We start from the raw sequence: 91,883 nt of genomic DNA on the forward strand, positions 1-91,883 counted from the left end.
GGTGCACGGGGGAGTCGTCGGCGATCTGGTGCACGGCGTCCAGGCGCAGGGCGTCGATGTGGAAGTCCCGCAGCCACCGCAGGGCGTTGTCGATGACCCACCGGCGCACCTCGGTGCTGCCCGGACCGTCGACGTTGATGCCCTGCCCCCACGGAGTGTGGTGACGGTCGGTGAAGTACGGGCCGAACACCCCCACGTAGGCGCCGCTGGGACCGAGGTGGTTGTAGACGACGTCGAGCGCGACCGCGATGCCGGCCGCGTGCGCGGCGTCGACGAAGCGGGCCAGGGCCGCCGGGCCGCCGTAGGGCTCGTGCACGGCGTAGAGGTGGACCCCGTCGTAGCCCCAGCCATGCTCGCCGTCGAAGGCCGCGACCGGCATGAGCTCGACCATGTCCACGCCGAGGTCGCGCAGGTGACCCAGCCGCTCGATCGCGGAGTCGAGGGTCCCGCCCGGGGTGAAGGTCCCCACGTGCAGCTCGTAGAGGACCGCGCCCTCCACCAACCGCCCGGGCCAGGCCTGGTCAGTCCAGGCGAAGGCGGAGGTGTCCACGGCCTGGCTGGGCCCGTGCACCCCGGCCGGCTGACGCGGGCTGCGCGGGTCAGGCCGCGGCGGCCCGCCGTCGACGCTGAACCCGTACCGACGGTCCGCCCAGCCGCCGGGGACCGGGGCAGACGGCACCCACCACCCGGGCCGGTCGGCGTCGGGCACCAGGGGCAGGTGCTCGTCGGCGGGGGAGAAGGTGTCAGCGCCCGCGGGCACCAGGACGAGGTCGACGGTGGTGGCGGCCGGTGCCCACACCGCACCCGCCGCGCTCATCCGCGCGCTCCGTCCGCGGTCGCGGCGTCAGTGCCCGCCGTGGTCGCCGTGCCCGCCGTCTCAGCCGGGACGAGGAGAGCCACCGGCAGCACGTCCAGCAGGTCAGCCACCGGGCCCAGGCCGCCGGAGACCGGTCGGCCGGTGAGCACGTCCAGCCAGTCGCCCTCGGGCAGGGCTAGGGTGTGCTCGCCCCACCCGCCCAGCCGCGCCAGCCGCTCCGCGCCGCAGGTGGCCACGGTCACCGCGGCCGGCTCGCCCCCCTCGGTCCGGACGAAGGCCAGCGTGCTGCCCGACGACGCCGCGAGCGGCCGGTACCCGGCCTCGGGTCCCACGAAGGCTCCGGGGCGGGCGCGCCGCAGGCGCAGCGCCTGGGAGGTCACCCACAGCTTCTCCTCCGCCAGGTCCCGCGGGCGGGCCCCGTCGTCCAGGCGGGCCAGCGTGGCCGCGAGGTCGCCGGTGTGCACGCGCTGGCGGTTGTCCGGGTCGACGAGGGTCGGTGCGAGGGTCTCGCTGCCCTGGTAGACGTCGGCGACCCCAGGCATGGTCAGGCGCACGAGCTTTGTGCCCAGGGTGGCTGCGCGCACCGCCGGGGCGGTGCGCACGGCCCACTCCCGGTACAGGTCCATGCTCACCGGGTCGTCGAGCACCCAGCCCGCGAGCGCGAGCACCGCGTCCTCGTAGTCGGCGTCGGGGTGGACCCAGGAGGTGTGGGTCTTGGCCTCGCGGACGGCCTTGCGCAGGTACTGCTCCAGGCGCTCGCGGCTGATCGGGCCGTCCGCCGGGGCGGCGGCGTGCGACCAGGTCCCTGCGATGGTCTGCCACAGCAGGTTCTCGGTGCGGCCGTCGACGGCGACGCTGCGCGAGCGGGCCGAGCGTGCCCGCAGCGCGGTCACCAGGTCCGCCCACTCGTCGGCGACCTCGGAGAGCACACCCAGGGTGGCCCGGGTGTCCTCGCTGCGCTTGGTGTCGTGGGTGGACCCGGCGGTCAGCGCGGCCGGGGTGTGGTTGAGCAGCTGGGAGGAGAAGGCGTGGAAGTCGTCGAGCCCGAGGGCGAAGCGGCTCGGCTCCCCGCCCACCTCGCACAGGGAGGTCAGGTGGGTCCAGCGGTAGAAGGCCGTGTCCTCCACGCCCTTGGCCATGACCGCCCCGCAGACCTGCTGGAAGCGCACCACGAGCTCGTCGCGGCGGGCCTCGCGGGTCCGGCCGGCGCTGCCGGCCTCGCGTCCCAGCAGCAGGTCCACGAGCACGTCGAGGGTCTGGGCGCGCTCGGCGTCGAGCCGGGTGCGGGCCCGGGCCGCCGCGGCGGCCATCGCCTGGAGGGAGTCGCGGGAGGTGACCTCGCCGGGGACCACATAGGCGCGGTACCGCTCGAAGGACACGAGCAGCTCGGTCAGGCACGCGTGCAGGGCGCGCCAGGTGTGGTCGCGCAGGCGCAGGTCGTCATGGCAGATCTCGGCGGCGAGGTCGGTCAGGCGGTGCACCTCGGCGTACAGCGGACCGGCGATCACCTCGCGCTTGGACTCGTCGACCAGGGCCGGCAGACCGTCGCTCTCGTCCCCGGTGACCCGGTGCATGACGCTCGCCAGACGAGCCTCACCGGCCGGGTCGACGAAGGTCGACTGCACCCGCCACAACCCTTCGTAGCCGGTGCTGCCCACCGTGGCCCAGTCCCTGGGCAGCTCCTCGTCGCCGGCGAGGATCTTCTCCACGACGAGCCACGCCCCGCCGGTCCGCTCGTTCAGCCGCGCCAGGTACCCGGCCGGGTCCGCCAGCCCGTCCGGGTGGTCGATGCGCAGCCCGTCGACCACGCCCGTGCGCACCAGCTCGAGGATGAGGCCGTGCGTCTGGTCGAACACCTCTTCGTCCTCGACGCGGATCGCCACGAGCGTGCCCACGTCGAAGAACCGGCGGTAGTTGAGCTCCTCGTCACCGACCCGCCAGTGCGCGAGGCGGTAGTGCTGACGGTCGACGAGCTCGACCATCGGCAGAGACTCGGTGCCCTCACGGACCGGGAAGACATGATCGTAGTAGCGCAGCACGAGGGTGGGTCCGCTGCCAGGCACGTCCAGCGTCTCCAGGGACAGCTCGCCCGCGGCCAGCACGTCGCCGATGCGTGAGCCGAGCACCGGCATGAGCACCGCTCCGTCGTCGGCGGAGAGGTCCATGTCGAACCACCGGGCGTAGGGCGAGGCCGCGCCGTGGGCCAGGACCGACCACAGCGCACCGTTGTGCCACAGCGGGGTGGGGACGGCCATGTGGTTGGGCACGATGTCCAGCACCAGGCCCATCCCGGCCGCGCGGGCGCTCGCGGACAGCCGCTCCAGCCCGGCCCGCCCACCCAGCTCCGCGCTGACCGTGGTGTGGTCGACGACGTCGTAGCCGTGGGTGGATCCCGGCGCCGCCGTGAGCACGGGAGACAGGTACAGATGGGTCACCCCGAGCGAGGCGTAGTAGTCCAGGTGCTCCCGCACGTCGTCGAAGGTGAGGTCGGCGCCGAGCTGGAGGCGGTAGGTGGAGATCGGGAGCGGGTGCCCGGGCGCCGGGAACCGGCGGTCCACGGCGCGCTCGCCGGCAGGTCCGTGCTCGATCATGACGGTCAGCCTTCCAGCGGGGGCCGGGTGAGAAGCACCATGCTGCGCGCCGCCACCATCCGGGTGCTGCCGGCCGCCAGCGGCGTCGCGGCAGGCTGGCGCATGTCGATCCGGCCCGACGTCGAGTGCTGACCGGCCACCGGTGCGGCGACCATCCCGGTGACCGGCTCCGCCGCGACGGCTGAGGCGAGCACGGCCGCAGCGGTCGCCTCTTCCCCGGGCTGGGCCGTGTCGAAGACCACTGACCACGACTCCCCGAACTGCGCGTCCGGGAGGGTGAACTCGAGCTCGTCGTCGTGGGCGTTGAACAGCACGAGGAAGCTGTCGTCGACGACGCGCTCGCCGCGCTGGTCGGGCTCGGCGATGGCCTCTCCGTTGAGGAACACGGCGACGGAGCGCGCGAAGCCTTGGTCCCAGTCCTCGTCCCGCATGTGCTCGCCGTCGACGTTGAGCCACGCGATGTCGCCGAGGGCGTCGTCAGACCAGTCGTGGTCCCCGGAGAAGAACCGGCGACGGCGCAGCACCGGGTGGCGCAGACGCAGGTGCACGAGGTGCTGGGTGAAGCTCAGGATGTCACGCTTGCTGTCGTCGAGGTCCCAGTCCACCCAGGAGAGCTCGTTGTCCTGACAGTAGACGTTGTTATTGCCCTGCTGGGTGCGGCCCAACTCGTCGCCGTGGGCGATCATCGGCACCCCCTGCGACAGCAGCAGGGTCGCGAGGATGTTGCGCTGCTGGCGGGCGCGCAGAGCGAGGATCTCCGGGTCGTCCGTGGGACCTTCGACGCCGCAGTTCCAGGACCGGTTGTGGCTCTCGCCGTCGTTGTTGCCCTCGCCGTTGGCCTCGTTGTGCTTCTCGTTGTAGCTGACGAGGTCGGCCAGGGTGAAGCCGTCGTGAGCGATGACGAAGTTCACCGAGGAGATCGGCTTGCGGCCGGTGTGCTCGTAGAGGTCGGAGGACCCGGTGATGCGGCTCGCGAACTCCGCCAGCGTCGCCGGCTCACCCCGCCAGTAGTCGCGCACCGTGTCGCGGTACTTCCCGTTCCACTCGCTCCACATGGAGGGGAACCCGCCCACCTGGTAGCCGCCGTCGCCCAGGTCCCACGGCTCGGCGATGAGCTTGACCTGGCTGACGATCGGGTCCTGGTGGACGAGGTCGAAGAAGGCAGAGAGCCGGTCGACCTCGTGGAACTGGCGGGCCAGGGTCGAGGCGAGGTCGAAGCGGAAACCGTCCACGTGCATCTCGGTCACCCAGTACCGCAGGGAGTCCATGATGAGCTGGAGCACGTGCGGGTGGCGCATGAGCAGGGAGTTGCCGGTGCCGGTCGTGTCGAAGTAGTGCTCGGGGGCGTCGTCGACCAGGCGGTAGTAGGCCTGGTTGTCGATGCCACGGAAGCTCAGCGTCGGGCCCAGGTGGTTGCCCTCGGCGGTGTGGTTGTAGACGACGTCGAGGATGACCTCGATGTTCGCCTCGTGCAGCGCCTTGACCAGGGTCTTGAACTCCTGGACCTGCTGGCCGGTGCTGCCGGAGGAGGAGTAGCGGTTGTGCGGGGCGAAGAAGCCGATGGTGTTGTAGCCCCAGTAGTTGGACAGCCCCTTCTCCACGAGGGTGGAGTCGTTGACGAACTGGTGGACCGGCATGAGCTCGACGGCGGTCACCCCGAGCTCGGTCAGGTGGGCGATGACGGCGGGGTGCGCCATCCCTGCGTAGGTGCCGCGCAGCTCCTCCGGGACGGCAGGGTGCAGCTCGGTCATGCCTCGCACGTGCGCCTCGTAGATGACGCTCTCGTGGTACTCGTGGGTCGGGGGACGGTCATGGCCCCAGTCGAAGAAGGGGTTGATGACCACGGACTTCATGGTGTGCGCGGCGGAGTCCTCGTCGTTGCGCGTGTCCGGGTCACCGAAGGTGTAGGAGAACAGGCTCTGGTCCCCGTCGACGTCGCCGTCGATCGCCTTGGCGTAGGGGTCGAGCAAGAGCTTGGAGGGGTTGCACCGCAGGCCACGGGAGGGGTCGTAGGGCCCGTGCACCCGGAAGCCGTAGCGCTGGCCCGGCTGGACCGAGGGCAGGTAGGCGTGCCAGACGAAAGAGTCGACCTCGTGAAGCTCGATCGCGGTCTCGGTGCCGTCGTCCTCGAACAGGCACAGGTCGATGCGCTCAGCCACCTCGGAGAAGATGGCGAAGTTCGTGCCGCTCCCGTCGAAGGTGGCGCCAAGGGGGTAAGGGTGTCCAGGCCAGATCTGCATGGAGACAGACTGCCCTACGAACGTCTGATCGTCCTGTGCTCTGGCCAGGTGTTGCGAGAGTCACGCCGCAAAACGCCCTGATCTGCACCGACGGTCCAAAACGAATCGCCGGGCGGTGCCTTTGCTGGACCCGGCGCGCCCGTTCCGGCGCTGGCAGGCGGAGCGGCGGCCCCGCTGCCGTAGCCTGTTGACTTCGTGACAGCTGTGACCCCTCCCGCGACCGTCCGGGCTGCCCTGCGCAGCCCTCGGCTGCTGCGCACCGAGGTGCTCGGTGGCCTCGTCGTCGCCCTCGCGCTCATCCCCGAGGCGCTCGCCTTCTCTGTCATCGCCGGCGTCGACCCGCGGGTGGGCATCTTCGCCGCCTTCACCATGGCGGTGTCCATCGCCTTCCTCGGCGGCCGCCCGGCGATGATCTCCGCGGCGACCGGAGCGGTGGCCCTGGTCATCGCCCCGCTCATGGCCTCCCACGGGCTGGACTACCTCATCGCCTGCGTCATCCTCGCCGGCCTCATCCAGGTGGCGCTCGCGGTGTGCGGTGTGGCGCGGCTGCTGCGGTTCATCCCTCGCTCGGTCATGGTCGGCTTCGTCAACGGCCTGGCGATCCTCGTCCTCATCGCCCAGCTGCCCGAGCTCATCGACGTGCCGTGGGTGGTGTACCCGCTGGTGGCGACGGGCCTGGCGATCATCGTGTGGCTCCCGCGCCTGACCACCCTCGTCCCCGGCCCCCTGGTGGCCATCGTCGTGGTGACCGCGGCCGTGGTGGTCTCTGGGGTCACGGTGCCCACCGTCGGCGACAAGGGCGCGCTGCCTGACTCCCTGCCCACGCTGTTCCTGCCCGACGTTCCGCTCACCCTGGAGACGCTGCAGATCATCGCCCCCTACGCGCTGGCGATGGCCGTCGTCGGGCTGCTGGAGTCCTTGCTCACCGCCAAGCTCGTCGACGACGTCACCGACAGCGGCTCGAACAAGACCCGCGAGGCCTGGGGTCAGGGCGCGGCCAACGTCATCACCGGCTTCCTCGGCGGGATGGGCGGCTGCGCGATGATCGGCCAGACGATGGTCAACGTGAAGATCGCCGGTGCGCGGACGCGGCTGTCCACCTTCCTCGCCGGCGTCTTCCTGCTCGGCCTCGTCGTGGGACTGGGCGACCTCGTCGGCCTCATCCCCATGGCGGCCCTCGTCGCAGTGATGATCATGGTGTGCGTGGCCACCTTCGACTGGCACTCCATCCGACCCTCGACCCTGCGCCGGATGCCCAAGAGCGAGACGACCGTCATGATCGTCACCGTCGCCCTCGTGGTGGCCACCCACAACCTCGCGATCGGCGTGGTCGCCGGGGTGCTCACCGCGGCCATCCTCTTCGCCCGCCGGGTGGCGCACGTCGTCGAGGTCCGCCGCACCCTGTCCGGGGACGGCACGTCGGTGCGCTACGAGGTGCTCGGTGAGCTGTTCTTCGCCTCGAGCAACGACCTGTTCAGCCAGTTCGACTACGCCGGCGACCCCGAGACGGTGGTCATCGACCTCACCGGGGCGCACGTGTGGGACGCCTCGAGCGTGGCCGCGCTCGACGCGGTCGAGACCAAGTACGCCCGGCACGGCGCCACCACGTCGATCATCGGCTTCGACCCGGTCAGCGCGCAGATGCACGCGCGCCTGGCGGGCCACCTCAGCGCCGACTGAACCTGCAGGTCACCGCGCCGCGGGCGGGCTTGCTCTGGCGGTGACGGCCAGAATTTGGTGTCATGAGGCATGACCACAAACACCCCGCAGCCCGACGCCGCCACCCCGCGTCGGGGAGCCACCCCGGTCCCTGACTCCTTCGACGCCCGCTACCACGACGCTGACCAGCCCGGCATGGGAGACGTCCTGTCCGGAGGGGACGCGAGCCGCGCCCCGAAGTCCCTGCGCGACCCTGAGCGCAAGCCCAGCGGCGACGCGATCCTCGCCGGCCACGACTGGGACGCCCCCGAGGAGATCTGAAACCGTTCACCTGAGCCCGGTACGGAGCCCGGTCATCTGCGACAGGTGACGACCAGGCCGTCGCGTGACGCGACGATCGATGGATGGCCCTCCACGAACGTGACGCGATCCGCGACGAGATGAACGCCCCGCTGTTCGGCAGCGGTGCCCTGCGGGGCAAGGTGCCCAAGTACGCCTTCCCGCCGACCGAGGCCCCGGCCGACGACGCCTTCCAGCTGGTCTCTGACGAGCTCATGCTCGACGGCAACAGCCGGCAGAACCTCGCGACCTTCTGCCAGACCTGGGAGGAACCCCAGGTGCACAGGCTCATGGACCTCTCGATCGACAAGAACATGATCGACCAGGACGAGTACCCCCAGACCGCGGAGATCGAGCGGCGCTGCGTGCACATGGTCGCCGACCTGTGGAACGCACCCGAGGCAGGAAACCCCGTCGGCACGTCCGCAGTGGGCTCCTCCGAGGCCTGCATGCTCGCCGGGATGGCGGCGCTGCACCGGTGGCGAACGCGGCAGGAGGCAGCCGGGCGACCGACCGCGCACCCCAACATGGTGTGCGGCCCGGTGCAGGTGGTCTGGCACAAATTCGCCCGGTACTGGGACGTGGAGATCCGGGAGGTCCCCATGGCGCCAGGGTCCTACGCCATGACGGCGGAGCAGATGCTCGACCGGGTCGACGAGAACACCATCGTCGTGGTGCCCACCCTCGGGGTGACCTACACCGGTGCCTACGAGCCGGTCGCCGAGCTCGCACGGGCGCTGGACACCTTGCAGACGGACACCGGGCTGGACGTGGACATCCACGTCGACGCGGCCAGCGGCGGGTTCGTGGCCCCCTTCTGCACCCCCGACCTCGTCTGGGACTTCCGCCTGGAACGGGTGAAGTCGATCAGCGCCTCCGGGCACAAGTTCGGCCTCGCGCCGCTCGGGGCGGGCTGGGTCGTCTGGCGCGACAGCACCGACCTGCCGGCTGAGCTCGTCTTCCACGTGAGCTACCTGGGCGGGGACATGCCGGTCTTCCAGATCAACTTCTCGCGCTCGGCCGGACCGGTGATCTCCCAGTACTACGACTTCATCCGGCTGGGCCGGGAGGGCTACCGCGCCATCCACAGCTCCTGCTACGACAGCGGCCGGCTGCTCGCCCAGGCGATCCCCACCCTCGGTCCCTTCGAGATCGTCTTCGGGGCCGATCCCCAGACCGGCATCCCCGCGGTCACCTGGCGCATCCGTGAGGGCGAGGACCCGGGATACACCCTCTACGACCTCGCCGACCGGGTCCGCATGCGCGGCTGGCAGGTCCCGGCCTACCCGCTCACCGGCGCGGCCTCGCACATCGCGGTGCAGCGGGTGCTCATCCGTCAGGGGGTGAGCGGCGACCTGGTCACCGCCCTCGTCGACGACCTCCGCGCTGCCGTGGACCACCTCCACCGCCACCCGGTCACCGTGCCGCTGACCCCGGCGGAGGCGAGCGGCTTCAGCCACCTCTGACCCGTCCGGCACGGCCAGCGGCAGACGGGGAATCTCACCTGGAACTGGTGAGGTCAGGGTCCCCACCGTGGGGCACCGTGGAGGCCACAGCGTCGCCGACGCCCTACACACGGAGGTCCACCATGTCAGAGCTCATCGTGATCGGTTACGACGACCAGGCAGTCGCCACGCAGGCCTACGAGCAGGTCCTCGCGCTGCAGAAGGACTATGTGGTCCAGCTCAACGGCCTGGCCATCGTGGAGGTCGACACGGAGGGCAAGAGCCACGTGCACACCCCGACCAAGATCGTCGGCGTCTCGGCTGCCTCCGGTGCGCTGTGGGGGATGATCATCGGTCTGCTCTTCCTCGTGCCCTTCGTCGGCCTGGCGCTGGGCGGCGCTCTCGGTGCGCTCATGGGCGCCATGGGGAAGTCAGGAATCGACTCCGAGTTCCGGTCCCAGGTCCAAGAGATGCTCAAGCCCGGAAGCTCGGCCGTCGTGGTCATGGCCTCCAAGATCACCGAGGACAAGTTCGCCGACGCGATGAAGCAGTTCGGCGGCACCCTGCTCAAGACGTCCCTGTCGGAGGAGGACGAGCGTGAGCTCGCCCACGACCTGACCGAGGGCGCGTGAGGCTCAGCAGAGAAGAACGGGCTCGCCACGGGCGGTCCGTCCGGGACGAGCTGCCCCTGGAGGACCACGCCCAGCTGGTCACCGCAGACCGCCCCGACCCGGTCGACCTGCTCGAGAGCCAGGCAGAGGTACGGGTGAGCGACCTCGTGCCGATCCGGTACGGGCGGATGGTGGCCTCACCCTTCGCCCACTACCGGGGCGGTGCTCTCCTCATGGCCGCTGACCTGGCCCGCAGTCCCCACACGGGGCTGCGGGTCCAGCTGTGCGGGGACGCCCACCTGTCGAACTTCGGGGTCTACTCCTCCCCGGAACGGCACCTCGTCTTCGACATCAACGACTTCGACGAGACCTACCCGGGGCCCTTCGAGTGGGACGTCAAACGCCTGGCGGCCAGCCTGCAGGTCGCCGGCGAGAGCTCAGGGTTCACCGCCAAGGAACGCCGCACGATGGTCCGCCGGGCGGTGCGCGGGTACCGCGAGGCGATGCGCGGCTTCGCTGAGGAGGGGAACCTCACCGTCTGGTACTCCCACCTCGACGTCGAGGACCTGCTGCCGCGGATCGGCAAGCGGTTCGACGCCGAACGCCAGGACCGGGTGCAGATCCTCCTGGACAAGGCCCGGAAGCGTGACAGCCTGCACGCTCTCAGCAAGCTCACCACGATGGTGGAGGGCCAGCCGCGCATCGTGAGCCAGCCGCCGCTGGTCGTCCCGGTCGAGGAGCTGTGGGGGGAGGCGGCTGCCGCCGAGACCCACGCGCGCTTCCACGATCTGGTGCAGTCCTACTCCCAGAGCCTTCCCCGCGACCGCCGCCACCTCATCGCGGAGTTCGACCTCGTGCACGTGGCCCGCAAGGTCGTGGGGGTGGGGAGCGTCGGCACCCGGGCATGGATCTTGCTCTTCCAAGGGCTCGACGCGGGAGACCCGCTGTTCTTGCAGGCCAAGGAGGCACAGGCGTCGGTGCTCGCCGCCTACCTGCCCCCGGCCCCGGCCACCACCGAGGGCGAGCGCGTGGTCACCGGGCAGCAGCTCATGCAGGCCTCGACCGACATCTTCCTGGGGTGGGACCGGATCCTGGCGCCCGACGGCGTGGAGCGTGACTTCTACGTCCGCCAGCTCCGCGACGGCAAAGGATCTGTCCCGGTCGAGGAGCTGCGCGCCGAAGGGATGACGTATTACGGACGGATCTGCGGAGAAGCGCTCGCCCGCGCCCACGCCCGCTCCGGGGACCGGGTGGCGATCGCCGCCTACCTGGGCTCCAGCGACCGCTTCGACCACGCCGTGGCGGACTTCGCCGAGGCCTACGCCGAGCTGAACACCCGAGACCACGCGGCGCTCGCGGCCGCGATCAGGTCCGGACGGATCACCGCCCAGACCGGCGTGTAGCCATCAGGCGGGCCCGCCCGCCCCAGGGGAAGGATGTCGACGATGTCCCAGGACACCACGGGACCCGAGCCGGACGACGCCGCCCGGTTGACCGCGCGGCTCAGAGAGCTCGAACGAGAGAACGCCGCGCTCCGCGACCAAGCGGCCCAGGCTGCCCTGGCAACCGCCGGGGCGCAGGCGCCGGCCACCTCTCGACGCTCCCACGGCGTCCGGTCGACCGCCGCAGTGCTGCTCATCATCCTGGGCGTGCTGCTCGCCCCGGTCGCCGTGGTCGCGCACTGGGCCCAGCAGGAGCTCACCGACACCGACCGCTACGTGGCCACGATCGGTCCCCTCGCGAGCGACCCGACAGTCCAGTCGGCGGTGTCCAACCGGCTGACCGCCGTCGTCATGGAGCAGCTCGACGTCCCGACCCTCGTCGGCGATGCCCTGTCCGCGTTGAACAGCCCCGACCTGCCGCCCACGGTCGGCCTGGCGCTGGGGGCCGCCCAGCAACCCCTCACCGACGGCATCGAGTCCTTCGTCCACAAGACCGCGACCGCCGTCGTCGAGAGCCCGACCTTCGAGGACGCCTGGGTCGAGGCGAACCGCCTCGCCCACACCCAGCTCGTCGCCGTCATGGAGGGAGACACCGGGAACGTCCTGCAGGTAGGGGACGACGGGCAGCTGACCATCGAGCTCGCCGGGCTCATCGAGACCCTCAAGACGCGGTTGGTGGACAACGGCTTCGCCGTCGCAGCGAACATCCCGGAGGTCAACGCCTCGTTCACCATCGTGGAGACCAGTCAGCTCGTCACCGCCCAGAACGCCTACGGTGCCCTCGACGTCATCGGGACATGGCTGCCGTGGCTCAGCCTCGCGCTCATCGCCGCCGGGGTGCTCACCGCCGTGCACCGCACCAGGGCCCTCGTGGTGGCAGGGCTCGCGCTCGCGGTCTCGATGCTCGTGCTGGGCATCGCGCTGTACCTGGCCAGGACGCTGTACCTGGACGCCCTCACCGGCACGGTCGACCGCCTGGACGCCGCAGAGATCGTCTTCGACCAGCTGGTCGCCTTCATCCGGGCCGCGCTGCGCACCGTCGCCGTGCTGGGCCTGGTCCTGGCCGCCGCGGCCTACCTGGGCGGCGGCAGCGCCTCTGCGCGCAGCCTGCGGGCCAGCGCCGGGCGGGCCTTCACCACGGTCCGTGGCTGGGGTCAGCAGCGCGGGGTGACCACCGGGCCGGTCGGCACCTGGTTGTACGTGCACCGGACCTTCCTGCGGGCGGTGGTCCTCGCGGTCGCCGGTCTGGTCGTCCTGCTGGCACCGGCACCGACCCCGGCGCTGCTGGTCACCACAGCAGTGGTGACGCTCGTGGTGATCGGGCTCCTGGAGCTGCTGGCGCGGCCGCCGCTCGCCCAGGAAGCGGCTGGCCCCGCGCTCCCGTGACCCACGACGACGGAGCAGACGACCTAGGCGGCGTCGAGGCTGGCGATCACGCCGGCGCCGAAGGCAGCGACGAGGCTGGCGACGAAGCTGGCGACGCGGGCCAGCAGGCCGAGCATCGGTGGCCGATGGCGCTGGCGACGCTCACCGCCGGGGTGCTGCACCAGTTCCTGCCAGCGGACTTCCTCGTCTCCCCGCGGTGGATCTTCCCGGCCTTCCTCGTGGTCTTCCTCGGGGTGCTCATCGCCGGGGACCCTGGTCTGATTGACCGCCAGCGACCGTGGCTGAAGGTGACCACCGGGCTGATGATCGCCTTGATCGCCGTGGTCAACGCGGTGACTGCGATCCGCCTCGTGCGAGGGATCTTGTGGGGGCAGTCCTTCGAGGCCGCCGGCCCGCTGCTCGCGGTCGGTGCGATCGTCTGGACGACGAACATCATCATCTTCGCGCTGTGGTTCTGGGACTTCGACGGTGGGGGAGCCTCGGCGCGGGCCGCGGCGCACCATCGCGGAGCGGCAGCCTTCGTCTTCCCGGAGATGTCCAACCCTGACCTGGTCCCACCGCGCTGGACTCCGCAGTTCGTGGACTACCTCACGCTCTCCTTCAACACCGCGACCGCCTTCGGTCCCACAGACGTGTCTGCCTTGCGGCGCTCGGCCAAGCTCATGATGATCGCGGAGTCGTCCATCTCGCTGGCCCTGGCCACTCTCGTGGTAGCCAGGGCAGTCAACATCATGTGAGATGTCGCCGTCAGGAGGAGTCAGCGCGCCAGGATGCGTTGCTTCTGCGCCTCGAACTCCGCCTCCGTCAGGACGCCCCGCTCCTTGAGCTCACCGAGGGAGGTGAGCTGGGCCAGGACGTCATCCATCCCACCGGCGGCAGGCGCAGGCGCGGCAGGTGGCGGCGCAGCGGGAGCCGGTGCGGGCGGGGGCGGCGCTGCGGCCTGCGGTTGGGCGGCTGCCTCCTGCCCGGCCCAGCGTCCCGCCTGGCGGCGCGAGACGCGGTTGGAGACGGCGGTCGCGGTGCCCGCGACGACGGCCGTCCGGGCAACTCCACGAAGCAGACCGGGCATGATGGTCGTCCTTTCGTCGGTGTGGGATCAGGTGTTGTTCTGCTCGGCCGCGTCCAGGGACGCGAGGATGGCCTGGACCGGGACGCGTCCGCTCGCCACGAGCTGGGCGCCGTCGCGGCGCAGCGCGGTCGCGAAGGGTGCGGCCCAGCTGTTCTCATAGACGAGGACGGCCGCTGAGCTGCCGGGGGAGATGACGGTCGCGGCCTCCTCGAGGTCGTCCTGTCCGAGGAGCCCGGAGGAGACGCCGTCAAACACGGTGAGGTCGAGGTCACCGTCGGAGTCGAGGTCGGACAGCTCGATGCCGCTGAGGGTCCCGTCCTGGTCCTTCTGGACGAACAGCAGGTCGAGGATGCGGATCACCCCGCGGTCCACGAGGTCCACCAGCAAGGGCAGGCCTACGCCGGTGAAACGGCTCCCGGGGAACTCCACGACGACGTAGTCGACGGGCCCCATCTCCTCGATGCTGCGCTCGTCTGAGCCTGAGAGGTCCTCAGTCATGCTGACCACCTGTCCTTGCGTGTCGTCCTACGTGTCAGTGCTACGGTCGCGCACCCTGACCGTGCGCGCGTCATCCAGGACGGACGAGATCATCGGCTCTCCCCGCTGACCACCTGGGCGCCGGTCATCAGACGCAATGCCGCGCCGACGTAGAAGACGTTGATGAGCATCTGCGCGGTCACGATCGACCGGGCAGCGGCCCCGGCCGCATGGATGTCACCGAAGCCGACCGTCGAGACCACGGTGACGGTGAAGTACAGCGCGTCGGCCCGGCTGTCGATCCCGGAGAACTGGTCGGGTGAGGCGGTCGCCAGGCGGTCGTAGGTGATCGCGAAGACGAGGATGAGCAGGTAGAGCACCGTGAGCAAGGCCTCGGCACGCCCCCATGTGGTCAGCCGGCGCCGGAAGGCGCGGACCTGAAGATGCAGCACGATCACGAAGCCGGTGAGGGCCAGGATCGACCCTCCGGTGCGCAGCCCGGACTGGCGATCGGCGAGGAGGCCGCCGTCGGGCAGGACGAAGTAGCACGCGGTGAGCAGCACGATCATGAGGGAGGTGCGGGCGGCGAAGGCGCCCAGCTCCTGCGCCACGGACCGGGTGCCGAGCGGGGGAGCCGCCTCGTCCGCCTGAGATGTGTCCATCGCTCAGCCTTTCTGCGCGCGGACCTGCGGCGCCTCATCCGTCGGTGGTGAGCGACGAGCCGGCGCCCGTGGTGGTGGAGCGTCTGCGGGGATCCGCCGGGAGAACAGCAGGGAGAGCAGCCCGATGACGGTCAGCGCGAAGAGCGCCAGACGCAGCGAGGTGACCTGGGAGTCGGTGTAGAGGGTGGTCAGGGTCTGTCCCTGCGCCGTGGTCAGCCCCGCCTGGGCGGCGATCGTGTCCACGCTGGACGCCTCGACGATCGGGACACCGTCCTGCGTGCTCGCCGAGACGAGCGACTGAGCCGATGCCGGCAGGTCGCTGGCGGCCACCGCGCTGGTGAAGGACGTGGTGAGCGACGCGATGAGGACAGACCCGATGACCGCAGTGCCCAACGACGAGCCGAGGTTCTGGAACACCCCTTGCAGGCCGCCCACCTCGCTCGTCTGCTTCTCCGTCACCGCCGACATGTTGACGTTGCCCAGCTGCGAGGCGAGCAGACCGAGGCCCGCCCCGGCGCAGAACATGCCTGCGGCGAAGAAGCCGTTCTTGAGGTCGATGCTCACCGAGCCGAGGAGCACGAGCGAGCTCACCACGAGGATGGACTGCCCCCAGCGCACGATGCGCCGTGGGGACCACCGGGCGGACAACCGGGTGCCCACCACCGAGAACAGGATGAGCGAGACGGACAGCGGGAAGATCTTCGTTCCGGTCGCCAGTGCGTCGAGGCCGAGGGTCATCTGCAGGTAGACGGGCACCATGAAGAACAGGCCTGCGGTGATCGCGTACTGCGCACCGAGCACGGTCAGCCCGCTGCGCAGCACCCGGATGGAGAACACCTCCATGTGGACCAGGGGCGGGCGTCCGCTCCGCACCAGGGTGCCCTGGCGACGGACGAAGGCATAGAGCAGGAAGGTGCCGGCGAGGATGAGCCACGAGGTCAGGGAGATGCCCAGCGGCGTGATCTCCCGCCCGGCGATGTCCGGTGAGGCTGCCGGGCGGACCCAGCCCCAGGTCTTGCTCTGCAGCATCCCGAACACGGCGAGCACCAGCCCGGAGGAGGACAGCAGGACGCTCCAGATATCGATGCGCACAGGCTCGCGCGGGGTGGAGTCGGTGACCAGGCGGGAGAAGGACACGACGATGATCATGATGACCACCTCGCCGGCGAAGACGTACCGCCAGCTGGCGTAGGTGGTGAGGAAGCCGCCGATGAGCGGCCCGGCGGCCACGGCCGCACCCGAGAGCGCGCCGATCGTGGCGTAGGCCTTGACCCGGTCGGTCCCGGTGTAGTTGTCCGCGACGAGGGCGGCCACGGCTGGGATGACGAGCACCGCCCCGAGTCCCTCGACGATGGACCAGCCCAGGAACAAGAAGGCGAAGTTGGGGCTCAGGGCGGTGATGAGCGACCCGGTGGCGTAGATCATGGACCCGACGACGAAGGCCCGACGCCGGCCCCAGACGTCACCGAGCTTGGCCCCGAGGAGCATGAGGGCGGCCATCGTCAGGGTGTAGAAGGTGATCGCTGCCTGCATGGCGGTGACGGTCGTGTCGAGGTCTGCCACGACGGTGGAGATCGACACGTTCATCACGGTGCCGTCGAGCACGAGGACGAACTGCGCGCAGCCCAGGACGATGAGGACGGACCACTTTTTCATGTCCGGTACCTTCCGGTTGGTCGCTCTTGGCCCTGACTCCTCGTTCGAGTATCGCTGGGGTGGTGCGTCTCGGCCACGCGTGTCGGTGGCCGCTGCTAGCGTGCGGTCCAGATCGACCGGCCGTCGGGGCCGGACGGGCGGAGGGAGAAGCGATGAAGCACGTCGAGGTCGGGCCGGACGGGGCGCACCTGGGGTACGTCGAGATCGACGGGCGCGCGGACCTCCCGCCCCTGGTCTACCTGCACGGACTGGGGTCCAGCTCGGCCGTCTACTTCGCCGGGTCAGCGGCGGACCCGTCCTTGGCCGGGCGCCGGGTCCTCATGCTCGACTTCCTCGGGTTCGGCATCAGCGACCGCCCCGCGTCCTTCGGGTACACCCTGTCCGAGCACGCGGAGACCGCCGCCCGAGCGCTGGACCTGCTCGGTGTGCGCGGCGCGGACGTCATCGGGCACAGCATGGGCGGCGGCGTCGCGGTGCTGCTGGCCGAGCGGCGCCCGGACCTGGTCGGCCGGCTCGTCCTGGCTGAACCGAGCCTGCGCCCCTCGCCTCGCCCGCGGGTGGAGCCGTACACGGAGCAGAGCTACGTCGACGGCGGGTTCGCGACCGTGCTCGACGAGGTCGGTCTGACCTGGGCGGCGACCATGCGCCTGGCGTCCCCGGTGGCGATGTACCGGTCCGAGCACGCGCTCGGTGCCACGATGCCCGTGCTCGACGACGTGCTCCTCGCCCTGCCGATGCCGCGCGCGATCATCGAAGGTGACCAGTCCGGATGGTTGCACGACGACCCGCAGCTGCGCGCCGCCGGGATCGACGTCCACGTGGTGACCGGTGCCGGGCACACCCTGATGCTCGACAACCCGGCCGGTTTTGCCCAGGCTGTCGCGCGGGCGCTCGACGGGGTCGCGCCCGTCCCGGCGCGCTAGCTCAGATGGGGCGGGGGGCGTACATGATGACTGCCACCCCGACGAGGCAGATCAGCGCGCCGGCCACGTCCCAACGGTCGGGCCGGAACCCGTCGACCACGTAGCCCCACACGAGGGAACCCGCCACGAACACCCCGCCGTAGGCAGCGAGGATCCGTCCGAAGTTGGCGTCCGGCTGGAGCGTCGCGACCAGCCCGTAGAGGCCGAGCGCGATGACACCTGCTCCGATCCAGGCCCAGCCGCGGTGCTCGCGCACCCCCTGCCAGACCAGCCACGCACCACCGATCTCGAGGACCGCGGCAGCAGCGAACAGCGTGATGGACCGCAGGATCGTCATGGAGGCAGGCTAGGGGAACAGCCGATAGAAGCGCCACAACCCGAAGCCGGCGTCCTCGAGCACCTCGAAGCGGGACAGCCCCGCGCGCTGGGCGTAGCGACGCAGCGTCTCGGGGCGCATCACCGTGCCGGTGGCCTCGGAGGGCGTGCGGGACATGCCGTCCGGCAGGCAGACCAGCAGGCTGTACCCGTACATGAGGCGCTCCACGTCGTCGCCCGGGGGAGCGAAGGTGGGCGCGACGGCCTCGTCCATGACGATGACCGACCCGCAGGCACGCAGGGACTGACGTGCCGCCGAGAGCACCGTCACCGGCTCGGACAGGTCGTGGATGCACTCGAAGGCGAAGACGACGTCGTAGGTGTCAGCGGGCAGCCCGGCGGCGTCGGCGACGGCGAACTGGACGCGGTCGCCAGCGGGGGCCACCGGGTGAGTGGTGGGATCCGTGGGCCCCGCAGCACCCGCAGGATCGGCGGTGGGCAGGCTGGCGCGGGCGAGGTTGGCCTGGGCGAGGGCCACAGAGGGCGCGTCCACGTCATAGCCGTGGATGGTCGCGCCGGGGTAGGCCGCGGCGAGGGCGAGCGTGGACCATCCGGCGCCGCACCCGATGTCGGCCACCCGCGCGCCGGGCCGCCTCAGGGTGGAGTCGAGCGAGGGGACGCCAGCCAGGGCAGCCGGCAGCGCATGGGTGAACCAGGGGCGGTTGAGGTCGGCCTGCGACTCGCGCGCATCGGGCCCGAGCTGGCTCCAGCTCACGCCTCCTCCGCGGCGGTAGGCCTCCAGGATCCCGGGCAGCTGCTGCATGCTGGCGGCGAAGGTGCGGGCCAGCGGCGCGAGGTAGGACAGGCTCTGGGTGTCGGTGAACACCTCTCGGGCAGCGTCGGAGAGGGCGAAGCGGCGCTCGCCCTGCGGCGTCGGCTCCGGGCCGGTGACCTCGACGAAGCCGGTGATCGCCTGCTGCTCGAGCCACTCGCGGACGTAGCGCGGGTGCGTCTGGGTGCGCTCGGCAAGGTCGCCGGCGCTCGTGGGGCCGTGGGTTGCCAGGCTCTGGTAGAAGCCGAGGCGGTCCCCGAGGTAGATGGCGAGCAGGTCCGTCGTGCCGAGGGCGGCCTGCAGCACCCGGTCCGCCACCTCCTCGGCAGTCGGACGCCGGACGGGCACGGGGTCGTCTGGGTGTGCGCTCATCTGTGGTCCTCATCTCCACTGTGCGCTCCCCGCCGGCGTGCGGCAAGCATGCCCTCCCATCTGGGTGCCACCGCTCCTCGTCCTCGTTCCAAAGTCCCAGATCCGGGCTGTTCTGGCGGCCTACAGTCGATGGACGGCACTCGCCAGCGGGCGGGGCCGCCACGGGAGGACGACCCATCAGCATCGACGCGCAGTCCCGGCCCAGCACCGCCGCGCAGGACGAGAGCGCCCACCGGCCACGGCTGGTGCTGGACAGGCACGTCGTCGGGCTGGTGGTGGGCCCGCTGCTCGCGATGATCGCCTACCTGGCCATGCCTGACTACGTCATCGAGGGCGCGGCTGCGGACTTCAACGAGCGGTCGGCGGCAACGGTCGCGGCCGTGCTGGTGCTCATGGGCGTGTGGTGGATGACCGAGGCGCTGCCCCTGCCGGTGACCGCGCTCGTCCCGCTCGTCCTCTTCCCGGTGCTGGGTGTCGCGGAGATCGGGGACGTCGCTGCCCCCTACGCCAACAAGGTCATCTTCTTGTTCCTCGGCGGCTTCGTCCTCGCCCTCGCGATGCAGCGGTGGAAGCTGCACCTGCGGATCGCCCTCAAGGTGGTGCTGATCGTCGGCTCTCAGCCCACGCGCTTGGTGCTGGGGTTCATGATCGCCACCGCCGTGCTGAGCATGTGGGTATCCAACACCGCGACTGCGGTGATGATGCTGCCGATCGGCATGTCCGTGCTGCGTCTGGTGGAGAAGGCGACCGGCGGTGAGGGGGACCGCAACTTCTCGACCGCGCTCATGCTCGGCATCGCCTACGCCGCGACGATCGGGTCCTTCGGCACCATCATCGCCAGCCCGCCGAACGCGCTCATGGTCGGGTACCTGGAGGAGACGCACGGCGTGGTCATCGGGTTCGGGCAGTGGATGCTCGTGGGGGTGCCGCTGTCGGTCGTCTTCCTCGTCCTGGCGTGGTTCGTCCTCACGCACGTCGTGTTCAAGCCGCGGCTGACGGTCATCCCCGGCGAGGGGCAGATCATCCGCGACGAGTACGAGGCGCTGGGACCGATGACCGCGCCCCTGTGGCGGGTCGCGGCCGTGTTCCTCACCGCCGCGCTGTCTTGGGTGCTCATCCCCGTCGTCTGGCCGGGGACGCCGGTGACCGACGAGGTCATCGCCGTGATCGTCACGGTCGCGGTGTTCCTCATCCCCTCCGGCGCGAGGCCGGGCGAGCGGTTGCTGGGTTGGCAGGACACGAGCGAGCTGCCGTGGGGGATCCTGCTGCTGTTCGGGGGAGGGCTCGCTCTCGCCAGCCAGATCAGCGCCTCTGGTCTGAGCGTCTGGATCGGCGAGCGGGTCCATCTCTTCGCCGACCTGCCGCCGATCCTGCTCGTCGCGGTCGTCTGCCTGCTCACCGTGGTCCTCACGGAGTTCATGAGCAACACGGCGACGGCGGCCACCCTCATCCCCATCATGGGCGGGGTGGCCGTGGGCCTGGGCCTCAGCCCGATGATGCTCGTCATGCCGGTCGCCCTGACCGCTGCGTGCACCTTCATGATGCCTGCGGCCACGCCGCCCAACGCCATCGCGTTCTCCTCGGGCTACGTCACCATCCCGGACATGATCCGCGGGGGCGCGCTGCTGAGCATGTCCGGGATCGTGCTCATCACGGCGACCATGTACACCCTCGGGGCCTGGGTCTTCGGTCTGACCTTCTGAGCGCACACCGCCGCGACGCAGGCTCGGGCGGGGTGCGGGGATCCGCGCGACCGCGACCCATCCGAGCCGGGCACGGCTCCGAACCTTGGGTGAGGCATCTCAAGAAGTGGGGTCGGCCTCAGCGAGGGGTTTGCGACCGCGGCCCCCTCGCTCTGAGTTCCCCGCCAGGGCAGTACGCACAACCAGCCGGGCGGGGACCCTCCGCCTCAGACCCGAGGTCGCCTGGAGCTCTCCGGGCGGCCTTTGGTCTGACGTGACTTCGAGGGAGGCGCCTAGGTCGCCCGCCCGGGCTCCTAGGCGCGTCGCGCCTCCTCCCGCCCGGCTAGTGAGCCGGGCAGCATCTCCTGGGGCAAGGCCTCCACCGGCACGAGCACGAGGTCCTGGATCTTCCAGTCGAGGGCGATCAGCCCTTCGCGGGCTTGGCGCAGCTCCTCGAGACCGGGCATCGCGTCGTCCTTCGGGACGACGAAGGCCTCGACGTGGAAGACGTGCCCTTCGTCGCGCACCCTCGACCCCACCTCGGCCACCCACGGAATCCCCGCGAGGTGCTCGTCGATGCGCACCACCAACGGGTGGAGCTCGTCGCCCTCGACGGTCGTTGCTCGGGCGTCCATGAGGGCTGAGGTCGCTACGCGGAGGTTCACCACGCCGTCGCGCATGATGCTCACCGCGATGAACAGCGCCGCAGCGGAGTCCGCCCACCACAGGCCCGCACCGATGCCGAGGATCCCGACGATGCTCCCGAGGGCGGTCATCCAGTCGGCCTTGTTCATGTCGGCGTCCGCGTAGAGCACGCGGTCGTGCAGGGTGCGGGCGAGGGGCATCTTCGCCCGGCCGAAGAAGACCGGCGGGATGCCGGTGACGACCATCGCCGCGATCATCGGCCACCCCGCCCAGACCGGGTGCCCGGCGATCTCCATGAGCCCGACAGGCGGGTGCTCGCCCGCCAGCAGACCCGAGCCAGAGTCGACGATGAGGAAGGCGCCCATGGCCAGCAGCGACGTGCCGGCCACGAGATGGCCGACGCCGACCGACCGGTGGAGGCCATAGGGGTGACTCTCGGACGGGCGCCGTCGGGCAAAGTGCACGGCCACGAGGAAGGAGACGGGTGGGATGAAGGACAACAGGTCCTCCACCCAGGCCGCCTTCATGGCTTGGGAGCTCCCCATGGTCAGGTACACGAGGGTGACGGCGCCGACGAGGAAGGCGATGGTGCCCCACGCGAGGCGCTTCGCCGTGCGCAGGGCGGCCGCCTGCTCCTCGGGGAGGTCGGTGTGCCCGAAGGTGACGGTCATGGCTGCACGTCCTTGTGCTCGAGGAGGAAGGTCTCGAGGGCGACGAGGAAGGCGTTCTCGCCCATCGGAGCTGCCATCACGTGCGCCTGAGGTGCTCCGTCCGCGCCCGGCACGGTCGTGTACGGGTAGGTGAGCGCGCTGTGCTCGGCCCACGGTGAGGCGGCGGTCAGCCCGCCGATGACCAGGTCCAGCTCGGACCGGTCCAGCTGGGCCATGAGGTCTTCCTCGCCGCTGGCCGTCCACTCGACGTCGGCGTCGAGGGACTCAGCGAATTCCGTGACCAGGTCCACCTCCAGCCCGGTCGGTGCGCCGTCTGGCGCGACCTCGGTCCAGGGGGAGTGGGCGGACACCCCGACGCGCAGCACGCCGCCCTCCACCCGGTCGAGGGTCCCCTCGGGGTCTGCGGGGAACCTGCCAGCGCACCCTGTGAGCAGGAGCAGCCCGACGATGCCCGCAAGCACTGGTCTCACCACGCCACCTCCGATGTCCTGTCAGTCCTGTCAGTCCTGTCAGTCCTGCGACTGGAAGCCGTTGACCTTGTGGGTCCCGTCGCAGAAGGGTTTGATCGCCGACCCTCCGCAGCGGCAGAGAGCCACCGTCCCGCGCCCTCGGCTGACCTCCGTGCCGTCTGCGTCGAGGATGACGGGCCGACCGCGGACCAGCAGCGGTCCGTCCGGGCAGAGCACGATCTGGACCTCCGCCTCGCCCGGCGTCTGCTCGACCAGCTCGTGTCCTTCGTGCGGCTGGGGGCTGGTCATGCCAGTCCCTCGCGCAGGGCGGACTCGTTGCGCTCCCAGCTGGCCAGGACGCTCTCACCTGCCCACCCGTCGACCGCCAGGCACGCGGCCGCGCCGAAGAGGATGTCCGGCAGCAGCGAGGGATCCTGCTCGGCGAGTCGCCCCGCGAGGTCGCGGCCGGCGATCTGCTCGTGGACGGCGTCGGCCTCGACGTGCTCGTCGAAGTACTCGGTGGTGGCCGGTGTGTGCCCCAGGCGCCGGAAGCCGTTGCCGTACATCCGGTTCGGGATCGAGGAGGTCATCTCGAAGGCAGCGAGGTGGCCCACGATCGCTCCTCGCAGCCGCCGGTGCAGACCGAACATCGACATCATGTTCAGCGAGGCGAGGGTGGACGCCGGCACGAGGTCGACGTAGGTGCCGTAGGTGTCGTCCAGCCCCAGTCCGCGCATCGCCTGGGCGAAGAGGGCCGAGTGCATACGCTCGGGGCGCCCGTCGCCGTACTCGTCGGCCTGGATCTCGACGAGCGCTGCCTTGGGTGCCCCGCTCAACCGGGGGATGGCCCAGGTGTGGGGGTCGGCTTCCTTGAGCTGATAGACGGACCGCAGGATGAGGAACTCTCGCAGCTGCTCCTGGGTCGCGTGCTTGGCCACGAAACGGGAGAGGCTCGGTCCGCTGGTCTCGGCCGTCATGGCGAACAGCGCCTCAGCAACAGACCGAGGGTCTGACGCCTCGCAGGTCGGCTGGCTGACGCGGGCCCGCAGGTCAGCCTCGACGTGCGTCTCAAGGACCGCCCGCGCGGCCAGGAGGCCGGGGTGCCATTCCCACTCGTCGCTGACCCCCGCCAACCCGCGGTAGTGCAGCTCGTACAGGCACAGGAGCGTGTGCTGCAGGTCCTCGTCCTCGGTGGGCGTCCCGTGGTCGCCGCGCACGTGCTCGACGACGGCGCTCGCCAGGGCGGGCACCTCGTCGCTCGCCGGGGGCGACGCGATCGTCGCGAGCAGCACCTCGCCCAGCGGCCCGCGGGCGCTGGGCACGGCCATGGGTCCACCATCGATGCGAGTGGCTGTGGTGGCGGTCATATCTGTCCCTCTTCCTCGAGCTCGATGACGAACCACCCCCCGGTGCCGCCGTGGTGCGCCTCGTTCGGAGGTCGCCGATCAGGGCCGCGCCAGGGGTGTGATCAGCCCCGATGCTAGTTGAGGGGAACGCAGACGGCATGTGGAACGCGAGGCCGGACCGCGCGTGCCACACCGACGTCGAGGGTCAGCGGCTCAGACCCCCGCGCGGGCGTCGAGGGCGTCGGTGAGCAGCCCGACCAGGGCGTCGAGCTGCACCGTGGTGGAGGAGGCGACGTCGTCCTCGCCTGCGCCGTCGAGCGCGCGGGCAGCCAGACCGGACTTGCTGTCGATGAGCTCGGCGATCCTCGAGTCGATGGTCTGCGCGGCGATGACCCGCCACGCGGTGACCGGCTCGTCCTGGCCGATCCGGTGGATCCGGTCGATGGCCTGGGTCTGCTCGGCGTGGGTCCAGGACAGCTCGGCCAGCACGAGGTTCGAGGCCACCTGGAGGTTGAGACCGACCCCAGCAGCCGTCAGGGAGCACACGACGATCGACACGTCCGGGTCGCCGGTGAACGCGGCGATGTTCTTCTCGCGTGCCTTGGGCGTCTGGTCCCCGCGGATCGAGGCGTAGCGGATGCCCCGGTCGGCGAAGAGCTGCTCGGCGGCGTCCATCACGTCCACGTGCTTGGCGAAGAACACCACCTTGCCCACGTTGCGGGCGAGCTGGGCGGCGTAGTCGGCGGCCAGCTCGGCCTTGGCCTGCCCGATCCGGCGGACCATCGTGAAGACGTTCTCACCGCCGGCCTTGGAGCTGGAGTCCTTGAGCTCCGCCGCCGCGACCCGGCGGACGAGCTCGTGGTCGATCTCGTCAGTTCCGGTGTCGGCGCGCATCTCCAGGGCGGTCCGGTACCGCTGGACCAGCCGGTCGACGAGCGCGGCCTCCGCGGCGCGGACGGACCGGCCGGCGGCGCCGTCGAGCTCGACGACGAGGTCGGCGACTCGGCGCACGGGGATGTCCGCGACCACGTCAGCCTTGCGGCGGCGGACGATGCCCATGTCGATGACGCTGGACCGCGCGGCTGCCGAGAAGCCCGGGTCGGCGGGGGTGAGGCCGGTGTCTTCCAGGGCGGCCTGCAGCGTGCCCAGCGGCGTCGTGTCGTCGATCCAGCCGAGGAACTGCCAGATCGCCCGGAAGTCCTCGATGTCGTTGATCAGCGGGGTCCCGGTGAGGGCCATGAGCAGCGGCCGGGCGACGCGCGTACGGATCCTGTCAGAGAGGGCGATGACGTGCTGGGACCGCTGGGAGGTCCTGTTCTTGATGAAGTGCGCCTCGTCGACGACCATTCCGCGGAACCCCAGCTCGCCGAGCCATCCGACGTGCCGGTCCAGCAGCTCGTAGTTGACGATCACGACGTCGGCGAAGCCGTCCATCCGGTCGCCGTCACCGTGCACCACCGTGGACCGCCGTGACGGGGTCCACAGCGCCACCTCGTGCGCCCAGTTGGCCTTGACCACGTTGGGGACCACGACCAGCAGCGGGTAGGCGTCGGCCGCCTGGGCGGCGAGCAGCGCCTGGGCGGTCTTGCCCAGCCCGGGCTCGTCGGCGAGCAGGAAGGTGCGGTGCCCGCGGGCCGTCGCGGTGACGACCTGGGCCTGGTGCGGCATGAGCTCCCGGTCACGGGGGAGCGGCACCGGCCGAGGGTCGGGCAAGGGCATGCACGAGGGTGCGCCGGGGGCGGCCCGCTCGAAGGAGCGGAAGAGCGGTTCGAGCAGCTCCCAGCCGGCCAGTCGCCGGGGGCGGGTGGCGACCCGCGCGGCCGCAGCCTCGAAGTCCGGAGCGAGGAACGGGTTGGCGAGCTGGCGGGAGACGACCGAGCGAGGCACCACCTGGGTCGAGGCGCCGGGCGCGGGCGCGGGCGGCGCCGCGGGCGGGGGCTCCTGCGGCGGTTCCAACCCGCCGGCGCGCATCACGGTCGCCTTGAAGGCGCGGGCCGCGTCGGAGACCTGGACGTCGTCAGCGAGGAGCGCGAGCAGCGAGGTGTCCCGGGCGGCGGTCTTGGCCAGCATCGTCGCGACGCCGTCGAGGCGCTTGAGCTCTTCGGTGCGCCGGGCAGCCGTCAGGGTCGTGTCGGCCATCACCCGGGCGCGTTCCTCACGCACCAGCAGCGCGACGACCTGGAACTTTGTCCGCACGGGGCCGCTTGCCGGGCCTCGCTTGACGGCGCCGTCAAACTCGCGGGCGACGTCGGCGAGCACCGAGATGATCCCTTGCTCCGTGCGTTGGGGCGCGCGGCGTCGCTGTGCGCCGGCGGCACGCTGTGCGCCTGCGGCGCCCTGGGGCCCACCGGATCGGCCTTGGCCTCGTCGTGCCACGTCTCCTCCTTCTCATGCGCACGCCAGCAGCGGCGCGGCGTGGACGTGCCACGTCGGCTCGGGGCCGGTCGGCGGTCGAACTTTACCCCGCATCACAGGCAGTCCATGGGGGCCGCGGCGGCTGGGGGAGTCCCTGATCGCGTCACCGTTCTCGGTCCTCTGCTGTCAGATTACCCGCCACGGGCGGGGTCCGATCAGCGGAGGAAGGTCCTAACGCTCGCTCTCACCAGTGAACACAAGAGGCCGCGTCGGATCTCTCCGAGACGGCCTCTGAAATGCTGTGCTGGTGGTGGGCGATACTGGGATCGAACCAGTGACCTCTTCCGTGTCAGGGAAGCGCGCTACCGCTGCGCCAATCGCCCATGTGAAATTAGCTGTGGTGCTGTGCTGCGAGGTGGAGACGGGATTCGAACCCGTGTGGACGGCTTTGCAGGCCGCTGCCTCGCCTCTCGGCCACTCCACCATCGAGTCTCGTCCAACAGGCTGCTGCCCGAAGAATGATCTCCGAGCGGACGACGGGATTCGAACCCGCGACCCTCACCTTGGCAAGGTGATGCTCTACCACTGAGCCACGTCCGCATGCTTTCCAAACCGCAGAGAATTGCTTCCCGGCGTCTCGGTGCGTCCCAGACTCTAATGGACCTGTGCGGCTGCCGTCCAACCAGCCCCACCTGGTGAGACCCACGTCACAGGGCGTGACGCGCGCCGAATTCTCCGACCGAGACAATGCACCGACTCGTGGATTCTCCGCCGCGCGCAGCTAACCCGCTATCGCGCCGAGCTCCAGCAGGTCGTCGTCGGAGAGCGCGAGGCCGGCGCCGGCGATGTTCTCCTGGAGGTGCTGGGCCGACGAGGTGCCGGGGATGAGCAAAATGTTGGGTGAGCGGTGGAGCAGCCATGCCAGCGCGACGGCCATGCGCGTCGCGCCCAGCCGGGCGGCGACCGCGGACAGCCCGTCGGACTGCAGGGGGGTGAAGCCGCCGAGCGGGAAGAACGGTATGAAGGCAACGCCGTCGTCCGCGAGGCGGTCGATGAGGTCGTCGTCGCGGCGGTTGGCGAGGTTGTACCAGTTCTGCACCGACACGATGGGCGCGATCGCCTGGGCTTGTGCGACCTGCACTGCGGTGGCGTTGCTGACGCCGAGGTGGCGGATGATGCCCTGCTCCTGGAGACCGACGAGGGTCTCGAACGCGTCTTGGACCGGCTCTGCAACGGGTCCGTTGGCGTCACCGAGCCGCAGGTGCACGAGGTCGAGGGCGTCGACTCCGAGGGTCTCCAGGTTGTCGTCGACCTGCTGGCGCAGCTCGTCGGGCGTGCGGGCTGCGGGCCATCCGCCCTGCGCGTCCCTGCGTCCGCCGACCTTCGTCGCGACAACCAGGTTCTCTGGATAGGGGTAGAGGGCTTCTCGGATGAGCTCGTTGACGACGCGCGGCCCGTAGGTCTCTGCGGTGTCGATGTGGGTGATGCCGCTTGCGACGGCGTCTCGCAGGACCGTGAGAGCCGCTGCTCGATCGCTCGGTGGTCCCATGACCCATGGGCCCGCCAATTGCATGGCGCCGTAGCCGACCCGGGAGACGGGGGTGTTGCCGAGCGTCCACGTTCCGCCGGGCAGGTCAGGGGTGATGGTGGTCATCGGGAGCCTCTCGAGTACTTGCCGTATGAGCTGTCATCGACCACTCTCATGGAGACGCTTCCGTAAAGGAAGTAGTTACCTATAAGTGCGTTGATACCCGGAAGGTGATCGTGATGACCAAGACGGCATCTCAGAAGAAGGCCGACGCGAAGGTCCAGTACGACGCCTTCTTGGCGGCGTGCCCCAGTCACCAGCTTCTCAGTCAGGTCTCTGGAAAATGGGTGACGCTCGTCCTCTCGGCGCTGGGGAGCGGCCCCGACTGCGCTGGTGACCCACGCCCGATGCGGTACTCCGAGCTAGGCCGGATCATCGCAGGGGTGAGCCCGAAGATGCTCTCGCAGACCCTGAAGTCCCTCGAGCGCGACGGCCTGATCCGCCGCACTGCCACGGCGACCGTCCCTGTCACCGTGACCTATGAGGTCACCGACCTCGGTCTGTCGCTGCACCACACCGTTCGACAGCTCAAGATCTGGTCGGAGAGCCACCACGACCAGGTCGCTGCGCACAGGTCGCGCTTCGACGACGAGCAGGTCGAGCCCGCCACCCTGGCGATGGTCACCTCACGCAGGTAGAACGGTGTTCAGGTGGCGGGTGCCCTCGATGAGGAAGGGTGAGCTCGGTCTAGGTCGGTCCAGCTCGGTCCAGGTCGGTGCTCGTCAGCGCAGCCAGCGGCGCAGGCGCTTCTTCTTCGCCGCAGCCCAGACCGATGGCACCCTCGCCTCGATGTCATGGGCGCGGACCTCCTCCAGGGCGTGCAGCCGACCGTAGGCGAACGCAGCGTTCGGGTCGGTGGTGCTCTCGGCGAGCTCGCGTAGTCGCCGACGCAGCACGACGGAGTCCTGGTGCTGCCCGAGGAGCTCCTGCACGCTCTCCATCGCGGCGGCGAAGGCCCGGGCGTCGGGACCACACACGGCGGTGGCCAGCTCCGCCGCGTAGCGGGTGCGCTTCGCGGCCTTGCGGGCGTCATGGAGGAGCTCGTCGCGCTGCTCGGGCTCGGTCGCCGCCATTGCGCGCTTCACCAGCCGCCGGAGGCGGGCGTACTCCTCCGCGACGCCGCGCTGGAGCACTCTCCCGGCCGATCGGTTGCCGCGCGTGGTGGTCGGCAGGTCACGCACGAATGCCTCGAGGTCGTCGAGCAGCCGGTCGTACCGCTCGCCGTCGAGCTCGTGAAGGGCTGCCTCGCGCGCTGTCGCATGCGCGGACCGCAGCTGCGCGTCGACCTCGGCGGCGACCGGCGAGAGCTCGGCGCGTGTGTCCTCACCCCGCAGGACGCCAAGGACCCGGTCATGCATGACCTCCGCGTCGCGGACCGCACCCAGGACTCCCGCGAGCCACTTGAGCTCATCGCGCAGCGGCCCGACGTCCACCGACCCGAAGGACGACCGAAAGGTTGTCAGGGCGCTGCGCAGGCGACGGGTCGCCACGCGCATGATGTGCACGCTCCCGGGCGCATCCAGACGGACGCGGAGGTCCTGGGCTCGCAGCTGCTCGAGCTGGTCACAGACGTACCCCAGGCCGACGTGACTCCTCCCGGCCTGCGCCGAGGCGGACTTGGCCGTGGTGCCGCCGGCCGGCTCAGCATCCTCATCGATCTGGAGGACGCGGGCAAGCTTGGAGGTGTATGGCGCCCGGGTGAGTGTGCGGGCGCGGAGCGCGGCAGCGACCGACGTCAGGAGCTCCTCGCCTGCGTCCAGCGCCTCGATCTCGATCTCACGCCACACCTCCTCGTCAGCTGCTTCCGCGGACCCGGCGAGGGGCAGGAGACGCCGGGCGACGACTCGGTCGTCGGCGAGCTCGAGCAGCGGGTGGTTGCTCGCATCGACCAGCCGGCGCACGGCTCTGTGCGTGGTGATCGTCGCGACGGGGACGAGCGGCTGACCCATGGTCCGGACCCGCACGAGGCGCTGCAGCGCCGCAGGGACGACGCGACCCGAACGCCCCGGCGGCAGACGGACCTCCGAGCGCTCCGACCCGGCCGCCGGGACCTTGAGGTGCCATCCGGCGTCCGTGCCGCCGACACGGCGACGCAACGTCAGGCCGTGGCGGGCGAGATCCACGTCTGCGGTGTCGAAGTATGAGGCACGCAGCACGTGCTGGGTGGGCTCGGACCAGGTCAACCTCTCACCATCGGTCCCGGGGCCCGCGAGCTCAGTCGGGGCGGGAAGCTCGTAGCCGTCCTCGACGGAGAACTTCATCTCGATCTCGGGGTGAACCTCAGCCATTCTTCAGTTCTATCTCAGAACGCGCAGACGGACCGTGCGAAGGGCGGGCGCCTGGCTATCTGAGCGGACTGCGCGCGGTGTGGGCCCTCGCGCGCCAAAGATTCGGTGCATGGTTCCCGAGTCCCGACGTCTGCCACCACGTCAGGATTGTTCTTTGAGGTGCCTTACAGCCCATCTCCTCGGAGATGAATGAACCGTCCACCAGCTTCGCGAGGCCAGTGCGGCGAAGTTTCGCTCGCTGATTGTCTGACTTTCCGTTCGAGACGACGAACAGCCGCCACCGTCGCTCACGAAGGAGCTTGAGTTCCTGTGTCACCCCGTCGAACGGCTCAGCCAGTCGGGGTATCTGATCGCGGTAGTCATCCCAGAGAGCAGTGCTGGACCCTCCAACTCCGTAGCGCGCGTACACCTTCGCGAAGAACGTCTCGCGGGGGCGACAGGTGGAATCGAGGTCATGCAGCCACGTCCACTCAGTCTCACCCAGATCATGCGCGTCGACGAAGCGTCTCGCCCAGAGGGTGAATGCGCTTCGCCGATCGATGAGGGTCTCGTCGAGATCAAGAAGGGCGAGCATGGCGCCAGACTCTCACGCAAGGGCTGGCGTGCGCGAGGTTCTCGGTGGCCGAGCCAGCTGCGATCTTCTGGCTGATCTGGTCCGAGCCCACCCCGGCCCATGTCGCCAGGAGTCACCCAGCGAGGGAGCCCCCGAAGATCTGCCACGCCAGGGCAGACTTCGCCACCAGGCTGAGGACCAGATAGACCTTCTCGCCATAGCTGTAGTCGGCCCATCTACCGATGCGGCGGTACTGAAGAAACTGGTTGACTGCAAAACTCATGAAGAACACGAACAGGGACACGACGATCCCGTAGACGAATGCCGGCACCTCGTTGGAACCGCCGCTGGCGCCGATCAGGTTGATGAGGATAGCCACCCAGGGCGCCGCGCCCGCTATACATCCGAACCAGAAGGGGGCCATCGTCGTGCGGACCCGGTCAGGGGGATTCATCAGCTCCTGCACCCAGCCGAAGAGGATCATTGCGACGTTGGCCCCGCAGATGAGCACCACCTCGGTGATCCCGGTCAGACCGTTGTAGAACCCGATGAGGATGATCATGATCGTGGCGCTGAACGAGTACTCGATCCACCGGAATCGGTTCAGTCCCGCACGCAGGTCTGTCTCATAGCGGGCACGGAACACCGTCGCGGTGAGCAGGTGGTCGAGCGCCGCGAGAGCGAGGAAGACAGCGATCGCGGGCCCGATCGCGACGTCGAACAGCGCCTTCGGTGCTGACGTGGCGGTTCCCGGTGGCCCGGACGGATACTGCGAGGTGACAGTGATCGCGAAGCCGCTGGCCAGCAGGAGGACAGCGAGCGCCTGTGCGCCGTGCAAGACGCTCAGTCCGAGATTCCAACGGCGCAGGCCGGGGAGACGGGACTCGTTGACTGCGCGTGATTCCATGGCTTCCCCATCCAGAGTGGTGCCGCGGCCCTGCGGTGGACGACGTGGTTTCCGCGGTGACGGAGGCTCGTGGTCGCGTGCGCGTTTCGCCTGTTGTCAACGTAAGTGCTTCCTCCAAGGCTCGCTTGCCGGAGAGCGTCCGGAGCGAGAACGCAGTCCACGCGCATCTGCGGCTGGGACCCACGTGCTCACGCCGGGTGCCCCTCGCGAGGTGCGCGAGGCCTCAGTCGCCTTCGGACGGGACCGCCATCTCCGGTGTGATCTCGAGGGCGGTGACGCCGGCTCGTTGAATCTCGTTCAGGAGTGACCGGGAGCCGCTGACGTAGAGGGAGTCGTGGTAGATCGGGTTGGACACCACGAAGGCGCCGTCGGCCGGCCACCAGAACACGGGGTAGTGCGCCGTGAGCTGCTGGGAGCGCTTGACCAGCCACTCGCCGTCCCCATCGCGCAGGATGAGCCCGCCGTAGCGACTATGGAGCTCCTCCGTGCCGGAGGGGAAGGTATGCCCGAGGTCGTCGCCTTGCTCCTCGACGTATCCCTCCCACATCGCGTGATGGAAGCGATCGGGTGTGGCCGTGCACCGGCGCAGGATCGACGCCAGTCGTGCCACCAGTGCGGTTCTCATCTGGCCCTCGGCGGGATGAACCGTGGTGGTCACCTCCGGGGGGAGTGTGCTCTGCACTGTTGACCAGCGAAGATCACTCGTCAACGGGACCCCGGCGAGGCTGGCGAGTTCGGGCCAGGGGTAGAGGCGATCCCAGGTACCGGTGGCCGGGAGAAAGATCCGAGCGCTCACCTCATGGGCGCTCGAGACGAAGGCGGCCACCACTGAGTCGTCGGTACCGATCGTCGATGCGAGGAGTCCACGGCCTGTCATGGGACAGTCCCTGGCGGCAGATCGTCACTGGAGCCGCCGACGAGGCGGGATGCGGTGACGTCCTTGAGGAGGAAGCCGCTGGCCCCGGTGCGCAGCGCGTCATAGACGTACTCGTCGAAGTCGAAGGTCGTGAGGATGAGTGCCCGGGTGCCGGGGTGCTCGCTCGTGATGCGTTGCGTGGCGACGAGGTGCAGCAGTTCCGCGCCGTCACGCATCTCGCCGACACTGACCTCACGCACCGAGTTCGTCATGGTGACACTGATGGTAGACCCGTCGTGCCTCCGGTGAGGGCCAACAAGGTCGGCCGCTCGCACAAAGACCGCCGTCCACGGAAGTCATCGAGAATCGGCACGGGTACACGTAGGGCTACGCCCCTCCAGCCCACGCAAAAGACCGCCTCGGATCTCTCCGAGACGGCCTCTGACGTGCTGCTGGTGGGCGATACTGGGATCGAACCAGTGACCTCTTCCGTGTCAGGGACAGGAGGGGTGCTTGTGGGCGTCCAGGAGTGTCCATACCTGCGGGTCACGGCGTTGGCGTGCATTCCTGGTCATCGCTGGACGCCCCTGGACTCATCGCGGTAGGGGTATGCGTAGGGGTATGGCGAGGGGACAAGGGGATGTCCCACTCGGAGCACATCGGCCCGTACCCGAAACGGTCATCTTCCTGAGCCTGCTACTCCGACCCTCCTCCCCGGAGAATCTATCTGATGAACCGCTCATATGCCGCAAGGCATCCGCCCAGGCGCGTCGACGCCTGTGTCATCGATGCGCCGGCGGCCGGTGGACAGCTCGACCACCGCCAGCACCGACCACGTGTCGCCCAGGCGGTCCAGCACGTCGCGAATTCCGCAGTCCTCGTGCTCGGGCAACCCGCAGGGCTCCATCTCGACGACATCGGATCCTGGCTCGTTCGCGTCGAGCACGTCGCTGACCTCGTCCGTTACCGCGGTGTGCCCTGCTGACACGAAAGTGCCTCCTTGTCGGACCCTCGGTGGCTCCGGACGATGGTGACCGTCACCGCCCCCGGGGGCCAGCTAAGTCCGAGAGCTGGGCGTCATCTTTGGTCGCCGGAGACCCGAGTGCAGGTGGTGGCCGGTTCGGGGGCGACACCCGTAGCATTCCCTGCTGTCTGCCGCGCGACTGCTCAGGCGGTGGTCGGCTTGCTGCGTCGTCCCTTCTTGGCGACGAACAGTTCGTACTCAGCGTCGTAGTACGCGTTGGTGGTCCCTGCGTCCTCCATGCCGAGACGACGGCAGATCCGGTGTGACGGAAAGTTGTCAGCGTGAGCAACCGCGAGGATGCTGTCGAGCCCCGCAGCGAATCCGTGTTCCAGCGCGACTCTGGCCGCATCAGTCGCGTAGCCGCGCCCCCAGGCGTCCGGGTGGAAGTGCCACCCGATCTCCACCTGGTCGGAAGGGCTGGACGTCCCCGAGAGCCCGATTCCTTGGAGCATCACGGTACCCACGAGGGTGCCGGTGTCGGCAGCCTCGACTGCCCAGTAGCCGAGGGCCGGATCGTCGACCGCCCGAAGGCGCTCGATCAGCCCCTCGGCTTGCGTCGGGTTCTCCATCACACGAGGTTCATGGCCGAGGTAGCGCTGAACGTCCCACCTGGAGTACAGGTCAAAGACAAACGGCGCGTCGCTCGGGGCCCAACCTCGAAGGTTCACTCGGTCACTGCTCAGCTTTTTCACCACAGAAGCCTCTGGGTCATGGCGTTGGTGACGTCGGGGGCGTGTGGGCGTGGGGAAGGGCAGGTGCCGGCATAGGGGGAATTGCGACCAGCCGTGTGAAGAGTTCAATTCACCACAGGAGGGTAAATGAAGATTCAACTACTGAAAGATGATTTGCCGCGATTATCAACCGCGACCGTGATGGACCTTCGAAAAAAAGGCCAAGAAGTCCGACGCGCGCCTCTTGTGCCCGGTTGTAACCTCCGCTAGCATGCAGGTGTCTTGAAGGGTAATGGCGGATCAATAGGGCTCCGTCAGGCCCGTGGTGAGGGGAAAGCGAATGCGTATTGCGCGCACTTTTCTGGCGGTCTTCATTTCTGGGGCAATGTTGCTCTCGGGCGCTGCTTTCGCTAGTGCAGCAAGTTGGGGTCCGAAGACATCCACCTATCAGGGAAACGTAAAGGTCACAGGCAGTGGCAGTCTGACTCGGTACGCAGGATATTCTCGGTCCGTCGTCAAGGTCACGGACGCAGCTACTGACAACATCGCCTCCTACGGATACACCGACTTCACGAAGATCAAAGAAACGTGCACGACTTTCGGGGGCAGCTACTGGGTGGTCGCGACGGCTGGATCGTGTAACCTCACCGGTTCGGCAAAGCACTACTCGAGCGCAGAGAAGACGAACACGACCTTCTCTACGACGTTTGACAAGCCCTGGTGCGATTCTAACGGGAATGACTGCGCAAACTACGGTTACAAGGTTGTTGCCGGAGCGTGTGCTCAGATGCCGTGGCCTATCCCCGACAGTTGCACGTATGCCTATGTCGAGTACCACCGTCCGTGAACTCCCTGCAAGAGGCCGCTGAAATTAAGCTCGCAAATTATCGCGTCGCACGACGACGGCGTACGGTCGTTGATGTCGACTCTTTGCGATTCGGTCTTGGTAGCCATGTCTTGGCAGGGGCGAATGGATCAGGCAAGTCTTCACTTTTGAAGGCCATCGCAGGGTTGCTGCATTCCTCTGGTGAGGTAACGGTGGGCGGACGGGCGGCCGAGGAGATTCCGGGACGGGGCGTTGCCTATCTGCCCCAAGATTCGCACGGACTTGAGCACCTTTCGGTGCTCGATGCCGTGCGGTATGCCCAGCACGCCACCCGCTCGCCGGGGTCTGCCGACGAGTGGGTGGCAGCGGTGGACATGACGGACCGGGCTACTCGTCGGATCGGTTCACTCTCGGGGGGTGAACGCCGTCTGGCTTATCTGGCGATGCTCCTTTCTCAAGACGTTCCTGTGCTGTTGCTCGATGAGCCGACGGCGGGTCTGGATGCTTCGCACCGTGTCGCGTTGAGGCGAGCGCTGCGCGTTGCGGCACAGAGTCGAGTGGTGATCACTGCGAGCCACGTTGCGGACGACTTGGATGATCTCGGCGACCGCGTCGTGGTGCTGAGCGCGGGTCGGGTGGTCTTCGACGGCGCTGGTGAGCAGCTGGTGACGTCTACACCGGCGGGGACCTGGGATGCTGCGCTGATGGCGGTGGAAGGCGCATGAGGACAACGATCGCTTCGCCCCAGGCCCCACTGGCCCGTCCGGTCACAACGGCTCTTGAGGGTGGGGTCCCGAGCCCGATGTCGCAGGCAGCCTGTTGGACGGCGTGGGGTGCGCTCGTTGCACTCCAGATTGCGCACCTGTTCGCGCGGCAAGCTGGGTGGGTCGTCGACATGCGCTGGGCCTCGAGTCAGTACCTGTTCTCGATCACGCTGCTGGGACCGCTGCTGGCAGGGATTGCCGCCTACCAGGGCCGTGGCGCGGCCCGCTTGGTGTGGGTGCTGCGCGCTGCTCCCGTGCGCAGCGTGGTCGGGTGGTTGCGCGGACCGCTGGGCATCGGGGTGACCGTGTTCGTCGCGGGTTGGTGCGCGGTGGAAGTGGTCGCGATCAGTTCTGGGGCGACATGGAACCTGACCTTCGCGACGGTCAGGAACCTCGTCTCGGCGCTTCTCGGCGTGGGTGCATACGCTGCCGCTGGGTTCGCGATGGGAGCGCTCTGGCCACGCCGCCTCGTACCTGCCGTCGCGATGATCGCCACCTTCGCGCTCACGATGGTTGCGTGGACTGGCCTGGCACCATCGCTCGTGTGGTTCGGCGGAGCGTCGGCCGGTGTCACAGGCACCGAGCTGAGCACGGCTGCAACCATCGCGCGGGTTGTCTTCGATGTCGCGGTCGTGATATTCGCTATGGTGATCGCGGCACGTGCGCTGGGAGCTGACCCGCCGCACGTGAGCGCCCTCGTGCCGGGCACCGTGATGATCGTTGCGGCACTCCTGTCGACCATGACTCAGCCGGTTCAAGGGACAGACATGGCTTGGTCCTGCGACGACAGCGTTCCGGCGGTGTGCGTCCCGGTGGACTTCGAACGCTTCCTGCCCGAAGTCAAGGAGGCCTTGGCCCTATCCGGCATCGCTGGCCTCGTATCGGCAGCCTCGGACCGGACCGCAGATGCGTTGCACGTCGACGACTCGCTCCTGTTCGCCGAGCTCGACCGGCACGGGATCGCTTCCCCCAATGTCGGAGAGCGGGTGGGCGACGCCATCTACAGCACGCTCGTCTCCCCAGGGTGCTTCCCGGCCGACGACCAGCCGGTGCTCGACGACGCGCAGATTGCAGCGTCAGATTCGGTCAACGGGTGGATTGCCTACATGACCATGGACCCTGCAACGCTGGCGTCCTATGGCGTCACCTCGGTGACGGCCTATGGTGCACCGGACGTTCAGCCCGGCACCCCAGAAGCAGACACGTTCGTCGCTGACAGCCTCGCGCTGCTGCCTGCATGCCCGTGACCGTGGTCCTGCGAGCGTGGCGGATCCCCACGCTCGTGGGGACCATGGTCGTCTATGCCCTGGGGATCGTCCTCATCGCTGCACCGATCCCGATACCGGGACGCGACTTCAGCGATGTCTTGTGGCCCGCGCTGCCGATCCTCGTCGTCGGCGCGGTCGTGCTCTCCCGACGTGTGATCGCCGATGTTCCGTTCGAGGCAGTGCACCCCCGCCGGACCTGGCGTCGTCTCTCACTGCTCATCGGGCCTGTCCTCGCGGTCGGCCTGGTCACTGCGGTGTTAAGCCCCTGGGTCGATGTCGATCCACTCGTGGCAGCTCGCAACACCGGAATCATGCTCGGTGTGGTTGCGCTCTGCGGGCCTAGCCTCGCGACAGCTGCAATGCTGGGCCTCGCCGCCTTCTCCTGTGCCTCGTGGATCCTCGGCGCAGGCGGTATGGGCGCACCGCCTGCTTGGTGGGCCGTGCTGCTCCATCCGATGGGGAGTGCTGCGGCGTACTTCCTCGCAGTGGGCCTCCTGGGTGCCGGAGCGGTCATCGACGTTCGCCGGCGCGAATGAGGAGAGGGCCAGGAAACCTTAGGACTTGCTTCGCTCCGACGGCATGTCGACTGCCGCGTGTGCTGGACCTGCATCGACCGTGGAATCGACCGTGGAGCCAGGTTCAGATTCCGGGAGCCTGCCGTCACCCTGGGCGGGTGGCTACCCGGTGCTGACCGTCGCGCTCATTTGGGCTTGGCGTGCAGGCCTCGTCGTTGATGACCGAGATTGAGGGCTCGTCACTGAACGGAGACAAGGACCAGGTGGGTCTGGGAGGGGCATCCTGGGAGACGTAGGCGGTGAACGTGCGGGTGGCGTTGTTGGATACGTTGATCGTCGTCGAGAGGCTGCCAGTGTTGGAGGTCCCGCAGATGTTGAAGGTCGCGTTGCAGGAGGTGAGGCGCCGGCCCTGGTCGTCATAGATCGACAAGTAGTACGGGTAGGGGACCGCCGCGCTAGTCGTCGCGGTGACCACCGCTGAGGTGTTGTGTATGTCGACCTGCGTGCGCGAGATCGTCAACGTCGCCGTCCCCGACCACGGCTCCACCGCGGCCGCCGTTGCGGCCGGCAACGCGATCAGGAGTGTTCCCGCGAGGGCAGCGGCAGTGGTTGCACCGATCAGCCGCCGGAGAGGCGCCAGTATCGCGTGTCTTCTCAGGTGGACCCCCGTCGAACGCACCAGGTTCCGCTTGCCTGCGTGAAACCACATGAAGCTTCCTCCTACCGCTTCGCACCTTTATCACCAAATCGACGCCAATGGGTAGGAGCTTGAGGCTCGACAGGCAGTCGTTCGTTGGGATCTTTGGCCAGGGTGTCGGCCTGATGTCGCAGCGTCCGTCAACGACCGTTCGCAAGACATCCACGGGAACTGGTCTCGACATCGGCGCGTCGTGTCTCATAGCCCGTGTCCGAGATCTACGTGCCGCGAGGCGCGTGGGCGGAACAGATGCCAGATGTGTCATGGATCCTGAAGCGCCCTCGAGCACGTGTTGGCATGCGTCCTCCCGGGCCGCTGCTGTCCGTGGCGGACAGGCTCGGATCGTCGACGTCGCGGGGGTGAGCTAGACGATGTCGATGGTCCTCGCCTGCCTCACGCGACACCTGGCCCCGCGGCGGTGACATCAGCGTCGTCGCCGCGCCAGCGGGCCAGCGGTTCCCGGTTCTCGCGGATCGTTGCGAGGTCGGCAGCGCGGTCAGGTTTGCGCTGTCCCGTGGCGCCGATCGACAAGTCCGCGAAGTGCAGCACGACCAAGCGGAGACCGTGCAGTGGGATCTGCTCAGCGCGACGGGCGTCGTAGATGCGCCGCTGCTCCGCGCGTCCTACCCCCGCTGAGGGTCTGTCGGCGGTCGAAGAATGGTGCTGGCTCATAGTGTTGGGACTCGTGGACCTCGACGATGAGGTGCTCGTCGGGCCAGTAGGAGTCGACCCGCAGCCGTGCGCGGTTGCCTTGTGCGTTGGGATCGCCGAGCAGCCAGCTGAAGGTGTGCTCGCGGCTCCCGCGTGTGCCAAGGATCTCGTCGCACAGGTCGAGCACGTACGCCGCGCGACGCGATTGCAGAGACTGAACGCCGGCATCTGGTTCTGGCGCGAGTACGGGGCGGACTGGTGAGGCCAGGGCGTCTCTGACGTCGTCTTCGGCGAAGACGTATCTCGAACCGTCTTTGCGTCCTGGAATGCGTCCTGCGCGAGCCCACACCCGGATAGTTCGCGCGGAGACGCCAAGGACGGTGGCGAGCTGTTCTGAGGTCAATGCGCTGGTCTGTGGCACATGACAGTCCTACAGGTCCGGGCGATCAGCGTCCAGGACGAACTTCGCGTGTGTGTCCCGCGCCGCGACGCACACCTCCTATCAAGCACGTGATCTCGTAGCGCCGAAGGTGGTCGGCAACGCGAGCTCATGTGAATTCACAGGTGCTGCTTGTTCGGTTTCGTGCACCGAGGGGGCGGTCGTGGGAGTCGCGTCATGCGGGAGGGGCGAGCCTGGAGGGAGCACCACGGCGGCCAGTCCAGAGGCCTCCTGCTGGAGGTGGGGAGGAGGTCTCGTGGCGAAGCGGTCGAACGGTGAGGGGTCGGTCCGCAGGCGCCCGAACGGGACGTGGGAGGCCCGGCTCTACTACGAGGACCCGCGCACAGGCGTGCGGAAGCGCCGGTCGTTCTATGGCCAGACGGCGGCGGAGGCGCGCCGGCAGATGCGCGAGGCGAGGGAGCGGCTGGCGGCGGGTGCGCCTGTGGCGGATTCGGTGATGACGATGCAGGAGTGGTGCTGGCGGTGGTTGGAGACCACGGTTGCGGCGTCGAGCAGGCGTCCCGCGACGCGAGTTCTCTACGAGAGCCTGGTGCGTTCGCATCTGTCACTCCCGCCCTTGGGGCAGATGATGCTCGGGCGGGTGCGCCCTTCCGATATTGAGGCGCTGGTCTTGCGACTGCGGGCGCGCGGGCTCGCGGAGTCCACTGTGCAGCGGATCTTCATCGTCTTGCGGATGGCGTTGGAGGGGGCGGTGCGCGACGGGCTCATCGCTCGCAACCCTGCGGCGCTGGTGCGCCCGCCGCGCATCGAGCGGACCGAAGCTCGCCACCTTTCCGTTGAGGAGGTGTCCGCGCTGCTGGAGTGTGCGAGGGGAACCCGGTACTACTCGCTGCTGCGTCTGATCGCGACGACGGGGCTGCGCAAGGGGGAGGCGCTGGCGCTCACGTGGGACGCAGTCGACCTGGACCGGGGTGAGCTCCAGGTGCGGGCCACTCTGACCCGGATCGAGGGTGAGCTCGTGGTGTCCGCGCCTAAGACTGCGCAGTCGCGGCGGGTGCTGCCTTTGGCGCCGGCGGAGGTCGAGATGCTCGCCGCGCATCGCGAGCAGCAGGCGGTAGAGCTGTCCCGGGTGGGGGAGTGGCAGCAGGACGGCTTCGTCTTCACCACCGAGACCGGTGAACCGATGGATCCGCGCAACGTCCTGCGCGCGATGACGACCGCAGCGGCGAACGCCGGGTTGAGCGATGTCAACGTCCACACCCTCCGCCACTCCGCGGCCACCGCGTGGCTGGAGGCGGGCGTGAACGTCAAGGCCGTCAGCGCACTCCTGGGCCATGCGGACATACGCATCACTGCCGACGTGTACGGCCACGTCTCTGAAGCCGTCTCGAGAGCGGCGATGGTCGGCCTGTCCGACAGTCTGCGCGAGCCTCCGCGGGACTAGCGAGACCGTCCCTCAGGTCATCTGCGCTGCTCAGACGAGGTGCGTCATCGACATGTCTATATGACGCGGTGGGCAGTGCGCCCACGGCCAGGCTCAGTCGCCTTCGGATGGACCTCCATCCCCCGTGCGGCAGGCGCCATAGGCGTGGGTGCCGCTCGCCCCTTGACCTACGTGCCTGGAACCCACGTCGCGGTGGCGGGGTCCCATGTCTGGCCGATGCTGTCTGCGGCCATGGCCGGGTCGAGCATCGCCGCGACGAGTCTGACGGCGGCTGCCGTGGTCGTGAGGTCTGCGCTGGGCGGGGTCTGGCGTGCCAGCGGCGGGTACGTGCTCTCCCAGGCGCCGGGCACGGTGAAGTGTGTGCGGGCTGGCAGGTGCCGGATGGCGCGCTCGGCGCGGATTGCCTCGTGCAGCGCGGTTCCGTCGATGCGCTGGGTGCGGGCGAAGATGACCAGGTCGACGAGGTCACGTGGGCGGCTTGAGCCTCGGCCGTTCCCGTAGGTCGTCTCGGTTGCGCAGACCTTGTCGGCGATGTGGTCGACGACCGGGTACAGCCGCACCAGAGGAGCCGCGATCCCGGGGAGGGTCAGGGGCGGATTCGAGGGCTCGACGTCGGGGGCGGTGGTCATGAGAGAGCCGGTGACCAGGTCCACGCCGAACGCGTCCACCTTGGAGTTGCCGCAGTAAGCCTCGATGGCGACCCGGGCGCCGTTGACGTAGGGCTGTTGGTCAGTGTCGCCGGCGTCGCGGACGGAGAGCACGACGAAGCGGAAATGGTCCCCTAGGTCGGGTGTGAGTGCGGCGCGCAGCGCGTCGACGGCGTCGTCGAGGTTGCCCAGGCTGTGCATGAGGTCGATGTCCTTGCTGTGGCGGGCATCGTGGACTCGTACGAGGACGGCGGTGCCGCCCTTGAGGACCCACGGTGAATCCGATTCGGCGAACACTCTGGCCAGGAAGCGTGAGAAGACGAACCGCCGGACGTACTCACTGGGTGGTCTGCCGGAGGCGCGGGCGGCCGCGCGGGCGCGCTCGGTGACTGCCTGCCACAGGGCTCGACCGGAGGCATACACCTGCTCTGTCACTGGTCCACCCTCGTGCGGGTGCGCGTCAGTCTGTCGACCAGATCCGCCCCGCTCGGTTCGCCGCGACGGGCCGCGGCGGTCTCGAGTGCTGCCGTGAGTGTGCGGCGATCGGTGAGGCCGGCGCGCAGCGCATCGGCGATGACGGCGGCGACGTGGTCGTCGTCGTGCCCGGCGGCGAGCAGGTCCGCGATCGTTCGGGCGGCGGTGGTGACTGGGAGCCCGGCGACGATGGTGACCTCGGAGGCATCGAGGACTGCGCGGCGCACCCGAACGCCGACGCGCCGTGACTGGAACCGGTCGGGCAGCACGAACTCGTGCTCATCGGCCAGGAGGTCGCCGAGCCCGTGAAGCTGGGCGGCGGAGCTGTGGGAGACGACGCCGGCGCTGGGCAGATCAGCCAGTCGCTCCTGGACCGAGCGGGCCGGTTGGAGGGCGAGCCATGCGGACCGCAGTGGGAGGAGGTGGTCGCCCTGGACCGCGGGGGAGACGTAGACCCCGTGCTCGAGCCGGTCGAACAGGCCGGCGTCGACCATCCGTGAGAGCTGCATGCGAGATAGCCCCTGCGCCTGCGCCTGGGCCGCTGTGAACAGTCCCCACTGGGCAGCGGCGAGGTCGTTCGCTCGCACAATCACCGCCGTCTGCACGCTGCAACTGTAACAGTCTGAGTGTTACAAATGAAGCCATTTTCGTGATCGGAGGCGTCCCGCCTTGGCTGCGAGCCGGCGCGAGGACGTAGGGGCGGGCCGCTTCTTGCCTGCACCGTCTACTACCCGGATCTACCCCCGTCCACGGACGTCTTCCGGAACCGGTAGGGGTACACGTAGGGGTACGCCCCCTCCAGCCAACGCAAAAGGCCGCCTCGGATTTCTCCGAGACGGCCTCTGACCTGCGGTGATGCTGGTGGGCGATACTGGGATCGAACCAGTGACCTCTTCCGTGTCAGGGAAGCGCGCTACCGCTGCGCCAATCGCCCATGTGAAATTAGCTGTGGTGCTGTGCTGCGAGGTGGAGACGGGATTCGAACCCGTGTGGACGGCTTTGCAGGCCGCTGCCTCGCCTCTCGGCCACTCCACCGTTGAGATCCATGCTTCAAGCTGACAGCCCGAAGAGATGTCTCCGAGCGGACGACGGGATTCGAACCCGCGACCCTCACCTTGGCAAGGTGATGCTCTACCACTGAGCCACGTCCGCATGCTCACGAACTCGCTGGCTTCTGTGTCCCCAGCGTTTTCGGCGCGTCACAGACTCTAATGGAACTTTGCCGTCGGCGTCCAACTGGCCTGCTGGAACCCCGGGACTTCGGCGGAAACATGCGAGATCGTTGCGGTGGTGCAGAGGTGACCTGGGGTGTCGGTAGCGTTGAGGCGTGGATGGATACGCGCGTTTCGCAGGGATCGAGGCGACCCGAGCCGTCGAGATGGTCGATGTTCTCCAGGACCCGGAGGCCATCTCCCGGGGCGGTGTGTGGTTCGTCGTCGCCGAGTTCGATGGCCCGGTGAGGGCCTGGCGCTTCGCCGACGCGCGCCGGACCGACGCCGCCGGAGCGCCCCCCGCGACGCAGGACGTCGATGCACCTGCCTGGGAGGGTCCGAGCGTGCAGGCGTGGACCAGCTCACTGTCCCACGCCGCCTACACCGGCGCGGTCTCCGCGGTGCGGGACTACATCCGTGACGGCGAGGTCTACCAGGCCAACATCTGCCGGGTGCTCTCCGCGCCGTTGCCTCGCACTCCTGCGGGCGCCGAGCCGGACCCCCGGGCCCTCGCCGACATCCTCGCCGCCGGCAACCCGGCCCCCTACCAAGGCGTCGTCCACGTCCCGGCCGGCACGGCCGGGCCTCGCTCCGGCCTCGACCCGGTCTGGGTCGTCACCGCCTCACCCGAGCTGTTCCTACGGGTCGACAACCTGAGTGGCGCAGGCCCCGCGGTCATCACCTCCAGCCCCATCAAGGGCACCGCGCCGACGGAAGCCACCCTGGCCCCCAAGGACGACGCCGAGAACGTCATGATCACCGACCTGGTCCGCAACGACCTGCAGCGGATCTGCGCCCCGGGCACCGTCGCGGTCACCGGGCTGCTGGAGGTGGAGCACCACCCCGGCCTCGTCCACCTGGTCTCCACCGTCACCGGCGAGCTGCTCGACGACGTCGCCTCCGCCCCCGACGTGTGGCGCACCATCCTGGCGGCGACTTTCCCGCCCGCGTCGGTCTCCGGCGCGCCCAAGTCCTCCGCGCTGCGGATCATCGACGAGCTCGAGACCGCCCTGCGCGGTCCCTACTGCGGCGCCGTCGGTTGGATCGACGCCGACCAGGGCACCGCCGAGCTCGCCGTCGGGATCCGCACCTTCTGGTGGGAGGGAGGCGCCGGAGCCGGCCAGCTGCGGTTCGGGACGGGCGCCGGCATCACCTGGGGCAGTGACCCAGAGGGGGAGTGGGCCGAGACCGAGCTCAAGGCGGCGCGGTTGATCGCGCTGGCCTCAGAGCACAGACTGAGGCCATGACGACTGGTGCCACGTCCGTGGTGATCTGGAAAGACGGGCGCTTCCTGACGCCCGAGGAACCCGCGCTGGCCGCCGTCGACCACGGCGTGACGGTCGGCGACGGACTGTTCGAGACCTGCGCGGTGTACGACGGCCAGGCCTTCGCGCTCAGCCGCCACCTGCGCCGCCTCGCCCGGTCCGCAGCCGGTCTGGGCCTCGAGCCGCCCGCGGAGTCGCTGGTGCGCGACGGCGTCGGGCAGGTGCTCGAGCGGGCGGGGGAGAGCGCGGGACGGCTGCGCATCACCGTGACCGCCGGGCCGGCGCCGCTGGGGTCGATGCGCGGCGACGGCCCGCTGTCGGTCATCGTGGCGGCCGGGCCGGTCGGCCCTGCGGCCGTGACCAACCGCGTGGTGCGCCTGCCCTGGGTGCGCAACGAACGCTCGGCCGTGGCCGGGCTCAAGACGACCTCCTACGCCGAGAACGTCGTCGGCTACGCCTACGCCACCGAGCGGGGGGCGGACGAGGGACTGCTGGCCAACACCGTGGGCGCGCTGTGCGAGGGCACCGCCTCGAACGTCTTCGTCGAGGTGGGCGGCGAGCTGCTCACCCCGCACCTGAGCACCGGGCCGCTCGCTGGCATCACGCGTGAGCTGCTGCTGGAGTGGGGCGCGCAGGAGGGCCTGCCAGTGCGCGAGGCTCGCCCCGACGAGCTCCCCTTCGCCGTGCTCGACGACGTGGCGACCGGCCGGGTGGGGCTCGCCCTGGCGGGCAGCATCCGTAACGTCGTCCCGGTGGTCTCCCTCGACGGTCAGGACTGCGCACCGGGGCCGCTCTCGCTGGCCGCCCAGGAGCTGTTCACGCGCCGCGCGAAGGAGCAGATCGACCACTGAGGAGACCCGCCGGGACGGTCGACCCGGAGGCCAGTTCGCTTCTGAGGGCAAGATGCGGTTACGATCTTCCACGGATACCGCAACACGCGGAGTTCACCGGGACGAACGGTTCTGATGAGCGCTCGCGTGTGGTGTTCGCCAATCGGGCGATTGGCGCAGTGGTAGCGCGCTTCGTTCACACCGAAGAGGTCACTGGTTCGAACCCAGTATCGCCCACAGTTGTTATCGCAGGTCAGAGGCCGTTTCTGTCACAGACAGAAGCGGCCTCTTGCGTGCCCGAGGACGTCCAGCTCAGTGCACGAACACCTTGAGCGACAAGGTGGCCAGCCCGAACATGCCCGCGACCGAGGCGTTGAGCAGCGCGCGCGGCCATCCCATGTGCTCTTGCCTGCCGATCACCAGCCCATAGGCGAACAACGCCACGATGCCTACCACCAGCGCAACCACGACCGCCGTCGAGCGTTCCAGGATCCCGGTGACCCCGAGCATGAGCGCCAGCAGGATGGGCCAGGACGACTGCAGCATCGGCCATTCCGCACGTGCCAGGGAGACGAGCTCGTCGCGGCGGACCGGGCGGCGAAGCACCATGCGAGCAGCGAGCGCGAGGGAGTAGACGTGGGCCAGCCAGAAGATCACGGAGGTGCCCAGCACCAGGAGTGCGGCGCGGTCGATCGTCGCGGGATCGTGGCCGGCAGCGGCGACCACGCTCGTCGCCAGGATCGTCCCGTAGATCGCGCCCGCCAAGTGATGCGCTTGCTGCACCAGCGGCGTCTGGGTCACCTGGCGAGCGTATAACTGCCGGGACTGCTGCGCCCGTCTGGCTGCGCGCATCCAGACCCGCGGCCGCTCCGGCGGTGGCGCGCAGGGCGTTGTCGCGCGACGCTGGCACGACGAGCCGGATGGACACACAGCCGGTAGAGGAGAGCTGATGACCACCATGACCCTTGCCGTGACGGGTGCCACCGGGCACCTCGGCGGCCTTGTCTCCCAGGACCTCGACGCCGCCGGGATTCCGCACCGCATCGTCGCGCGAGACCCAGCGAGCCCCAGGGTGCCCCGCCATGCCACCGTCACCGAGGTCACCGCCGCAGAGTTCGGCGACCGGGAGGCCGCGACACGGGCGCTGGCCGGCGTGCAAGTGCTGTTCATGGTCTCGGCCTCTGAGAGCGCGGACCGTCTCGCCCAGCACCGCACCTTCATCGACGCCGCTGCCGCCGCCGGGGTGCAGCACGTCGTGTACACCTCGTTCCTGGGCGCCGCGCCGGACGCGACCTTCACCCTCGCCCGTGACCACTACGCCACCGAGGAGCACCTCAAGGCCTCCGGCATGGCCTGGACCTTCCTGCGCGACAGCTTCTATCTCGACTTCACCGAGGCGATGGTGGGGGAGGACGGCGTGATCCGCGGACCGGCCCGGGACGGCGCCTGCGCCTTCGTGGCCCGTGCCGACGTCGCCCGCACGGCCGCCACTGTGCTGGCGGACCCGGCCGAGCACGCGTTGCGCACATACGACCTCACCGGGCCCCAGGCGCTCACTCTGGAGGAGGTCGCTGCGACCATCTCCGCCGTGCGCGGGACCACCGTCACCTACCACGACGAGACCGTCGAGGAGGCGTACGCCTCCCGGGCCAGCTACGGCGCCCCTGACTGGCAGGTCGAGGCATGGGTGAGCACCTACACCGCGATCGCCGACGGCTCGATGGCGACGGTCAGTACCGCGGTCCGCGACCTCACCGGGTCGCAGCCTCTGGGCCTGGAGGAGTTCCTGCGTGCCAGCCCCTCACGCTGACCGCGAGCGACTCACCCGGCCCTCGCACAGTCAGAGGCCATCCCCGCAGCAGCGGAGACGGCCTCTGGTGCATCCGTGGCGTGGTGGCAGGGTCACTGCCGCCGTACCGCAGGCTCGGTCCGTGGCGTCGTCGCCGTGCGGCGCGCCGGCCACAGGGCGATGACCAGACCGAGGACCGCGCTGACGGCGTGCAGCACGTTGTCAGCGGCGTTGATGTTGAGGAAGTTGATGTCTTCGTCGTTGACGGCCCACAGGCCGTACACGAACGCCGCTCCGTAGCCGACGACGAGGATCCACCCGAAGGTCCGGGCGCTGCGGTCGGTGGTCCACAAGATCACGCCGAGCACACCGATCGCCAGGTGGATGATGTTGTGGAGGGGGTTGATCGCGAACCCGAGCAGCGTCTCGGAGTGGTCGTGCTCGGTGAATCCGTCGAAGCCGGTGATGAAGAAGCCCCAGATCCCGACGACGAGGTACGCCAGTCCGACGATGAGGGCCAGCCACTGGTGCACCTGCCGTGCAGGTCGGGTGTACTCAGGGGACCGTGAGGCCCCAGTTGACGAGGTTGTCATGGTTCTCACTCCTTGTGCGGTGTCGTTCCGGTCACGGGACGAGGACGGCTCTGACACAGCCGTCCTTCTTGTTCTTGAACAGGTCGTACGCGTGAGGTCCCTCAGTGAGGGGCAGCTCGTGGGTGGCGAGGTGCTCGGTGAGGATCTCGCCGCGGGACATGCGCTCCAGGAGCATCGGGATGTACCGCTGCCCGTGCATCTGCGCGCCGCGCATGGTCAGCCCCTTGTTCATGAGCGACCCGAGCGGGAAGCCATCCACGATGCCGACGAACACCCCGAGCACAAAGACGCTCCCGCCCTTGCGACAGTGGTAGATCGCATGCCGCAGGGCCGTGGGGCGGTCGGTCTGCATCCGCAGCATCTGCTTGGTGCGGTCGAAGGCGTTCTCGATCGGACCGCCGGTGGCCTCGGACCCGACCGCCTCGATGCACACGTCCGGTCCCCGGCCGGCCGTAGCCTCCAGCAGCGCTGCGCCGACGTCGTCGTAGCCCTCGCGGAGCGTCTCGCAGCCGATGTGCCTGCGTGTCATGTCCAGGCGGTACTCGAGCGGGTCGATGACCGTGACGCGCTCGGCACCCAGCAGCATGGCGGACCGCGCCGCCATCTGCCCCACCGCGCCGGCGCCCCACACCGCGACGTGGTCGCCGGGCTTGACCCCTCCCAGGTCCGCCCCCATCCATCCGGTGGCGACCGAGTCCGAGGCGAACAGCGCACGCTCCTCGGGGACGTCGTCGGGGATGGTGAATGCGCCGACGTCGGCATAGGGCACCCGGATGTACTCGGCGTGGGAGCCTTCGTAGCCGCCCATGGCGTGGGAGTACCCGAAGCACCCACCGGGGGCGGAGCCCCACAGTGCCTCGGTGATAGCGGGGTTGCGGTTGCCGTTCTCGCACAACGAGTAGAGCTCGTTGCGGCAGTACCAGCACGCCCCGCAGGAGATGAACGAGCAGACGACCACCCGGTCGCCCGGGTGGTGCTTACGCACCGCGGAGCCCACCTCGACGACCTCGCCCACGAACTCGTGCCCGATCACGTCACCGGACCGCATGAACGGCACGTACCCACCGATGAGGTGCAGGTCGGAGCCGCAGGTGACGGTCCGGGTGACCCGCACGATCATGTCGCCGGGGTTGGCCAGCTGGGGATCTGGGACGTCGCCAACCGCGAGCTGGTTGACGCCCATCCACTGGAGCGCCTTCACAGTCGTCCCTCTCGACCGGAGCGGCGGATCGCCAGCTCGAGGGGGAGGGAGGTCAGCGTGCGCCGCCGGGTGACGGGGATGTCCGGAGGCATGACCTCCCCGGTCTCGATGAGCTGACGCGTGGTGCGCAGCGCCTGCCGCGCATCCGTGCGGTTGATGCGCTTGTCCGACAAAGAGAGCCGGATCTCGGTGCCACGCTCTCCGGGCGCCGCAGTGAGGTCGATCTCGGTGCCGGGGCCGAGCTCCGCGAGCGGCGCCGGGAGGCCGCCGTCGGCGAGATGCTGCTTCAGGGCAGCCAGGGGGCGGTCGACCGTGATGGCGAGCGGTCGGGGATCTGCGCTGGACCGCGCGCGAGAGGCCAGGACGGCGGCGGCGGCACAACCGACACCGAGGCCGAGGACGATGAGCTTCTTCATGAGAGTCCTTCCGGGGGACCGGGTGCGACTCTCCTCGCAGGAGCGGGAGGTCGGCAGCCGCCGGACCGCGCCCGCTTCTCGACGCTCATCTCCCACTCTGCCCTCGGTGGGGCGGCAACGCAATGGAACGGCGGAATAGTTGTCCCTGTCCCTGTCGCGGTCCCCTAGGGTGGCGGGATGCGTGAATCGACGGGACGCCTTGCATCGGTTGATGAGGCGAGCCTGGTGATCGACCATGCTGGTCAGGTCAACGTGTTCCTCATCGCTGGACTGCTGGCAGCAGGCGGCTTCGTCGATCGTGACGGCGCCGCCGACCTGGCTGCTCTGCGTGCAGGGCTGTGCGCCCGGATCGCGGTGATCCCAGCACTGCGCCGCATTCCTGCCCCGGTCGGTCGCAGGCACCGGTGGGTCGACGCCTCGCCCGACCTCTCGCACCACATCCGGCTCGTCGACCCCGTCGACGGGCTCGGGGGACTCGAGCGGATGTGCGGGGAGCTGATGACTGTGCCGCTGCCGCTGGACCGCCCACCGTGGGAGCTCCTCGTCGTGCCGGGAGCGGGCGCCAGCCAGGTCGGCTTCGTGCTGCGCATCCATCACGTGATCGCCGACGGCGTTGCAGCCCTCGCGATCGTGGAGCAGCTCTTCGAGCCCGACCCCCAGGGCCAGCCCCAGCACCTGCGCTCGCACCCGAGTCCGGCGGCCACGAGTCCGGCGCCAGGCCCGCTCGGGTCCAGTGCGCTCTCTGCCTTGCGCCGGGCAGGTGTGGGTGTGCGTCGCGTGCTGACGATGGTCGGTGGCCGGGGGACCGGACCGACGGTGCTGCTCGGATCCTGCGGCCCGAACCGCGGGGTCGTCTTCGTGGATGCAGACCTCACGGCGCTCCGGGCGCGGGCGCGGCCGCTGCCGGCGACGGTGAACGACGCCCTCCTCGCCGCCGCCGCTGCGGGGTACAGGTCTGCCATGGCAGCCGGCGGGGACCACGTCCCCGCCGACCTGCCGGTCTCAGTCCCGGTCGCCTTGCGCCGACGCGGGACATCGAGCAACCAGATCGGCGTCATGCGTGTGCTGCTGCCCCTCGCGGTGACGGACTCCGACGCGCGCCTGCGACTCGTCGCTGCCCGGACCAGGGAGGAGAAGGCCCTTGCTCGCGAGCAGGGGACGCTGGAGTTCATGCGCGGACCGTGGGGTGCGCGCATCATGGACCGCGTCGCTCGCCGCCAGCATGTGGTGGCGGGCTTCATCACCAACCTGGCTGGGCCCGCTGAGCTGCGCTGCCTCGCGGGCGCGCCAGCGGTCGCGATCTGGCCGGTCGCGGGGCTCGCCGGCAACGTCCGGCTCGGCGTCGCGGCGGTGTCCTACGCCGGCAGGCTCCGGTGCAGCGTCCATTTCGACGCAGCCGCTGTGCCGGGCGAGGTGTTCGCGCACGCCATGAAGGAGGAGCTGACGCGCGCGCCTGGATGACCAGCGCGGCCGCGCGCATGACGCGCCCGGCTGATGACTTAGGTGTCGGAGTCTTGGCCGGTCCCCGCGGAGACAGGCGCGTCGATGGGGACGACCTCGACCGGGCAGTGGGCGTGCTGCAGCAGGGCGCGGGTGATGCTGCCCGGGTTGGTCATGCCGACGCGCGTGCCGAGCTCACTGCGGCCGTGACGGCCCATGTACAGCACGTCGGCGTCCTGGGAAGCCCGGACGAGGGCGTCAGCGATCTCGGAGTACTCCATGTGGGTCTTCACCTGCACGTCGGGGTAGCGCGTGGACCATTCCTCGACCAGCTCGTCGATCCGGCTGTGCGTCTGCTGGGTCCACTCCTGCTGCACCGACCACTCGTCGACGAGGTACCGGTAGTAGGGGTCCAACCGCCAGCAGTGCACCACGTCGAGCCGGGCGGACCGAGCCTGCGCCGCGGCGAAGGCGCGTGCCAGCACGGACGACGACGCCGTCGAGCCGTCGATCGCGGCGACCAGCCGGTCGTGGCGACGCTCGGGGTTCCACGCCTCGGGGATGCTCACGACCGGGCAGTGCGCCCGTGCCGCCACACCGAGAGTCGTGCTGCCGGTGAAGATGCGCTGCACCGCGCCTGCGGGGCTGTGCCCCAGCACGACCAGCTGGGCCTTCTCCGAGGCTGTGGTCAGCACCTGGACGGCCGGTCCGAGCGAGGCGAGCTGCCGGCATGTCACCCGCCCCGTCGACAGGTCTTCTGCCGCACGGGCGGCCTCGGCCAGCACCTCGCGTCCCGCCTCGGTGAGCCGTTCGCTCGTCAGGGTGGGCCACATCGGGGCGAAGGGCACGGCCTCGTGGACCGCGTTGACCAGCCACACCTCGGCGTGTGATCTCTCCGCCTCGGCGACTGCGAAGCGCAGGGCGCGCACGGAGTCGGGTGAGCCGTCGACCCCGACGACGATCGGGGCGTCGGATGCTGCGTTCGCGTCGTGCGTGGGGTTCGTCATGATGGGCTCCATACCTCGTGGATGTGCGTCAGTGCTGGGAGTGCAGAGGCCGTCCCCACGCGGGTGGAGACGGCCTCTTGTGCATACGGGGAGCGCGGCGCCTGCGGGCAGGCGCCGCGCGGCTCAGGACTCCGCGGCCTTGATGATCTTCTCGTCGCCCTCGTTGACGGCCTTGACGACGGCGTCGTAGTCGCCCTTGTCGATCGCCTTGTCGACCTTCTTGGTCGCCTTGTCGACGGCCCTGTCGACCCGGTCCAGGTAGAGGTCGTCGACGACAGCGACGATGGCGGAGGACCCGGCCGGCAGCCACTCGTCCGCGTCCACCCCGATCTCCTTCTCCTCGTGGCGCTTGACGATCGCCCCGACGCCGGCCCCGATCCCGGCACCGATCACCGTCGTGAGCAGCAGCGGGGGTGCGAACAACCCGACCACCAGACCCGCGACCGCACCGACGGCCGTTCCGCCGCCCACCAGCTGGCCGCCGTGCTCCTTGACCTTGACCTCGCCGGAGGAGTCGCGGGACAGCACCACCGCAGCCACGACCGCCGTGTCTCCGACCTCCTTGAGCGCCTTGAAGTCCTCGGCAGCAGCGGACTCGTCGTCGCTGTAGGTGGCTACCAGCAGTGTGTAGTTCGGATCCGTCATCATGCGACCTTTCGTCGGACTGGCTGGGGCCCTCCGGACTGGAAGAACCCGTGCACCTCAGTCTCGCAACGCGATCGAGACGCCGTATCACCCACTTCCAATGAGGTGAGTGCCTCTGTGGCGGTCCGATACTGAGACGTGATCCTTCGACGTCCCGCAGTCTCACTGACCTGTTCAGCGGCCCTGGTGGCCACGCTGGCGCTCGCGGGCTGCGGTGGTGACGACGCACCCCCCGAGGTGTGCTCGTCGGTCTCCTCGCTCCAGCAGTCCGTGGCCCAGCTCGGCGACTTGGAGATCGGTCAAGGCACGCTCACGGAACTGCAGGACACCTTCAAGACTGTCCAGTCGGACCTGCACGAGGTCGCCGCCGACGCCGGGGACGAGTTCGGCGACGAGGTCGATGCCGTCGAGCAGGCAGCATCCGCGGTCGGGGAGAGCCTCCAGGGGGTCGTCGCGGCGCCGTCAGGCACGACGCTGGCTGCGGTCGGCGCGGCCGTGCAGGAGCTGGGCACCTCGATGTCCGCCCTCGAGGACGCCCTCACGACCACCTGCTGATAGCGATGCCCGCCTCAGCCACCCGGTTGGCTCGGGTCAACACTGTCGCCGCGGTCGCGTTCATCCTGGGCGGGTCGCTCTTCGCGCTCGGCGCTCTGCTCGCCCAGCTGCAGGTCGGCAGCATTCGTCAGGTGGACCTGGTCTATCTCGTCGGAGGAGTGTGGTTCAGCGCCGGTGGTGGGGCTGGCAGCCGCAGCAGATCGACTGGCGCAGCGCGGCCGTGCTGTTCGTCGGCACGCTGTTCTTCGGAGTCAGCCTGGTCGCCGCCTTCGCCTCTGACCTGACTGCCCGCCAGGCGGACCTGCGGATCTGGCTCCCGGACATGGTCGGCTGCGTGTGCTTCCTCGTCTCCGGGCACCTGGCCCTGCTCGCTGCCCGCCGCACCCGTCGTCGCAGCAGGCACGGTGACCTCGGGTGGTGGGTGGTGGCGGTCAACCAGGTGGGGTCGGTGCTGTTCTTCCTCGCAGGGCTCGCGGCCTTCGTCCGCCCGGCGACGTCTGCTGTGGTCAACCTCGCGTTGGTCAACTGGGGAACCTGTGCGGGCGCGGGGTGCTTCGTCGTGGCCGGGGTCCTCCAGCTCAGAGAGCGTCCGCTCACCAGCCGGGGGTGAGGCGCCCGGCGACGGGCGGGCGTGTACTGGAGGTGTGCTCCCTGGACGGGCGCACCATGGCGGCTGGGATGAACAGGTGGTGGGTGGAGATGTGTCGTTGGCTCGCGTACTCGGGGTCCCCGTTGCTCCTGGAGGACCTGCTCTTCAAGCCCGAGAACTCCCTCGTGGTGCAGAGCAGGCACTCGCGCATGGGCGCAGAGTCGGTCAACGGCGACGGCTTCGGGGTCGGTTGGTACAGCACCCAGGCGGTGCCGGGGGTGTTCACCAGCACCGAGCCGGCGTGGAACGACCGCAACCTTCGCGAGCTCTCGGCGCAGGCCAAGACCGGACGGCTGTTCGCCCACATCCGCGCCACGACCGGCACCGCCGTCCAGCAGACCAACTGCCACCCCTTCCGCCACGACGACTGGCTGTGGATGCACAACGGCTCCATCACCGACTTCCCGACGGTCAAGCGTGACCTCGCACTGGCCGTGGCCCCCGAGCTGTTCCCGGACATCGAGGGCTCGACCGACTCCGAGCTGTTCTTCTACCTCGCCCTGACCTTCGGTCTGGAGGAGGACCCGCCGACCGCGGTGGCGCGGGCCGTCGGGCTGATCGAGGAGACCGGTCACCGGCACGGGATCGAGCAACCGATCCAGATGACGGTGGCCACCACCGACGGGAACGCGACGTGGGCCTTCCGCTACTCCAGCGCGCACGAGTCCCGGTCGCTGTTCCACAGCCAGGACGTCTCGACGCTGCGCCAGCAGTACCCCGAGCACCCCGTCCTCCACGAGCTGTCCGACGACGCACGCCTGGTGGTCTCTGAGCCGCTGGGGAACCTGCGCGGGGCCTGGCGTGAGGTACCTGAGTCCACCTGCCTCGTCGTCCGTGAGGGCCGTGAGACGATGCACGAGTTCGTGCCCTCGCGCGTGGGGTAGCCGAGCAGAAGCCGTGGGAGGCCGCTATGTCATCGCAGTCGTCGTCGTTCCAGTCTCCGCCGCGGATCGAGGAGCGACCTGCGCGGCCCTACGTCGCGATCCGCGCGAGCGTGACGATGGCGGAGATCGCTGACGCCCTGCCTCCGCTCACTGCGGAGGTCATCGCCTGGTTGAAGGCTCGTGGTGTCTCCCCGGACGGACCCGAGCTGTGGCGGTACCTGACCATCGACATGGCCGGCGAGCTGACCATCGACGTGGGTTTCCCCGTGGCCGAGCCTCTCGACGGAGACGACCGGGTGCTCTCGGGCGAGCTGCCCGGCGGCCCCTACGCGGTCGCGCTCTTTCACGGGCACCCCGATGGACTCATGCAGGCCACCGCCGACCTGCTGCGGTGGGGCGAGGAGACCGGCGTGACGTGGGACAAGCACCCCGACGGCCCGGGCGAGGCCTGGGGGGCACGCATCGAGTGGTACCTCAACTCCGAGGAGCCGGACCTGGATGCCTGGGACACCGAGCTCGCCTTCCTCACGTCCGCGAGGCCCGGTACCGCGCCCGCCACGCCGGCGGCCGGGTCCTAGCGCTCCCGCTGGGAGCCGGAGGCACGGGCGGAGCGCACCGCCTGACCGGCGCCGGTGGTCTTGGACGGGCGCACATAGGCGGCCGCCTCACCCACCAGTCGCGTGACCGCGGCGCTGCCGACGGTCACGACCTGCGGCTTCGCACTGATCTTGGCCAGACGCGCCAGATCACGCATCTCCCCGTGCTGCTCGGGGAGCACGATCGTCACCACGTCGCCCCCGCGACCGGCGCGCGCGGTGCGCCCCGACCGGTGCAGGTAGGACTTGTGCTCGGTGGGTGGGTCGACGTGGACCACCAGCTCGATGTCATCGACATGGATGCCTCGGGCTGCGACGTCCGTGGCCACGAGCACCCGGACGATCCCCGCAGTGAAAGCCTCGAGGTTGCGCTCGCGGGCGTTCTGCGCGAGGTTCCCCTGCAGGTCGACCGCGGGGATCCCCTGAGCGGTGAGTGCCTTCGCCAGGTTCTTGGCCTCGTGCTTGGTCCGCGTGAACAGCACCCGCCGTCCGCTGCCTGAGGCCAGCCGGGAGACGACGGCGTACTTCGTCGCGGCGTCGGGCACGGCGAAGACGTGGTGGGTCATGGCAGCGACGGGGGACTGCACGCTGTCGACGGAGTGGACGGCCGGCCGGTCGAGGAAGCGCTCCACGAGCAGGTCCACGCCGTTGTCCAGGGTGGCGGAGAACAGCATGCGCTGCCCGCGCCGAGGCGTCTTGGCCATGATGCGCTTGACCCCGGGGAGGAACCCCAGGTCAGCCATGTGGTCGGCCTCGTCCAGGACGGTGACCTCCACCGTGTCCAGCGTGAGGACCTTCTGCTTGAGCAGGTCCTCCAGCCGCCCGGGGCACGCGATGACGATGTCGACGCCGCCGTTGAGGGCCGAGACCTGGCGGCGCTGGGAGACCCCACCGAAGATCACCGTGGTGACCAGGCCGAGCGCTCGGGCCAGCGGCTCCATCGTCGCGTTGATCTGGTTAGCCAGCTCGCGGGTGGGGCACAGCACGAGGGCGCGCGGGCGGCGGACCGGGAGCCGGGACGGTGCCGCGGCGAGCCGCGTGACCAGTGGGAGGGTGAAGGCGAGCGTCTTGCCCGAGCCGGTGCGTCCGCGCCCGAGGACGTCCCGCCCCGCCAGGGTGTCAGGGAGCGTGGCCGCCTGGATGGGGAACGGGCTCGTGATGCCCTGATCGGCGAGGGCCTGGTGCAGGGCGGGGGGCAGGGGGAAGTCCTGGAAGCTCGTCATCGACATGGTGCCCCCATTGTGCCTGAGTCGAGCGGCGGTCCACGGCGATCCTCACCTGAAGCGGATGAGGACCTCCCCGGCTGCCCGACCTACCGTGAACAGGGAAGATCCGCCTCGAAACGGTCACCGGAAGGGACGTCGCGATGGTCAGCTCCACGCAGGTCAGCACCCGGGCGGGCGGGGTGCTCGCGGCCACGTGCGTCTCCACCCTCGTGGTCAACGCGAACACCTCCGCGATCAGCATCCTGCTCCCCGCCATCTCGGCGGACACCGGGATGTCGGTGACCACCCTGCAGTGGGCGGTCACCGGGTACTCCCTCGTCGGCGCCGCGGTGATCGTCACCGCCGGGTCCTTGGGCGACGTCTTCGGGCGACGTCGGATCTTCCAGCTCGGGTTGGCCCTGTTCGTGGTCTCCTGCGTGCTCATCGCGCTCGCGGACTCGGGCGGGATGGTCATCGCCGGCCGGGTGATCCAAGGGGCCGCCGGAGCCACCATCCTGGCCTGTGGTCTCAGCCTGCTGTCCGTAGCCAACACCGGGGACGCACAGCTGCGGGCGGTGTCCTTGTGGGGAGCCGCGGCGGCCGTCGGGGCCGCTGCCGGCCCGCTGGTCGGCGGGGTGCTCGTGGACGCCACCGGCTGGCAGGGGCTGTTCTGGATCGACGCGGGCATCGCGGTGCTGTGCATGGTGCTGACCGTCGCGACCGTGCGCGAGTCGAGGGACCCGGACCGGCCACGCACCATCGACTACGCGGGGACGGTGCTCATCGCCCTGACGCTGACCCCGCTCATCCTCGGGGTGACCAAGAGCGGGGAGTGGGGGTGGATCTCGGCCGGCACCCTGGGGTGCTTCGCCCTCACGGTGGCCGCTGCCATCGCCTTCGTCGCTGTGGAGGGGCGGGTCGCGGTGCCGCTCGTCGACCTCGCTCTGCTGCGCAACCGCGTGCTGGTGGGCTCGACCGTCGCCATCCTCATCGCCGCCGGGACGATCAACGGCCTGATGTACCTGCTCAGCCTGTACTTCCAGGACCCGGCCACGCTCGGCTTCAGCCCGCTCGAGGCGGGCCTGGCGACCTTGCCGGCGACCGTGGGGCTGGTGGTCATCGCTCCCTTGGTGCCCAGGCTGGCCGCGCGGCTCGGCGGCAGGCAGACCATCGGGGTCGGCTTCGCCGTGACGACCGTCGGGTTCGTCCTGGTGGGCTTCGTCGATGACGCGTGGGCGTACCGCGCCTTCTTGCTGCCGCTCCTCGCCATCGCCGTGGGGATGGGGATGGCCAACGGTCCGGCGTCGTCGGCGGCGACCGCCTCGGTCCCGGAGAAGCAGGTCGGTGGCGCCTCGGGAGTCTCCAACATGGCGCGGTACGTCGGCGCCGCGGTGGCCACCGCCCTGGCCGCCACCGTCTACGGCGACGTCATCGCCAACCGGACCGACGACGGCGCGTCCGCCGGGGACGCCCTGGCGGCCGGCCTGGGCGCGGCCTCGTGGATGATGGCGATCTTCAGCTTCCTCGGGGTGCTCATGGCCTTCGTCATCGCCCGGCACCGCGAGCCCAAGGGCACCGTGAGCGACGCCGCCGCTGCCGCTGCGGCGCACACCTACACCCTGCCGACCTCGGCGACGCCCGGACGCGCCGGCGGTGAGCACGACGCAGCCCGCACACCCCAGGAGGAGTCATGACCAGCACGCCGCCGCCCAGCACGCCGCCCACCCGCACGCCGCCGCCACCGTTCACCGTCGAGGACTACACCGCGCGCATGCGCCGGGCCGCCGCCGACGCCGCGGCGGCGGGCCTGGACGGGTTGGTCATCACCCCGGGGCCGGACCTGGTATGGCTCACCGGCTACCGGCCCACCGCCGTCACCGAGCGGCTCACCGCGCTCGTGCTCACCCCGGGCCAGGACCCGGTCCTGCTCCTGCCGCGGCTGGAACGGGCAGACGCCGAGGACGCGGTCGCAGCGCCGAGCCTGACGATCATCGACTGGACCGACGGGGAAGACCCGTTCGCACGTCTCGCGGCCTTCGTCGGCGCGCACGCGAGCATGGGCATCGCCGACTCAGCCTGGGCGCTGCACCTGCTCGGCCTGCAGGACGCGGTGCCCGGGTCCTCCTACCGTGCGCTGACGCAGTGCCTGCCGATGCTGCGGGCGGTCAAGGACGCCGACGAGCTGGCCCGGCTCGCTGCGGCCGGTGCGGCGGCAGACGCCACCTACGAGCAGATCGTCGACGTGCCCTTCGCCGGACGCAAGGAGACCGACGTCGCAGCGGACCTCGCGCGCCTGCTGCGCGAGCACGGGCACGAGCAGGTGGACTTCACCGTGGTGGGCTCCGGACCCAACGGCGCCAACCCCCACCACGAGGCCGGCGACCGGGTGATCGAGGAAGGCGACGCGGTCGTCCTGGACTTCGGCGGCTTGATGGACGGCTACGGCTCGGACACGACCCGGACGGTGTGCGTGGGGGAGCCGTCCGCCAGGCTCCGCGAGGTGCACGAGGTCGTGCGGGTGGCCCAGCAGGCCGGGGTCGACGCGGTCCGCCCGGGTGTCGCGTGCCAGGAGGTCGACCGGGCGGCGCGCGCGGTCATCACCGACGCGGGCTACGGCGAGCAGTTCATCCACCGCACCGGCCACGGGATCGGCACCACGACCCACGAGCCGCCCTACATGATCGAGGGTGAGGAGCAGCCGCTCATCCCGGGGATGTGCTTCTCCGTGGAGCCGGGGATCTACCTCACCGGTGAGCTCGGGGTGCGGATCGAGGACATCGTCACCGTCACCGACACCGGAGCCGTGCGGTTCAACACCACCGACCACGGTCTGCGCGTCGTCGGATAGCCAGCGCTCGCGCACCGGACCGGAACGCGCGGGTGCTCCGGATATCACCTGTTGTGGGTGAGGTTCGACGGGCTCTGCCGGATCCACACTCAAGGCACAGGCTCGACTCACGACGCCCTGGACGGAGGCACCCATGACTACCCATGCGTCCCATCTCCTCACCCCGCCTCGGCAGGCCGTGCTGTGAGCGCCGCGGACATCCCCGCCGACGGCGCAGCCGCCGTCCCCGCGCCGGTCGCCCGCACCCGGGCGACCAGCACCCAGTGGATCTCCTGGGTCGCCCTGGCCATGATGACCACCAGCTCGGTCGCCAGCCTGCGGGCGGCGCCCACCATGGCCGTCTACGGCCTGGCCTGCGTGTTCCTCTACCTGCTGCCCGCCCTCGTCTTCCTGCTCCCGACCTCGCTGGTCTCCGCCGAGCTCGCCTCGGGCTGGACTGGCGGCGTCTACAAGTGGGTCTCGGAGGGCATCTCCAAGCCGATGGGCTTCCTGGCGGTGTGGTGCCAGTTCGCGATGACGATCTTCTACTACCCGAGCCTGCTCGGCTTTGTCGCCAGCACCCTCGCCTACGTCTTCAATCCCGACCTGGCCAGCAGCGGGGTGTGGACGGCCGCGGTGATCATCGTCGTGTACTGGTCCGGCGTCTGGGTGTCCTCGCGCGGGACCAAAGGAGTGGCCGGGATGGCCAGCGGGGGCCTGATCATCGGCACCCTCATCCCGGGGGTCGTGCTGGTGACCCTGGGCATCGTCTTCCTCGGAGACGGGAACCCGTCCGCCGCCCCGATGACCGCAGAGAACATCTTGCCGGCCTGGGCCGGGCTCTCCAGCCTCGTGCTCATCGTCAACAACTTCCTGTCCTACTCCGGCATGGAGATGAACGCGGTCCACGTCTCCTCGCTGAAAAAACCCGACAAGGAGTTCCCCAAGTCGATGTTCCTGGCCATGGGCATGGTGCTGGCGATCTTCATCCTCCCGGCCCTCGCGATCAGCTGGATCGTGCCGGCCGAGCAGCTCTCCCTGACCGCCGGGGTGATGCAGGCCTTCGACGCCGTCTTCTCCAACTTCGGCTGGCAGTGGCTCACGCCGATCGTGGGGATCATGCTCGTCACCGCGTCCCTGGGTGGGATGCTCACCTGGCTGGCCGGCCCGTCCAAGGGGCTGCTGCTCATCTCGCGGCAGGAGGGGTACCTGCCACCGTTCCTGCAGCGCCTGAACAAGAACGGCGTCCAGCAGAACATCCTCGTGGTCCAGGGCGTGGTCACCACCGTCATCGGCCTGGCCTACGCCCTCATCCCCAACGTCTCCAGCGCCTACTGGATCTTCTCCGTCATCACCACGCAGGTGTATCTGATCATGTACCTGCTCATGTTCGTGGCGGCGGTGCGGCTGCGGCGCCTGCAACCCGACCATCGCCGCGGCTACCGGGCCCCGATGCTCCTGGGGCTGTGCGGGGTCGGCTTCGGAGCGTCCTTGGCGGCGCTGCTCGTCGGCTTCATCCCGCCGTCGCAGTTCGCCTCGGGCAGCCCGCTCGTCTACTTCCTCATCGTCGGTGGCGGCGCGCTGGGCCTCGGCCTCTTCGTGCCGTTCCTCTTCTACCGCTTCCGCAAGCCGTCGTGGAAGCAGCCCGTACCTGAGGAGGTGACCCCCTCATGACCGCACCAGCACAGACCCCAGTCCCCGCGCCGCCTGAGCACCAGTCGCGGCGAGAGCGCACCTGGATCTACGTCGTGTCCTGCATCATCCTGCTCGCTCTGGCGGTGTGGGCTGTCCTCGCCTTCAGCGCGGTGCGCGAGAGCGTCCGTGCCCAGGAGAAGGCCGACGAGCTGATCGCCGCCCTCCAGGACGCTGGACTGCGCACCCCGGAGAGAGACCAGATCATCCGGGTGCTCGGTGAGGACGGCGGCGCGACCTGCTCCAGCCCGAACGAGGCCCTGTCCAGGGCGACCCTGCTCGCGCTGCTCAGCAACGGCGCCACCGGACCGGGAGAGCGCCCGGTCATCGCCGACAGCCGAGCAGTCCGGGGCCAGCTCATCATCATCGAGGTGTACTGCCCCGAGGAGCTGGAGGACTTCCAGCAGTTCATCGACGACCTCAAGACCGACGACGTGGCGGGAACCCGATCATGACCCTGCGAGAGAACGTGTCCCAGCTCATGCCCCAAGCCCGGCAGGAGCTCGCCGAGCTCGTCGCGTTGCGCTCGGTGGCCGACCCACGCCAGTTCCCGGCGACCGAGTGCGAGCAGGCCGCCCGGTGGGTGCTCGACAAGTTCGCCGAGATCGGGTTCGCCGACGCCCACCTGGAGGTCACCCCGGACGGCAGCGCGGCTGTCGTCGGGTCCCGGGCGTGCAGCGACCCGCAGGCGCCGACCGTCCTGCTCTACGCCCACTACGACGTCCAGCCTCCGCTCGACGACGCCGCCTGGCGCACACCGCCCTTCGAGCTCACCGAGGTGGACGGGCGGTGGTACGGGCGCGGTGCCGCCGACTGCAAGGGCAACATCATCATGCACCTCGCCGCGCTGCGGGCCCTGGGCGAGGACGTGGCCGTCAACCTCAAGCTCGTGGTGGAGGGCTCGGAGGAGCAGGGCACCGGCGGGCTCGAGGAGTTCGTGCCCGGCCACGCGGACCTGCTGCGCGCCGACGCGATCATCGTCGCCGACACCGGGAACGCCGCCGTGGGCTACCCGGCCGCCACGGTCAGCCTGCGCGGGATGGTCAACGTGGTGGTCACGGTCGAGGCGCTGAGGTCGGAGATCCACTCCGGGATGTTCGGCGGTCCCGCCCCTGACGCGCTGGCAGCGCTGGTGGCGATGCTGGCCACGCTCCGCGACGCGCACGGCAACACCACCGTCACAGGGCTGGACAGCACCCGGCGCTGGGAGGGGGCTCCGTACCCCACCGAGCAGTTCATCTCGGACGCAGGCCTGCTCGACGGCGTCCAGCTCCTGGGCGACGGCAGCGTCTCGGACATGCTGTGGGCCCGACCGGCGGCGACGATCCTGGGCATCGACTGCCCGCCGGTGCTGGGCTCCTCAGCCGCTGTGGTCCCGCGCGCGGCCGCCCGCATCAACCTGCGCATCCCGCCCGGCACGACCCCGGAGGAGGCTGAGGCTGCCCTCCTGGCCCAGCTGCGCGGGGCCGCGCCGTGGGGGGTGCACGTCACGATCGAGGTCGAGGCGATCGGCAACCCCTTCGAGGCGTCGACCGACGGCCCGGCGTACCACGCGATGGCGGCCGCGGCGGAGGAAGCCTACGGACGGCCGATGGCGCGCCTGGGCCAGGGAGGGTCGATCCCGTTGTGCACGGTGTTCCAGCAGACCTATCCCGGCGCCGAGGTGATCCTCATCGGCGTCGAGGAGCCGTTGGCCCTCATCCATGCCCCCAACGAGAGCGTGGCCCCGAGCGAGATCGAGGACATGGCGTTGACCGAGGCGCTGTTCCTGCAGCGGTACGCCGCGCTGCAGCGCTGACCGCGCCACCGGCTGCCGCCCCTGCGGGTGGCAGCCCTGCGGGTGGCAGCCGGTGAGTGGTGGTGAGGTCGCTCAGACCTCGGCGGTGCGGTACCGGTCGGCGAGCGGCCCGAGGACGGTCTCCAGGTGAGCAACCACCTGGGTGACGTCCTGCCCGGCGTCGAGCATGCGGGTGCCGGCGTGCACCATGGCGTTGATCATCTGTGCCACGGACTCGGGATCCTCGACGCCCAGCTCGGAGAGGGTCTCCACGAGGGGCTCTTGGATGCGGGTGTGCATGAGCCGGGCCTGCTCGTCGATCTCCGCGCCGGGGGCGAGGTCCGCCAAGGCGGAGGCGACGGCGTGGCTGCCCTCGTCGACGAGGATGATGTTGGCCCTGGCATAGGCGAGGAGACGGTCCGCGGGGGTGGGGGCGGAGCGCATGGCAGAGGCGATCTGCTCGGTCCATCGGGGGAAGACGTCACGCACGAGGGCCTGCAGGAGCTCTTGGCGGGAGCCGAAGTACTGGTAGATGCTCGGGCGGGCCAGGCCCGCGCGCTCGGCGACCTGAGCCAGGGTGGGCGCCTCTCCCGTCTCTCGCAGCAGCGCGTCAGCTGCGTCCAGCAGCCTGCGCTCCTGCGCGGCGCGGTGCTCCGCGACGGACGGGGCGGTGATTCGGGGCATGGGGGTAGTCCGCCTCTCTCGTGGCTGGCGCCTGGTCCAGGCGCCAGCCACCGACGCTACACCGAGGCAGTGAGCCTGCCATCGGTCATCTCGAGGACACGGTCGCAGTGCTCGAGCACGCCGTGGTCGTGGGTCACCATGACCGTGGCCACGCCGAACTCGCGGCTCTGCTCGGCCAGCAGGCCGACGACCTCGTGGCTGCGCGCGCGGTCCAGCGCGGCAGTGGGCTCGTCGACGAGGAGCACGCTGGGCCGGGTGACCAGCGCCCGGGCGATGCCCACGCGCTGGCGTTCGCCGCCGGAGAGCTGACCGGGGCGGTTCTTGGCCTTGCCGGCCATCCCGACGGCTGCCAGGAGCTCGGTCGGGTCGAAGCTGCGCGGGCCGCCCGCGAGCTTGTTGACCAGGCGGAGCTGGTCGGCTGCGGTCAGAGCCGGGATGAGGTTCCCGGACTGGAAGACGAAGCCGATCGTGTGCAGCCGGAAGTCCGCGCGCCGGGCGCGGCTGAGCTGCCCCAGGTCCTGGCCGTGGATGGACACCTGGCCTGAGTCTGGCGTGGCCAGCGCTCCGGCGACGGCCAGCAGCGAGGACTTCCCTGAGCCGGAGGGGCCGACGATCGCGACGAACTCGCCGGGGGCGACGTCGAGGCTCACGCCGTCGAGGGCGCGGACCCGGGTGTCGCCGTCGCCGAGCTCCATGACGGCGTCACGGATGGACAGGCCAGCGCTCGCGGTCGCGGTGGCCGGGGGTGTGAGGGTGCGGGTGTCGGTCATCGGTTTCCTCCGAGAGCGTCGAGCGGGTCGATCCGGGAGATCCGCACGATCGCGACGGCTGCGCCGACGAGGCCGAGGCCGACGGTGAGGGTCGCTGCCGTGAGGATGGGGCTGGCTTCGAGGGCGAAGGGCATGGCCTCGGGCATCGCTGAGCCGAGTCCGAGGCCGGCGGCGAGGCCGAGGGCGGTGAAGGTCACCAGCAGCAGCGCTGCCTGGACGAGTCCGTCGCGGAGCAGGTACCGGGTGGAGGCCCCGATGGCCCGCAGCACGGCGATCTCGTGCTTGCGCTGGATGGTCCACACGGTGAAGAAGGCACCGACGACCAGGGCGCAGATGGCGTAGAGGAAGACCTGGATCATGCTCAGGGTGAGGGTCTCGGCCTCGTAGCCGGGGGAGGCGTTGAATGCCTCGGTGAGGGTGCTGGTGGTGGTCGCAGCTGCCGCGTCGCCCGCCTTGAGGTCGAGGCTGGCTCCGTCCGCTGCCTGCAGGGCGATGACGCTGGCGGTGTCGGTGGGCACGGCGTCGAGCTGCTCGGCGGTGGGGGGACCGGGCTGGGCGAGCCCGGAGCTGATGAGCTGCCAGGTCGCCAGGGGGAGGTAGGCGACGTCGACGTGCCCGAAGGTCGCCTGACCGTCGGTGAACCCGACGACGACGAGCTCGGTGCCGAGCTGGTCGAGGGTGAGCGTGGTGCCCAGCTCGATCCCCTCGGCCTGGGCCGTCGGTGACACGACGATGCCGTTGGGGCTGGCGAGGCCGTCTCCCTCGGCGGGGGCGGGAGCCAGGAAGGAGTCCGTCTCCACGCCGAAGAGGCTCAGGTCCACCTGGGTGCCGTCGGTGGCCGTGGCGTTGACCAGCGAGACGCCGAGGAGCGTCGCTTCTGCGATGCCGGGCTGGGTGCTCCAGGTCGACAGCTGGTCGGAGTCGACGACCGAGCGGGAGAAGGCGTTGTCGGTCTTGGTGCCCTCGTCGAAGGCGAAGGCCGTGACCGGCAGGGACTTGAGCCCGGAGACGCCGTCGTTGACCAGCCCGGACGAGAGCCCGGACAGCATGACCATGAGCACGGCGATGAGGGCGACGACGGCCCCCATGAGGCCGAAGCGTCCTCGCGCGAAGGTGAGCTCGCGGAGTGCAAGAAACATAAGGATCCTCTGCGGGGAAGATGCCAACACCCTGTTGGCAAGATACCAACATCGTGTCACGAAACCTGTCGGCAGGCAAGGGATCTGCTCAGCGGATCGCGCTCGCAGAGGTCCGGGGCGCAGGGATCCTGGGCGCAGACGACGGCGCGCCGGCCAGCCCGAGGGCTGACCGGCGCGCCGGTGATGAGGATGAGGTGCGGTGCTGGTGGCGCCGCGGTCAGACGGTCAGACGGTCAGGGAGACCTCGTCGAAGCCCAGTCGCGTCTGGCGCGGGTGAGAGGCGCCCTCCGACGCCGGGGTGCCGACGTTGAGGACGACGAGGGACTTCCAGCCGTTCTCAGCGAAGAACTCCGCGTCGATGCCCTCGGCGTCGAACCCGGTCATCGGGCCGACATGCAGCCCGGCTGCGCGCAGCCCGACGATGAAGTACCCCACCTGGATGAGGGCCGAGGTGCGAGCCATCGGGACGCGGACCCCTTCGCCTGCTGCGTCAAAGTTCTCGCGGGCGCCGGGGACGTGCGGAGCCAGGACCGGCAGGTTCTCGTGGAAGTTCGGGTCGGCTGCGGCGACGATGGTCAGCGGCGCGGCCAACGTCTTGGCCTGGTTGCCCTCGGACATGTGAGAGACCAGGCGGGCACGAGCCTCGGCGTCGCGCACGATGAACAGTCGCAGGGGGAGGGTGTTCATCGCCGTCGGGCCCCACCGCACCAGGTCGTAGGCGGCCTGGATCTTCTCGTCCGGGACGGCCTCGTCCTCGAAGACGTTCACGGTGCGCGCCTCGCGGAAGAGCAGGTCTGCTGTCACCGCGTCGATCTCGAGGAGGTCGTCGAAGGCGGCGTCGGTCGGGGTGAAGGTCTGTGTGGTCATGCCCGTTTCAACGAGATGACCCGTTCGCCCCCTTCCCGATCTGGCTGTGATCTGACGCACATCGAGAGCGGGTGTCCTGATCACAGGGCCGCCGCGGCGGCCCCGCACCATGCCGGCGCGAGACCCGCACCCCGGATCAGCCCGTCACAGCAGCCCGCGCTCGGTCGCCACCCGCACCGCGTCTCGGCGCCCCTCCACGCCGAGCTTGCGGTAGATGGCCCGCTGGTGGGTGCGCACCGTGTTGATGGAGACGAATGCCGCTGCAGCGATGTCGGCCGCCGTCATCGACGTGCGCAGGTACAGCAGCACCTCGTGCTCACGCGGGGTCAGGGACCAGTGCGAGGTCAGCGCGGGGACGACCGGGGCAGCGGGGAGGTGGTCCAGCAGGGAGATGGTGAAGGTCGCATGCTCGGTGCCCCAGGACAGGTGCTCGGCCAGCAACGGCAGGATCTCCTCGCGCCGGTCGGTGAACGGACGCCGCACATCGTCCAGCTCGCCCGCGGCCAGCGCTGCCTCGAGGAGCTGATGGGCACGGTCGCGTTCATCGGCGGCCACCGCCAGCAGCGCCGCCACCAGGTGGCGGCGGGTCAGGAGCTGGCTGGCCTGGCAGTCCGGGGGAACCAGCGTCAGCACCTCTGCTGCGAGCTCCGGAGCGCCCGTGCGCCGCAGGATCTCCGCGGCCCACACCACCGACCCCGGGTGCTCGGCCAGACCCGGACCGGGTCCGGACCGCGTAGCCAGACCGGTCACGATCGTCGACGCCGCCGCCACCTCTCCGCGAGCCAGGTGCCGGCGCGCGGAGAGCACCGCGGCCAGCGACGGCCAGTACGGGGGCAGGCGAGAAGCGCCCATGGATGCCAGGGCGTCGAAGTTCTCCTGGGTAGCCGCAGGGTCGCCCGCCGCCAGTGCGATCTCCAGCAGCGCTGCCCGGGTCAGGGCCCGTTGGCTCCAGTCCCCACGCTGGACGGTGCCCAGCGCCTGGATGGCCCAGTCCCGTGCGGTGTCGAGGTCGTCGCGGTCGTACTCGGACAGCGCCAAGGTCAGGTACGCCGCGGACAGGATCGGCGCGCTGCCCCACCCCAGCTGCTGCCCCTCGTCCACCGCAGCCCGTGCCCGGCTCCGTCCCACACCGCAGCCCTGGGACTCGCGCACCAGCAGCGACAGCTCCGACTCCCCAGCCAGACGCAGAGCGGCCATCGACCGCGCCGTGGCGACCGCGGTCGAGACCTCGAACAGCGCCGCTGCCGGCGCCGGGCGCCCCGCCCTGGCCAGCAACCGCCCCACCACGTGCTCGGCTCCGGCCACCACCACGGCGTCCTCGTCCGGGGGAGCGGAGTCCAGCAGCTCCTCCCCGAGGGCAGCCATCACCGAGGGGTCCACGTGCCCGCTGGAGATCACCACGCCGAGCAGCTGCTCGAGCAGCGCAAAACGATGCTGGCCCGGCCGGGTGCTCTCGCCAGGCTCGCCCGCGGCGCTGGCCCCCGTGCGTCGCAGCATGAGATCAGCCTGGGCGAGGTCCCCGTCGAGATAGTGGCACACCGCCATGAGGAGCAGCAGCTCAGGGCTCTCGTCCAGGGGGGCCGGTACCCGGTGGCACAGCTCCAGCAGCAGGGCGTGCTCCCCGCGTAGCACCAGCTCGATCCACCGCTCGTGCAAGAAGGTGGCAGCCAGCCCGGGACGGCCACCCCGCAGGGCGTGCGTGACCGCCTCGTCGAGGTCCTTGTCCCGCCAGTGGTGAGCGGCGGCGCGGTGCAGCACCCGCCACCGCCGAGGGTGCGCCGTCGCCAACCTCGTCTGGCACTGTGCCGCGAAGGCGTCATGCCACCGGTAGGTCACCGGCTCCCCCTCGCCGGTCACCTGGCGATCCAGGAACAGCCCACGCTCGACGCACTGGGCGAGCAGCTCCGCCCCGCCGTCGCCGCCGTTGAGCGCGTCCGCGAGCTCGGCGTCGACCGAGCGGCACGTCGTCGCCGCGAGCACGAACTCACCCAGGCGGGGACCCAGGCTCGTCAGCACCTGGGTGACCAGAGCGTCCGCCACCTCGCTGGTGGGCCGCAGCGTGGCCCGCGCCCCGGCAGCGGTCGGTGCCGTCGCCATCGCCCCCAAGGTCATCTTCACCGCGACCGGCCACCCCTCGGTCACCCGCACGAGCTCCTGCTCGTCCTTGGCCCCGAGCTGGACACCCCACAGCTCAGCAAGCTGACGGGTCTCACCGACACTGAACCGCAGGTCCTGCGCACCGATCTCGTTGAGCCGCCCCGCCGCACGCACCCGTTGCCAGTTCACCGGCGGGTCGAAGCGCCCCGACAGCATGAGATGCACGTGCGCAGGGGCGTACCGCACCAGGCGGTCGAGCATGGCCACCGACCCGGGGGAGGCGATCTCGTCGACGTTGTCGAGCACGAGCACCAGGGGGAGGGGCAAGGCGTCCAGGCGTGAGACGAGGTCGTCGATCGCCAGGCCGGTCTGGTCCTCGTGCACGGGGACCTCGATCTCTCCCAGGCCCACCGTGTCCCCGAGCCCCGCACTCACCAGCGCCGCCGCGATCGTGTGCCGGACCCCGCGCCACAGGGCACGCGCGTCGTCGTCCAGCTCGTCGACCGTCAGCCAGGCGACCGGGTGCACGCTCGCAGCCGACCACGCCGCCAGCAGGGTCGACTTCCCGTAGCCGGTCGGGGCGGACAGGAGAGAGACCGCCCCCGCCTCGACCCCCTCGTCCAGCCGCGCCGAGAGAGCGTCACGGGGGACGTAGAGCGAGGGCAACGCAGGAGATGCGATCTTGCGGGAGGGAGGCCGGTGCTCCACCGGGCGCGACTCGCGGGTGTCGGTGTCCTGCTCCATGGTCGTCGCCTCCGATGAGCGGGATGCGTCGGGGTTGGACCTCGAACCGGCGGGGCGACCCCGACAACCCCCCACGTGCGACTATCTCACCCTCTTCGGGTGATGTCCTGGCGAAACGGTCGCAGCAGGATTGCGGGACGAGCGCCCGTCGGGTGCCCCTGTGGGAGGAGTGCTCATGGCACGTGCAACAGCGTGGGTGGGGTGGATCTGGTTCGCAGCAGTCCTGATGATGGCCGCAGGAGTGCTCAACTTCATGACAGGACTGGTCGCCGTCATCGGCGACGACAACGCCTACATCGACACTGGCGTCAACCTCCTCGTCTTCGACGTGGAGGGATGGGGCTGGGCGCACCTGATCTTCGGGATCGTCATCTTCCTCATCGGTGCCTTCCTCGCCGTCGGACAGACCTGGGCACGGCTCCTGGCAGTCGTCCTGGTCACCCTCAACCTCATCACCCAGTTCCTCTGGCTGCCCGCCTACCCGGTGTGGTCGATCATCGTCATCGCGATCGACGTCGTCGTGCTGTGGGCGCTCATCGTCCACGGAGACGAGGTCCGCGAGGACTGACACCGTGGTGGGACTGGAGCGCTCGCGGACCTCGACCGGACCACTTTCACTGGACATGTGACAAACCGGGGTGACCAGCGGATGTATAGACGACAAGGCGCGTCATCACCGCCACCCCTGGTGATCAGCTTGCTGTGCGCGAGCCGTCTCGTCAGCCCGGAAGGGACTCCGTGGCGGAGCCCGGTCTGAGCCGAACGTCGCAGGGGGGCGTTCAGCTCGGACCGGGCCCCGCCCGGCTAGACGCAGCCGGTGCCCGGCGATCAGGCGGCCACCTCAGGCGCCTACCTCAGTCGCCCAGGGCCGCAACCCACGACGACGTGTTCCAGGCGGTGAAGCCGGTCACGGACTGGGCGACGGGTCCCTGCGGGTCAGTGACGGCGATGGTCTCCACCCCGAGCAGCTGGCCGTCGGTCGGGGAGATGATGAGCACCGTGACCGCCTCCGGGGTTCCCAGGGCAGGTGCGACAGCGACAGCCAGCCCGGGCCGGCCGAACCGGTCGGTCGTCGACCCGAGGTCGGAGACGGCGGGCTGCTCGGCCAGGACAGACCACATCGCCGCAGCCAGGTCGCCGGGCACCACGTACTGGGAGAAGAGCTGCTGCACCGCCACGACCAGGCAGGCTGCCCGTGCCGCGTCGTCGGCCGTGCACGTCTGGGCGCCGGTCAGGGCGAGCAGCTCGGTCGTCAGGCCCGCGGTGTCCCGCGGCAGACCCGCGAGGGTGGCCGGGACCAGCGACCCCGCGGGGAAGGTGTCGGTCGAGGTGCCCGCGGCCTGCACGGGGGCGGCCGCCGGGTCGATCTGACCGTCGGCGGTGATCGCCCCGGTGCGCACCTGGGTGGACTGGATGGCGCCGTCCGCCGAGAGCCACCACATGCTCTGCGTCGGCACGGTCGAGATCTCGCCGGTGTCCCCGTCCTGTACGTGCAACCAGGCGTAGGTCGCCACGCGCTGCACGTCCCCGCCCACCTCCGGCGCCGGGGCGGACAGTGCCGCCTCGGCGAGGACGGTCAGGGTCGCGGTCGCGCTGGGTGCGGTGCCCGCCGCGACGTCGAGGGCGTCGGCGCCGGAGAAGACCAGAGCGGCGGGGGACCCGGCGATGGCCTGGGGGCCTGAGGACAGCTGGGTACCCAGCACCGCGGCGAGCACCGCGGCCCCGGCAGCGGCGAGGGTCAGCACTCGGCGACCGGTGCGGCTGAGCCTCCTGCGACGGCTCGCACGCGCTGACTCGATCGGAGTGACGGCGGCCGGCTGAGCGAGCGGCGTCGCTGGCTGCGCGCCGTCGGGCTGGTCGACGGCGCGGTCAGCCTGGTCGCCGGCGTGCGCCTCGGCGAGGATGCGGCTGAGCAGGGCCTCGCGCCCTGTGACGTCACTGGTGAGGGCGGCGGGGATCGCCGGGAGCATGCCTGCGGCGCTCATGAGGTCGCGGAGCTCCGCGACGTCGACGTCGCGGGGTTGGGTCGTCATCGCTTCTCCCTCCCGGCGTCCTGCTCGGTGAGGATCTGGCGCAGCCGCTTCCGAGCGCGAGCGACGCGTGTGGTGACCGAGCTGACCGAGCAGCCCAGGGCGGCGGCCGTCTCGGTCGAGCTCAGTCCGGCGACGACCATGAGACTCAGCGCGTCCCGCTCTGCCGGGGGCAGGAGGGAGAGCAGCCGGCGTGCCTCGTGGAGAGCCTCGAGATCGTCAGGATCGAGGGCGGCCTCGGCGTCGAGGACGCTCGCGGCCCGGTGGGTGAGGCGCAGCTGCCGGTTGAGGGTCTCCGTGGCCTGCAGGATCTTGTTGCGCAGGATGCCGTAGACCCAGGCGCGCCGGCCGGAGAGGTCCAGCGGGATGTCCGCCCAGCGGCGCCACACCACGAGGAAGGTCTCGGCGATCACGTCGTCGACGAGGTCGAGGTCCATGCGCCTGACGAGATAGGTGCGCAGCTCGGTGTGCATCTGCCGGAACAGCTCTGAGAACTCGGTCTCCTGGGCGTCGCTCAGCAGCTCGCGCTGGTGCTCAGTCTCGCCGACGACGACCAGTGACTCGTCGACGTCGCCTTCGAACCTGGCGCCAGACACACCGAGAACCCACTTCCTGCAGAGCCCGAGTACACATACGCGGCCTTCGAGGAGTTGTTCCATGCCGAACGAGCCACGGTGAATACTGCCACATTCGTCGCAGACGTCGCGGAGGTGGAGAAGAAGCTCCCGCTGTAGAAGGTCGCGCTCCACAGACAGACCGTGCCGCTGGCGCACTGCGACTGGGTGGCGGGCGCGACGACGGCGTCGGTGGCGGCGCTGAGCCCGGCGGCGGGGCCGCTGACCAGGAGGGCCGCGACGAGGCTGGTGACCGAGACGGCCAGCGATGAGGGGGAGGGGGAGACGTGCTTGCCGGCGCGCAACGGTCGTGTCATACCGGTACATCCCTCGCACACGATGATTTGTCACACCTCACCCGGGTGAGGTCGTCGATGGATCGCCGCAGGCGTCCGCGATGGCTCCCGCGGAGCCGCTGAGCGCTCGCCCCGCCCTCCCGTGTCGCGGTACGTTCGAGACAGCGTTGTCGACCGCGGCAACACCGACAGGCTGGAGCTGACCATGGCAGAAGAGGGCAAGGGCGGTCTGGGAGGCCTCGTGGGCAAGGCGAAGGACTTCCTCACCGACGAGAAGATCGACACCATCGCCGAGAAGGTCAAGTCGGTCGCTCCCGACTCGGTCGACAAGCACGTGGAGACCCTCGCCGAGAAGGCCAAGGACGCCAACCGCTGAGATCAGGCGACCGCCCGGCGCGGTCGTGGCCCGCAGAGCGGGCCACTATCGGTAACATCGAGGGGCATGCTCGCACGAGCGTGCCCCTCGATCGATCTAGGAGAAGACCACCGTGTCTGAGTCGTCGCCGTTGCAGCCCCCTGTCACCCTGACCGTCGACGGCGAGCTGACCACGGTGACCACGGGCACGACCGCAGCCGACCTCTTCGCCGATCGCCGCCACGTCGTCGTGGTCCGGATCGACGGCGAGCTCAAGGACCTGGCCACCGAGCTGACCGCCGGTTCCGTCGTCGAGGGCGTGCCGATCGACTCCCCGGACGGCCTCGCGGTGCTGCGCCACTCGGCGGCCCACGTGCTCGCCCAGGCGGTCCAGCAGGTCAACCCGACCGCCAAGCTGGGCATCGGCCCGCCCATCAAGGACGGCTTCTACTACGACTTCGACGTCGCCGAGCCCTTCACCCCCGAGGACCTCAAGGCCCTCGAGAAGGCCATGATGCGCATCATCAAGGAAGGCCAGACGTTCCGACGTCGCGTGGTCACCGACGCTGATGCGCTCACCGAGCTCGCGGGCGAGCCCTACAAGGTCGAGCTCATCGGCCTCAAGGGGTCCAGCGACACCGCCGGCGAGGGCGCTGACGTCGAGGTCGGCGCGGGCGAGCTGAGCATCTACGACAACGTCCGCCGCAACGGCGAGGTTGCCTGGTCAGACCTGTGCCGCGGGCCGCACCTGCCCTCGACCAAGCTCATCGGCAACGGGTACCAGCTCATGCGCAGCGCCGCGGCGTACTGGCGCGGCAGCGAGAAGAACCCCCAGCTGCAGCGCATCTACGGCACCGCCTGGCCCACCAAGGACGAGCTCAAGGAGTACCTCGAGCGTCTCGCCGAGGCCGAGCGCCGCGACCACCGCCGCCTGGGCACCGAGCTCGACCTCTTCTCCTTCCCCGACGAGATCGGGTCGGGTCTGGCCGTCTTCCACCCCAAGGGCGGCATCATCCGCTCCGAGATGGAGCAGTACTCCCGTCAGCGGCACCTGGAGGAGGGCTACTCCTTCGTCAACACCCCGCACATCACCAAGGAGCAGCTCTTCCAGACGTCGGGGCACCTGGACTGGTACTCCGAGGGCATGTACCCCCCGATGCACCTCGACGAGGAGCGCGACGCGGACGGCACCGTGCGCAAGGCCGGGCAGAACTACTACCTCAAGCCCATGAACTGCCCCATGCACAACCTCGTCTTCTCCTCCCGGGGACGGTCCTACCGCGAGCTGCCGCTGCGGCTCTTCGAGTTCGGCACGGTCTACCGCTACGAGAAGTCCGGTGTGGTGCACGGCCTGACCCGCGCCCGCGGATTCACCCAGGACGACGCCCACATCTACTGCACCCGCGAGCAGATGAAGGCCGAGCTGACCGACGCGCTGAACTTCGTGCTCGGGCTCCTCAAGGACTACGGCCTGGACGACTTCTACCTCGAGCTGTCCACCCGCGACCCCGAGAAGTCGGTCGGCTCGGACGAGGTGTGGGAGGAAGCGACCCGCACCCTGGAGGAGGTCGCGACCGAGTCCGGGCTCGAGCTCGTCGCCGACCCCGGTGGCGCGGCGTTCTACGGGCCCAAGATCTCGGTGCAGGCCAAGGACGCCATCGGCCGCACCTGGCAGATGTCCACCATCCAGCTCGACTTCAACCTCCCGGAGAAGTTCGACCTCGAGTACGCCGCCGCTGACGGCACCCGCCAGCGCCCGGTGATGATCCACCGCGCGCTCTTCGGCTCGATCGAGCGGTTCTTCGCGGTCCTCACCGAGCACTACGCCGGCGCCTTCCCGGCGTGGCTGGCGCCCGTCCAGGTCCTCGCGGTCCCGGTCGCCGAGCCCTTCAACGACTACCTCGCCGACATCGTCGCCCAGCTGCGCAAGAGCGGCATCCGCGCCGAGCTCGACGACGGCACGGACCGCTTCGCCAAGAAGATCCGTACCGCGAGCACGCAGAAGATCCCCTTCGTGCTCATCGCCGGGGGAGAGGACGCCGAGGCGGGCGCGGTGTCCTTCCGCTACCGCGACGGACGCCAGGACAACGGCGTGCCGGTGGCCGAGGCCATCGAGCGCGTGCTGACCGCCGTGCGCGACCGGGTCCAGGTGTGAGCGAGTCAGCAGCCGAGCATCCCGGGGTCCCGGACGGTCTGGAGCGTCTGTGGACCCCGCACCGGATGGTGTACATCGGCGGACAGGACAAGCCGGCGGACTCCACGGCGGCGTCCTGCCCGTTCTGCACCATCCCCGCGCGCGACGACGCCGACGCGCTCATCGTCGCGCGCGGGTCGGTGGCCTACGTGGTGCTCAACCTCTACCCGTACAACTCCGGTCATCTGCTCGTGTGCCCCTACCGGCACGTGGCGGACTACACCGAGCTCACCCCGGCCGAGGTCGCTGAGGTCGCCGAGCTGACCCGCACGGCCATGCGCGTGGTCCGCGAGGTCTCCGCGCCGCACGGCTTCAACCTGGGCATGAACCAGGGCGAGGTGGCCGGCGCGGGGATCGCCGCGCACCTGCACCAGCACGTCGTGCCGCGGTGGGCCGGGGACGCCAACTTCCTGCCGGTCGTGGCCCAGACCAAGGCCCTGCCCCAGCTGCTGTCCCAGACGCGTGACCTGCTCGCCGCTGCCTGGCCGGCGCCCACCCCGAACGACACCGAGGAGTAGCCGCTGTGCTGAGCCGCCTGAGAGGCGTCATGACGACTCTCTTCAACCCGTTGGCACGAGTCCTGCTGCGGATCGGTGTCTCCCCGGACGCCGTCACGGTGTTCGGGACCGTCGGCGTGCTCGTCACGGCGCTGTGGGCCTTCCCCACCGACCACCTCGCCGTCGGGGCCATCGTCATCGGTCTGTTCGCCTTCCTCGACTCCCTCGACGGGACGATGGCCCGCCTCGCCGGACGCTCCGGCCCGTGGGGGGCGTTCCTGGACTCCACCCTCGACCGGCTGGCGGACGCCGCGATCTTCTGCGGCCTCGCCGTGTACTTCGTGGTGCACACCTCCGGCGCCACCCGCACCTGGGGCGCGGTGGCCGCGCTGGCCTGCCTGGTCCTGGGATCGATGGTCTCCTATGCCCGGGCCCGCGCCGAAGGCCTGGGCATGACCGCGAGCGTCGGCATCGCCGAGCGCGGTGAACGTCTCGTGGTCTCGCTCGTGGCTGCCGGCCTCGTCGGCTTCGGGCTGTCGGTCCTCGTACTGGTCGTGGCCCTCGTCGCGCTGGCCGCGGCGAGCCTGGTCACCGTGCTGCAACGGATGGCCACCGTGCGAACGCAGGCGCTGGCCGCCGCGGTCGCCTCGAGCGAGGCCTGAGCCGATGGGGCTGAGCGCGGGCACCGTCTTCCACCTGGCGTGGAAGCACGCAGGCAAGGTCCCCGGCCCTGTGCTGCGCGGACTCCTCACCCTCGGCGCCGACGTCGCGTGGCTGACCGGCGCGGGCGGCGTCGGGCAGCTGCGCCGCAACCTCGCACGGGTGCGCCCGGAGGCCAGCCCGCGTGAGCTCAACGCCCTGACCAGGGCGGGCATGCGCTCCTACATGCGCTACTACGGCGAGGCCTTCGTGCTGCGCCACGCCAGCGCCGCCCAGATCCAGGCGCGGGTGCGCCTGGTCGACTACGCCCACTGCTCGCAGTTCACCACCGCCGGCATCTCGCCGGTGCTCGCGCTGACCCACCAGGGCAACTGGGACCTCGCCGGCGTCTACGCGAGCTCGCACATCGCCCCGGTCCTCACGGTCGCCGAGCGGCTCGAGCCGCCGGAGGTCTACCAGGAGTTCCTGGCCTTCCGGCAGGCGCTGGGCATGGAGATCCTCACGGCCGGCGACCCGGGTGTCTTCCGCCAGCTCATGCGCGCCGCCCGCGGACCCTCGCCCGAGGCCCGCGCGGCCGCCGCCGTCAACGACTCCGACTCCGACGCCACGGGCGGTGCTCGGGTCATCTGCCTGCTCGCCGACCGCGACCTCAGCCACAACGGCATCGAGGTGGACTACCTCGGTCACCGCGCCCGGGTGGCCGCCGGCCCGGCCGCCCTGGCGGTGACCTGCGGCGCGCCGCTCGTCCCCGCGGGCATCTACTACGAGCGTCTCACCGGTGCCCGACGCCGCGACGCCGGCACCCCGTGGGGCATCGTCGTGCGCTTCCACCCCCCGGTCGCTGTGCCGACCGAGGGCACCAAGACCGAGCGGATCGCCGCGGTGACCCAGAGCTGGGTCGATGCGCTGAGCGCTGACATCCGCGAGTTCCCCCAGGACTGGCACATGCTCCAGAAGGTCTTCGTCGAGGACCTCGACGCCGACCGCTACGCCCGTACGACGGCGGCCGCAGCCGCCGCAGCCGGGGCGGAAGCTGCGCCCGGGGCGGCTGCGGCGCAGACCGAGGTGCCGGCTCAGGCACCCACAGACCAAGCCCTGCCGGTGCGGCAGGAGACGGAGTGACGATGGCATCGCGCAGTCTTCGGGTGGGCATCGTCTGCCCCTACTCCTTCGACGTGCCCGGAGGGGTCCAGTTCCACATCCGTGACCTCGCCGAGGCGCTCATGGCGCAGGGCCACTCGGTCTCGGTGCTCGCCCCTGCGGACGACGACACCCCCATCCCGGACTACATCACCTCCGCCGGCAAGGCGATCCCGGTGAAGTACAACGGCGCCGTCGCGCGGATGACCTTCGGGCCGCGCACGGCCGCCCGGGTGCGGCGCTGGCTCAAGGAGGGCCAGTTCGACGTGCTGCACCTGCACGAGCCGGTCACCCCCAGCCTGAGCATGCTCGCGCTGTGGATCGCCCGCGGTCCGATCGTCGCCACCTTCCACACCGCGCTCATCCGTTCCCGGGCGCTGCAGGCGGCCTATCCGCTGGTCCGCCAGTCGCTGGAGAAGATCTCCGCGCGCATCGCCGTCTCCGAGGACGCCCGTCGCACCCTCATCGAGCACATGGGCGGTGACGCCGTGGTCATCCCCAACGGCGTCTACGTCGACGCCTTCGCCGAGGCGAGCGCCAAGGAGGAGTGGGTCGGCACGCCGCAGGCGCCGACCATCGCCTTCCTCGGTCGCCTGGACGAGTCCCGCAAGGGCCTGCCGGTCCTCACTGCGGCCATCCCGGAGATCGTGGCCCAGGTGCCCGGTGCCCGCTTCCTGGTGGCCGGCCGGGGCGACGAAGGGCGCGCCCAGGCCATCGAGACCCTCGGTCCCGAGCTCGCCGCCTCGGTGGAGTTCCTCGGCTCGATCAGCGACGAGGAGAAGGCGCAGCTGCTGCGCTCGGTCGACCTGTACATCGCTCCCCAGACGGGCGGCGAGAGCTTCGGCATCGTGCTCGTGGAGGCGATGAGCGCCGGTGCCTGCGTCGTGGCCAGCGACCTCGGCGCCTTCCAGCGCGTGCTCGACGACGGCCGGGCCGGGTACGTCTTCCGTGCCGGCGACTCCGCGGACCTGGCCCGGGTGGTCTGCCAGGCCCTCGCGGACCCGGACGAGCGCGCCCGGCTGTCCGCCCTGGCGAGCGTGGCGGTGCGCCAGTACGACTGGTCCACGGTCACCGCTCAGGTGCTCACCGTGTACGAGATGGTCCTGGAGGCTTCCCGGGCCCTGGGCGGCGTCGAGGAGGACCCGTCCTCCACCCGGCGCCGCGGATGGACGGAGGTCACTCGATGAACTGGTCAGAGACATTGGTCGTGGTCGGCATCGTGCTGGTGCTGCTCGTCTGGCTCACCTGGGTCTCAGCGACCCGGCTGGACCGGCTGCACCGCAAGGTGGTGGCCTCCCGCCTCGCCCTGGACGCCCAGCTCGTGCGCCGCTCGGCGGCCGCGGCGGAGCTGGCCACCTCAGGGGTGCTGGACCCGGTCAGCTCGGTCCTGCTGGTCGAGGCCGCACGAGAGGCGTCCTCGGGCGCCGACTCCGGAGCCCGTGAGCTCATGGTGGCCGTCCCCGACCTCGCCGAGCTGGTGGAGTCCACCCGGCTCGACGCACAGACCAAGCGCGCGCCGTCGCGCTCGACCGTCTCCAACGCCCTGGACTCCGGGCTCGGTGAGCACCGGGCCCAGGCCGAGAGCGTGCTCTCGGCGACGCTGCGCACCGCCCTCGAGGACCCGGCCGAGCTGACCGACCTCTACGCCTCCCCGGACAGCGCAGCGCTGCTCGACGCCGTGGCCGCTGCCTGGTACCGGGTGCAGCTCGCGCGCCGCTTCCACAACGAGGCCGTGGCCCAGGCGCAGCGCGTGCGGGCCAAGGTCCTGGTGCGGGCCGTGCGCCTGGCCGGGCACGCCGCCATGCCCCAGACCGTCGAGCTCGACGACGCCTGGCCAGCGGGGTTGCGTCGCCCCGGAAGCTCCTCCGGTCACCCCGGGATCGCGTCGGCCCCCGCGGCGTAGGATCGTCCCCATTGTCGCGGTCAACGGACCGCGGTGCTCCGACATGACGAGTGAGGTTTGTTGTGCCAAGCGAGTTCGCATCACCTGAAGCCACCAGCAGCGAGAACGACGCCGTCGTCGGCAGTGCACGGGTCAAGCGCGGCATGGCGGAGATGCTCAAGGGTGGCGTCATCATGGACGTCGTCACGCCCGAGCAGGCCCGGATCGCCGAGGACGCCGGCGCCGTGGCCGTCATGGCCCTCGAGCGGGTCCCCGCCGACATCCGCGCCCAGGGCGGCGTCTCCCGCATGAGCGACCCCGACATGATCGACCAGATCATCGCGACGGTCTCCATCCCGGTCATGGCCAAGGCCCGGATCGGCCACTTCGTCGAGGCGCAGGTCTTGCAGTCCCTGGGTGTCGACTACATCGACGAGTCCGAGGTCCTCACCCCGGCCGACTACGCCCACCACATCGACAAGTGGGCCTTCACCGCTCCCTTCGTCTGTGGTGCCACGAACCTGGGAGAGGCGCTGCGCCGCATCAACGAGGGCGCCGCGATGATCCGCTCCAAGGGTGAGGCCGGCACGGGCGACGTCTCCAACGCGACGACCCACATGCGCACCATCCGCGGTCAGATCCGTCACCTCACCTCCCTTCCCGAAGACGAGCTCTACGTGGCGGCCAAGGAGCTCCAGGCGCCCTACGAGCTCGTCAAGGAGGTGGCCCGCACCGGCAAGCTGCCCGTGGTGATGTTCACCGCCGGCGGCATCGCCACCCCGGCCGACGCCGCGATGATGATGCAGCTCGGTGCGGAAGGCGTGTTCGTGGGCTCGGGCATCTTCAAGTCCGGCAACCCCGCCCAGCGTGCCGCCGCGATCGTCAAGGCAACGACGTTCTTCGATGACCCGGGCGTCATCGCCGACGTCTCGCGGGGTCTGGGCGAGGCGATGGTGGGCATCAACGTCGAGGAGATCCCCGAGCCGCACCGCCTGGCCGAGCGCGGCTGGTGAGCGAGGCAGACGACAGCCACTACCTCGACGCGGGCTGGTTCCGCGGCGAGGACGGCATGCTCACCCGGTACGCCGCCCGAGTCCTGCTCATGGACTCGGGCGGGCGCACCCTGCTCGTGCGCGGGCACGACGGAGACGAACCCACCCGGAGCTGGTGGTTCACCGTGGGCGGCGGGATCGACCCGGGGGAGACCCCGCGCGAGGCCGCCGTGCGCGAGGTGCGTGAGGAGACAGGCATCGTGCTGTCCCCGCAGGACCTGGAAGGTCCGGTGCTCACCCGGTCGGCGATCTTCGACTTCGCGCGGGAGCACTGCCTGCAGCACGAGGAGTTCTTCGTCGCCCGCGTCTCGCCCAGCGGCGAGCTCACCCGCGACGGGTGGACGGACCTCGAGGTGAGCTTCGTCGACGAGATGGCATGGCTGACCCCGCAGCAGCTGCGCTCTGCCTCTCTGGAGGTCTTCCCCCGGACGCTGCCGGACCTGCTCGAGGAGCTGGCCGACGGGTGGGACGGCGTCGTGCGGGTGATCGGTGTGGAGCACGACTGAGCAGCGACGCTCAGGGCGTGGACGTCCCGTAGGGCGGCGGGGGTGGAGGTGGCGGAGGTCCGGCGGGACCCGCCGGCCAGGAGGCCGCCCGCTGGCGGGCCTTGCTCCGGGTGTTCCACCAGATGGCGCCGCCGATGGCCAGGCCCAGGCCGAGCACCCCGCACAGCGCCGAGGCGACGATCGTCACCACTCCCAGCGCCGTGCGGCCGAAGACCTTGGCCAGCTCGGAGGCGTCCACGGCGGTGAGGCTGCCGGGCAGGTCCGCCGAGCCGCCGGTCACGGTCGCGGTGTAGACGCCGTCGACGGGTGCGGTGAAGGTGAGCGCACGCACGTCGGTGTGGGAGTCGGAGGTGCTGTTCTCGAAGTTGAGCGAGGCGGTGTCCAGGTCGACGGAACGTCCCCCGGGGGCGGTGACCACGACGTCGTCGAGGTCGATGGTGGTGGTGGACGTGCTGACCACTACCACGGCGTACTCCTCGCCGTCGTCGCCGATGAAGCTCAGGGAACCGGGGAGCTGGACGTAGTCGAGGGCCGGGGACGACCCCGACGGTTCGTCGGCGAACCGGGAGACGGCAGTGGCCACCTGGACGATCCCGGCGATGAGCGCCGCGATCGCCACGAGGATCAGGCCGATGCCGATGAAGGTCATGACCTTGGGGCCGGTGGTGGACGTGGCGGGCGGGCGCTGCGGGTAGCTCTGCCGCGCGGGGTAGGGCGCGGTGGCGTAGTAGGCAGGCGGGCCCTGGGGCGGGGGAGGGCCGTAGGGACCCGCGCTGGACGGCCCAGGCGTCCCCGGACGCTCGGGTTCAGGCTGGCGCTGCGGGAACTCCTGGCTCATCTCCCTGATCGTCCCACCGGGACAGGCGACCGGCAATGGGACCTGTGGCCCGGGTCGAGGGAGCTGCGAGCCTGCGCGCGTAGAGTGGCTCCCCGTGAAGCCACAGATCGGGGTGCTGGCCCTGCAAGGTGACGTCCGCGAGCACACCGCCGCGCTCGAGGCGGCCGGTGCACGCGCGGTGCCCGTCCGCCGTGTCAGCGAGCTCGCCGAGGTCGACGGGCTCGTGCTGCCCGGCGGGGAGTCCACGACCATCGACAAGCTGCTGCGCGCTTTCGACCTCTTCGACCCGCTGCGCACGGCCATCGCCGACGGCCTGCCGGTCTACGGGTCCTGCGCCGGGATGATCCTGCTCGCCGACCACATCCTGGACGCCGCTCCCGGCCAGCAGACCCTCGGCGGCATGGACCTCACTGTGCGCCGCAACGCCTTCGGTCGCCAGGTCGACTCCTTCGAGACGGAGGTCACCGTGGACGGGGTGGCGGGGGACCCGGTGCACGCCGCCTTCATCCGGGCTCCCTGGGTCGAGTCGATCGGCCCCGCGGCGCAGGTCATCGCGACGATCACGTCTGGCCCTGCCACCGGTAGGATCGTAGGAGTCCGTCAGGACGCACTGTTGGCGACATCGTTCCACCCGGAGATCACCGGCGACGGTCGCATCCATGATTTGTTCGTATCGATCGTTCGTAGGGAGTACTAAGCGATGTCAGGTCACTCCAAATGGGCCACCACGAAGCACAAGAAGGCGGTCGTCGACGCCCGGCGTGGAAAGCTCTTTGCCAAGCTCATCAAGAACATCGAGGTCGCTGCCCGCACCGGCGGCGGTGACGTCACCGGGAACCCGACCCTCTTCGACGCCATCCAGAAGGCGAAGAAGACCTCCGTCCCCAACGACAACATCGAGCGCGCGGTCAAGCGCGGCTCGGGAGCCATCGCCGGTGGCGCCGACTACCAGACGATCATGTACGAGGGCTACGCCCCCGGCGGTGTCGCGATGCTCGTGGAGTGTCTGACCGACAACCGCAACCGCGCGGCCGCCGAGGTGCGCATCGCCTTCTCCCGCAACGGCGGGCAGATGGCTGACCCCGGGTCCGTCTCCTACCTGTTCTCCCGCAAGGGCGTCGTGCTCGTGCCCAAGGAGGGGACCGACGAGGACTCCGTCCTGGAGGCCGTGCTCGACGCCGGTGGCGAAGAGGTCACCGAGTCCGGTGACTCCTTCGAGGTGCTGTGCGAGGCGACCGACCTCGTCGCGGTCCGCACCGCGCTGCAGGACGCCGGGATCGAGTACGACTCGGCCGACGTCGTCTTCCACCCGGCCATGCAGGTCGAGGTGGACGCCGAGGGCGTGCGCAAGATCATGCGTCTCATCGACGCGCTCGAGGACTCTGACGACGTGCAGAACGTCTACACGAACTTCGACGCCTCCGACGAGGTCATGGCCGAGCTCGAGAACGACGAATAGCAGTCGGTGCGCGTCCTCGGGGTTGATCCTGGACTGACCCGCTGCGGCATCGGCGTCGTCGACTCATTGCCGGGTCGGCGCGCCGAGCTCGTGGCGGTCGGGGTGGCCATGTCCCCACCCTCGGCGTCGGTGGATCAGCGGCTGCTGCAGATCGCCGCGGAGCTGGACACGTGGATGGACGCCCACGTCCCCGACGTCGTCGCCGTGGAGCGGGTCTTCGCCCAGCACAACGTCTCGACCGTGATGGGCACCGCGCAGGTCGCCGGCCTGGCGATGCTCGCCGCGGCGCGGCGCGGCGTCCCCGTGGCGATGCACACCCCGAGCGAGGTCAAGGCCGCCGTCACCGGCAGCGGCCGGGCCCACAAGGAGCAGGTGCAGCGCATGGTCGCCGGCATCCTCGGCCTCGCCGAGGTGCCGCGCCCGGCCGACGCCGCGGACGCCCTGGCCATCGCGATCTGCCATCTGTGGCGACCGTCGGCGATCATGGACAAGGCCGAGCGCTTCGCCCAGACGCCCGCCCAGCGCGCGTGGGCGGCAGCCGAGCAGGCGGCGCGTCGCGCGAAGGGCGTACGGTAGAGCCTTGCTACCGTAGTCGTACACCTGTTCGCCCTGCCCGCCCTGCCGTCGCTGGCCGCTGGGCTGCGGGCACCACCGTCCCAGAGAGTGAGTTGGCAGTGATCGCGTCCCTCAGCGGAACCGTGCAGGCCCTGCGGCTGGACAGCGCCGTGCTCCAGGTCGCCGGGATCGGCTACCTCGTGCAGGCCACCCCGGCCACCCTGTCCACCCTGCGGGTGGGCAGCGAGGCCACTCTCGCGACGTCGCTCGTGGTGCGGGAGGACTCCCTCACCCTCTACGGCTTCACCGACGACGACGAACGCTCGATCTTCGAGGGCGTCCAGTCCGTCAGCGGCGTCGGCCCACGGATGGCCCTGGCCATCCTCGCCGTCCACACGCCCGACGGCGTGCGCCGCGCGCTGGTGGGCGGGGACGTCAAGGCGCTCACCCGCGTCCCTGGCATCGGCCCCAAGGGGGCGCAGCGCCTCATCCTCGAGCTGGGCGACAAGCTCGGCAAGCCCTCCTCCCTCATCGCACCCGACGGCACCACCCCGGCCGCCCTGCCCGACGCCGACCTCTCGTGGCAGGTCGTGGAGGCGCTGGTGGGACTGGGCTGGACGGCCAAGGTGGCCGAGGAGGCCGTGGCGAAGGTCGTCGCCGACTCCGGGCTGGAGATCGTCGAGCTCGCTCAGGTACCGGTGATCCTGCGCGCGACCCTGAAGTTCTTCGGCGGTCCTCGTGGCTGACCCGCGCGGGCGCAGCGACGCCTACGCCGGCGTCGACGACGCGGGGTACGGCTCGGGCTACGACGAGACCGACGACGCCTTCGGGCTGGAGATCGCACCGGCCCAGGTCACCGGCTCCGGGGCCGACGAGCTCGAGCGGGCCGCCGAGGCTGCGCTGCGACCACGGCGCCTGGAGGAGTTCGTCGGTCAGCGCGTGGTGCGCGACCAGCTCTCCCTCGTCCTGCAGGCGGCGCTGGGCCGCGGAACCGCCCCCGACCACGTCCTGCTCTCCGGCCCGCCCGGGCTGGGCAAGACGACCCTCGCGATGATCATCGCCGCCGAGCTGGGCGCGTCTTTGCGCGTGACCTCCGGTCCGGCGATCCAGCACGCGGGCGACCTCGCGGCCGTGCTGTCCTCCTTGGAAGAGGGCGAGGTGCTCTTCATCGACGAGATCCACCGGCTGGCCCGCCCGGCCCAGGAGCTGCTCTACGTCGCGATGGAGGACTTCCGGGTCGACGTCGTCGTCGGCAAGGGGGCGGGGGCCAGTGCGATCCCGCTGAGTCTTCCCCGGTTCACCGTGGTGGGCGCCACCACGCGGGCCGGGCTGCTGCCCGCGCCGCTGCGCGACCGCTTCGGCTTCACCGGGCACCTTGACTTCTACTCCGCGGACGAGCTGGAGCGGGTCCTCACCCGGTCCGCCGGCCTGCTCGGGGCGGAGTTGGCCGGGGAGGCCGCGGCAGAGCTGGCGTCCCGGTCACGCGGCACGCCGCGCATCGCCAACCGGCTGCTGCGCCGGGTGCGGGACTGGGCGCAGGTCCGCGGGGACGGGTCCTTGGACCTGCGTGCCGCCCGTGCGGCCCTGGATGTCTACGAGGTCGACATCCTCGGCCTGGACCGCCTCGACCGGGCGGTGCTCACCGCTCTGTGCGTGCGGTTCGCCGGTGGTCCGGTGGGTCTGACCACCCTGGCGGTGACGGTGGGGGAGGAGCCGGAGACGGTCGAGACCGTGGCCGAGCCCTTCCTGGTCCGCGAAGGGCTGGTGGGGCGCACCCCGCGCGGGCGCGTGGCCACCCCCGCTGCGTGGCGCCACCTGGGTCTGACCCCGCCTGCAGACAGTGCGACGCTCTTCTCCTGAACTTCTCCAGAAGATCTCCCGATCTGGCGGGCACGATATCGGTCGCTGAGGCGTTAGTCACTTAGGCGCTCGTGCGCCTAGACTCCGGTAGTTCCCTACGCAGAACAGGAGACGTGATCCCACGTCATGGATATTGTCATCATCATCGCGCTGGCAGCCGGTGCGATGTACCTCATGTCACGCAGCTCGAGGAAGAAGCAGAAGGAGGCCATGGCCTTCCGTGACAACCTCCAGATCGGGCAAGAGGTGATGACGGGTTCCGGCTACTTCGGCACCATCGTCGCCGTCGACGACGACGCCATCACCCTCGAGTCCACGCCGGGGAACACCTCTCGCTGGCTGCGTGCGGCGATCGCCAAGCTCATCGACCCGCCCGTCGTCGACCTCGAGACCGAGGATGAGGACGAGGACGAGGCTGGCAGCTCCGCTGCAGCAGCCGCGCGGATCGACGCCGAGAACAAGCGCGCCTTCACGATCCCCGACGACATCTCGGGCCTGATCGAGAAGCCGAACCTCGAGAAGCCGAACCTCGACAAGACCCAGTCGGACGAGTCCGACAAGTAGGTCCGCCCATCTGACGTCACGGCCCCCTGTCCCGGCGGGTCCTGGTCCCGCATCCGGAGCGCGCGAGCGTTCCGGGTGCGCGCACGAGAAGAGACACTCTGTTGGCTACCACCAACCACAAGAAGTCGCGTCCGAGCCGGTCGCTCATCGGCCTCGCCGTCATCATCCTCGCCATCTTCGGATCCATCTTCGCGGGGACCAAGTTCGACGATGCCTCATGGACCCCCAAGCTGGCGCTCGACCTGGAGGGTGGGACCCAGATCATCCTCACCCCGGTGACCGAGAACAACGAGAAGGTCACCTCCGAGGACATCGATCAGGCGATCGCGATCATCCGACAGCGAGTGGACTCTTCCGGCGTCGCCGAGGCGGAGATCACCAGCCAGGGCGGGACGAACATCGTCGTCGCACTGCCCGGCAACCCGAGCCAGGAGACCCTCGACCTCGTGCGAGAGTCGGCCCAGATGCAGTTCCGCCCGGTCCTGTACTTCGGGGCAGGTGTGGGCACCGACCCGATCGCCCCTGAGTCGGAGACCGACGCGGCCACCGGCGGCCCGACCGCTGAGCCGACCCTCGAGCCGAGCGCCGAGCCGAGCGACGCGGCCACCGATGCCGCCACCCCGGCTCCCCAGATCACCGACCCCTCGGACTTCTCCCAGGTGACCCCCGAGCTGCTGGCCGAGTTCGACGCGCTCAACTGCACCGACCCGGCCAACCTCGCCGGCGGCGGCACCCAGAACCCGAACGAGGCCATCGTGGCCTGCTCCGCCGACGGCGCGATGAAGTACATCCTCGGCCCGATGGAGCTCGCTGGGTCGGACATCGACAGCGCCAGCTCGGGTCTGCAGGTCAACGCCCAGGGTGTGCAGCTGAACACCTGGGCCGTGAGCATCAAGTTCACCGGCGAGGGCACCAAGAAGTTCACCGAGGTCACCAGCCGTCTGTCCAAGCTGCCGACCTACGAGACCTGGATCGCCAGCCAGCCCCCGACGCAGGCACCGGGCATGTTCGCCATGGTCCTGGACAACCTCGTCATCTCTGCACCGGGCGTCGAGGTGGTCATCTCTGACGGTCGCGCCGAGATCACCGGCAACTTCACTCGCGCCAGCGCCACGACCCTGGCCAACCAGCTGAACTTCGGGTCTCTGCCGCTGACCTTCGAGGTGCAGAGCGAGTCGCAGATCTCCGCGACCCTGGGCAGCGAGCAGCTCCAGAAGGGCCTGCTGGCAGGCCTCATCGGTCTGCTCCTGGTGGTCATCTACTCCCTCATCCAGTACCGCGCCCTCGGCCTGGTGACGGTCGCCTCGCTGGTGATCGCAGGAGTGATCACCTACGGCGTCATCACGCTGCTGTCCTGGACCCAGGGCTACCGGCTCTCGTTGCCCGGTGTCACGGGTCTGATCGTCGCGATCGGTATCACCGCCGACTCCTTCATCGTGTACTTCGAGCGCATCCGCGACGAGCTGCGCGACGGCCGGTCCCTCACCTCTGCGGTGGACACCGGCTGGGACCGCGCCCGGCGCACCATCCTGGCCTCGGACGGCGTGAACTTCCTCGCCGCCGTGGTGCTCTACTTCCTCGCCGTCGGCGGTGTGCGCGGATTCGCCTTCACCCTCGGCCTGACGACCATCGTCGACGTCGTCGTCGTGTTCTTCTTCACCCACCCGCTGATGAAGCTGCTCGCCAAGACGAAGTTCTTCGGCGAGGGGCACCCGGCCTCCGGCCTGGACCCGCACCGTCTGGGTGCCACGAGCGTGCGCTACGGCGGACGCGGACGCGTGGTCCGGGTGGACCGGGAGTCCGCTCCGGCGAAGGGAGCCGCTGCGGGCACCACCAAGCCGCGCAAGGCAGCCAAGGAGCTCGTGGGCGCCTCGACGCGCCCCGGCGCCCAGGGTGGCGGGGCCACGGCCGGCATGACCATCGCCGAGCGGCGCGCCGCCCGCGCGCTGGCTGAGAAGGAGGCCTCTGCCAAGGAGGCCGTCGCCGCCGACGACGCCACCGTCACCGAGGCCACGACGCCTGAGGCGCCTGAGGCGACTGAGGCGACTGAGGCGAGCGTGGCTCCGACGGCTGAGGACGCGGCCCAGCACGACGCCGGCGACGAGCGGTCCGCGGACCGTGCCGAGACGCCCTCCGACGAGAACAAGGACGGAAAGCTCTGATGGCTGTCGGATTCGCCCAGTGGGGCAACGACCTGCACACAGGTCGCAAGTCGTACAACATCGTCGGTCAGCGACGGAAGTTCTACCTCGTCTCGATCGTGCTCTCGGCCATCTGCCTCGTGCTGCTCTTCAAGCCGGGATTCAACCTCGGCATCGAGTTCCGCGGCGGCTCGGAGTTCACCGTCTCCGGCGTCTCGACCCAGAGTCAGCAGCTCGCTGAGGAGGCCGTCACCTCGGTGGCGCCGAGCGAGGTCCCGCGCGTCTCCTCGGTCGGCAACAACGCCGTGCGGATCCAGACCGCCGAGCTGAGCACCGACGAGGTCGAAGAGGTCCGCACGGCCCTCATGGAGACCTTCGACGTGGGCGAGGACCAGGTCACGAGCTCCTTCGTGGGCCCGTCCTGGGGCAAGGACGTCTCGCAGAAGGCGCTCACGGGCCTCATCGTCTTCCTCGTCCTGGTCGGGCTGGTCATGACCGCCTACTTCCGGGCGTGGCGCATGGCCGTGGCAGCGCTCATCGCCCTGTTCCACGACCTCATCATCACCGCCGGCGTGTACGCGCTCATCGGCTGGGAGGTCACCCCGGCGACGGTGATCGGCTTCCTGACCATCCTCGGGTACTCGATCTACGACACGGTCGTGGTCTTCGACAAGGTCCGCGAGAACACCGACGGGGTCCTCGCCCAGACCCGCAGCACCTACGCCGAGCGGGCCAACCTCGCCGTCAACCAGACCCTGGTGCGCTCCATCAACACCTCGGTCGTGGCACTGCTGCCGGTCGCCTCCATCCTCTTCATCGGGGCGTTCATCCTCGGTGCGGGAACGCTGCGGGACATCGCCCTGGCGCTGTTCGTCGGTATGGCCGTGGGCACGTACTCCTCGATCTTCCTCGCCACCCCGCTCGAGGTCTCCCTGCGCTACCGCGAGCCCGCGATCCGGGAGCACACCGCCAAGGTGCTCGCCGCGCGTGCGGCAGCTGCCGCGGCTCCGGCCGACGGTGGCAGCGCCGTGGTCAGCCCGATGGCCTACACCGGGTCGCTGCGCCCCGGTGCCCACCAGGGGAACGCCGCACAGCCCCGCAAGCGCAAGAAATAGACGCAAGAAACGAAGTGAGTTCCAGCATGCTGCACACAGACCTGTCCACCTACGTCCGCGACGTGCCCGACTACCCCAGCGCGGGCATCCTGTTCAAGGACATCACGGGTCTGCTCGTCGATCCGGCGGCCTTCGCCGCCGCGATCGACGCCCTCGTCCCCTTCGTCCCGGCCGAGACCGACCTCATCTCCGGGATGGAGGCGCGCGGCTTCATCGTCGGAGCCGCTCTGTCCTCCCGCCTGGGCAAGGGGTTCGTCCCGATCCGCAAGGCCGGCAAGCTCCCGCCGCCCACCCGCAGCCTGACCTACTCCCTCGAGTACGGCGAAGCCTCGGTGGAGATCCGTGAAGGCACCGTCGACGCCGGAGCGCGCGTCATGCTCGTCGACGACGTCCTCGCCACGGGGGGCACGGCGGCCGCCGGGGCCGAGCTGCTCGAGATGCTCGGCGCCGAGGTCGTGGGCCTGGGCTTCCTCCTGGAGATCTCCGGCCTGGGCGGTCGCGAGCGCCTGCTCGGGCGCACCGTGTCCACCGTGCTGGCCACGGCGTCGTAGAATCGCTTCCTTGGAGACAGTCCCGGACCCTAGGAGGCGCGCGTGAGCGAGACATCGGCCGCGTCAACGGAACCGCGACCTGGCACAGCGGGCGACGGCGGGCAGGGCAACCCTGCCACTCCGCCGCTGGGCATCAGCTCGGCGAGCCGCGTCCGGTCCCGCCTGGTGCGCTTCGGTTCCCGGCACGCGGTGGGCACCCCCGCCCTCGAGCCGTTGCTCCGTGCTGTGCGGTCCAACCACCCCAAGGCCGACACGGCGATCATCGAGCGTGCCTACGTCACGGCGGAGAAGGCCCACCGCGGCCAGATGCGCAAGAGCGGTGACCCGTACATCACGCACCCCGTGGCCGTCGCCACGATCCTGGCCGAGCTGGGGATGACCCCGCCGACCCTTGCGGCAGCGCTGCTGCACGACACCGTCGAGGACACCGACTACTCCCTGGACCAGCTGCGCTCGGACTACGGCGACGAGATCGCCATGCTCGTGGACGGGGTGACCAAGCTCGACAAGGTCACCTACGGCGACGCCGCGCAGGCCGAGACCGTCCGCAAGATGGTCGTGGCGATGGCTCGCGACATCCGCGTGCTGGTCATCAAGCTCGCTGACCGCCTGCACAACGCCAGGACGTGGAAGTTCGTCCCGTCCAGCTCCGCCCAGCGCAAGGCCCGCGAGACGCTGGAGATCTACGCCCCCCTCGCGCACCGCCTGGGCATGAACACGATCAAGTGGGAGCTGGAGGACCTGTCCTTCCAGACCCTGTACCCCAAGGTCTACGACGAGATCGTCCACCTGGTCACCGAGCGCGCACCGGCCCGCGAGGAGTACCTGGCCCTGGTGCGCGAGCAGGTCTCGGCAGACCTGCGCTCGGCGAAGATCAAGGCCACCGTCACTGGCCGGCCCAAGCACTACTACTCGATCTACCAGAAGATGATCGTCCGCGGGCACGACTTCGCCGACATCTACGACCTGGTGGGCACCCGCGTCCTGGTGGACTCGGTGCGGGACTGCTACGCGGCGCTCGGCGCCCTGCACGCGCGATGGAACCCGGTCCCCGGCCGGTTCAAGGACTACATCGCGATGCCGAAGTTCAACATGTACCAGTCGTTGCACACGACGGTGATCGGCCCGGGCGGCAAGCCCGTGGAGATCCAGATCCGCACCCACGAGATGCACCGGCGGGCCGAGTACGGTGTCGCAGCGCACTGGAAGTACAAGGAAGCCGACAAGAGCGCCAAGCCGGGTGAGGACGGCGGCAACGACATGCAGTGGTTGCGCCAGCTCGTCGACTGGCAGCGTGAGACCGCCGACCCCTCGGAGTTCCTGGACTCCTTGCGCTTCGAGATCAGCGGCGGCGAGGTGTACGTCTTCACGCCCAAGGGGGACGTCGTCGCGCTGCCCTCCGGGTCCACCCCGGTCGACTTCGCCTACACGGTGCACACCGAGGTCGGTCACCGCACGATGGGCGCGCGCGTCAACGGACGCCTGGTCCCGCTCGACTCGGCGCTGGACAACGGCGACGTCGTCGACATCCTCACCTCCAAGTCGGAGACCGCCGGGCCCAGCCGGGACTGGCTGAACTTCGTCAAGAGCCCCCGGGCCAAGAACAAGATCCGGCAGTGGTTCTCCAAGGAACGCCGCGAAGAGGCGATCGAGCAGGGCAAGGACGCCATCGCCAAGGCGATGCGCAAGCAGAACCTGCCGATCCAGCGGATCCTGTCCCACGAGTCGATGGTCACCGTCGCGCACGAGATGCGCTTCGCCGACGTGTCCGCGCTCTACGCCGCGATCGGCGAGGGCCAGGTCTCTGCCGCGAGCGTCATCCACCGCCTGGTGCAGTCGATGGGCGGGGAGGAAGGCAACGCCGAGGACCTCGCCGAGACGGCTCGTCCCGGTCACGCCGCCCGCCGCCCGCGCACCGGTGACCCCGGCGTCAAGGTCAAGGGCGTCGACGACATCTGGGTCAAGCTCGCCAAGTGCTGCACCCCGGTGCCCGGCGACGACATCGTCGGGTTCATCACCCGTGGTCAGGGCGTCAGCGTGCACCGCACGGACTGCGCCAACTTCCAGGCCCTGAAGTCCCAGCCCGAGCGGATCGTCGAGGTCGAGTGGACCGTGGGCGGCAACGCCCTCTTCCTCGTCCAGATCCAGGTCGAGGCCCTCGACCGGTCACGGCTGCTCTCGGACGTCACCCGGGTGCTCTCCGACCACCACGTCAACATCCTCTCCGCGACCGTCTCGACGTCGACCGACCGGGTGGCGCTGTCCCGGTTCGTCTTCGAGATGGCCGAGCCCGCCCACCTGGCGACGGTGCTCGCCGCGGTGCGCAAGATCGAGGGCGTCTTCGACGTCTACCGCATCACCGGCTCCAAGCCCGACGCGCGCGTCTGACCGCGAGCAGGCGGGCGCGTGCCGTCTCGGCCCCGCGCCAGCTGGCGACGAGGTCGAGACGGTGGAGCGCGTCGTCGACGTCCAGGCCGGCGTCCATCAGGTAGGCGAGGAGCTCTGCTGACTCCTGGTCCGGGTACCAGGTCGCCACGTCCATGGCGGTGCGGGTCAGGGTGGTGACCGGCAGCGACCGGTCGCCTCCGGCGGCGACGGAGACGATCTCCCACCGCCGGACAGTCGCCTGACAGGCCTCGAGCCGCGCGGGGTCGCGCGGGCGGTGACCGCCGGGGGCGTAGAGCACGCAGACCCGAGGCCGGTGGCCTCGGCCCGTGTGCACCCACACCGCGCTCGCTCGCCCCACGACGGCGCCGGTAGGCACCAGGTGGGCCAGCGCCAGGGCGCGCAGCCCGGCGGTGACCGGCGTGCCCGGGGTCACCGCGAAACCGGGACGGATCTCGACGATGTCCCCGTCGCGCAGCAGCGTCGCCCACGCCAGGGGAGAGGCGCCCAGGGCGGCTGGGGTGAACGGCGCCTGGACGGTCGGTGGGGGCCGGAGCAGATCGCGCAGGAGGGGCCGATCACCGGGCGCGGGTGCGGCGACGTGCAGAGGCGGTGTCATCGTCCCACCGTCCCTTGCCAGGCCCACGGTTGGCTAGGGCCGACGCCGATCTGTGGAGGGGGAGTGGGCCGCGCACGACGGCCATCCTCGCGGACGACGAAGGGCGGGTGCGCATCCAGGATGCGCACCC

91 protein-coding genes, 7 tRNA genes and 1 pseudogene (1 of these 99 cut by a window edge) are annotated in these 91,883 nt (G+C 70.0%); 49 read left to right on the forward strand and 50 right to left on the reverse strand.

Annotation, left to right across the window (positions count from 1 at the left end):
* The 3 genes in view from treZ to glgX are tightly spaced (at most 5 nt apart) and all read right to left on the reverse strand, a layout consistent with a single transcriptional unit that may run on beyond the window.
* On the reverse strand, nucleotides 1-817 hold the 5' end (the start) of the coding sequence (treZ, locus tag SS2_RS06665; RefSeq protein ID WP_066462272.1) for a malto-oligosyltrehalose trehalohydrolase. 971 nt of this gene lie to the left of the window's left edge; only the first 817 of its 1,788 coding nucleotides appear in the window; its start codon is at nucleotides 815-817; its stop codon lies beyond the left edge, outside the window.
* Nucleotides 814-3,408 (reverse strand): malto-oligosyltrehalose synthase, encoded by a 2,595-nt coding sequence (treY, locus tag SS2_RS06670; protein ID WP_066462274.1) that lies wholly within the window; start codon nucleotides 3,406-3,408, stop codon nucleotides 814-816. The genes treZ and treY overlap by 4 nt, the downstream gene beginning before the upstream one ends.
* Before the next feature lie 5 nt (nucleotides 3,409-3,413).
* Nucleotides 3,414-5,648: a glycogen debranching protein GlgX gene (gene glgX / locus SS2_RS06675; protein ID WP_066462276.1), complete on the reverse strand. Its 2,235-nt coding sequence runs from the start codon at nucleotides 5,646-5,648 to the stop codon at nucleotides 3,414-3,416.
* Nucleotides 5,649-5,852: 204 nt separating this feature from the next.
* On the opposite strand from glgX, the gene SS2_RS06680 reads away from it, so the two are divergent.
* The 7 genes from SS2_RS06680 to SS2_RS06710 all read left to right on the forward strand — a co-directional run bounded on the left by SS2_RS06680 (nucleotide 5,853) and on the right by SS2_RS06710 (nucleotide 13,267).
* Nucleotides 5,853-7,328 carry a SulP family inorganic anion transporter gene (locus SS2_RS06680; protein ID WP_245643390.1) on the forward strand — a complete coding sequence of 492 codons (1,476 nt, stop codon included), beginning with the start codon at nucleotides 5,853-5,855 and terminating at the stop codon, nucleotides 7,326-7,328.
* Nucleotides 7,329-7,397: 69 nt separating this feature from the next.
* Nucleotides 7,398-7,628, forward strand: a complete 231-nt coding sequence (locus SS2_RS06685) for a hypothetical protein (RefSeq protein ID WP_066462279.1) — start codon at nucleotides 7,398-7,400, stop codon at nucleotides 7,626-7,628.
* Nucleotides 7,629-7,711: 83 nt separating this feature from the next.
* Nucleotides 7,712-9,112: a glutamate decarboxylase gene (gad, locus tag SS2_RS06690; protein ID WP_066462281.1), complete on the forward strand. Its 1,401-nt coding sequence runs from the start codon at nucleotides 7,712-7,714 to the stop codon at nucleotides 9,110-9,112.
* Nucleotides 9,113-9,234: 122 nt separating this feature from the next.
* Nucleotides 9,235-9,723 (forward strand): DUF1269 domain-containing protein, encoded by a 489-nt coding sequence (locus SS2_RS06695; RefSeq protein WP_066462283.1) that lies wholly within the window; start codon nucleotides 9,235-9,237, stop codon nucleotides 9,721-9,723.
* On the forward strand, nucleotides 9,720-11,105 hold the full coding sequence (locus SS2_RS06700; RefSeq protein WP_066462285.1) for a DUF2252 domain-containing protein: 1,386 nt from the start codon (nucleotides 9,720-9,722) through the stop codon (nucleotides 11,103-11,105). The genes SS2_RS06695 and SS2_RS06700 overlap by 4 nt, the downstream gene beginning before the upstream one ends.
* A gap of 42 nt (nucleotides 11,106-11,147) precedes the next feature.
* Nucleotides 11,148-12,530, forward strand: a complete 1,383-nt coding sequence (locus SS2_RS06705; protein ID WP_066462287.1) for a hypothetical protein — start codon at nucleotides 11,148-11,150, stop codon at nucleotides 12,528-12,530.
* Nucleotides 12,527-13,267 (forward strand): hypothetical protein, encoded by a 741-nt coding sequence (locus SS2_RS06710; protein WP_157607209.1) that lies wholly within the window; start codon nucleotides 12,527-12,529, stop codon nucleotides 13,265-13,267. Before SS2_RS06705 ends, SS2_RS06710 begins: the two co-directional genes overlap by 4 nt.
* 20 nt (nucleotides 13,268-13,287) lie before the next feature.
* On the opposite strand, the gene SS2_RS06715 is transcribed toward SS2_RS06710, so the two are convergent.
* The 4 genes from SS2_RS06715 to SS2_RS06730 form a co-directional block, all read right to left on the reverse strand.
* Nucleotides 13,288-13,599 (reverse strand): SHOCT domain-containing protein, encoded by a 312-nt coding sequence (locus SS2_RS06715; protein ID WP_066462292.1) that lies wholly within the window; start codon nucleotides 13,597-13,599, stop codon nucleotides 13,288-13,290.
* Nucleotides 13,600-13,626: 27 nt separating this feature from the next.
* Complete coding sequence (locus SS2_RS06720) at nucleotides 13,627-14,097, reverse strand: DUF6325 family protein (protein ID WP_217995570.1); 471 nt, start codon at nucleotides 14,095-14,097, stop codon at nucleotides 13,627-13,629.
* Nucleotides 14,098-14,186: 89 nt separating this feature from the next.
* Entirely contained in the window at nucleotides 14,187-14,738 is a 552-nt protein-coding gene (locus tag SS2_RS06725; protein ID WP_066462293.1) for a potassium channel family protein, read from the reverse strand.
* A 3-nt stretch (nucleotides 14,739-14,741) separates the two neighbouring features.
* Nucleotides 14,742-16,394 carry an MFS transporter gene (locus SS2_RS06730; protein ID WP_083941861.1) on the reverse strand — a complete coding sequence of 551 codons (1,653 nt, stop codon included), beginning with the start codon at nucleotides 16,392-16,394 and terminating at the stop codon, nucleotides 14,742-14,744.
* A 152-nt stretch (nucleotides 16,395-16,546) separates the two neighbouring features.
* On the opposite strand from SS2_RS06730, the gene SS2_RS06735 reads away from it, so the two are divergent.
* Entirely contained in the window at nucleotides 16,547-17,317 is a 771-nt protein-coding gene (locus SS2_RS06735; RefSeq protein WP_066462294.1) for an alpha/beta fold hydrolase, read from the forward strand.
* 1 nt (nucleotide 17,318) lies between these two features.
* Here SS2_RS06735 and SS2_RS06740 read toward each other — a convergent pair whose 3' ends face one another.
* Both SS2_RS06740 and SS2_RS06745 read right to left on the reverse strand, forming a co-directional pair.
* Nucleotides 17,319-17,654: a YnfA family protein gene (locus SS2_RS06740; RefSeq protein WP_066462295.1), complete on the reverse strand. Its 336-nt coding sequence runs from the start codon at nucleotides 17,652-17,654 to the stop codon at nucleotides 17,319-17,321.
* 9 nt (nucleotides 17,655-17,663) lie between these two features.
* On the reverse strand, nucleotides 17,664-18,836 hold the full coding sequence (locus tag SS2_RS06745; protein WP_066462296.1) for a class I SAM-dependent methyltransferase: 1,173 nt from the start codon (nucleotides 18,834-18,836) through the stop codon (nucleotides 17,664-17,666).
* A gap of 245 nt (nucleotides 18,837-19,081) precedes the next feature.
* Here SS2_RS06745 and SS2_RS06750 point away from each other — a divergent pair, with 245 nt between their 5' ends.
* The gene (locus SS2_RS06750; RefSeq protein ID WP_217995571.1) at nucleotides 19,082-20,539 is read left to right on the forward strand and encodes an SLC13 family permease; all 1,458 of its coding nucleotides are present in this window, start codon (nucleotides 19,082-19,084) and stop codon (nucleotides 20,537-20,539) included.
* A 293-nt stretch (nucleotides 20,540-20,832) separates the two neighbouring features.
* Here the strand turns inward: SS2_RS06750 and SS2_RS06755 are convergent, their stop codons facing one another.
* The 9 genes from SS2_RS06755 to SS2_RS06795 all read right to left on the reverse strand — a co-directional run bounded on the left by SS2_RS06755 (nucleotide 20,833) and on the right by SS2_RS06795 (nucleotide 27,638).
* Nucleotides 20,833-21,834: a cation diffusion facilitator family transporter gene (locus SS2_RS06755; protein ID WP_066462297.1), complete on the reverse strand. Its 1,002-nt coding sequence runs from the start codon at nucleotides 21,832-21,834 to the stop codon at nucleotides 20,833-20,835.
* Complete coding sequence (locus tag SS2_RS06760; RefSeq protein WP_066462506.1) at nucleotides 21,831-22,304, reverse strand: transporter substrate-binding domain-containing protein; 474 nt, start codon at nucleotides 22,302-22,304, stop codon at nucleotides 21,831-21,833. The genes SS2_RS06755 and SS2_RS06760 overlap by 4 nt, the downstream gene beginning before the upstream one ends.
* Nucleotides 22,305-22,343: 39 nt before the next feature.
* Entirely contained in the window at nucleotides 22,344-22,592 is a 249-nt protein-coding gene (locus SS2_RS06765; RefSeq protein ID WP_066462300.1) for a CDGSH iron-sulfur domain-containing protein, read from the reverse strand.
* A complete protein-coding gene (locus SS2_RS06770; protein ID WP_245643392.1) occupies nucleotides 22,589-23,650 on the reverse strand; it encodes an iron-containing redox enzyme family protein in 1,062 nt (353 codons plus the stop codon). Before SS2_RS06770 ends, SS2_RS06765 begins: the two co-directional genes overlap by 4 nt.
* Nucleotides 23,651-23,842: 192 nt before the next feature.
* Nucleotides 23,843-26,005: a DEAD/DEAH box helicase gene (locus SS2_RS06775; protein ID WP_066462301.1), complete on the reverse strand. Its 2,163-nt coding sequence runs from the start codon at nucleotides 26,003-26,005 to the stop codon at nucleotides 23,843-23,845.
* Nucleotides 26,006-26,292: 287 nt separating this feature from the next.
* Nucleotides 26,293-26,367: transfer RNA gene (locus SS2_RS06780), tRNA-Val, on the reverse strand.
* Between the two features lie 30 nt (nucleotides 26,368-26,397).
* Nucleotides 26,398-26,468 (reverse strand) — tRNA-Cys (locus SS2_RS06785).
* Between the two features lie 44 nt (nucleotides 26,469-26,512).
* Nucleotides 26,513-26,584 (reverse strand) — tRNA-Gly (locus SS2_RS06790).
* A gap of 181 nt (nucleotides 26,585-26,765) precedes the next feature.
* Nucleotides 26,766-27,638 carry an oxidoreductase gene (locus SS2_RS06795; protein ID WP_066462302.1) on the reverse strand — a complete coding sequence of 291 codons (873 nt, stop codon included), beginning with the start codon at nucleotides 27,636-27,638 and terminating at the stop codon, nucleotides 26,766-26,768.
* A 113-nt stretch (nucleotides 27,639-27,751) separates the two neighbouring features.
* Here SS2_RS06795 and SS2_RS06800 point away from each other — a divergent pair, with 113 nt between their 5' ends.
* Nucleotides 27,752-28,210 carry a winged helix-turn-helix transcriptional regulator gene (locus SS2_RS06800; RefSeq protein ID WP_245643394.1) on the forward strand — a complete coding sequence of 153 codons (459 nt, stop codon included), beginning with the start codon at nucleotides 27,752-27,754 and terminating at the stop codon, nucleotides 28,208-28,210.
* Nucleotides 28,211-28,294: 84 nt separating this feature from the next.
* On the opposite strand, the gene SS2_RS06805 is transcribed toward SS2_RS06800, so the two are convergent.
* From SS2_RS06805 to SS2_RS06830, 7 genes are all read right to left on the reverse strand, one after another.
* Nucleotides 28,295-29,860, reverse strand: coding sequence for a CYTH and CHAD domain-containing protein (locus SS2_RS06805; protein ID WP_066462303.1), 1,566 nt, complete (start codon nucleotides 29,858-29,860; stop codon nucleotides 28,295-28,297).
* A 55-nt stretch (nucleotides 29,861-29,915) separates the two neighbouring features.
* The gene (locus tag SS2_RS16965) at nucleotides 29,916-30,434 is read right to left on the reverse strand and encodes an HAD family hydrolase (protein ID WP_083941863.1); all 519 of its coding nucleotides are present in this window, start codon (nucleotides 30,432-30,434) and stop codon (nucleotides 29,916-29,918) included.
* 112 nt (nucleotides 30,435-30,546) lie between these two features.
* The gene (gene heR / locus SS2_RS06810) at nucleotides 30,547-31,320 is read right to left on the reverse strand and encodes a heliorhodopsin HeR (protein WP_066462306.1); all 774 of its coding nucleotides are present in this window, start codon (nucleotides 31,318-31,320) and stop codon (nucleotides 30,547-30,549) included.
* Between the two features lie 223 nt (nucleotides 31,321-31,543).
* Complete coding sequence (locus SS2_RS06815) at nucleotides 31,544-31,945, reverse strand: hypothetical protein (protein WP_169796266.1); 402 nt, start codon at nucleotides 31,943-31,945, stop codon at nucleotides 31,544-31,546.
* A gap of 248 nt (nucleotides 31,946-32,193) precedes the next feature.
* Nucleotides 32,194-32,448 carry a response regulator gene (locus SS2_RS18300; protein ID WP_066462310.1) on the reverse strand — a complete coding sequence of 85 codons (255 nt, stop codon included), beginning with the start codon at nucleotides 32,446-32,448 and terminating at the stop codon, nucleotides 32,194-32,196.
* Between the two features lie 467 nt (nucleotides 32,449-32,915).
* Complete coding sequence (locus SS2_RS17750; RefSeq protein ID WP_066462312.1) at nucleotides 32,916-33,164, reverse strand: hypothetical protein; 249 nt, start codon at nucleotides 33,162-33,164, stop codon at nucleotides 32,916-32,918.
* Between the two features lie 179 nt (nucleotides 33,165-33,343).
* Nucleotides 33,344-33,892: a GNAT family N-acetyltransferase gene (locus SS2_RS06830; protein ID WP_066462512.1), complete on the reverse strand. Its 549-nt coding sequence runs from the start codon at nucleotides 33,890-33,892 to the stop codon at nucleotides 33,344-33,346.
* A gap of 822 nt (nucleotides 33,893-34,714) precedes the next feature.
* On the opposite strand from SS2_RS06830, the gene SS2_RS16975 reads away from it, so the two are divergent.
* From SS2_RS16975 to SS2_RS06845, 3 genes are all read left to right on the forward strand, one after another.
* Nucleotides 34,715-35,422 carry an ABC transporter ATP-binding protein gene (locus tag SS2_RS16975; protein WP_169796267.1) on the forward strand — a complete coding sequence of 236 codons (708 nt, stop codon included), beginning with the start codon at nucleotides 34,715-34,717 and terminating at the stop codon, nucleotides 35,420-35,422.
* A gap of 77 nt (nucleotides 35,423-35,499) precedes the next feature.
* Complete coding sequence (locus SS2_RS06840) at nucleotides 35,500-36,708, forward strand: hypothetical protein (RefSeq protein WP_066462315.1); 1,209 nt, start codon at nucleotides 35,500-35,502, stop codon at nucleotides 36,706-36,708.
* On the forward strand, nucleotides 36,699-37,265 hold the full coding sequence (locus tag SS2_RS06845) for a hypothetical protein (protein WP_066462316.1): 567 nt from the start codon (nucleotides 36,699-36,701) through the stop codon (nucleotides 37,263-37,265). Before SS2_RS06840 ends, SS2_RS06845 begins: the two co-directional genes overlap by 10 nt.
* Before the next feature lie 124 nt (nucleotides 37,266-37,389).
* Here SS2_RS06845 and SS2_RS06850 read toward each other — a convergent pair whose 3' ends face one another.
* Nucleotides 37,390-37,953: a hypothetical protein gene (locus SS2_RS06850; RefSeq protein WP_066462318.1), complete on the reverse strand. Its 564-nt coding sequence runs from the start codon at nucleotides 37,951-37,953 to the stop codon at nucleotides 37,390-37,392.
* A gap of 381 nt (nucleotides 37,954-38,334) precedes the next feature.
* Nucleotides 38,335-38,496, reverse strand: a complete 162-nt coding sequence (locus tag SS2_RS17675; protein ID WP_174523191.1) for a hypothetical protein — start codon at nucleotides 38,494-38,496, stop codon at nucleotides 38,335-38,337.
* Between the two features lie 130 nt (nucleotides 38,497-38,626).
* On the opposite strand from SS2_RS17675, the gene SS2_RS17915 reads away from it, so the two are divergent.
* On the forward strand, nucleotides 38,627-38,854 hold the full coding sequence (locus tag SS2_RS17915) for a hypothetical protein (RefSeq protein WP_245643395.1): 228 nt from the start codon (nucleotides 38,627-38,629) through the stop codon (nucleotides 38,852-38,854).
* 12 nt (nucleotides 38,855-38,866) lie between these two features.
* On the opposite strand, the pseudogene SS2_RS18225 reads toward SS2_RS17915, so the two are convergent.
* A pseudogene (locus SS2_RS18225) lies at nucleotides 38,867-39,013 on the reverse strand (helix-turn-helix domain-containing protein); the annotation flags it as partial.
* 274 nt (nucleotides 39,014-39,287) lie between these two features.
* Here SS2_RS18225 and SS2_RS06860 point away from each other — a divergent pair.
* A complete protein-coding gene (locus SS2_RS06860) occupies nucleotides 39,288-40,436 on the forward strand; it encodes a tyrosine-type recombinase/integrase (RefSeq protein ID WP_066462320.1) in 1,149 nt (382 codons plus the stop codon).
* A gap of 167 nt (nucleotides 40,437-40,603) precedes the next feature.
* On the opposite strand, the gene SS2_RS06865 is transcribed toward SS2_RS06860, so the two are convergent.
* The 5 genes from SS2_RS06865 to SS2_RS06885 form a co-directional block, all read right to left on the reverse strand.
* Nucleotides 40,604-41,518, reverse strand: a complete 915-nt coding sequence (locus SS2_RS06865) for a nucleotidyl transferase AbiEii/AbiGii toxin family protein (RefSeq protein WP_066462322.1) — start codon at nucleotides 41,516-41,518, stop codon at nucleotides 40,604-40,606.
* Nucleotides 41,515-42,162 carry a type IV toxin-antitoxin system AbiEi family antitoxin domain-containing protein gene (locus tag SS2_RS06870; protein WP_083941867.1) on the reverse strand — a complete coding sequence of 216 codons (648 nt, stop codon included), beginning with the start codon at nucleotides 42,160-42,162 and terminating at the stop codon, nucleotides 41,515-41,517. The genes SS2_RS06865 and SS2_RS06870 overlap by 4 nt, the downstream gene beginning before the upstream one ends.
* Nucleotides 42,163-42,416: 254 nt before the next feature.
* Nucleotides 42,417-42,491: transfer RNA gene (locus SS2_RS06875), tRNA-Val, on the reverse strand.
* Between the two features lie 30 nt (nucleotides 42,492-42,521).
* A tRNA-Cys gene (locus tag SS2_RS06880) sits at nucleotides 42,522-42,592 on the reverse strand.
* Between the two features lie 45 nt (nucleotides 42,593-42,637).
* Nucleotides 42,638-42,709: transfer RNA gene (locus SS2_RS06885), tRNA-Gly, on the reverse strand.
* Between the two features lie 226 nt (nucleotides 42,710-42,935).
* Between SS2_RS06885 and SS2_RS06890 the strand changes: the two genes are divergently transcribed.
* From SS2_RS06890 to SS2_RS06900, 3 genes are all read left to right on the forward strand, one after another.
* Nucleotides 42,936-44,015 carry a chorismate-binding protein gene (locus tag SS2_RS06890; RefSeq protein ID WP_083941910.1) on the forward strand — a complete coding sequence of 360 codons (1,080 nt, stop codon included), beginning with the start codon at nucleotides 42,936-42,938 and terminating at the stop codon, nucleotides 44,013-44,015.
* Nucleotides 44,012-44,884 (forward strand): aminotransferase class IV, encoded by an 873-nt coding sequence (locus SS2_RS06895; protein WP_066462330.1) that lies wholly within the window; start codon nucleotides 44,012-44,014, stop codon nucleotides 44,882-44,884. Before SS2_RS06890 ends, SS2_RS06895 begins: the two co-directional genes overlap by 4 nt.
* A 144-nt stretch (nucleotides 44,885-45,028) precedes the next feature.
* Nucleotides 45,029-45,100 (forward strand) — tRNA-Val (locus SS2_RS06900).
* A gap of 75 nt (nucleotides 45,101-45,175) precedes the next feature.
* On the opposite strand, the gene SS2_RS06905 is transcribed toward SS2_RS06900, so the two are convergent.
* Nucleotides 45,176-45,664 carry a hypothetical protein gene (locus tag SS2_RS06905; RefSeq protein WP_066462331.1) on the reverse strand — a complete coding sequence of 163 codons (489 nt, stop codon included), beginning with the start codon at nucleotides 45,662-45,664 and terminating at the stop codon, nucleotides 45,176-45,178.
* Nucleotides 45,665-45,812: 148 nt separating this feature from the next.
* Between SS2_RS06905 and SS2_RS06910 the strand changes: the two genes are divergently transcribed.
* Entirely contained in the window at nucleotides 45,813-46,673 is an 861-nt protein-coding gene (locus SS2_RS06910) for an SDR family oxidoreductase (protein WP_066462332.1), read from the forward strand.
* 92 nt (nucleotides 46,674-46,765) lie between these two features.
* Here SS2_RS06910 and SS2_RS06915 read toward each other — a convergent pair whose 3' ends face one another.
* Genes SS2_RS06915 through SS2_RS06925 form a run of 3 tightly spaced genes read right to left on the reverse strand, consistent with a single transcriptional unit; the run spans nucleotide 46,766 to nucleotide 48,862 of the window.
* Entirely contained in the window at nucleotides 46,766-47,245 is a 480-nt protein-coding gene (locus SS2_RS06915; protein ID WP_066462333.1) for a DUF4383 domain-containing protein, read from the reverse strand.
* A gap of 31 nt (nucleotides 47,246-47,276) precedes the next feature.
* Nucleotides 47,277-48,446 carry a zinc-dependent alcohol dehydrogenase gene (locus tag SS2_RS06920; protein WP_066462336.1) on the reverse strand — a complete coding sequence of 390 codons (1,170 nt, stop codon included), beginning with the start codon at nucleotides 48,444-48,446 and terminating at the stop codon, nucleotides 47,277-47,279.
* On the reverse strand, nucleotides 48,443-48,862 hold the full coding sequence (locus SS2_RS06925) for a hypothetical protein (protein WP_066462338.1): 420 nt from the start codon (nucleotides 48,860-48,862) through the stop codon (nucleotides 48,443-48,445). The genes SS2_RS06920 and SS2_RS06925 overlap by 4 nt, the downstream gene beginning before the upstream one ends.
* A gap of 177 nt (nucleotides 48,863-49,039) precedes the next feature.
* Here SS2_RS06925 and SS2_RS06930 point away from each other — a divergent pair, with 177 nt between their 5' ends.
* Nucleotides 49,040-50,323, forward strand: coding sequence for a wax ester/triacylglycerol synthase domain-containing protein (locus SS2_RS06930; RefSeq protein ID WP_245643396.1), 1,284 nt, complete (start codon nucleotides 49,040-49,042; stop codon nucleotides 50,321-50,323).
* 38 nt (nucleotides 50,324-50,361) lie between these two features.
* Here SS2_RS06930 and SS2_RS06935 read toward each other — a convergent pair whose 3' ends face one another.
* Both SS2_RS06935 and SS2_RS06940 read right to left on the reverse strand, forming a co-directional pair.
* Nucleotides 50,362-51,309, reverse strand: a complete 948-nt coding sequence (locus tag SS2_RS06935) for a universal stress protein (protein WP_169796268.1) — start codon at nucleotides 51,307-51,309, stop codon at nucleotides 50,362-50,364.
* Between the two features lie 123 nt (nucleotides 51,310-51,432).
* Nucleotides 51,433-51,954 (reverse strand): DUF1269 domain-containing protein, encoded by a 522-nt coding sequence (locus SS2_RS06940; RefSeq protein ID WP_066462514.1) that lies wholly within the window; start codon nucleotides 51,952-51,954, stop codon nucleotides 51,433-51,435.
* 138 nt (nucleotides 51,955-52,092) lie between these two features.
* On the opposite strand from SS2_RS06940, the gene SS2_RS06945 reads away from it, so the two are divergent.
* From SS2_RS06945 to SS2_RS06960, 4 genes are all read left to right on the forward strand, one after another.
* On the forward strand, nucleotides 52,093-52,509 hold the full coding sequence (locus SS2_RS06945; RefSeq protein WP_157607211.1) for a hypothetical protein: 417 nt from the start codon (nucleotides 52,093-52,095) through the stop codon (nucleotides 52,507-52,509).
* 160 nt (nucleotides 52,510-52,669) lie between these two features.
* Nucleotides 52,670-53,119, forward strand: coding sequence for a hypothetical protein (locus SS2_RS06950; RefSeq protein WP_066462343.1), 450 nt, complete (start codon nucleotides 52,670-52,672; stop codon nucleotides 53,117-53,119).
* Between the two features lie 89 nt (nucleotides 53,120-53,208).
* On the forward strand, nucleotides 53,209-54,042 hold the full coding sequence (locus tag SS2_RS06955; RefSeq protein WP_066462516.1) for a class II glutamine amidotransferase: 834 nt from the start codon (nucleotides 53,209-53,211) through the stop codon (nucleotides 54,040-54,042).
* A 26-nt stretch (nucleotides 54,043-54,068) separates the two neighbouring features.
* Entirely contained in the window at nucleotides 54,069-54,620 is a 552-nt protein-coding gene (locus tag SS2_RS06960; RefSeq protein WP_066462345.1) for a GyrI-like domain-containing protein, read from the forward strand.
* Here the strand turns inward: SS2_RS06960 and SS2_RS06965 are convergent.
* A complete protein-coding gene (locus SS2_RS06965) occupies nucleotides 54,617-55,867 on the reverse strand; it encodes a DEAD/DEAH box helicase (protein WP_245643397.1) in 1,251 nt (416 codons plus the stop codon). The two genes, SS2_RS06960 and SS2_RS06965, sit on opposite strands and share 4 nt — an antisense overlap.
* 137 nt (nucleotides 55,868-56,004) lie before the next feature.
* Between SS2_RS06965 and SS2_RS06970 the strand changes: the two genes are divergently transcribed.
* The 5 genes from SS2_RS06970 to SS2_RS06990 all read left to right on the forward strand — a co-directional run bounded on the left by SS2_RS06970 (nucleotide 56,005) and on the right by SS2_RS06990 (nucleotide 62,160).
* Nucleotides 56,005-57,537 (forward strand): MFS transporter, encoded by a 1,533-nt coding sequence (locus SS2_RS06970; protein ID WP_066462347.1) that lies wholly within the window; start codon nucleotides 56,005-56,007, stop codon nucleotides 57,535-57,537.
* Nucleotides 57,534-58,691: an aminopeptidase P family protein gene (locus tag SS2_RS06975; RefSeq protein ID WP_066462349.1), complete on the forward strand. Its 1,158-nt coding sequence runs from the start codon at nucleotides 57,534-57,536 to the stop codon at nucleotides 58,689-58,691. The genes SS2_RS06970 and SS2_RS06975 overlap by 4 nt, the downstream gene beginning before the upstream one ends.
* A gap of 183 nt (nucleotides 58,692-58,874) precedes the next feature.
* On the forward strand, nucleotides 58,875-60,344 hold the full coding sequence (gene gadC / locus SS2_RS06980; RefSeq protein ID WP_066462351.1) for a glutamate/gamma-aminobutyrate antiporter GadC: 1,470 nt from the start codon (nucleotides 58,875-58,877) through the stop codon (nucleotides 60,342-60,344).
* Nucleotides 60,341-60,817, forward strand: coding sequence for a hypothetical protein (locus SS2_RS06985; RefSeq protein WP_066462353.1), 477 nt, complete (start codon nucleotides 60,341-60,343; stop codon nucleotides 60,815-60,817). The genes gadC and SS2_RS06985 overlap by 4 nt, the downstream gene beginning before the upstream one ends.
* Nucleotides 60,814-62,160, forward strand: a complete 1,347-nt coding sequence (locus SS2_RS06990; protein WP_066462355.1) for a dipeptidase — start codon at nucleotides 60,814-60,816, stop codon at nucleotides 62,158-62,160. The genes SS2_RS06985 and SS2_RS06990 overlap by 4 nt, the downstream gene beginning before the upstream one ends.
* Before the next feature lie 72 nt (nucleotides 62,161-62,232).
* On the opposite strand, the gene SS2_RS06995 is transcribed toward SS2_RS06990, so the two are convergent.
* The 5 genes from SS2_RS06995 to SS2_RS07015 form a co-directional block, all read right to left on the reverse strand.
* Nucleotides 62,233-62,823 (reverse strand): TetR/AcrR family transcriptional regulator, encoded by a 591-nt coding sequence (locus tag SS2_RS06995; protein WP_066462356.1) that lies wholly within the window; start codon nucleotides 62,821-62,823, stop codon nucleotides 62,233-62,235.
* Between the two features lie 56 nt (nucleotides 62,824-62,879).
* Nucleotides 62,880-63,593: an ABC transporter ATP-binding protein gene (locus tag SS2_RS07000; protein WP_066462358.1), complete on the reverse strand. Its 714-nt coding sequence runs from the start codon at nucleotides 63,591-63,593 to the stop codon at nucleotides 62,880-62,882.
* Nucleotides 63,590-64,732 (reverse strand): ABC transporter permease, encoded by a 1,143-nt coding sequence (locus tag SS2_RS07005; RefSeq protein WP_066462362.1) that lies wholly within the window; start codon nucleotides 64,730-64,732, stop codon nucleotides 63,590-63,592. Before SS2_RS07005 ends, SS2_RS07000 begins: the two co-directional genes overlap by 4 nt.
* Before the next feature lie 225 nt (nucleotides 64,733-64,957).
* Nucleotides 64,958-65,599 carry a malonic semialdehyde reductase gene (locus tag SS2_RS07010; protein ID WP_066462363.1) on the reverse strand — a complete coding sequence of 214 codons (642 nt, stop codon included), beginning with the start codon at nucleotides 65,597-65,599 and terminating at the stop codon, nucleotides 64,958-64,960.
* 144 nt (nucleotides 65,600-65,743) lie between these two features.
* Complete coding sequence (locus tag SS2_RS07015; protein ID WP_066462364.1) at nucleotides 65,744-68,440, reverse strand: LuxR C-terminal-related transcriptional regulator; 2,697 nt, start codon at nucleotides 68,438-68,440, stop codon at nucleotides 65,744-65,746.
* Nucleotides 68,441-68,615: 175 nt separating this feature from the next.
* Between SS2_RS07015 and SS2_RS07020 the strand changes: the two genes are divergently transcribed.
* Nucleotides 68,616-69,008 carry a DUF7144 family membrane protein gene (locus tag SS2_RS07020; RefSeq protein WP_066462365.1) on the forward strand — a complete coding sequence of 131 codons (393 nt, stop codon included), beginning with the start codon at nucleotides 68,616-68,618 and terminating at the stop codon, nucleotides 69,006-69,008.
* A 286-nt stretch (nucleotides 69,009-69,294) separates the two neighbouring features.
* Here the strand turns inward: SS2_RS07020 and SS2_RS07025 are convergent, their stop codons facing one another.
* Genes SS2_RS07025 through SS2_RS18230 form a run of 3 tightly spaced genes read right to left on the reverse strand, consistent with a single transcriptional unit; the run spans nucleotide 69,295 to nucleotide 71,401 of the window.
* On the reverse strand, nucleotides 69,295-70,473 hold the full coding sequence (locus tag SS2_RS07025; protein WP_066462372.1) for a CU044_5270 family protein: 1,179 nt from the start codon (nucleotides 70,471-70,473) through the stop codon (nucleotides 69,295-69,297).
* The gene (locus tag SS2_RS07030; protein WP_066462374.1) at nucleotides 70,470-71,066 is read right to left on the reverse strand and encodes an RNA polymerase sigma factor; all 597 of its coding nucleotides are present in this window, start codon (nucleotides 71,064-71,066) and stop codon (nucleotides 70,470-70,472) included. Before SS2_RS07030 ends, SS2_RS07025 begins: the two co-directional genes overlap by 4 nt.
* Nucleotides 70,985-71,401: a peptidase inhibitor family I36 protein gene (locus SS2_RS18230; protein ID WP_083941871.1), complete on the reverse strand. Its 417-nt coding sequence runs from the start codon at nucleotides 71,399-71,401 to the stop codon at nucleotides 70,985-70,987. Before SS2_RS18230 ends, SS2_RS07030 begins: the two co-directional genes overlap by 82 nt.
* A gap of 184 nt (nucleotides 71,402-71,585) precedes the next feature.
* On the opposite strand from SS2_RS18230, the gene SS2_RS17590 reads away from it, so the two are divergent.
* The 9 genes from SS2_RS17590 (at nucleotide 71,586) to SS2_RS07070 (ending at nucleotide 79,666) form a co-directional block, all read left to right on the forward strand.
* Complete coding sequence (locus tag SS2_RS17590) at nucleotides 71,586-71,756, forward strand: hypothetical protein (RefSeq protein ID WP_169796269.1); 171 nt, start codon at nucleotides 71,586-71,588, stop codon at nucleotides 71,754-71,756.
* A gap of 112 nt (nucleotides 71,757-71,868) precedes the next feature.
* Nucleotides 71,869-73,890, forward strand: a complete 2,022-nt coding sequence (gene thrS / locus SS2_RS07035) for a threonine--tRNA ligase (RefSeq protein ID WP_083941874.1) — start codon at nucleotides 71,869-71,871, stop codon at nucleotides 73,888-73,890.
* Nucleotides 73,887-74,447 (forward strand): HIT family protein, encoded by a 561-nt coding sequence (locus SS2_RS07040; RefSeq protein WP_066462376.1) that lies wholly within the window; start codon nucleotides 73,887-73,889, stop codon nucleotides 74,445-74,447. The genes thrS and SS2_RS07040 overlap by 4 nt, the downstream gene beginning before the upstream one ends.
* 5 nt (nucleotides 74,448-74,452) lie before the next feature.
* Nucleotides 74,453-75,088, forward strand: coding sequence for a phosphatidylinositol phosphate synthase (gene pgsA / locus SS2_RS07045; protein WP_066462378.1), 636 nt, complete (start codon nucleotides 74,453-74,455; stop codon nucleotides 75,086-75,088).
* A gap of 4 nt (nucleotides 75,089-75,092) precedes the next feature.
* Nucleotides 75,093-76,208, forward strand: a complete 1,116-nt coding sequence (locus tag SS2_RS07050) for a phosphatidylinositol mannoside acyltransferase (RefSeq protein ID WP_083941876.1) — start codon at nucleotides 75,093-75,095, stop codon at nucleotides 76,206-76,208.
* Between the two features lie 2 nt (nucleotides 76,209-76,210).
* Nucleotides 76,211-77,413 (forward strand): glycosyltransferase family 4 protein, encoded by a 1,203-nt coding sequence (locus SS2_RS07055; RefSeq protein ID WP_066462379.1) that lies wholly within the window; start codon nucleotides 76,211-76,213, stop codon nucleotides 77,411-77,413.
* Nucleotides 77,410-78,129, forward strand: a complete 720-nt coding sequence (locus tag SS2_RS07060; RefSeq protein ID WP_066462380.1) for a hypothetical protein — start codon at nucleotides 77,410-77,412, stop codon at nucleotides 78,127-78,129. The genes SS2_RS07055 and SS2_RS07060 overlap by 4 nt, the downstream gene beginning before the upstream one ends.
* 62 nt (nucleotides 78,130-78,191) lie before the next feature.
* Nucleotides 78,192-79,121 carry a pyridoxal 5'-phosphate synthase lyase subunit PdxS gene (gene pdxS / locus SS2_RS07065; protein ID WP_066462381.1) on the forward strand — a complete coding sequence of 310 codons (930 nt, stop codon included), beginning with the start codon at nucleotides 78,192-78,194 and terminating at the stop codon, nucleotides 79,119-79,121.
* The gene (locus tag SS2_RS07070; RefSeq protein WP_245643399.1) at nucleotides 79,118-79,666 is read left to right on the forward strand and encodes an NUDIX hydrolase; all 549 of its coding nucleotides are present in this window, start codon (nucleotides 79,118-79,120) and stop codon (nucleotides 79,664-79,666) included. The genes pdxS and SS2_RS07070 overlap by 4 nt, the downstream gene beginning before the upstream one ends.
* A 10-nt stretch (nucleotides 79,667-79,676) precedes the next feature.
* Here SS2_RS07070 and SS2_RS07075 read toward each other — a convergent pair whose 3' ends face one another.
* Nucleotides 79,677-80,504, reverse strand: a complete 828-nt coding sequence (locus SS2_RS07075) for a hypothetical protein (protein ID WP_066462387.1) — start codon at nucleotides 80,502-80,504, stop codon at nucleotides 79,677-79,679.
* Between the two features lie 94 nt (nucleotides 80,505-80,598).
* Here SS2_RS07075 and pdxT point away from each other — a divergent pair, with 94 nt between their 5' ends.
* The 10 genes from pdxT to SS2_RS07125 all read left to right on the forward strand — a co-directional run bounded on the left by pdxT (nucleotide 80,599) and on the right by SS2_RS07125 (nucleotide 91,137).
* Nucleotides 80,599-81,201, forward strand: coding sequence for a pyridoxal 5'-phosphate synthase glutaminase subunit PdxT (gene pdxT, locus SS2_RS07080; protein WP_066462388.1), 603 nt, complete (start codon nucleotides 80,599-80,601; stop codon nucleotides 81,199-81,201).
* Nucleotides 81,202-81,204: 3 nt separating this feature from the next.
* A complete protein-coding gene (locus SS2_RS07085) occupies nucleotides 81,205-81,963 on the forward strand; it encodes a YebC/PmpR family DNA-binding transcriptional regulator (protein WP_066462389.1) in 759 nt (252 codons plus the stop codon).
* A 6-nt stretch (nucleotides 81,964-81,969) separates the two neighbouring features.
* Nucleotides 81,970-82,539 (forward strand): crossover junction endodeoxyribonuclease RuvC, encoded by a 570-nt coding sequence (gene ruvC / locus SS2_RS07090; RefSeq protein ID WP_066462390.1) that lies wholly within the window; start codon nucleotides 81,970-81,972, stop codon nucleotides 82,537-82,539.
* Between the two features lie 98 nt (nucleotides 82,540-82,637).
* On the forward strand, nucleotides 82,638-83,264 hold the full coding sequence (ruvA, locus tag SS2_RS07095; protein WP_066462392.1) for a Holliday junction branch migration protein RuvA: 627 nt from the start codon (nucleotides 82,638-82,640) through the stop codon (nucleotides 83,262-83,264).
* 85 nt (nucleotides 83,265-83,349) lie between these two features.
* On the forward strand, nucleotides 83,350-84,378 hold the full coding sequence (gene ruvB, locus SS2_RS07100; protein ID WP_066462518.1) for a Holliday junction branch migration DNA helicase RuvB: 1,029 nt from the start codon (nucleotides 83,350-83,352) through the stop codon (nucleotides 84,376-84,378).
* 126 nt (nucleotides 84,379-84,504) lie between these two features.
* The gene (yajC, locus tag SS2_RS07105) at nucleotides 84,505-84,942 is read left to right on the forward strand and encodes a preprotein translocase subunit YajC (RefSeq protein ID WP_066462394.1); all 438 of its coding nucleotides are present in this window, start codon (nucleotides 84,505-84,507) and stop codon (nucleotides 84,940-84,942) included.
* Nucleotides 84,943-85,043: 101 nt separating this feature from the next.
* Complete coding sequence (gene secD, locus SS2_RS07110; protein ID WP_083941880.1) at nucleotides 85,044-87,104, forward strand: protein translocase subunit SecD; 2,061 nt, start codon at nucleotides 85,044-85,046, stop codon at nucleotides 87,102-87,104.
* Entirely contained in the window at nucleotides 87,104-88,198 is a 1,095-nt protein-coding gene (secF, locus tag SS2_RS07115; protein WP_066462396.1) for a protein translocase subunit SecF, read from the forward strand. Before secD ends, secF begins: the two co-directional genes overlap by 1 nt.
* A gap of 26 nt (nucleotides 88,199-88,224) precedes the next feature.
* Nucleotides 88,225-88,749, forward strand: coding sequence for an adenine phosphoribosyltransferase (locus SS2_RS07120; RefSeq protein ID WP_066462398.1), 525 nt, complete (start codon nucleotides 88,225-88,227; stop codon nucleotides 88,747-88,749).
* Nucleotides 88,750-88,875: 126 nt separating this feature from the next.
* On the forward strand, nucleotides 88,876-91,137 hold the full coding sequence (locus tag SS2_RS07125) for a RelA/SpoT family protein (RefSeq protein WP_066462519.1): 2,262 nt from the start codon (nucleotides 88,876-88,878) through the stop codon (nucleotides 91,135-91,137).
* On the opposite strand, the gene SS2_RS07130 is transcribed toward SS2_RS07125, so the two are convergent.
* Nucleotides 91,106-91,753, reverse strand: coding sequence for a hypothetical protein (locus tag SS2_RS07130; protein ID WP_066462399.1), 648 nt, complete (start codon nucleotides 91,751-91,753; stop codon nucleotides 91,106-91,108). The genes SS2_RS07125 and SS2_RS07130 overlap by 32 nt on opposite strands.
* Nucleotides 91,754-91,883 lie beyond the last annotated feature (130 nt).

The sequence above is a fragment of the Sanguibacter suarezii NBRC 16159 genome (assembly GCF_001552735.1).
In the GTDB taxonomy this organism is placed as follows: domain Bacteria; phylum Actinomycetota; class Actinomycetes; order Actinomycetales; family Cellulomonadaceae; genus Sanguibacter; species Sanguibacter suarezii.

Bases quoted from the DNA above. Each gene is read 5' to 3' on its own strand.
- treY (WP_066462274.1), bottom strand. From the start codon at position 3,408: ATGATCGAGCACGGACCTGCCGGCGAGCGCGCCGTGGACCGCCGGTTC.
- glgX (WP_066462276.1), bottom strand. From the start codon at position 5,648: ATGCAGATCTGGCCTGGACACCCTTACCCCCTTGGCGCCACCTTCGAC.
- SS2_RS06685 (WP_066462279.1), top strand. From the start codon at position 7,398: ATGACCACAAACACCCCGCAGCCCGACGCCGCCACCCCGCGTCGGGGA.
- gad (WP_066462281.1), top strand. From the start codon at position 7,712: ATGGCCCTCCACGAACGTGACGCGATCCGCGACGAGATGAACGCCCCG.
- SS2_RS06695 (WP_066462283.1), top strand. From the start codon at position 9,235: ATGTCAGAGCTCATCGTGATCGGTTACGACGACCAGGCAGTCGCCACG.
- SS2_RS06705 (WP_066462287.1), top strand. From the start codon at position 11,148: ATGTCCCAGGACACCACGGGACCCGAGCCGGACGACGCCGCCCGGTTG.
- SS2_RS06715 (WP_066462292.1), bottom strand. From the start codon at position 13,599: ATGCCCGGTCTGCTTCGTGGAGTTGCCCGGACGGCCGTCGTCGCGGGC.
- SS2_RS06720 (WP_217995570.1), bottom strand. From the start codon at position 14,097: ATGACTGAGGACCTCTCAGGCTCAGACGAGCGCAGCATCGAGGAGATG.
- SS2_RS06725 (WP_066462293.1), bottom strand. From the start codon at position 14,738: ATGGACACATCTCAGGCGGACGAGGCGGCTCCCCCGCTCGGCACCCGG.
- SS2_RS06730 (WP_083941861.1), bottom strand. From the start codon at position 16,394: ATGAAAAAGTGGTCCGTCCTCATCGTCCTGGGCTGCGCGCAGTTCGTC.
- SS2_RS06735 (WP_066462294.1), top strand. From the start codon at position 16,547: ATGAAGCACGTCGAGGTCGGGCCGGACGGGGCGCACCTGGGGTACGTC.
- SS2_RS06740 (WP_066462295.1), bottom strand. From the start codon at position 17,654: ATGACGATCCTGCGGTCCATCACGCTGTTCGCTGCTGCCGCGGTCCTC.
- SS2_RS06745 (WP_066462296.1), bottom strand. From the start codon at position 18,836: ATGAGCGCACACCCAGACGACCCCGTGCCCGTCCGGCGTCCGACTGCC.
- SS2_RS06755 (WP_066462297.1), bottom strand. From the start codon at position 21,834: ATGACCGTCACCTTCGGGCACACCGACCTCCCCGAGGAGCAGGCGGCC.
- SS2_RS06765 (WP_066462300.1), bottom strand. From the start codon at position 22,592: ATGACCAGCCCCCAGCCGCACGAAGGACACGAGCTGGTCGAGCAGACG.
- SS2_RS06770 (WP_245643392.1), bottom strand. From the start codon at position 23,650: ATGACCGCCACCACAGCCACTCGCATCGATGGTGGACCCATGGCCGTG.
- SS2_RS06795 (WP_066462302.1), bottom strand. From the start codon at position 27,638: ATGACCACCATCACCCCTGACCTGCCCGGCGGAACGTGGACGCTCGGC.
- SS2_RS06800 (WP_245643394.1), top strand. From the start codon at position 27,752: ATGACCAAGACGGCATCTCAGAAGAAGGCCGACGCGAAGGTCCAGTAC.
- SS2_RS06805 (WP_066462303.1), bottom strand. From the start codon at position 29,860: ATGGCTGAGGTTCACCCCGAGATCGAGATGAAGTTCTCCGTCGAGGAC.
- SS2_RS16965 (WP_083941863.1), bottom strand. From the start codon at position 30,434: ATGCTCGCCCTTCTTGATCTCGACGAGACCCTCATCGATCGGCGAAGC.
- heR (WP_066462306.1), bottom strand. From the start codon at position 31,320: ATGGAATCACGCGCAGTCAACGAGTCCCGTCTCCCCGGCCTGCGCCGT.
- SS2_RS06815 (WP_169796266.1), bottom strand. From the start codon at position 31,945: ATGAGAACCGCACTGGTGGCACGACTGGCGTCGATCCTGCGCCGGTGC.
- SS2_RS18300 (WP_066462310.1), bottom strand. From the start codon at position 32,448: ATGACGAACTCGGTGCGTGAGGTCAGTGTCGGCGAGATGCGTGACGGC.
- SS2_RS06840 (WP_066462315.1), top strand. From the start codon at position 35,500: ATGTCGCAGGCAGCCTGTTGGACGGCGTGGGGTGCGCTCGTTGCACTC.
- SS2_RS06845 (WP_066462316.1), top strand. From the start codon at position 36,699: ATGCCCGTGACCGTGGTCCTGCGAGCGTGGCGGATCCCCACGCTCGTG.
- SS2_RS06850 (WP_066462318.1), bottom strand. From the start codon at position 37,953: ATGTGGTTTCACGCAGGCAAGCGGAACCTGGTGCGTTCGACGGGGGTC.
- SS2_RS06890 (WP_083941910.1), top strand. From the start codon at position 42,936: ATGGTCGATGTTCTCCAGGACCCGGAGGCCATCTCCCGGGGCGGTGTG.
- SS2_RS06895 (WP_066462330.1), top strand. From the start codon at position 44,012: ATGACGACTGGTGCCACGTCCGTGGTGATCTGGAAAGACGGGCGCTTC.
- SS2_RS06910 (WP_066462332.1), top strand. From the start codon at position 45,813: ATGACCACCATGACCCTTGCCGTGACGGGTGCCACCGGGCACCTCGGC.
- SS2_RS06915 (WP_066462333.1), bottom strand. From the start codon at position 47,245: ATGACAACCTCGTCAACTGGGGCCTCACGGTCCCCTGAGTACACCCGA.
- SS2_RS06925 (WP_066462338.1), bottom strand. From the start codon at position 48,862: ATGAAGAAGCTCATCGTCCTCGGCCTCGGTGTCGGTTGTGCCGCCGCC.
- SS2_RS06930 (WP_245643396.1), top strand. From the start codon at position 49,040: ATGCGTGAATCGACGGGACGCCTTGCATCGGTTGATGAGGCGAGCCTG.
- SS2_RS06935 (WP_169796268.1), bottom strand. From the start codon at position 51,309: ATGACGAACCCCACGCACGACGCGAACGCAGCATCCGACGCCCCGATC.
- SS2_RS06940 (WP_066462514.1), bottom strand. From the start codon at position 51,954: ATGACGGATCCGAACTACACACTGCTGGTAGCCACCTACAGCGACGAC.
- SS2_RS06955 (WP_066462516.1), top strand. From the start codon at position 53,209: ATGTGTCGTTGGCTCGCGTACTCGGGGTCCCCGTTGCTCCTGGAGGAC.
- SS2_RS06960 (WP_066462345.1), top strand. From the start codon at position 54,069: ATGTCATCGCAGTCGTCGTCGTTCCAGTCTCCGCCGCGGATCGAGGAG.
- SS2_RS06965 (WP_245643397.1), bottom strand. From the start codon at position 55,867: ATGTCGATGACGAGCTTCCAGGACTTCCCCCTGCCCCCCGCCCTGCAC.
- SS2_RS06970 (WP_066462347.1), top strand. From the start codon at position 56,005: ATGGTCAGCTCCACGCAGGTCAGCACCCGGGCGGGCGGGGTGCTCGCG.
- SS2_RS06975 (WP_066462349.1), top strand. From the start codon at position 57,534: ATGACCAGCACGCCGCCGCCCAGCACGCCGCCCACCCGCACGCCGCCG.
- SS2_RS06985 (WP_066462353.1), top strand. From the start codon at position 60,341: ATGACCGCACCAGCACAGACCCCAGTCCCCGCGCCGCCTGAGCACCAG.
- SS2_RS06990 (WP_066462355.1), top strand. From the start codon at position 60,814: ATGACCCTGCGAGAGAACGTGTCCCAGCTCATGCCCCAAGCCCGGCAG.
- SS2_RS06995 (WP_066462356.1), bottom strand. From the start codon at position 62,823: ATGCCCCGAATCACCGCCCCGTCCGTCGCGGAGCACCGCGCCGCGCAG.
- SS2_RS07000 (WP_066462358.1), bottom strand. From the start codon at position 63,593: ATGACCGACACCCGCACCCTCACACCCCCGGCCACCGCGACCGCGAGC.
- SS2_RS07005 (WP_066462362.1), bottom strand. From the start codon at position 64,732: ATGTTTCTTGCACTCCGCGAGCTCACCTTCGCGCGAGGACGCTTCGGC.
- SS2_RS07010 (WP_066462363.1), bottom strand. From the start codon at position 65,599: ATGACCACACAGACCTTCACCCCGACCGACGCCGCCTTCGACGACCTC.
- SS2_RS07015 (WP_066462364.1), bottom strand. From the start codon at position 68,440: ATGGAGCAGGACACCGACACCCGCGAGTCGCGCCCGGTGGAGCACCGG.
- SS2_RS07020 (WP_066462365.1), top strand. From the start codon at position 68,616: ATGGCACGTGCAACAGCGTGGGTGGGGTGGATCTGGTTCGCAGCAGTC.
- SS2_RS07025 (WP_066462372.1), bottom strand. From the start codon at position 70,473: ATGACGACCCAACCCCGCGACGTCGACGTCGCGGAGCTCCGCGACCTC.
- SS2_RS18230 (WP_083941871.1), bottom strand. From the start codon at position 71,401: ATGACACGACCGTTGCGCGCCGGCAAGCACGTCTCCCCCTCCCCCTCA.
- SS2_RS17590 (WP_169796269.1), top strand. From the start codon at position 71,586: ATGGCAGAAGAGGGCAAGGGCGGTCTGGGAGGCCTCGTGGGCAAGGCG.
- SS2_RS07050 (WP_083941876.1), top strand. From the start codon at position 75,093: ATGGGGCTGAGCGCGGGCACCGTCTTCCACCTGGCGTGGAAGCACGCA.
- SS2_RS07055 (WP_066462379.1), top strand. From the start codon at position 76,211: ATGGCATCGCGCAGTCTTCGGGTGGGCATCGTCTGCCCCTACTCCTTC.
- SS2_RS07060 (WP_066462380.1), top strand. From the start codon at position 77,410: ATGAACTGGTCAGAGACATTGGTCGTGGTCGGCATCGTGCTGGTGCTG.
- SS2_RS07075 (WP_066462387.1), bottom strand. From the start codon at position 80,504: ATGAGCCAGGAGTTCCCGCAGCGCCAGCCTGAACCCGAGCGTCCGGGG.
- SS2_RS07085 (WP_066462389.1), top strand. From the start codon at position 81,205: ATGTCAGGTCACTCCAAATGGGCCACCACGAAGCACAAGAAGGCGGTC.
- yajC (WP_066462394.1), top strand. From the start codon at position 84,505: ATGGATATTGTCATCATCATCGCGCTGGCAGCCGGTGCGATGTACCTC.
- secF (WP_066462396.1), top strand. From the start codon at position 87,104: ATGGCTGTCGGATTCGCCCAGTGGGGCAACGACCTGCACACAGGTCGC.
- SS2_RS07120 (WP_066462398.1), top strand. From the start codon at position 88,225: ATGCTGCACACAGACCTGTCCACCTACGTCCGCGACGTGCCCGACTAC.
- SS2_RS07130 (WP_066462399.1), bottom strand. From the start codon at position 91,753: ATGACACCGCCTCTGCACGTCGCCGCACCCGCGCCCGGTGATCGGCCC.